The 111299-nt window shown below is 73.4% G+C and carries 116 protein-coding genes, 1 tRNA gene and 2 pseudogenes (1 of these 119 running past the window's edge); 55 read left to right on the top strand and 64 right to left on the bottom strand.

Translation table 11 applies throughout. The features are described from left to right. From ABEA81_RS19115 to ABEA81_RS19100, 4 genes are all read right to left on the bottom strand, one after another. Window positions 1-890 carry the start of an ABC transporter family substrate-binding protein gene (locus ABEA81_RS19115; RefSeq protein ID WP_345606543.1) on the bottom strand. It extends 943 nt beyond the left edge of the window, so the window shows 890 of its 1833 coding nt (coding positions 1-890); the start codon lies at window positions 888-890; its stop codon lies beyond the left edge, outside the window. Window positions 891-924: 34 nt separating this feature from the next. Next, a complete protein-coding gene (gene typA, locus ABEA81_RS19110; protein ID WP_425570606.1) occupies window positions 925-2853 on the bottom strand; it encodes a translational GTPase TypA in 1929 nt (642 codons plus the stop codon). A 53-nt stretch (window positions 2854-2906) separates the two neighbouring features. Next, entirely contained in the window at window positions 2907-3740 is an 834-nt protein-coding gene (locus ABEA81_RS19105) for a type IV toxin-antitoxin system AbiEi family antitoxin (protein WP_345606542.1), read from the bottom strand. A gap of 184 nt (window positions 3741-3924) precedes the next feature. After that, window positions 3925-4779: an NUDIX domain-containing protein gene (locus ABEA81_RS19100; RefSeq protein WP_345606541.1), complete on the bottom strand. Its 855-nt coding sequence runs from the start codon at window positions 4777-4779 to the stop codon at window positions 3925-3927. Window positions 4780-4900: 121 nt separating this feature from the next. Here ABEA81_RS19100 and ABEA81_RS19095 point away from each other — a divergent pair, with 121 nt between their 5' ends. Beyond that, the gene (locus ABEA81_RS19095; protein ID WP_345606540.1) at window positions 4901-6277 is read left to right on the top strand and encodes a hypothetical protein; all 1377 of its coding nucleotides are present in this window, start codon (window positions 4901-4903) and stop codon (window positions 6275-6277) included. 23 nt (window positions 6278-6300) lie between these two features. Here ABEA81_RS19095 and ABEA81_RS19090 read toward each other — a convergent pair whose 3' ends face one another. Together ABEA81_RS19090 and ABEA81_RS19085 are read right to left on the bottom strand one after the other, a co-directional pair. After that, window positions 6301-7650 (bottom strand): sensor histidine kinase, encoded by a 1350-nt coding sequence (locus ABEA81_RS19090; RefSeq protein ID WP_345606539.1) that lies wholly within the window; start codon window positions 7648-7650, stop codon window positions 6301-6303. Continuing rightward, complete coding sequence (locus ABEA81_RS19085) at window positions 7647-8321, bottom strand: response regulator transcription factor (RefSeq protein WP_345606651.1); 675 nt, start codon at window positions 8319-8321, stop codon at window positions 7647-7649. The genes ABEA81_RS19090 and ABEA81_RS19085 overlap by 4 nt, the downstream gene beginning before the upstream one ends. Window positions 8322-8404: 83 nt before the next feature. On the opposite strand from ABEA81_RS19085, the gene ABEA81_RS19080 reads away from it, so the two are divergent. Genes ABEA81_RS19080 through ABEA81_RS19070 form a run of 3 tightly spaced genes read left to right on the top strand, consistent with a single transcriptional unit; the run spans window position 8405 to window position 11255 of the window. Continuing rightward, window positions 8405-9424 (top strand): LolA family protein, encoded by a 1020-nt coding sequence (locus tag ABEA81_RS19080; RefSeq protein WP_345606538.1) that lies wholly within the window; start codon window positions 8405-8407, stop codon window positions 9422-9424. Window positions 9425-9429: 5 nt separating this feature from the next. Further along, the gene (locus ABEA81_RS19075) at window positions 9430-10410 is read left to right on the top strand and encodes an ABC transporter ATP-binding protein (protein WP_345606537.1); all 981 of its coding nucleotides are present in this window, start codon (window positions 9430-9432) and stop codon (window positions 10408-10410) included. Continuing rightward, window positions 10407-11255 (top strand): ABC transporter permease subunit, encoded by an 849-nt coding sequence (locus ABEA81_RS19070; protein WP_345606536.1) that lies wholly within the window; start codon window positions 10407-10409, stop codon window positions 11253-11255. Before ABEA81_RS19075 ends, ABEA81_RS19070 begins: the two co-directional genes overlap by 4 nt. A gap of 279 nt (window positions 11256-11534) precedes the next feature. On the opposite strand, the gene ABEA81_RS19065 is transcribed toward ABEA81_RS19070, so the two are convergent. Next, window positions 11535-12398 (bottom strand): alpha/beta fold hydrolase, encoded by an 864-nt coding sequence (locus ABEA81_RS19065; RefSeq protein ID WP_345606535.1) that lies wholly within the window; start codon window positions 12396-12398, stop codon window positions 11535-11537. A gap of 29 nt (window positions 12399-12427) precedes the next feature. Here ABEA81_RS19065 and ABEA81_RS19060 point away from each other — a divergent pair, with 29 nt between their 5' ends. Continuing rightward, complete coding sequence (locus ABEA81_RS19060) at window positions 12428-12724, top strand: 4a-hydroxytetrahydrobiopterin dehydratase (RefSeq protein WP_345606534.1); 297 nt, start codon at window positions 12428-12430, stop codon at window positions 12722-12724. A gap of 3 nt (window positions 12725-12727) precedes the next feature. On the opposite strand, the gene ABEA81_RS19055 is transcribed toward ABEA81_RS19060, so the two are convergent. Further along, window positions 12728-13888 carry an MFS transporter gene (locus ABEA81_RS19055; protein WP_345606533.1) on the bottom strand — a complete coding sequence of 387 codons (1161 nt, stop codon included), beginning with the start codon at window positions 13886-13888 and terminating at the stop codon, window positions 12728-12730. Window positions 13889-13973: 85 nt separating this feature from the next. Between ABEA81_RS19055 and ABEA81_RS19050 the strand changes: the two genes are divergently transcribed. Next, window positions 13974-14300, top strand: coding sequence for an ArsR/SmtB family transcription factor (locus ABEA81_RS19050; protein ID WP_345606532.1), 327 nt, complete (start codon window positions 13974-13976; stop codon window positions 14298-14300). Between the two features lie 17 nt (window positions 14301-14317). Here the strand turns inward: ABEA81_RS19050 and ABEA81_RS19045 are convergent, their stop codons facing one another. Further along, window positions 14318-15106 (bottom strand): carbon-nitrogen hydrolase family protein, encoded by a 789-nt coding sequence (locus ABEA81_RS19045; protein ID WP_345606531.1) that lies wholly within the window; start codon window positions 15104-15106, stop codon window positions 14318-14320. A 335-nt stretch (window positions 15107-15441) separates the two neighbouring features. On the opposite strand from ABEA81_RS19045, the gene ABEA81_RS19040 reads away from it, so the two are divergent. Further along, entirely contained in the window at window positions 15442-16503 is a 1062-nt protein-coding gene (locus tag ABEA81_RS19040; protein ID WP_345606530.1) for a 3-deoxy-7-phosphoheptulonate synthase, read from the top strand. 132 nt (window positions 16504-16635) lie between these two features. On the opposite strand, the gene ABEA81_RS19035 is transcribed toward ABEA81_RS19040, so the two are convergent. From ABEA81_RS19035 to ABEA81_RS19025, 3 genes are all read right to left on the bottom strand, one after another. Further along, window positions 16636-17280, bottom strand: a complete 645-nt coding sequence (locus ABEA81_RS19035; protein ID WP_345606529.1) for a hypothetical protein — start codon at window positions 17278-17280, stop codon at window positions 16636-16638. A gap of 182 nt (window positions 17281-17462) precedes the next feature. After that, window positions 17463-18698, bottom strand: a complete 1236-nt coding sequence (locus tag ABEA81_RS19030; RefSeq protein WP_345606528.1) for an RNA polymerase sigma factor — start codon at window positions 18696-18698, stop codon at window positions 17463-17465. Then, window positions 18695-19039: a YciI family protein gene (locus ABEA81_RS19025; protein WP_345606527.1), complete on the bottom strand. Its 345-nt coding sequence runs from the start codon at window positions 19037-19039 to the stop codon at window positions 18695-18697. The genes ABEA81_RS19030 and ABEA81_RS19025 overlap by 4 nt, the downstream gene beginning before the upstream one ends. 103 nt (window positions 19040-19142) lie before the next feature. Here ABEA81_RS19025 and ABEA81_RS19020 point away from each other — a divergent pair, with 103 nt between their 5' ends. The 3 genes from ABEA81_RS19020 to ABEA81_RS19010 all read left to right on the top strand — a co-directional run bounded on the left by ABEA81_RS19020 (window position 19143) and on the right by ABEA81_RS19010 (window position 21083). Then, entirely contained in the window at window positions 19143-19415 is a 273-nt protein-coding gene (locus tag ABEA81_RS19020) for an ArsR/SmtB family transcription factor (protein ID WP_345606526.1), read from the top strand. A gap of 9 nt (window positions 19416-19424) precedes the next feature. Continuing rightward, window positions 19425-19817 carry a VOC family protein gene (locus ABEA81_RS19015; protein ID WP_345606525.1) on the top strand — a complete coding sequence of 131 codons (393 nt, stop codon included), beginning with the start codon at window positions 19425-19427 and terminating at the stop codon, window positions 19815-19817. Between the two features lie 78 nt (window positions 19818-19895). After that, on the top strand, window positions 19896-21083 hold the full coding sequence (locus tag ABEA81_RS19010; RefSeq protein WP_345606524.1) for an MFS transporter: 1188 nt from the start codon (window positions 19896-19898) through the stop codon (window positions 21081-21083). On the opposite strand, the gene ABEA81_RS19005 is transcribed toward ABEA81_RS19010, so the two are convergent. After that, the gene (locus ABEA81_RS19005; protein ID WP_345606522.1) at window positions 21053-21190 is read right to left on the bottom strand and encodes a hypothetical protein; all 138 of its coding nucleotides are present in this window, start codon (window positions 21188-21190) and stop codon (window positions 21053-21055) included. The two genes, ABEA81_RS19010 and ABEA81_RS19005, sit on opposite strands and share 31 nt — an antisense overlap. Before the next feature lie 351 nt (window positions 21191-21541). Here ABEA81_RS19005 and ABEA81_RS19000 point away from each other — a divergent pair, with 351 nt between their 5' ends. From ABEA81_RS19000 to ABEA81_RS18990, 3 genes are all read left to right on the top strand, one after another. Then, window positions 21542-22582, top strand: a complete 1041-nt coding sequence (locus ABEA81_RS19000) for a hypothetical protein (RefSeq protein ID WP_345606521.1) — start codon at window positions 21542-21544, stop codon at window positions 22580-22582. Between the two features lie 89 nt (window positions 22583-22671). After that, on the top strand, window positions 22672-24477 hold the full coding sequence (locus ABEA81_RS18995; RefSeq protein WP_345606520.1) for a dynamin family protein: 1806 nt from the start codon (window positions 22672-22674) through the stop codon (window positions 24475-24477). Continuing rightward, on the top strand, window positions 24474-25961 hold the full coding sequence (locus ABEA81_RS18990; RefSeq protein ID WP_345606519.1) for a dynamin family protein: 1488 nt from the start codon (window positions 24474-24476) through the stop codon (window positions 25959-25961). Before ABEA81_RS18995 ends, ABEA81_RS18990 begins: the two co-directional genes overlap by 4 nt. A 123-nt stretch (window positions 25962-26084) precedes the next feature. Here the strand turns inward: ABEA81_RS18990 and ABEA81_RS18985 are convergent, their stop codons facing one another. The 5 genes from ABEA81_RS18985 to ABEA81_RS18965 form a co-directional block, all read right to left on the bottom strand. Next, on the bottom strand, window positions 26085-28559 hold the full coding sequence (locus tag ABEA81_RS18985) for an ABC transporter permease (protein ID WP_345606518.1): 2475 nt from the start codon (window positions 28557-28559) through the stop codon (window positions 26085-26087). Beyond that, window positions 28559-29260 (bottom strand): ABC transporter ATP-binding protein, encoded by a 702-nt coding sequence (locus tag ABEA81_RS18980; RefSeq protein WP_345606516.1) that lies wholly within the window; start codon window positions 29258-29260, stop codon window positions 28559-28561. Before ABEA81_RS18980 ends, ABEA81_RS18985 begins: the two co-directional genes overlap by 1 nt. An 89-nt stretch (window positions 29261-29349) precedes the next feature. Continuing rightward, window positions 29350-29748 carry a hypothetical protein gene (locus tag ABEA81_RS18975; RefSeq protein WP_345606514.1) on the bottom strand — a complete coding sequence of 133 codons (399 nt, stop codon included), beginning with the start codon at window positions 29746-29748 and terminating at the stop codon, window positions 29350-29352. Window positions 29749-29985: 237 nt separating this feature from the next. Beyond that, window positions 29986-32601 carry a helix-turn-helix transcriptional regulator gene (locus ABEA81_RS18970; RefSeq protein ID WP_345606513.1) on the bottom strand — a complete coding sequence of 872 codons (2616 nt, stop codon included), beginning with the start codon at window positions 32599-32601 and terminating at the stop codon, window positions 29986-29988. A 170-nt stretch (window positions 32602-32771) separates the two neighbouring features. Further along, window positions 32772-33368, bottom strand: a complete 597-nt coding sequence (locus tag ABEA81_RS18965; protein ID WP_345606512.1) for a hypothetical protein — start codon at window positions 33366-33368, stop codon at window positions 32772-32774. Between the two features lie 192 nt (window positions 33369-33560). Between ABEA81_RS18965 and ABEA81_RS18960 the strand changes: the two genes are divergently transcribed. Then, window positions 33561-35378 (top strand): Hsp70 family protein, encoded by a 1818-nt coding sequence (locus tag ABEA81_RS18960; RefSeq protein WP_345606511.1) that lies wholly within the window; start codon window positions 33561-33563, stop codon window positions 35376-35378. Window positions 35379-35405: 27 nt separating this feature from the next. Here ABEA81_RS18960 and ABEA81_RS18955 read toward each other — a convergent pair whose 3' ends face one another. Beyond that, on the bottom strand, window positions 35406-36632 hold the full coding sequence (locus ABEA81_RS18955; protein ID WP_345606650.1) for an MFS transporter: 1227 nt from the start codon (window positions 36630-36632) through the stop codon (window positions 35406-35408). Between the two features lie 184 nt (window positions 36633-36816). Here ABEA81_RS18955 and ABEA81_RS18950 point away from each other — a divergent pair, with 184 nt between their 5' ends. Then, window positions 36817-37836, top strand: coding sequence for an LLM class flavin-dependent oxidoreductase (locus ABEA81_RS18950; RefSeq protein WP_345606510.1), 1020 nt, complete (start codon window positions 36817-36819; stop codon window positions 37834-37836). 9 nt (window positions 37837-37845) lie between these two features. On the opposite strand, the gene ABEA81_RS18945 is transcribed toward ABEA81_RS18950, so the two are convergent. Beyond that, a complete protein-coding gene (locus ABEA81_RS18945) occupies window positions 37846-38559 on the bottom strand; it encodes a VOC family protein (RefSeq protein ID WP_345606509.1) in 714 nt (237 codons plus the stop codon). A 72-nt stretch (window positions 38560-38631) separates the two neighbouring features. Between ABEA81_RS18945 and ABEA81_RS18940 the strand changes: the two genes are divergently transcribed. Together ABEA81_RS18940 and ABEA81_RS18935 are read left to right on the top strand one after the other, a co-directional pair. Next, window positions 38632-38985, top strand: a complete 354-nt coding sequence (locus ABEA81_RS18940) for an ArsR/SmtB family transcription factor (RefSeq protein WP_345606508.1) — start codon at window positions 38632-38634, stop codon at window positions 38983-38985. A 3-nt stretch (window positions 38986-38988) separates the two neighbouring features. Further along, entirely contained in the window at window positions 38989-39474 is a 486-nt protein-coding gene (locus ABEA81_RS18935) for an SRPBCC family protein (RefSeq protein ID WP_345606506.1), read from the top strand. A gap of 233 nt (window positions 39475-39707) precedes the next feature. Here the strand turns inward: ABEA81_RS18935 and ABEA81_RS18930 are convergent, their stop codons facing one another. Beyond that, a complete protein-coding gene (locus ABEA81_RS18930) occupies window positions 39708-40166 on the bottom strand; it encodes an SRPBCC family protein (protein WP_345606505.1) in 459 nt (152 codons plus the stop codon). A gap of 956 nt (window positions 40167-41122) precedes the next feature. Beyond that, on the bottom strand, window positions 41123-41605 hold the full coding sequence (locus tag ABEA81_RS18925; protein ID WP_345606504.1) for a DUF1269 domain-containing protein: 483 nt from the start codon (window positions 41603-41605) through the stop codon (window positions 41123-41125). Between the two features lie 265 nt (window positions 41606-41870). Between ABEA81_RS18925 and ABEA81_RS18920 the strand changes: the two genes are divergently transcribed. Then, entirely contained in the window at window positions 41871-42836 is a 966-nt protein-coding gene (locus ABEA81_RS18920; protein ID WP_345606503.1) for a universal stress protein, read from the top strand. A gap of 415 nt (window positions 42837-43251) precedes the next feature. On the opposite strand, the gene ychF is transcribed toward ABEA81_RS18920, so the two are convergent. From ychF to ABEA81_RS18905, 3 genes are read right to left on the bottom strand one after another with little or no spacing between them, the layout of a single operon-like run. Continuing rightward, a complete protein-coding gene (gene ychF, locus ABEA81_RS18915) occupies window positions 43252-44325 on the bottom strand; it encodes a redox-regulated ATPase YchF (RefSeq protein ID WP_345606502.1) in 1074 nt (357 codons plus the stop codon). A 21-nt stretch (window positions 44326-44346) separates the two neighbouring features. Beyond that, window positions 44347-44991, bottom strand: a complete 645-nt coding sequence (locus tag ABEA81_RS18910; RefSeq protein ID WP_345606649.1) for a response regulator transcription factor — start codon at window positions 44989-44991, stop codon at window positions 44347-44349. Beyond that, window positions 44943-46157 (bottom strand): sensor histidine kinase, encoded by a 1215-nt coding sequence (locus ABEA81_RS18905; protein ID WP_345606500.1) that lies wholly within the window; start codon window positions 46155-46157, stop codon window positions 44943-44945. The genes ABEA81_RS18910 and ABEA81_RS18905 overlap by 49 nt, the downstream gene beginning before the upstream one ends. A gap of 157 nt (window positions 46158-46314) precedes the next feature. Between ABEA81_RS18905 and ABEA81_RS18900 the strand changes: the two genes are divergently transcribed. The 6 genes from ABEA81_RS18900 to ABEA81_RS18875 all read left to right on the top strand — a co-directional run bounded on the left by ABEA81_RS18900 (window position 46315) and on the right by ABEA81_RS18875 (window position 52123). Continuing rightward, window positions 46315-47013 (top strand): DedA family protein, encoded by a 699-nt coding sequence (locus ABEA81_RS18900; RefSeq protein WP_345606498.1) that lies wholly within the window; start codon window positions 46315-46317, stop codon window positions 47011-47013. A 143-nt stretch (window positions 47014-47156) separates the two neighbouring features. Next, window positions 47157-47561 (top strand): hypothetical protein, encoded by a 405-nt coding sequence (locus ABEA81_RS18895; RefSeq protein WP_345606497.1) that lies wholly within the window; start codon window positions 47157-47159, stop codon window positions 47559-47561. Between the two features lie 143 nt (window positions 47562-47704). Next, on the top strand, window positions 47705-49201 hold the full coding sequence (locus ABEA81_RS18890; protein WP_345606496.1) for an AlkA N-terminal domain-containing protein: 1497 nt from the start codon (window positions 47705-47707) through the stop codon (window positions 49199-49201). After that, the gene (locus ABEA81_RS18885; protein ID WP_345606494.1) at window positions 49198-49704 is read left to right on the top strand and encodes a methylated-DNA--[protein]-cysteine S-methyltransferase; all 507 of its coding nucleotides are present in this window, start codon (window positions 49198-49200) and stop codon (window positions 49702-49704) included. The genes ABEA81_RS18890 and ABEA81_RS18885 overlap by 4 nt, the downstream gene beginning before the upstream one ends. Before the next feature lie 185 nt (window positions 49705-49889). Further along, window positions 49890-51428: a DNA recombination protein RmuC gene (locus ABEA81_RS18880; protein ID WP_345606493.1), complete on the top strand. Its 1539-nt coding sequence runs from the start codon at window positions 49890-49892 to the stop codon at window positions 51426-51428. After that, the gene (locus tag ABEA81_RS18875) at window positions 51425-52123 is read left to right on the top strand and encodes a DUF6542 domain-containing protein (protein ID WP_345606492.1); all 699 of its coding nucleotides are present in this window, start codon (window positions 51425-51427) and stop codon (window positions 52121-52123) included. Before ABEA81_RS18880 ends, ABEA81_RS18875 begins: the two co-directional genes overlap by 4 nt. Here ABEA81_RS18875 and ABEA81_RS18870 read toward each other — a convergent pair. Next, window positions 52074-53030, bottom strand: a complete 957-nt coding sequence (locus ABEA81_RS18870; protein WP_345606491.1) for a 4-hydroxy-3-methylbut-2-enyl diphosphate reductase — start codon at window positions 53028-53030, stop codon at window positions 52074-52076. The genes ABEA81_RS18875 and ABEA81_RS18870 overlap by 50 nt on opposite strands. A 122-nt stretch (window positions 53031-53152) precedes the next feature. On the opposite strand from ABEA81_RS18870, the gene ABEA81_RS18865 reads away from it, so the two are divergent. From ABEA81_RS18865 to ABEA81_RS18855, 3 genes are read left to right on the top strand one after another with little or no spacing between them, the layout of a single operon-like run. Continuing rightward, a complete protein-coding gene (locus ABEA81_RS18865) occupies window positions 53153-53740 on the top strand; it encodes a lipid droplet-associated protein (protein ID WP_345606490.1) in 588 nt (195 codons plus the stop codon). Then, window positions 53737-55014 carry an exodeoxyribonuclease VII large subunit gene (xseA, locus tag ABEA81_RS18860; RefSeq protein ID WP_345606489.1) on the top strand — a complete coding sequence of 426 codons (1278 nt, stop codon included), beginning with the start codon at window positions 53737-53739 and terminating at the stop codon, window positions 55012-55014. Before ABEA81_RS18865 ends, xseA begins: the two co-directional genes overlap by 4 nt. Beyond that, the gene (locus ABEA81_RS18855) at window positions 55011-55223 is read left to right on the top strand and encodes an exodeoxyribonuclease VII small subunit (RefSeq protein ID WP_345606488.1); all 213 of its coding nucleotides are present in this window, start codon (window positions 55011-55013) and stop codon (window positions 55221-55223) included. Before xseA ends, ABEA81_RS18855 begins: the two co-directional genes overlap by 4 nt. A gap of 1 nt (window position 55224) precedes the next feature. On the opposite strand, the gene ABEA81_RS18850 is transcribed toward ABEA81_RS18855, so the two are convergent. After that, a complete protein-coding gene (locus ABEA81_RS18850; protein WP_345606487.1) occupies window positions 55225-56433 on the bottom strand; it encodes an FAD-dependent monooxygenase in 1209 nt (402 codons plus the stop codon). 176 nt (window positions 56434-56609) lie between these two features. Between ABEA81_RS18850 and ABEA81_RS18845 the strand changes: the two genes are divergently transcribed. The 4 genes from ABEA81_RS18845 to ABEA81_RS18830 all read left to right on the top strand — a co-directional run bounded on the left by ABEA81_RS18845 (window position 56610) and on the right by ABEA81_RS18830 (window position 59739). Next, window positions 56610-57509: a TetR/AcrR family transcriptional regulator C-terminal domain-containing protein gene (locus ABEA81_RS18845; RefSeq protein ID WP_345606485.1), complete on the top strand. Its 900-nt coding sequence runs from the start codon at window positions 56610-56612 to the stop codon at window positions 57507-57509. 70 nt (window positions 57510-57579) lie between these two features. After that, window positions 57580-58281 (top strand): hypothetical protein, encoded by a 702-nt coding sequence (locus ABEA81_RS18840; RefSeq protein ID WP_345606484.1) that lies wholly within the window; start codon window positions 57580-57582, stop codon window positions 58279-58281. Between the two features lie 31 nt (window positions 58282-58312). After that, complete coding sequence (locus ABEA81_RS18835; RefSeq protein WP_345606483.1) at window positions 58313-58732, top strand: hypothetical protein; 420 nt, start codon at window positions 58313-58315, stop codon at window positions 58730-58732. A gap of 11 nt (window positions 58733-58743) precedes the next feature. Continuing rightward, window positions 58744-59739 (top strand): FAD-dependent oxidoreductase, encoded by a 996-nt coding sequence (locus ABEA81_RS18830; RefSeq protein ID WP_345606481.1) that lies wholly within the window; start codon window positions 58744-58746, stop codon window positions 59737-59739. On the opposite strand, the gene ABEA81_RS18825 is transcribed toward ABEA81_RS18830, so the two are convergent. Next, on the bottom strand, window positions 59740-60336 hold the full coding sequence (locus tag ABEA81_RS18825) for a DUF4245 domain-containing protein (protein WP_345606480.1): 597 nt from the start codon (window positions 60334-60336) through the stop codon (window positions 59740-59742). A gap of 144 nt (window positions 60337-60480) precedes the next feature. On the opposite strand from ABEA81_RS18825, the gene glpX reads away from it, so the two are divergent. Beyond that, a complete protein-coding gene (gene glpX, locus ABEA81_RS18820) occupies window positions 60481-61557 on the top strand; it encodes a class II fructose-bisphosphatase (RefSeq protein WP_345606479.1) in 1077 nt (358 codons plus the stop codon). Between the two features lie 3 nt (window positions 61558-61560). Here glpX and ABEA81_RS18815 read toward each other — a convergent pair whose 3' ends face one another. Then, complete coding sequence (locus ABEA81_RS18815) at window positions 61561-61767, bottom strand: response regulator transcription factor (RefSeq protein WP_345606478.1); 207 nt, start codon at window positions 61765-61767, stop codon at window positions 61561-61563. 264 nt (window positions 61768-62031) lie between these two features. Here ABEA81_RS18815 and ABEA81_RS18810 point away from each other — a divergent pair, with 264 nt between their 5' ends. After that, window positions 62032-63432, top strand: coding sequence for a class II fumarate hydratase (locus ABEA81_RS18810; protein ID WP_345606477.1), 1401 nt, complete (start codon window positions 62032-62034; stop codon window positions 63430-63432). Between the two features lie 166 nt (window positions 63433-63598). Beyond that, complete coding sequence (locus tag ABEA81_RS18805) at window positions 63599-63784, top strand: hypothetical protein (protein WP_345606476.1); 186 nt, start codon at window positions 63599-63601, stop codon at window positions 63782-63784. A 43-nt stretch (window positions 63785-63827) separates the two neighbouring features. Here the strand turns inward: ABEA81_RS18805 and ABEA81_RS18800 are convergent, their stop codons facing one another. Beyond that, window positions 63828-63953 carry a hypothetical protein gene (locus ABEA81_RS18800; RefSeq protein WP_345606475.1) on the bottom strand — a complete coding sequence of 42 codons (126 nt, stop codon included), beginning with the start codon at window positions 63951-63953 and terminating at the stop codon, window positions 63828-63830. A gap of 128 nt (window positions 63954-64081) precedes the next feature. After that, a complete protein-coding gene (locus ABEA81_RS18795) occupies window positions 64082-64675 on the bottom strand; it encodes an SDR family oxidoreductase (RefSeq protein WP_345606474.1) in 594 nt (197 codons plus the stop codon). A gap of 142 nt (window positions 64676-64817) precedes the next feature. Here ABEA81_RS18795 and ABEA81_RS18790 point away from each other — a divergent pair, with 142 nt between their 5' ends. After that, the gene (locus ABEA81_RS18790) at window positions 64818-65759 is read left to right on the top strand and encodes an AraC family transcriptional regulator (protein ID WP_345606473.1); all 942 of its coding nucleotides are present in this window, start codon (window positions 64818-64820) and stop codon (window positions 65757-65759) included. A gap of 24 nt (window positions 65760-65783) precedes the next feature. Here ABEA81_RS18790 and ABEA81_RS18785 read toward each other — a convergent pair whose 3' ends face one another. Both ABEA81_RS18785 and ABEA81_RS18780 read right to left on the bottom strand, forming a co-directional pair. Then, on the bottom strand, window positions 65784-66506 hold the full coding sequence (locus ABEA81_RS18785) for a zinc-binding alcohol dehydrogenase family protein (RefSeq protein WP_345606472.1): 723 nt from the start codon (window positions 66504-66506) through the stop codon (window positions 65784-65786). 71 nt (window positions 66507-66577) lie between these two features. After that, window positions 66578-66670: pseudogene (locus tag ABEA81_RS18780) on the bottom strand (hypothetical protein); the annotation flags it as partial. Here ABEA81_RS18780 and ABEA81_RS18775 point away from each other — a divergent pair. The 4 genes from ABEA81_RS18775 to ABEA81_RS18760 are packed head-to-tail and all read left to right on the top strand — an operon-like array spanning window position 66645 to window position 70327. Then, entirely contained in the window at window positions 66645-66788 is a 144-nt protein-coding gene (locus tag ABEA81_RS18775; protein ID WP_345606660.1) for a hypothetical protein, read from the top strand. The pseudogene ABEA81_RS18780 and the gene ABEA81_RS18775 overlap by 26 nt on opposite strands. Before the next feature lie 42 nt (window positions 66789-66830). Further along, a complete protein-coding gene (locus ABEA81_RS18770; RefSeq protein WP_459077152.1) occupies window positions 66831-68372 on the top strand; it encodes an ATP-dependent DNA ligase in 1542 nt (513 codons plus the stop codon). After that, window positions 68369-68875 carry a hypothetical protein gene (locus ABEA81_RS18765; protein ID WP_345606470.1) on the top strand — a complete coding sequence of 169 codons (507 nt, stop codon included), beginning with the start codon at window positions 68369-68371 and terminating at the stop codon, window positions 68873-68875. The genes ABEA81_RS18770 and ABEA81_RS18765 overlap by 4 nt, the downstream gene beginning before the upstream one ends. Before the next feature lie 12 nt (window positions 68876-68887). Then, window positions 68888-70327, top strand: a complete 1440-nt coding sequence (locus tag ABEA81_RS18760; RefSeq protein WP_345606469.1) for a GuaB1 family IMP dehydrogenase-related protein — start codon at window positions 68888-68890, stop codon at window positions 70325-70327. Between the two features lie 77 nt (window positions 70328-70404). Here ABEA81_RS18760 and ABEA81_RS18755 read toward each other — a convergent pair whose 3' ends face one another. Then, on the bottom strand, window positions 70405-71742 hold the full coding sequence (locus ABEA81_RS18755) for a PhoH family protein (RefSeq protein WP_345606468.1): 1338 nt from the start codon (window positions 71740-71742) through the stop codon (window positions 70405-70407). An 838-nt stretch (window positions 71743-72580) separates the two neighbouring features. Between ABEA81_RS18755 and ABEA81_RS18750 the strand changes: the two genes are divergently transcribed. Then, window positions 72581-72997 (top strand): hypothetical protein, encoded by a 417-nt coding sequence (locus tag ABEA81_RS18750; protein ID WP_345606467.1) that lies wholly within the window; start codon window positions 72581-72583, stop codon window positions 72995-72997. A 97-nt stretch (window positions 72998-73094) separates the two neighbouring features. Here the strand turns inward: ABEA81_RS18750 and ABEA81_RS18745 are convergent, their stop codons facing one another. Then, window positions 73095-73865, bottom strand: a complete 771-nt coding sequence (locus tag ABEA81_RS18745; protein WP_345606466.1) for an isoprenyl transferase — start codon at window positions 73863-73865, stop codon at window positions 73095-73097. Between the two features lie 151 nt (window positions 73866-74016). On the opposite strand from ABEA81_RS18745, the gene trhA reads away from it, so the two are divergent. Both trhA and ABEA81_RS18735 read left to right on the top strand, forming a co-directional pair. Further along, window positions 74017-74682, top strand: coding sequence for a PAQR family membrane homeostasis protein TrhA (gene trhA / locus ABEA81_RS18740; protein ID WP_345606648.1), 666 nt, complete (start codon window positions 74017-74019; stop codon window positions 74680-74682). Window positions 74683-74740: 58 nt separating this feature from the next. Continuing rightward, a complete protein-coding gene (locus ABEA81_RS18735) occupies window positions 74741-75190 on the top strand; it encodes a PPOX class F420-dependent oxidoreductase (RefSeq protein WP_345606465.1) in 450 nt (149 codons plus the stop codon). Window positions 75191-75200: 10 nt separating this feature from the next. Here ABEA81_RS18735 and ABEA81_RS18730 read toward each other — a convergent pair whose 3' ends face one another. From ABEA81_RS18730 to ABEA81_RS18715, 4 genes are all read right to left on the bottom strand, one after another. Further along, window positions 75201-75797 (bottom strand): hypothetical protein, encoded by a 597-nt coding sequence (locus ABEA81_RS18730; protein WP_345606464.1) that lies wholly within the window; start codon window positions 75795-75797, stop codon window positions 75201-75203. A gap of 78 nt (window positions 75798-75875) precedes the next feature. Then, window positions 75876-77078 carry a sigma-70 family RNA polymerase sigma factor gene (locus tag ABEA81_RS18725; RefSeq protein WP_345606463.1) on the bottom strand — a complete coding sequence of 401 codons (1203 nt, stop codon included), beginning with the start codon at window positions 77076-77078 and terminating at the stop codon, window positions 75876-75878. 202 nt (window positions 77079-77280) lie between these two features. Beyond that, window positions 77281-78039 carry an SDR family oxidoreductase gene (locus ABEA81_RS18720; RefSeq protein ID WP_345606462.1) on the bottom strand — a complete coding sequence of 253 codons (759 nt, stop codon included), beginning with the start codon at window positions 78037-78039 and terminating at the stop codon, window positions 77281-77283. 178 nt (window positions 78040-78217) lie between these two features. Then, on the bottom strand, window positions 78218-78679 hold the full coding sequence (locus ABEA81_RS18715; RefSeq protein WP_345606461.1) for a winged helix-turn-helix transcriptional regulator: 462 nt from the start codon (window positions 78677-78679) through the stop codon (window positions 78218-78220). A 150-nt stretch (window positions 78680-78829) separates the two neighbouring features. Here ABEA81_RS18715 and ABEA81_RS18710 point away from each other — a divergent pair, with 150 nt between their 5' ends. Continuing rightward, window positions 78830-79624 carry an SDR family NAD(P)-dependent oxidoreductase gene (locus ABEA81_RS18710; RefSeq protein WP_345606460.1) on the top strand — a complete coding sequence of 265 codons (795 nt, stop codon included), beginning with the start codon at window positions 78830-78832 and terminating at the stop codon, window positions 79622-79624. Between the two features lie 39 nt (window positions 79625-79663). Here ABEA81_RS18710 and ABEA81_RS18705 read toward each other — a convergent pair whose 3' ends face one another. From ABEA81_RS18705 to mca, 3 genes are read right to left on the bottom strand one after another with little or no spacing between them, the layout of a single operon-like run. Next, window positions 79664-81682 carry a thioredoxin domain-containing protein gene (locus tag ABEA81_RS18705; protein ID WP_345606459.1) on the bottom strand — a complete coding sequence of 673 codons (2019 nt, stop codon included), beginning with the start codon at window positions 81680-81682 and terminating at the stop codon, window positions 79664-79666. A 12-nt stretch (window positions 81683-81694) separates the two neighbouring features. Continuing rightward, window positions 81695-81961 (bottom strand): hypothetical protein, encoded by a 267-nt coding sequence (locus tag ABEA81_RS18700; RefSeq protein WP_345606458.1) that lies wholly within the window; start codon window positions 81959-81961, stop codon window positions 81695-81697. A gap of 55 nt (window positions 81962-82016) precedes the next feature. Further along, the gene (gene mca, locus ABEA81_RS18695) at window positions 82017-82931 is read right to left on the bottom strand and encodes a mycothiol conjugate amidase Mca (RefSeq protein WP_345606457.1); all 915 of its coding nucleotides are present in this window, start codon (window positions 82929-82931) and stop codon (window positions 82017-82019) included. A 522-nt stretch (window positions 82932-83453) separates the two neighbouring features. Here mca and greA point away from each other — a divergent pair. Next, window positions 83454-83948: a transcription elongation factor GreA gene (gene greA / locus ABEA81_RS18690; RefSeq protein WP_345606456.1), complete on the top strand. Its 495-nt coding sequence runs from the start codon at window positions 83454-83456 to the stop codon at window positions 83946-83948. Window positions 83949-84012: 64 nt separating this feature from the next. On the opposite strand, the gene ilvA is transcribed toward greA, so the two are convergent. Further along, entirely contained in the window at window positions 84013-85233 is a 1221-nt protein-coding gene (gene ilvA, locus ABEA81_RS18685) for a threonine ammonia-lyase (RefSeq protein ID WP_345606454.1), read from the bottom strand. A gap of 119 nt (window positions 85234-85352) precedes the next feature. Between ilvA and ABEA81_RS18680 the strand changes: the two genes are divergently transcribed. After that, window positions 85353-85580, top strand: coding sequence for a hypothetical protein (locus tag ABEA81_RS18680; RefSeq protein ID WP_345606453.1), 228 nt, complete (start codon window positions 85353-85355; stop codon window positions 85578-85580). 72 nt (window positions 85581-85652) lie between these two features. Here ABEA81_RS18680 and ABEA81_RS18675 read toward each other — a convergent pair whose 3' ends face one another. The 3 genes from ABEA81_RS18675 to ABEA81_RS18665 all read right to left on the bottom strand — a co-directional run bounded on the left by ABEA81_RS18675 (window position 85653) and on the right by ABEA81_RS18665 (window position 88736). Further along, a complete protein-coding gene (locus ABEA81_RS18675) occupies window positions 85653-86798 on the bottom strand; it encodes a cystathionine gamma-synthase (protein ID WP_345606451.1) in 1146 nt (381 codons plus the stop codon). Between the two features lie 9 nt (window positions 86799-86807). After that, a complete protein-coding gene (locus ABEA81_RS18670) occupies window positions 86808-86972 on the bottom strand; it encodes a hypothetical protein (RefSeq protein WP_345606449.1) in 165 nt (54 codons plus the stop codon). A 399-nt stretch (window positions 86973-87371) separates the two neighbouring features. Further along, entirely contained in the window at window positions 87372-88736 is a 1365-nt protein-coding gene (locus ABEA81_RS18665) for a cystathionine beta-synthase (protein WP_345606447.1), read from the bottom strand. Between the two features lie 265 nt (window positions 88737-89001). Between ABEA81_RS18665 and shbA the strand changes: the two genes are divergently transcribed. Beyond that, window positions 89002-89631 (top strand): RNA polymerase sigma factor ShbA, encoded by a 630-nt coding sequence (shbA, locus tag ABEA81_RS18660; protein WP_345606446.1) that lies wholly within the window; start codon window positions 89002-89004, stop codon window positions 89629-89631. Between the two features lie 25 nt (window positions 89632-89656). Here the strand turns inward: shbA and ABEA81_RS18655 are convergent, their stop codons facing one another. From ABEA81_RS18655 to ABEA81_RS18645, 3 genes are all read right to left on the bottom strand, one after another. Beyond that, complete coding sequence (locus tag ABEA81_RS18655; protein ID WP_345606445.1) at window positions 89657-90901, bottom strand: RNA polymerase sigma factor; 1245 nt, start codon at window positions 90899-90901, stop codon at window positions 89657-89659. After that, window positions 90898-91257: a YciI family protein gene (locus ABEA81_RS18650; protein WP_425570602.1), complete on the bottom strand. Its 360-nt coding sequence runs from the start codon at window positions 91255-91257 to the stop codon at window positions 90898-90900. The genes ABEA81_RS18655 and ABEA81_RS18650 overlap by 4 nt, the downstream gene beginning before the upstream one ends. 83 nt (window positions 91258-91340) lie before the next feature. After that, the gene (locus tag ABEA81_RS18645) at window positions 91341-91796 is read right to left on the bottom strand and encodes a pyridoxamine 5'-phosphate oxidase family protein (protein ID WP_345606444.1); all 456 of its coding nucleotides are present in this window, start codon (window positions 91794-91796) and stop codon (window positions 91341-91343) included. Window positions 91797-91910: 114 nt separating this feature from the next. On the opposite strand from ABEA81_RS18645, the gene ABEA81_RS18640 reads away from it, so the two are divergent. Both ABEA81_RS18640 and ABEA81_RS18635 read left to right on the top strand, forming a co-directional pair. Continuing rightward, window positions 91911-93131, top strand: coding sequence for an acetyl-CoA C-acetyltransferase (locus ABEA81_RS18640; protein WP_345606443.1), 1221 nt, complete (start codon window positions 91911-91913; stop codon window positions 93129-93131). Between the two features lie 105 nt (window positions 93132-93236). Next, complete coding sequence (locus ABEA81_RS18635) at window positions 93237-93857, top strand: antibiotic biosynthesis monooxygenase (protein WP_345606442.1); 621 nt, start codon at window positions 93237-93239, stop codon at window positions 93855-93857. 57 nt (window positions 93858-93914) lie between these two features. Here the strand turns inward: ABEA81_RS18635 and ABEA81_RS18630 are convergent, their stop codons facing one another. Continuing rightward, window positions 93915-94730 (bottom strand): Bax inhibitor-1/YccA family protein, encoded by an 816-nt coding sequence (locus ABEA81_RS18630; protein ID WP_345606441.1) that lies wholly within the window; start codon window positions 94728-94730, stop codon window positions 93915-93917. 100 nt (window positions 94731-94830) lie between these two features. Then, window positions 94831-95229: a hypothetical protein gene (locus tag ABEA81_RS18625; RefSeq protein WP_345606440.1), complete on the bottom strand. Its 399-nt coding sequence runs from the start codon at window positions 95227-95229 to the stop codon at window positions 94831-94833. A gap of 138 nt (window positions 95230-95367) precedes the next feature. On the opposite strand from ABEA81_RS18625, the gene ABEA81_RS18620 reads away from it, so the two are divergent. From ABEA81_RS18620 to ABEA81_RS18610, 3 genes are read left to right on the top strand one after another with little or no spacing between them, the layout of a single operon-like run. Continuing rightward, window positions 95368-95610, top strand: coding sequence for a hypothetical protein (locus ABEA81_RS18620; protein ID WP_345606439.1), 243 nt, complete (start codon window positions 95368-95370; stop codon window positions 95608-95610). Between the two features lies 1 nt (window position 95611). Continuing rightward, complete coding sequence (locus tag ABEA81_RS18615; RefSeq protein ID WP_345606438.1) at window positions 95612-96088, top strand: OsmC family protein; 477 nt, start codon at window positions 95612-95614, stop codon at window positions 96086-96088. Then, window positions 96085-96474, top strand: a complete 390-nt coding sequence (locus tag ABEA81_RS18610; RefSeq protein ID WP_345606437.1) for a hypothetical protein — start codon at window positions 96085-96087, stop codon at window positions 96472-96474. Before ABEA81_RS18615 ends, ABEA81_RS18610 begins: the two co-directional genes overlap by 4 nt. Window positions 96475-96480: 6 nt before the next feature. Here ABEA81_RS18610 and ABEA81_RS18605 read toward each other — a convergent pair whose 3' ends face one another. Then, window positions 96481-97191 carry an alpha/beta fold hydrolase gene (locus ABEA81_RS18605; protein ID WP_345606436.1) on the bottom strand — a complete coding sequence of 237 codons (711 nt, stop codon included), beginning with the start codon at window positions 97189-97191 and terminating at the stop codon, window positions 96481-96483. 119 nt (window positions 97192-97310) lie between these two features. Beyond that, window positions 97311-98135 (bottom strand): SAM-dependent methyltransferase, encoded by an 825-nt coding sequence (locus tag ABEA81_RS18600; RefSeq protein ID WP_345606435.1) that lies wholly within the window; start codon window positions 98133-98135, stop codon window positions 97311-97313. A 224-nt stretch (window positions 98136-98359) separates the two neighbouring features. Between ABEA81_RS18600 and ABEA81_RS18595 the strand changes: the two genes are divergently transcribed. Then, window positions 98360-99253, top strand: coding sequence for a helix-turn-helix domain-containing protein (locus ABEA81_RS18595; protein WP_345606434.1), 894 nt, complete (start codon window positions 98360-98362; stop codon window positions 99251-99253). A gap of 77 nt (window positions 99254-99330) precedes the next feature. Here the strand turns inward: ABEA81_RS18595 and ABEA81_RS18590 are convergent, their stop codons facing one another. Further along, complete coding sequence (locus tag ABEA81_RS18590; protein ID WP_345606433.1) at window positions 99331-99567, bottom strand: DUF397 domain-containing protein; 237 nt, start codon at window positions 99565-99567, stop codon at window positions 99331-99333. A gap of 509 nt (window positions 99568-100076) precedes the next feature. On the opposite strand from ABEA81_RS18590, the gene ABEA81_RS18585 reads away from it, so the two are divergent. Then, on the top strand, window positions 100077-100361 hold the full coding sequence (locus tag ABEA81_RS18585; RefSeq protein ID WP_345606432.1) for a hypothetical protein: 285 nt from the start codon (window positions 100077-100079) through the stop codon (window positions 100359-100361). Between the two features lie 93 nt (window positions 100362-100454). Here the strand turns inward: ABEA81_RS18585 and ABEA81_RS18580 are convergent, their stop codons facing one another. The 3 genes from ABEA81_RS18580 to ABEA81_RS18570 all read right to left on the bottom strand — a co-directional run bounded on the left by ABEA81_RS18580 (window position 100455) and on the right by ABEA81_RS18570 (window position 103648). After that, window positions 100455-101246: a class I SAM-dependent methyltransferase gene (locus ABEA81_RS18580; RefSeq protein ID WP_345606431.1), complete on the bottom strand. Its 792-nt coding sequence runs from the start codon at window positions 101244-101246 to the stop codon at window positions 100455-100457. A 135-nt stretch (window positions 101247-101381) separates the two neighbouring features. After that, window positions 101382-102938, bottom strand: coding sequence for a hypothetical protein (locus ABEA81_RS18575; protein ID WP_345606430.1), 1557 nt, complete (start codon window positions 102936-102938; stop codon window positions 101382-101384). Window positions 102939-102994: 56 nt separating this feature from the next. Beyond that, window positions 102995-103648, bottom strand: coding sequence for a maleylpyruvate isomerase N-terminal domain-containing protein (locus ABEA81_RS18570; RefSeq protein ID WP_345606429.1), 654 nt, complete (start codon window positions 103646-103648; stop codon window positions 102995-102997). Window positions 103649-103817: 169 nt separating this feature from the next. Between ABEA81_RS18570 and ABEA81_RS18565 the strand changes: the two genes are divergently transcribed. After that, window positions 103818-104228 carry a VOC family protein gene (locus ABEA81_RS18565; protein WP_345606428.1) on the top strand — a complete coding sequence of 137 codons (411 nt, stop codon included), beginning with the start codon at window positions 103818-103820 and terminating at the stop codon, window positions 104226-104228. Window positions 104229-104360: 132 nt separating this feature from the next. On the opposite strand, the gene ABEA81_RS18560 is transcribed toward ABEA81_RS18565, so the two are convergent. The 3 genes and pseudogenes from ABEA81_RS18560 to ABEA81_RS18550 all read right to left on the bottom strand — a co-directional run bounded on the left by ABEA81_RS18560 (window position 104361) and on the right by ABEA81_RS18550 (window position 107219). Then, window positions 104361-105812 carry an amidase gene (locus ABEA81_RS18560; RefSeq protein ID WP_345606427.1) on the bottom strand — a complete coding sequence of 484 codons (1452 nt, stop codon included), beginning with the start codon at window positions 105810-105812 and terminating at the stop codon, window positions 104361-104363. Between the two features lie 247 nt (window positions 105813-106059). Continuing rightward, window positions 106060-106185, bottom strand: a pseudogene (locus ABEA81_RS42690) (adenylyltransferase/cytidyltransferase family protein); the annotation flags it as partial. A 131-nt stretch (window positions 106186-106316) separates the two neighbouring features. Then, window positions 106317-107219 (bottom strand): NADP-dependent oxidoreductase, encoded by a 903-nt coding sequence (locus tag ABEA81_RS18550; protein WP_345606426.1) that lies wholly within the window; start codon window positions 107217-107219, stop codon window positions 106317-106319. Between the two features lie 411 nt (window positions 107220-107630). On the opposite strand from ABEA81_RS18550, the gene ABEA81_RS18545 reads away from it, so the two are divergent. Further along, window positions 107631-107855: a hypothetical protein gene (locus ABEA81_RS18545; protein ID WP_345606425.1), complete on the top strand. Its 225-nt coding sequence runs from the start codon at window positions 107631-107633 to the stop codon at window positions 107853-107855. A gap of 314 nt (window positions 107856-108169) precedes the next feature. On the opposite strand, the gene ABEA81_RS18540 is transcribed toward ABEA81_RS18545, so the two are convergent. From ABEA81_RS18540 to ABEA81_RS18525, 4 genes are all read right to left on the bottom strand, one after another. After that, window positions 108170-108481, bottom strand: coding sequence for an EthD family reductase (locus ABEA81_RS18540; RefSeq protein WP_345606424.1), 312 nt, complete (start codon window positions 108479-108481; stop codon window positions 108170-108172). 393 nt (window positions 108482-108874) lie between these two features. Continuing rightward, a tRNA-Leu gene (locus ABEA81_RS18535) sits at window positions 108875-108948 on the bottom strand. A gap of 37 nt (window positions 108949-108985) precedes the next feature. Continuing rightward, a complete protein-coding gene (locus tag ABEA81_RS18530) occupies window positions 108986-110365 on the bottom strand; it encodes an NAD(P)/FAD-dependent oxidoreductase (protein WP_425570601.1) in 1380 nt (459 codons plus the stop codon). Window positions 110366-110375: 10 nt separating this feature from the next. Beyond that, window positions 110376-111104: a uracil-DNA glycosylase gene (locus tag ABEA81_RS18525; RefSeq protein WP_345606422.1), complete on the bottom strand. Its 729-nt coding sequence runs from the start codon at window positions 111102-111104 to the stop codon at window positions 110376-110378. Between the last annotated feature and the right edge of the window lie 195 nt (window positions 111105-111299).

The following is a 111299-nucleotide window of genomic DNA, read 5'->3' as shown; positions in this document are numbered from 1 at the left end:
CCCAGCTGCGTCACGATCGGCTCCGGTGACAGCTGCAGCTTGGGGGCGGGCTGCACCCCGCCGAGCGCCGTGCGGACGTCCGGCTCGGCCTCCGGCAGTGCCACGTCGACGTCGCCCGCGGCCAGCGCGGGGGCCAGCTCCTGCGGCCCCATCCTGCGGAGCAGGAGCTCGTCGAGCACGGTCGGCGTGTCCCAGTAGAGGTCGTTGCGGGCGAGCAGCACCTCGCCGCGGGCCCGGTCGACCGAGGTCACCCGGAACGGTCCGCCGGACGCCGGGATGCCGTCGGTGAGCGCGCCGGTCCACGAACCGGGTGCGTCCTTGAGGATGTGGGCGGGCAGGAGGTCGGAGAACAGGTGCTGCCAGGCCGGGTAGGGGTGGGAGAACACGACGTCGACCGCCTTGCCACCGGCGCGGGAGCGCACCTCGGTGATGAGCTGGTAGCCGGCGGCGTCGGCGACGCCCGGCTGGCTGCGCATCTGCTCCCACAGGTAGACGAAGTCCTCGGCGGCGATCGGCGCGTTCGTCGACCAGGAGGCCTCCAGGTTGAGCTCGTAGCTCACCGTGAACGGCTCGGTGGCGGTGACCTCGGCGCTCGTCGCGATCGTCTGGTCGAGGTGCATCGTGCCGTCGGCGTCCGCCCGGAACACCGACGGGAGCACGAGCGTGGCGAGCGCCGTGGTCACCGGCGACTGGTGGGCCAGCAGGTGCGGGTTGAAGCCCGCACCCATGTCGTCGGCCCCGACGCCGACCACGAGCCGCGTCGGCTCGGGCTGCGGGGTCGGTATCGGCGCGGGCGGCGGCGGAGCCACCGGCTCGTTCGAGCAGGCCGCCAGCGCCACGACGAGCGCCAGGACCAACGCGGCACAGCCCGACACCCGCACCCTGCTCATGTCCCCCACCGTATGGAGGTGCGGCGGGGGGCGATCAGCGGGGGTTGCGCGACCTGGCCCGCTGCCGGGCCCGGGCGTGCGAGTCGAGCTCCACCTTGCGGATCCGCACCGACTCCGGCGTGACCTCGACGCACTCGTCGGTGGCGCAGAACTCCAGTGCCTGCTCCAGGTTCAGCACGGTGGGCGGCGTCAGCTTCACCAGCTCGTCGCCCGTGGAGGAGCGCATGTTGGTGAGCTTCTTCTCGCGGGTGATGTTGACCTCGAGGTCCTCGGCGCGGGTGTACTCGCCGATCACCATCCCCCCGTACACCGGGGTGCCCGGCCCGATGAACAGCACACCCCGGTCGGAGAGCTGGTCGACCGCGTACGCCGTGACCGGGCCGGACCGGTCGGACACCAGCGAGCCGCGCTGCCGGGTGCGCAGCTCGCCCACCCAGGGGCCGTAGCCGTCGAAGACGTGGCTCGCGATGCCCGCGCCGCGCGTGATCGTCAGGAACTCGGTGCGGAACCCGATCAGCCCGCGCGCGGGCACCCGGTAGTCCATCCGCACCCGGGTGTCGCCGTGCACCATCTGCCCCAGCTCGCCCTTGCGCGCCGCGACCAGCTGCGTGACGGCGCCGAGGTGCTCGCTCGGCACGTCCACCGACAGCTGCTCGAACGGCTCGTACAGCTTGCCGTCGATCGTGCGCGTGACGACCTCCGGCTTGCCGACGGTGAGCTCGAAGCCCTCCCGGCGCATGGTCTCGACGAGCACGGCGAGTGCCAGCTCGCCGCGACCCTGCACCTCCCAGGCGTCCGGGCGCTCGGTGGGCAGCACCCGCAGCGACACGTTGCCGACGAGCTCGGCGTCGAGGCGGCCCTTCACCTGGCGGGCGGTGAGCTTGGTGCCCGGGTGCTCGTCGCGCCCGACGAGCGGCGACGTGTTGATCCCGATCGTGACGGCGATCGCCGGCTCGTCGACGTGGATGCGCGGCAGCGGCACCGGGTGCTCGGGGTCGGCGAGGGTGTCGCCGATCATGACGTCGGCGATGCCGGCGACGGCGACGAGGTCGCCCGCGCTCGCCGAGTCGGCCGGCACGCGGTCGAGCGCCTCCGTGCGGAGCAGCTCGGTGATCTTGACGCGGGTGACCGTGCCGTCGGCCTTGCACCACCCGACCTGCTGACCCCGCCGGATCACCCCGGCCCGCACCCGGCACAGGGCGATGCGGCCGAGGAAGCTCGAGGCGTCGAGGTTGGTGACGTGGGCCTGCAGCGGCGCGCCCGGGTCGTCCGCGGGCGGCGGCACGGTCTCGGTGATGACGTCGAACAGCGCCTCGAGCCCGGGGTCGGCGGGCAGGTCGCCGTCGGCGGGACGGGTGCGGGAGGCACGCCCGGCCCGGCCGCTCGCGTAGACGACGGGGAGGTCGAGCAGCTGTCCCGTGGTGTCCTCGTCGAGCTCCAGCTCGTCGGCCAGCTCCAGCAACAGCTCGAGGCTCTCGTCGACGACCTCGGCGCAGCGGGCGTCCGGCCGGTCGGTCTTGTTGACCACCAGGACGACCGGGAGGCCCGCGGCGAGGGTCTTGCGCAGCACGAACCGGGTCTGCGGCAGCGGGCCCTCGCTCGCGTCGACGAGCAGCACAACGCCGTCGACCATCGAGAGGCCCCGCTCCACCTCGCCGCCGAAGTCGGCGTGCCCCGGCGTGTCGACGACGTTCAGCGTCATGCCGTGCCAGTCGATCGCCGTGTGCTTGGCGAGGATCGTGATGCCCTTCTCGCGCTCGAGGTCGCCCGAGTCCATGACCCGGTCGACGACGGCGGCGCGCTCCCCGAACGCGCCGGAGGCGCGGAGCATGGCGTCGACGAGGGTGGTCTTGCCGTGGTCGACGTGGGCGACGATGGCGACGTTCCGCAGCCGGCCGCCCGATTCGCGGGACGCGCCGGACCGCTGCGCGGGAGCCGCGAGGGTGGATGCTGCTGTGCTCACACTTCACGGTAGCCCGCCCCACCGCCGCACCTGCCGCCGGAGTGAGGACAGCCTCACCTCGATCGCCCGGTGGAGGGCTCGATCCGGGCGTCGAGGTGGTGGAGATCACGCCCCACGGCCGCCGCGATCGCCGCGAGCGCGACCCCCGGCCGGCCGGCGATCTCGCCACGCTCGACCCGGAGCACCCGCCATCCGGGGTGCGTGCGCGTCCCGGCCGGACGGACCCAGCCCACGGCCTCGACCGCCACCCGGGCGGCCGGGAACACCACCGTCGCCGGCCGGCCGGGCATCAGCCGCCATCCCCGCCACCCCGTGGCCCGCAGCAACCCGACCAGCCTCGCGTCGGCGGCCGCCGCCAGCACCGCGCCCGCACCGGCGGCCGGGTTGCGGCGGTGCGCGGCGAGGACGTCCGGCCAGCGGACCCGGCCCGCCAGAGCGCGCTCCAGCAGCTGCTCGCCCGCCACCCCGGCCAGCTCGGCAGCGGCCTCGACCGCGGTGAGCGCCGGAGCGGTGATCTCGAGGCCCCGGCGCACGGTGCGGTCGACGGGCGCCAGCACCCGGCACCGCACGACCACGCCCGGCCGCGCCGGCCTGCGCGCGGGCGCCGTCACGGCGAGCGTGCGCGGCGGGGCGGCCAGCAGCCCGTGCCACCACGCGGCCGCCGCGCCCGACAACGCCGCACCCGCACCCGCCCACAGCACCGCCGCCCTGGCCCGTGCCTCGTCGCCCGCCGCGTACCCCCGCACCAGGTAGACCCGCGGATGCAACGGCTGCCACCGCCTGGTCCGCACCATCCGGTCGACCGTCGCCGCGTCCAGGCCCGCCCGCAGCGCCTGCTCGCGGGAGATCACGCCCGCCTGGCGGGCGAGGAGGAGCTCCAGAGCCATGCCGGCACGGACGGAGCCGATCGCCGCACGGTTCCATCCGGTTCACGGATGCGAACGGTGGCGCGCCCGCGCACCCCGTCCCGGCCGACGCGGCGGGCGTCGCTCGACGCACGCGTCCGACGGGTCGCGTGAGCGGACAAGGGGTGCGTGGGCGGGGACCGGGTGCCCGTGCCGTTCGTGCGGGTCAGGAGGCGGCCGGAGGTCCCTTCCGGAGCAGCTCCACCAGGTCGGCGGCCACCGCCCGGTCGGCGGCCACCCAGTCGACGTCGGGGACGTCGGCCGCGGCGACCCAGCGCAGCGCCGCGTGCTCCAGCGGCTGCGGCTCGGGGCTGCCGGGCTCCAGCTCGGCGGTGTGCACCCGCAGCAACACGTCCGCGAGCGGAAGGTCGGTGCCGAGCCGCCCGGTGGCGCGGACGTCGGCGCCCAGCTCCTCCCGCAGCTCGCGCGCGACCGCGTCGGGCTCGGACTCCCCCGGCTCCACCCGCCCGCCCGGCAGCTCCCAGCGCCCGGCCAGCTCGGGCGGCCGGGTGCGCTGGGCCGCGAGCACGGCGCCGTCGCGCAGCAGCGCGGTGGCGACGACGACCGGCCGACCCGTCACCTCCGGAGCGCGCTCGACCAGCACGTCCGCCCGCGCGGCCAGCAGCCTCAGCACGAGCCCCCGTCCGAGCACCACGTCACCGAGGCGGCCGAGCCCGCCCAGCGGCGATGTCCATTCGACCTCGTCGAGCACGAGGGTGCCGGCCGCGGTCGGTGTCAGGGTCGTGCGGTGCGCCAGCGCGCGCAGCGGGCCGGCCACCAGCACCGACTCGAGTCCCGTCGGCGACACGTCGGTGATCCGGGTACGCAGCGGCACCCGGAGCCCGGGGGCCACCCGCACCCCGAACCGGACGGTTTCGCCGCGGCACACCAGCCCGCCGCCGGCCGAGAACCGGTGGCCGCAGCGGCGCATCGCCTCCGCCGACACCTCGGCGTCGCGCAGGAGGCCTGCGACGGTGCGCGCAGCGGCGTCGATCAGCACTGTCGACCGCAGGACGGGCACCTCCCGATCGTGGCAGGGTCGAGCGCGACACGCCGCCGTGACCCACCTCCACCGCCACGACCAGGTGAAATAGCCGTGGGACTGGCCCACATGGCGCCATGCCGCTCGTACCGTGATCCACATGGCTCCAGCCGAGCAGGCGCCGATCGCCGCCCCCGCGTTCGCCGTCGTGCGTCGCGGTTACGACCCGGACCAGGTGGCGTACCACCTGAACCGGGTCGACGCCGAGACCACGATCCTCGCCGCCGACCGCGCCGCCGCCGCCGAGCAGGCCGCGCAGCTGGGCCAGCAACTCGCGGCGTGCCGCAAGGAGCTGGACGCCGCGAACGCCGAGATCGAGCGGCTGCGCGGCGAGCTGCGGGTGCTGACCGGCCCACCGGACACGATCGACAGCATGAACGAGCGCCTGCAGGTGATGCTGCGCCTGGCCAAGGACGAGTTCACCGGCCTGCGCGCCGACGCATCCGCCCAGGCCGCCGCGCACGCCGCCGAGATCATCTCGGCGGTCGGCGCCGAGGCGGGCGACGTGGGCGGCTTCGGCTTCGACGAGGCGGAGCTGCGCGGCCCGCGCGACGAGGAGGAGCTCGAGCGGATGCGCCGCGAGGCCGCCGAGGAGCGCACCCGCCTCGACGACGAGGCCGCCGCCCGGCGGGCCGCGGCCGAGGAGGAGTTCCGCCAGGTGCTCGCGCTGCGCTGCCGCGAGGCGATGGCACAGCTGGCGAAGATGCAGACCGAGGCGATGCGCAGCGCCCGTCGCATGATGGACGACGCCGAGGAGCAGGCCCGCACCGTCCTCGCGGACGCGAAGGACGCGGTGCGCCAGACGGTCGAGGACGCCCAGCGCGAGGTCGACGACCTGCAGGAGCTGCGGCTCCACCTCGCCGCCCAGCTCGACACCAGCCGCCAGCTGCTCGACCGGGCCATCCCGGAGGGCCGGGCCGCCGGCACCGGGGCTGCGGGTTCCACGAACGGCTCCGCCCCGTCGAGCCCGACCGCCCGGAGCGCGCCGGCGGCGCCGCAGGTGGCGGCGGCCCCGAGCGACCAGCCACCGGCCGGTTCCGGATCGGGAACGGCACCCGCGGCGCCGCTCCCCGCGGAGGCACCGGCTCCGGCCGCCACCGAGCCGGGGACCCAGCACGCGGTCGAGCCCGCCGGGTCGCCGCAGCTGCCCGTCGCCTCCACCGACCAGCACGCCCCGCTCTCCGCGCCTGCGCTGCCCGCGCTCGCGGTGCCGCCGGGGTGGCCGGTCCAGCCGGGTTCGCCCCAGCCCCCGGACGGGGGCGCCGCCGAGCCGGTCCGCTCCGCCGAGCCGGGCACCGTCGAGCAGAGCCTGTCCGGTGGGCTGGCCGACCTCGGGCTGGTCACCGGGGACGCTCATCGCGCCCAGCCGATGCGGATCCCGCCCCGGGAGGCCGAGGCCCCGAACGTGCCGGGCCCGTCGCGCGTCCCGCTGGGGGAGCAGGACCAGCAGATCGCGCCCCCGCGCCGCTACCCCTGACGGCCGTCCGGCCGGGACGGAGGTCAGTTCGTCCGGCTGCTGAGCGCCGGCCAGCGCACCTCGATGCGCCCGCCGCCGGTGGGCGTCGCGCCGGCCGATACGACGCCGCCGCGCCCCTGCACGAGGGCGGCGACCAGCGCCAGCCCGAGCCCGGCCCCGCCACCGCCCTCCGGGGAGAGCCGCACGAACCGGTCGAAGACCCGCTCGCGGTCGGCCGCCGGGATGCCCGGCCCGTCGTCCTCGACCAGCAGCCGGACCACCCGGCCCGCAGGCAGGATGCTGATCCGCACCAGCGAGTGGGCGTAGCGCCGCGCGTTGGCGATGAGGTTGTCCAGCACCAGCGCCACCTCCGACGCACTCGCCCCGACCTCGGCCGGGGTGGGCGCCACGAGCTGCAGCACCGGATCCTCGAGCCGGCCGCAGCCGGAGCCGGCACGGTCGATCGCGGCCTGCGCGGCGGCGACGAGGTCCACCGGCTGGGCGGGTGGACGCTGCCCGGCGTCGGCGCGGGCGAGGGCGAGCAGGTCGGAGAGCATCGTGGTGAGCCGCGTGGCCTCGTCGACGACGGCACGCAGCGTCTCGTCCGTGAGGTCCGGGTCCGGGTGGGCGACGGCGACCTCCGCCTGGGCGCGGATCGCGGCCACCGGGGAGCGCAGCTCGTGGGCGGCGTCGCCGGTGAACCGCTCGAGCCGGGCCACCGCCTCGTCCCGCCGGGCGAGCAGGGCGTTGAACTCCTCGGCGAGCGCGCGCAGCTCGTCCTTGGCGACCGGCACCGGCAGGCGTTCCCCCGGCGGCAGCGCCGAGGCGGCCACGCGCATCCGGTCGACGGGACGGAGCGCCGCCCGGGTGGCCGCCCATCCCGCGAGCGCCACCACCGCGGCCACCACGAGCGCACCGACGACGAACCCGACCGCGGCGTTCGCCAGCAGGATGGCGCCGCCGACCAGGTCCGACGTCACGACGACCAGCCGCGGTGACCCGTCCGGCATCACGGCGGGCACGGCGAGCCAGCGCCTCAGCTCCCTGAAGTCACCGACGACGAACGCGTCGCCCGCGGCGAGCGCGCGGGTCTGGTCTGGGCGCAGCGGCAGCGCCGGGCCGCCGTCGACGGGTACGCCGGACATGTCCACGACGCGCAGCTCGAACCGGCGGACCTGCGCGGGCGGTGTGCCGGTCGCCAGCTGCCCGGCCACCGCGCGGGCGTCGGCGCGCAGCTCGGCGTCGGCGGCGCCGAGCATCGTCTCGTACAGCATGCTGACGCCGAGCCTGCTCAGCGCGAGCAGGCCGATCAGCGCGACGCACCCGACCACGAGCGTGATGCGCAACCGCAGCGGCCGGGCCGACCACCACCGTCGGAACCGGGCGCGGGTCACGGCGACTCGACGATGTACCCGTAGCCGCGGACGGTCTTCAGCACGTGACCGGCACCCACCCCGTCGAGCTTGCGCCGGACGTACCCGACGTAGACCTCCACGACGTTGCGGCTGGCCGCCTGCTCGTCGCCCCACACGAGGCGCAGGAGCTCGTCCTTGGCGACGGCCGTGTCCGGCCGGCTGGCGAGCGCGTGCAGCAGGGCGAACTCCCGTGGCGAGAGTTCCACGACGTCGCCGTGCCAGCTCACGGAGCGCGCGACCGGGTCGACGACCAGCGGCCCGAGCCGCACCCGCTGGCCGCTGCGGCCGAGCGCGGCGTCGCGCCGGCGCAGCATGGCCCGCAGCTGCGCCACCAGCACCACGAACGCGAACGGTTTGACGAGGTAGCCGTCGGCGCCGAGGTCGAGGCCGTCGGCCTGGTCGAACTCGCCGTCCTTCGCCGAGAGCAGCAGCACGGGCGTGTCCACCCCGGCGGCGCGTAGCTGCTCGAGCACCCGGTACCCGGACAGGCGCGGGAGGATGATGTCCAGCACGACGGCGTCGAAGCTCCCGGTGAGGGCCGCCTCCAGCCCCGAGAGGCCGTCGCCCACCGCGACGACCTCCATCCCCTCGGCCGTCAGGCCGCGCGCGACAGCCGTCCGGATGCCCGGCTCGTCGTCCACCACAAGCACGCGCGCCACGCGGCGGACGCTACCCGCACCCGCATACGCACACCTCAGAACACTCTCAGCGCGCGTCCGTCACGCTATGCCCCATGGCAACCGCGCGCAGCAACAGGATCGGACGCACGGCCGCCGCCGGCATCGCGGTGGCAGGCGCGGTGGGTCTGGGGCTGCTGGCGGTTCCCGCGGGCGCCGGCGCGCAGCCGGCCCTCCCGCCCGTCGACCCTGAGGAGCTGGTCCGGTCGGTGCTGGCCGCCGACCCGCAGCCGCTCGCAGGCGCGGTCGAGCTGGACAACGGCCTCGGGTTGCCCGCGCTGCCCGGCGTGCCGCAGGCGGCCGACGGCACGAGCACGGCGCGTATCTGGTGCGACGGCGAGCACCGTGGCCGCGTCCAACTTCCCACCGAAACGGGTGAGCGCACGCTCGTGTCGGACGGCGTCACCTTCTGGGCGTGGAACTCGGAGGACCGCACGGTGCGGCGGGTGCCCGAGGGCGACCACGATCGCGACGGGGCGAACGCGGACCCCGGCGCGGTCGCGGCCAAGGTGCTGGCCGCGCTGCGGCCCACGAGCGTGATCAGTGTCCAAGGCAGCTCCGAGGTCGCAGGCAGGGCGGCATACGATCTCGTCCTCGCGCCTGCATCGTCGGAGCGCACGCTTCTGCGGGAGGTACGGGTCGCTGTGGACGCCGAGCACCGAATGCCGCTGCGCCTCACCGTGCTGGCCACGGGATCGCCCGACCCCGCGCTGGAGCTCGGGTTCACCGACGTCTCGTTCGGCCCGCAGGACCCGGAGCTGTTCCGGTTCACCCCGCCGCCGGGGGCGAAGATCGAGGACGCGCAGCCCCACGAGGGGCACCCGCCCGGTGCGACCGAGCCCACGATGGTGGGCGACGGCTGGGACACCGTCCTCGTGACCACCGCCCCCGGGCCGGGCACCGAGCGCCCCGAGGGCGCACCCGACCTCGCCCAGCTCGGCCGGCCGATCAACGGGCCCTGGGGCAGCGGGCGGCTGATCACGAGCGCGGTGGCGGGCGTGATCGTCACCGACGACGGGCGCATCGCCGCCGGGGCCGTGCCCGAGCAGGTCCTCACCGAGGCGCTGGCGCGGTGACGACGATGCCATCGGTCGACGCGGCGCCCGCTCCGGCGGGCGCCGCTCCCGTCGAAGCGGTCGCGGCGCGGGCGATCGGGCTGCGCAAGCGGTTCGGCTGCACCGTGGCCGTGGACGGCATCGACCTCGACGTCCCGGCCGGCGCCGTCCTCGGGATGCTCGGCCCCAACGGCTCCGGCAAGACCACGCTGATCCGGATGCTCCTCGGCCTCACCCGGCCCACCGCGGGCTCGGTGGAGTTGCTCGGGCAGCGCGTGCCCGACGGCATCGAACGCGCGCTCCCCCACGTCGGCGCGCTCGTCGAGGGCCCCGGGTTCCACCCCTTCCTGTCCGGGCGGGAGAACCTCCGCCGGGTCGCGACCATGGAGCCGCTGCTCGCCCGCGGCGCGATCGCGAGCGCCGTGGACGCCGCGCTCGAGCGGGTCGGGCTCGCCGACGCGGCCGACCGGCGGTACCGGGGCTACTCGCTCGGCATGAAGCAGCGCCTCGGGCTCGCCGCGGTGCTGCTGCTGCCGCGCCGGCTGGTCGTGCTCGACGAGCCGACCAACGGGCTCGACCCCGCGGGCACCCGCGACGTCCGGCGGATCATCGCCGAACTGCACGCCGCGGGCACCACGGTCGTCGTCTCCTCCCACCTGCTCGCCGAGGTCGAGGCCACGTGCACGCACGTCGCCGTCCTCCAGTCGGGCTCCCTCGTCGCGGTCGGCGAGCTGCACACCCTGCTGGCCGCAGGCACCACGGGGCTCGTGATCACCACCCCGGACGTCGACCTGGCCCTGCGCACGCTGCGCGGCGCGGGCGCCACGGCCTACCGGGCCGAGCGCACCAGCTCCGAGGAGCAGGCCGTGGTGGTCGGCGACGACGGGCCACCCGCCCCCGAGCTGATCGCGCTGCTCGTGCGCGAGGGAGTCGCCGTGCACGAGGCCCGCCGCAGCCGCACCAACCTGGAAGAGCTCTTCGCCCGGCTCACGGAGGACCCGTCGTGACGACCGCTGTTCTCCCCCGTACCGACGCACCGCGCAGCGTGCCGGTGAGCCGGCTGCTCGGCGCCGAGCTCCGCTGGGTGCTGCGCCGCCCACGCACGCTGGTGATGCTCGGTGTGTTCGCGCTGGTCCCCCTGCTGATCTCGATCGGGGTGGCGGTCGCGGACGACGGGCCGGGCGGCGGCCTGATCGGCGCCGTCGCGGGGAACGGGTTGATGCTGCCGGTCGTCGCGATCACCGTCTCGCTCGCGCTGCTGCTGCCGCTGGCCGTCGCGATGGTCGCCGCCGACGCGATCGCGGGCGAGGCGGCTCAGGGCACCCTCCGTGGGCTGCTGATCGCACCGGTCGGGCGGCTGCGGCTGGTGGGCATGAAGGCGTTCGGCGTGCTCGTCGTCGCCGCGCTCGCCGTGCTCACGCTGGCCGTGGTGGGCGTCCTCGCGGGTGTGGTGGTCGTGGGCCGCGCCGAGGGGCAGCTCGTGACCCTGTCCGGCACGACGGTCGGGCTGGGCGACGCGCTCGGGCGGGTGGGGCTCGTCGTGCTGTGGACGATCGGGCAGCTGGCCGCGGTCGGCGCCGTCGCCCTCGCCGTCTCCGCCCTCACCGAGCACCCGTCGATCGTGGTGGCCTCCGTGCTCGGGGGGCTGATCGTGTTCGGGGTGCTGTCCGTCATCCCCGCGCTGGGCTGGCTGCAGCCCTACCTGCTCACCACCGGATGGACCGCCGGCGCCGACGTCCTGCGCGACCCGATACCCCCCGACGGCATGGTGGTGAGCACCCTGCGGGCCCTCTGCTACCTGGCGGTGGGTGCCGGCTTCGCGGTCTACCGCATGCTGCGCCGCGACGCGTAGCGGTCTCCCCACCGACGAACGGCACTCTCGTCCGTGAGGAACCGACGAAAGTGCCGCTCGTCAGCAGGAACTGTCCACCTCGCGCTTCCGCTGTCCACAGGTTGCACGACGTGTCGTGATCGCCACGCAACCGAGCAGAGTCCACCAGGCCGCCCCGGCGGTTCTGAAGGAACTGGAAGCCGCCTACGGCCAGGCAGCGCTGCGCCCACGCCCCAGCTCCACTCCTCCCTCCGACGAACGGCACTTCGGTCGGCCGGGAACCGACGGGTGTTCCGTTCGTCAGGCGAGACGATCCGCGATCGCCGCCGCGAACGCGTCGGGGGCCTCCAGCGGCGCGAAGTGCCCGGCTCCGTCCAGCGGGCGCAGCTCGACGTCGGAGAGGAACTGCTCGAGTCGGTCGGACCAGGCTCGTGGGAAGAGCGGGTCGTGCTCGGGCCACAGCACGGTGGTGGGCACCCCGAGCCGGTCGGCGGGGGCCGGCACCCGTTCCGCGAGCGACCGGGCGATCGCGCCCGACCCGGCCCGGTACCAGTTGATCGATGCGACGAACGCGCCTGCCCGGCCGTACGCGGCGGCGAGGCGGTCGAGCTCCGCGGGGTCGGGCTGGAAGCCGGGGCCGGACCAGTGGGACCAGAAGTGGGCGAGGTAGGCGCGGACCGCGGCCGGGGAGCCGTCGAGCAGCTCCTCGGCGAGGTCGAGCCGGTGGAAGGCCTGGTACCAGAACTCGCGGTGGGCGTCCGGCGTCAGCACCCGCTCGCCGATCCCGGGCAGCGGCGGTGCGACGACGAGGGCTCGCACGAGGTCGGGCCGCGCCCCGGCCGCGACCTGCGCGATGCGGGACCCGATGTCGTACCCGGCGAGGACCGCGGGCCCCATCCCCAGCTCCTCGACGAGCGCCAGCACGCTCCGGGCCTGCGCCTCCGCGGCGAAGTCGGCGGGAAGCGCCCCGGAGGGGGCCTGGGACTCGCCGAACCCGCGCAGGTCCGGCACCACGATCCGGCACCGGCCGGACAGCCGCGCCACCACCTCGCGGTGGTCGTTGCGGTCTCCCGGCCAGCCGTGCAGCAGCACGACGTGACCACCGGCGCCGGCATGGTCGTCATAGGCGAGGCGGAAACCCTCGACCGGGGAGCTGATCGGCACGGGTGCACGGTAAGGGGGAGGATGGCGCCATGCCCAGGTTGCTGGACGACGACGAGATCACAGCCGCTCTCGGGGGTCTCCCCGGATGGGAGCGCGACGGCGACGCGCTGGTGCGCATCGCGGAGCTGCCCTCGTTCCCCACCGCGATCGCGGTGGTGGACCGCGTGGCCGCGATCGCAGAGGAGCGCGACCACCACCCCGACATCGACATCCGCTGGCGCACGCTGACGTTCCGCTGCTCCACCCACTCGGCGGGCGGCATCACCGAGCTGGACACGGCGTTGGCCGCGTCGATCTCGCAGGAGGTCGACGCGGCCAACGCCTGAGGCTCAGTCGGCCGCGAACGCCGGCGCGCTGCGCGCGGCCGCACGCAGCGAGAGGACCAGGCCGACGGCCACCAGCCCGAGCAGCGCGCCGACCTCCGGCAGGGCGAGCACCCCGGCGGTGCCGATCACCGCTCCACCGAGCACGCCGGCGAGCCCCATGCCGAAGTAGATCGCGGATGCGTTGAGCGACAGGACCAGCCCGCCCGACGGCGCCAGCTCCAGCAGCAGGCTCTGCACGGGCGGGTTGAACGACCAGGTGAACACGCTCCACACGAACAGGGCGACGGCAGCACCCACGGTGGTGGTCGCGGTGAGCGGCAGCGTCGCGATCATGATGATGAAGCCCGCGAGCGTGGCGAGCAGCGTCGGGACGCTCCCGAACCGGTCCGTGGCCCGGCCGCCCCACGCGTTGCCGACGATCGCGCCCAGGCCGTAGGCGAGCAGCAACCCGCCGATGGTGGAGCCGGCGAGCCCGGTCGTGACGGTCAGCAGCGGCACGACGTAGATGTAGACGCTCATCGTGGCGACGACCCCGAACACGGTGATGGCGAGCACCGTGAGCACGCGCCGGTCGGCGGCCGGGGCGAAGCGCTCCCGCAACGCGACGGCTGCTGATCCCGCCATCAGCGGCAGCTGCATCCGCACGGCGAGTGCCGTGACGAGGCTGACGGCCGCCACCAGGGCGAACACGCCGCGGTAGGAGATGACGGGGGCCAGCAGGGAGCCGATCGGCACCCCGAGCGCCAGTGCCACCGTCAACCCCCCGAACACGATGGCGACGGCCCGGCCGCGTTCCTCCGGCGGGCGCAGCGCGGTGGCGAACAGCGTGGCCGCGGGCGTGTAGGCGGCGGCGCCGAGGGCCGCGATGATGCGCCCGCCGAGCAGCAGCGGGTAGGTCGTGGCGACGGCGGATATCGCGTTCCCCAGCACCGCCACGAGCAGGGCTGCCAGGAGCAGCCGCCTGCGCTCCCAGCGCGCCGTGACGGTGGCGAGCAACGGGGCGCTCACCGCGTAGGCGAGCGCGAAGGCGGTGGTCAGCTGGCCGGCTGCGGTGACGGAGACACCGAGCTCGGCGCTGACGGCGGGCAGCACGCCCGATACCACGTAGGCGCTCGTGCCGACGGCGAACGCACCGGCGGCCAGCAGGTAGGTGCGTGCGGACATGGATGGCCTTCCCCGGGAGTACAAGTACGACGGTCACCGTACTACGACGGTGGTCGAACTTCGATGCCCGTCGTACGATCTGGCCATGTCCCCCGTCACACAGCAGGCCGAGCTACCGCAGCCGGCCCGGGATGAGATCCGGATCGAGCAGGTGCTGGCCGCGCTCGGCGACCCGGTACGCCTGCTGTACGTGCGGGAGCTCGCGAAGGCCCCCACCGAGGGCATGGCGTGCGGGGTGATCCCCCTCCCGGTCACCAAGTCGACCCGCACCCACCACCTGCGGACCCTGCGCGAGGCCGGGGTGATCAGCATGCGCGCCGAGGGCACCCGGCGAATCGCCTGCCTGCGCCGGGACGACCTGGACGCCCTCTACCCGGGCCTGCTCGACGGCGTCCTCGGCGCTCCCCACTGACCCCCGGTGCGTGGCGGTCAGAAGCGGCGGTTGGCGAGCACCGGGACCGCGGCGCGGGCCTTCTCCACCGCGGCGAGGTCCAGGTCGGCCACCAGCAGGTCGGGCTCGGCGTCCAGCTGGGCCTGGATGCTCCCCAGCGGGCCGACCACCGCGCTCGCGCCGATTCCGGTGGGCGCCTTGCCTGCCTCGCGGCCCACGGTCGTGGGGTCGGCCTGGTCGCACGCGGCCACGAAGGCCGTGCTGTCCAGGGCCCTCGCCCGCACGAGCAGGTCCCACTGCTCGCGCTTGCCCGGCCCGGCACCCCACGACGCCGGGACCACGATCAGCCTGGCGCCGCCGCCTGCGAGGCGCTGGAAGAGGCCGGGGAAGCGCAGGTCGTAGCAGGTGGCGAGGCCGACGGTGACATCGTCCACGGTGATGCTCACCGGCCGGCTGCCCGCCGCGACCGTCCGGGACTCGGAGAACCCGAACGCGTCGAACAGGTGGATCTTGTCGTAGCTCGTCTCGACACCGCCGCCGGTGGCCAGCAGCGTGTTGTGGACGCGACCGTGGGTGGCGGGCGTGAACATCCCCGCGACCACGGTGAGGCGGGCGTCGTCGGCGATCGCGCGCACGCGCCGCGCCCACGGGCCGTCCAGCGGTTCGGCGACCGGGCCGAGTGGGTGCCCGAAGGCGCACATCGTGGCCTCGGGGAAGACGACGAGGCCGGCCCCGGCCGCCGCGGCGCGCTTCGCGCCGTCCGCGACGAGATCGAGGTTCTCGGCCGGGTCTGCGGTTGCGGCGATCTGAGCGAGGGCGATCCGCACGGAACCTCCAGTTGGTCAGGCCCTGCTCCTGCCCGTCGCCGAGGGCCTGCTCGAAGATGGTGCCAGGCGGGGAGCGTACGTCCCACCGCGGTCCGGGCGGCAGATCCGCGAGTCGACGGAGCTGCGAACGTTGCTCCGGTCACCGTCCGGAACGGCCGGCGGTGACGTCGGCTAGAGTCGTTGCCGTGCAGCGCTGGTACTACTGGTTTAGCCGACCGGCCCGGGAGGGGTCGGCGGGCGAACCGCTGCGCTGACCCTCCACCCCGAGCCGGATCCCGAGCCGGCTCGGCGGGTGTCTCGACGGGCGCGGCTCGCCTGAAGCAGAGAGCGCCGTCATGACCCTCACCGCAGTCCCCGCGTTGGACGAGCACCGCACCACCCGCATCAGCCCACTGCTGTCCCCGTCCCTGCTGCGCCACGAGCTCCCCGTCGACGCCGCGGTGGCGGACACGGTCACACGGGCGAGAGCCGAGGTCGTCGACGTCCTGGACGGGCGCGACGACCGGCTCGTGGTCGTCGTCGGACCGTGTTCCATCCACGATCCCGACGCCGCGATGGACTACGCCGCCCGGCTGGCGGCGCACACCGAGCGCGTGGCCGGCGAGCTGCGCGTCGTCATGCGCACCTACTTCGAGAAGCCGCGCTCGACCGTGGGGTGGAAGGGCCTGATCAACGACCCCGGCCTCGACGGCACCTACGACGTCAACAACGGGTTGCGCACCGCACGACGGTTGCTCCTGGACGTCTCGGCGCTCGGCCTCCCGGTCGGGTGCGAGTTCCTCGACCCGATCACCCCGCAGTTCCTCGCCGACGTCGTGACCTGGGGCGCGATCGGCGCCCGCACGGCGGCGAGCCAGGTCCACCGCCAGCTGTGCAGCGCCCTCTCGATGCCCGTCGGGATCAAGAACCCGACCGACGGCGACGTGCAGGTCGCGATCGACGGGGTGCGCGCGGCCGGGAGCAGCCACGTGTTCATGGGCATCAACCCGGACGGCCTCGCCGCCCTGATCACGACCACCGGCAACCCCGACTGCCACGTCATCCTCCGCGGCAGCACCGGCGGCCCCAACCACGACGCCGCCTCCGTCGCGTCCACCCTCGACCGCCTCCGCGCAGGCGGCCTCCCCGCACGGGTGATCGTGGACGCGAGCCACGGCAACAGCGGCAAGGACCACGTGCGCCAGGCCGCCGTGGTGCACGAGCTCGCCGAGCGCGTCGGCGCCGGGGAGGAGGGCATCGCCGGCGTGATGATGGAGAGCTTCCTCGTGGCCGGGCGGCAGGAGCTCGGCCCGTCCATGACCCGGGGCCAGAGCATCACCGACGCGTGCATGGACTGGGACACCACCGCGGCGCTGCTCGACGAGCTGGCCGCAGCGGTGGCTCGTCGCCGGGGCTGAGCTCGGCGACGTCGTGCAGCGGCGGCGAGCTGCGCGACGTCGCCGACGCGGCCCGACTTCACACACCCGAGCCCGGCTTCACACAAGGCGGGCTCTGTGTGAAGCCTGGTCCGGATCTGTGAAGTCCTCGGCTCACCCGAGTGCCCTCGTTGCGATCCGCTCCAGCTCCGCTGCGATCCGGGCGCGGCCGATGGGCTCTGCCTGCGCGTTCACCACCGTGGTGCCGTCGCGCCGGGACACATAGTGCTTCCCCGTGAACCGCACGCGCCGATGCGGGCCCTGTTCGCGCGACAACTCGGTGACGTTGCCTGTGCCGTAGGTGTCGACCAGCTCGTGGAACTCCCGGGCGCTGCGCGCGTCCGGCATCTCGACCCACGACACGGCCACCAGCACCAGTCCCCGGCGCCCGTCGCGCACGTCGAACCACGCGCGGTGCAACGCCGCGCAGGGCCGTTCGCGGAAGAACTCCCGCACCTTCCCGTACGAGTGCGCCACGCAGTCGTCCGTGCTGTCGAAACGCTGTTCTACACGCAGCGCCTGACGGAGCAGCCGCAGGCGGGCCGTGTTCGCGTCCCGCCTGCGGGCCTGGCTGCTGGCGCGGGCGCTGCTCGCGCTCGCGGTGGTCCCACCTGCGCCGGTGGCCGTTCCGACCGCGGAGGCTGATCCGCCGGCGGCGATCGCGACGACCAGGACGATGGCCAGGACAAGGCCTCCGCCTCGTTTACCTTCGATCGGGCGCACACGCCCTTGCGGATCGGTGTAGAAGCCCTTCGGCATCGGCGACGGTGCCTCTCCGTGGAGCTTGATCGGGGCGGTGAGCATAAGACGGCGTCACGCGATCGTGGACACGACTCGCTGCAGTCACCGCGATCAGCCGTAGCCGACTTCGCACGCCCAGTGCGAACTTCGCACAAGGCCTGCCCTGTGCGAAGTGGACGGTCGGTGTGCGAAGTCGGTCGTCAGGCCTCCACCTCCCCCAGCCGCCGGGTGAGGAAGCGGCGTTCGGCGTCCGACTCGGTCATGGCCAGGGCCTCCCGGTACGCCTCGGCCGCCTCCTCCAGGCGGCCTTGGCGGCGGAGCAGGTCGGCTCGGGTGGCGGGGACCATCCGGTAGCCGGCCAGCTCGTCGCCCAGCTCGTCGACGAGGGCGAGGCCGGCGGCGGGCCCATCGGCCATCGCCACGGCGACCGCGCGGTTGAGCCGCACCACGGGTGAGGGCGTGAACCGGGCGAGCGTGCCGTAGAGCGCGGCGATCTGCGGCCAGTCCGTGTCGGACGCCTGGGCGGCGCGGGCGTGGCAGGCGGCGATGGCCGCCTGCACCTGGTAGGTGCCGGGCTCCCGCCTACGCAGGGCGGCGTCGAGGAGCGCAAGGCCCTCGGCGATCTCGTCCCGGTCCCACCGGCCGCGGTCCTGGTCCTCCAGCGGAACGGGATAGCCGTCGGCGTCGAGCCGGGCGGCATGCCGGGAGTGCTGCAGGAGCAGCAGCGCGGTCAGGCCGAGCACCTCCGGGTCGTCGGGCATGAGCGCGGCGAGGACGCGGGCGAGGCGGATCGCCTCGGCGCAGAGGTCGTGCCGCACGAGGTCCGGCCCGGCGGCAGCCGAGTAGCCCTCGTTGAACAGCAGGTACACGACGCCGAGCACGCCCACGAGCCGGTCGGGCAGGAGGTGGTCGGGTGGCACCCGGTACGGGATCCCGGCCTGGCGGATCTTGCGCTTCGCCCGCACCAGCCGCTGGGCCATCGTCGGCTCCGGCACGAGGAACGCCCGCGCGATCTCCGGCGTGGTCAGGCCGGTGAGCGTGCGCAGCGTCAGCGCCACCCGCCCCTCCAGGGGGAGCGCGGGGTGGCAGCAGGTGAAGATCAGCCGCAGGCGGTCGTCCTGCACCGCGCTCTCGGCGTCGTTCCGGCCGTCATCGTCCGTTCCGACCGGCATCACCGCCACCTCCCTCAGCTTCGCCGCCTCGATCTTGCTGCGCTTGAGCCGGTTGAGCGCCGTGTTGCGGGCGGTGGTCGTGAGCCACGCGCCCGGGTTGCGCGGGACGCCGTCGCGCGGCCACCGGGCCAGCGCCTGCGCGACGGCGTCCTGCGCGCACTCCTCCGCGAGGTCCCAGTCGCCGGTCATCCGGATCAGGGTGGCGACGACACGGCCCCACTCGTCGCGGAACGCATCGGCGACCGCGGCCTCGACGTCCGTCATTCCTGGTCGAGCGGCCAGACCGCGCGGATCTCCATCACCCCGTGCCGGGCGTTGGGATGCTTGGACGCCACCTCGATGGCCTCGTCGAGGTCGGCGCACTCCAGCAGGTCGAAGCCGTACATCTGCTCCTTGGTCTCGGCGAACGGGCCGTCGGAGATCAGCACGTCACCACCCCGGACGCGGACGGTGGTGCTGTCGGACTGCGGCCGCAGGCGATTGCCCGTCAGCCGCACGCCGCGACCGTCCATCTCGCTCACCCAGTCCTCGATCGTGTAGCCCGTCTGGTCCTCCGGTGCCACCTCGTCGCCCTCGTAGCCGCAGATCAACAGCATGTACTGCATCTCGGATCCTCCTCGTTCTCGGTCGGTCACCACAACGACAACCGGGACCGCCCGGAATCGACACCAGCTTGACAGGCAAGTCTCTGCTTGCCTATAAAACCCCGTGTCCGATCCGCTCTTCAAGGCTCTCGCCGACCCGACGAGGCGGGTGATCCTCGACGAGCTCACCGAGAAGGACGGCCAGACGCTGTTCGAGATCTGCACGCGACTGGCGATGAAGCACGGGCTCGGTTCCTCGCGGCAGGCGATCTCCCAGCACCTCGCGGTGCTCGAGGAAGCCGGGCTGGTCACCACCCGCCGCGAGGGCCGCTACAAGTTCCACCACATCGACACCGCCCCCCTGCGCTCGATCGCCGAGCGCTGGCCGACCGAATAGGGATCAAGGATGTTGACGATCAACGTCACCGCCGTCTACGTCGACGACCAGGCGAAGGCGCTGGCCTTCTACACGGACGTGCTCGGGTTCGTGAAGAAGACCGACGTGCCCGCCGGCGGCGCCCGCTGGCTCACCGTCGTGTCCCCCGCGCACCCGGACGGCGTCGAGCTCCTGCTCGAGCCCACCGGCCACCCGGCCGCGCGCGTCTACAAGGAGGCCCTCGTCGCCGACGGCATCCCGTTCACCTCGTTCGCGGTGGAGGACGTGCAGGCCGAGTTCGAGCGCCTGAGCGCAGCGGGCGTGCGGTTCGTGCAGGAGCCGACGGACCTGGGTCCGGTCGTCACGGCCGTCTTCGACGACACCTGCGGGAACCTCATCCAGATCGCCGCCGAGAAGCATTAGCCTGGCCGGAGCACGCGGGCAAGGTTCGCGCCAGGTGGCAGGGTAAGCGCGTCTCCTCGACCTGCCCGGAGACGCCCGGTGTCCTACCGCGAGCTCGTACGCGCCGTTCCCCTGCCCTTCTTCCTCCTCGGTCTGGTCGCCCGGCTGCCGTCCGCGGTCACGCCGCTCGCCACGCTCGGCCTCCTGCATTCCGCGACCGGCAGCTTCACGTTCGCCGGTGCCGCGGCCGCGGCGCAGAGCCTCGCCACCGCGGCGGGCGGGATCGGCGTCGGGATCGTCGCCGACCGGCTCGGCCCGCGCCCGGCCGGTGTCGCCACGGCGATCCTCAACGCCGCCTGCGCGGCAGCCCTCGTCGCCGCGACCCGCCTCGACCGGCCGATGATGGCCGTCGCGGCGATCGCCCTCGGCCTCACGCAACCCGCTGTCGGCATGCTCGTCCGGGTGCACTGGACCAGACTGTTCCGCTCGACGGGGCGCGCGGAGCTGCTGCCGACCGCACTGTCCTACGAGACCGCCGCGAACGAGCTCGGTTTCGTCGCCGGTCCGGTCCTCGTCGGCCTGCTCACCGCCGCCGTGGGCCCTGCCGGCCCGCTCGGCGCGGTCGCGCTGCTCACCGCGGGGGCAGCAGCACCGTTCGCGCTGTACTACTCCCCGACGCCGCCGCCTGGTCGGCCGGTCGAGGCGCCGAGACCGAGGCTGGGCCCGCTCGCGGCCATGGTCGTGGCGGCCGCTGCGCTGGGCGGGGTGTTCGGCACCGTGCAGACCGGCGTCACCGGCTACGCCGCCGAACGCGGCGACCCGGGCAGCGCAGGCCTGCTCTACGCGCTCCTCGCCGTCGGGAGCGTGGCCGCCGGCCTCGGCTACGCGTGGGTGCCCGCCCACATCGGCGCGGCGCTGCGCTACCTGCTGGCATCGGTCGGTCTGCTCGTCGGCACCGCGGGCCTCGCCATCGGCCACGCGGACCTCCCGGTGGCGATCGCCGTCGCCGGCGTCACGATCGCCCCCTACATGATCGCCGCGTACTCCCTCACCGAGCACCTCTCGGGGGGCCGGGGCACCGCGGCAGCGCTCATGGTGGTCAACGCGGGCGGCCCGCTCGGCGCGGCGGCCGCGCAGACGATCGCGGGTCGCGCCGCGGACGCGGGCGGGAGCGCCGCGGCCTTCCTCGTCGCCCCGGCCGCGGCGGGCGTGGCGCTGCTCGCGGCCGGCGCCGTGCTCGTCGCGGAGCGCCGGCATCAGGGGGTGCGCAGGACCGCGAACTGGTAGTGCAGGTCGGACCCGCTCCCCCACGTCTCCCAGCTCTCGAGCGAGCCGTGCCGCTCCAGCGCCGCCCGCTCGAAGGCGGTGGCGTCCCGCCCGGGCCCGGCGCCCATCTCGAGGACGGACCGGCGCCCCTCCGCCCGCAGCCGCTCGATGTACGCCCCGCGCCCGCCGCGCCACCCGATCGGCGGGCAGCTCGCGCTCGGCCCGCTCGTGGACCTCGCGGTCGTAGTAGGTGACGAGGTCGCGCTCTCGCCGCGGCCGGATGTCGCTCACGCCCGCAGCCTGCCAGGCCGGGGTCGGCCGATCCCCCAATCCCTCATCCCCCAACACACCCCCGACCCCACAACCGCGCCGGTCGTGCGCTCGCCCGATCCCCGATGTCCACGGGGGTGGCGGACTCCTAGCTTTTCCTCACATCGCCGGAGCGCGAATCCGGAAAACAGATCGAGGAGACGATCACAATGACCTCTGCCACCAATGTCGCGGACCTGCTCGAGGCCCTGCGCCAGTGGCTGCTCGCCAACCCGGGCGGCGACATCCAGGACTTCGCCGAGCAGCACGACACCACGCCGCAGGAGCTCGCCGAGTCCTGGGACACCCACTTCGCCCAGGCCGACTTCAGCCGCAACTACAACCTGGACACCGCCCAGTCCGGTTCGCAGGGTGCCACGCAGGCCGCGACGCAGGCCGCGGCGCACAGCGCGCCCGCATACGTCCCATCCGAGCCGCCGCCCTACGACGCGAGCCCGCAGGAGTACGTGCAGTACCTGACGCAGGAAGTGAACAACTACCAGGAATTCACGACGGTCAACAACATCGAGGACAACTCGATCAACACCAATATCAACGCCGGCGGCGACGTCGACCTCGACATCGACCAGAACCGCGCCGACAACGGTGGCGTGATCATCGACGACAGCACCCTCGACGACACGAACGTCAACACCGGCGACGTGGGTGACGGCGGCGTGCTGCAGCAGGGCGACGACAACCAGGCCGCCACCGGCGACGAGAACGTCCTGCAGGACGGCGACGGCAACGTGGGCAACACCGGCGACATCGACGCCAACGACGGCAGCTCGGTGAGCGTCGGCGGCAACGCGTCGTCGGTCGGCAGCGGCGACGACAACTTCGGCAGTGGCCAGAACGCCACCAACGCCTCCACCGGTGACAACGCCAAGCAGGTCAACCAGCAGCAGGACAACGACTCGGACGTGCGCGTCGGCGACACCACCGGCGGCTCGGCGAGCGCCGACGGAGGCGACGGGGGCTTCGGCGGCGACGGGTCGGGTGGCGACGGTGGCGACGGCGGCTCCGGCGGCGACGTGGACACCCACCACAGCGACTTCCCGAGCGACCTCGACGGCGGGGACGGCGGCGACGGCGGCTCCGGCGGCAGTGGGTTCGGCGGCAGCGCGGACGGCGGCGACGGCGGCGACGCCGACGGTGGCGACGCTTCCGTCGACATCGACACCGGCAGCGACCAGACCGTCGACTTCTGATCGACCACCGGGTAACACCCGGCGCCCACCAGACCGGCTCAGCACCTCCGAGAGGTGCTGGGTCGGTCGTACGTCCACGAGGGGGAAACGTGGCGCTGTCCGATGCGATCCAGCTCGTCGATGTCGCCCGGAAGGCGACCGAGGCCTACGGTCGGCCGGACCTCACGGCGAAGCTCGCCCGCACGCGGGACCGGTTGAGCGACCCGAGCGTGCGGGTGCTCGTCGTCGGTGAGTTCAAGCAGGGCAAGAGCCTGCTGGTCAACTCGCTCGTGTCGGCGTCGGTGTGCCCGGTGGACGACGACGTCGCCACCGCGGTGCCGACGATGGTGCGCCACGCCGCCGCGCCGACCGCCGCGCTGGTACGGGAGCCGGCCGACGGGGGCGAGCCGGAGCGGACCGAGATCCCGATCGGGGAGCTGGCCGGGCACGTCTCCGAGAGCGGGAACCCGGACAACCGGCAGCGGATCTCCTACGCGGAGGTGGGCCTCCCGCGCGCGCTGCTCGCGGGTGGGCTGGTGCTCGTCGACACGCCCGGCGTCGGCGGTCTCGGCTCCGCGCACGGCGCCGCCACGATGGCGGCGCTCGCCGGTGCCGACGCGGTGGTGCTGGTGTCCGACGCCGCACAGGAGTACACGAAGCCGGAGCTCGACTTCCTGGCCACCGCGATGCAGGTGTGCCCGAACGTGGTCGCGGTGCTCACCAAGACCGACCTGTACCCGGCGTGGCGGCGGATCGCCGACCTCGACCGCGGGCACCTCGCGGCCGCGGGTGTCAGCACCGAGCTGATCCCGATCTCCTCCGCGGTGCGCCAGCTCGCGTTGCGCACCAAGAACAAGGAGCTGAACGAGGAGTCCGGCTACCCCGTGCTGATCTCCCACCTGCGCGACCGGGTGCTCGGCCAGGCCGAACAGCTCGCCCGCCGCTCCACCGGCCATGACATCCTCTCGGTCTGCGAGCAGCTGACCACCACGATGAGCGCCGAGCTCACGGCGCAGGAGAACCCGGAGAAGGCCCACGAGCTGGTGGCCCGGCTGGAGAAGGCGCGGACCGCCGCCACCCGGCTCAAGGAGCGCACGGCGCGGTGGCAGGTCACCCTCAACGACGCCATCGCCGATCTCTCCTCCGACGTCGACCACGACCTGCGCGACCGGCTCAGAACGGTGATGCGGGAGGCCGAGACGCTCGCCGAGGACGCCGACCCGGCGGACATCTGGGACCAGCTCGCGAAATGGGTGCAGCACCAGGTCACCTGTGCCGCGTCCGCGAACTTCGTCTGGGCGAGCGAGCGGTCCGGGGCGCTCGCCCGCCGGGTGGCGGCGCTCTTCGCCGAGGACGGGCAGGTCGCGCTCCCGGAGCTACCGGTGGCGACGGCCGGGCCGGCGCCGCGGGTCGCGGCGCTGGAACGGCCCGACACCCGCCGCATCAGTCTGGGCGAAGCGGCACTCACCGGGATGCGCGGCGGGTACGGGGGCGCGCTGATGTTCTTCATGCCGCTGAGCCTCATCCCCGGCCTGGCCATCGCCGCACCGTTCGCCGCGGTCGGCGGCGCGCTGCTGCTGGGGCGGAAACAGATCAAGGAGGAGCGGCAGCGGGCGCTGCAGCGGCGGCAGGCCGAGGCCAAGACGCTCGTGCGCAAGCACATCGACGAGGTGCAGTTCCAGGTCGGCAAGGACTCCCGCGACCTGCTGCGCCGCACGCACCGGACGCTGCGGGACCACTTCACGGCGCTCGCCGACGAGATGCAGACCTCGATCGCCGAGTCGGTGGCGGCGGCCCAGGGTGCCGTCAAGGCGACGCAGGCCGAACGCGGCACCCGGATCGGGGACCTCAAGGTGGAGCTGGACCGCGTCGCGAGCCTCGCCGACCGGGCCCGGGCCCTCACGGCGGCGTCGTGAGCGCGCCGGAGGGCGGCTCGCCCGCGCTGCGTGACGCCGTCCGCACGGTGCTGCGCCAGGCCGTGGAGACCTACCGGGACAGCCCGGACGCCCTCCGCTGGCTGCGCCACCACCTCGACCGCTACGACGAGCCGCTGCGCCTCGCCATCGCCGGGAAGGTGAAGGCGGGCAAGTCGACCCTGCTCAACGCGCTCGTCGGCGAGGCCATCGCCCCGACCGACGCGGGCGAGTGCACCCGCGTCGTCACCTGGTATCAGGACGGGCACGCCCCGGCCGTCACGATGTACCCGCACAGCGGCGCGCCCCGCCCACTGCGGATAGCCCGCGACGACGGCGCCCTGCGGATCGACATGGGGGTGCCTGCGGAGACGGTGGACCGGCTGGAGGTCACTTGGCCGTCCGCGAGCCTGCGGGCCACCACGCTCATCGACACCCCGGGGATCGCGTCGCTGTCGCTGGACGTCTCGGCCCGCAGCGAGCGGTTCCTCGCACCCGAGGACGCGCCGTCGGCCGCGGACGCGGTGCTGTACCTGATGCGCCACCTCCACTCGGCGGACGTGCGGTTCCTCGAGTCGTTCCACGACCAGGGCGTGGCCCGGGCCGCGCCGGTCAACACGGTCGCGGTGCTGTCGCGCGCCGACGAGGTCGGCGTCGGCCGCGTCGACGCGCTGCGCTCCGCCCGCGTGATCGCGGCGCGGTACCGGGCCGACGAGACGCTGCGGGCGTTCTGCCAGACCGTCGTCCCCGTGGCCGGCCTGCTCGCGGTAACCGGTCGCACGATGCGTCAGGACGAGTACGCGGCGCTGGCCGAGCTGGCCGCCATGCCGCCCGATCGGCTGGACGCGCTGCTGCTCACCGTCGACCGCTTCGCCGGGGCCGACGGCGACGCCGGCACCGCGCTGTCGACGGCCGTCCGCGCCGCGCTGCTCGAACGGTTCGGCATGTTCGGCCTGCGGCTGTCCACCACCCTCATCCGCCAGGGCGTCGGCGACGCCTCGACGCTCGCGGCCGAGCTTGTGCAGCGCAGTGGGCTCGTCGAGCTGCGCGAGGTGCTGGCGAGCCAGTTCTCGCAGCGCCGCGACGTGCTCAAGGCGCGTTCCGCGCTCATCGCGCTCGACCTCGTGCTGCGCCGCGAACCGCGGCCGGCTGCGGCCCCGCTCGCGGTCGAGGTCGAGCGGATCCTCGCCGGTGCGCACGAGTTCGCCGAGCTCCGGCTGCTGTCCGACCTGCGCGGGCGCGTGCTGCGCCCCCCGAAGGAGCAGGCCGCGGAGGCCGAGCGGCTGATCGGCGGCGACGGTGGCGCCCCGAACCAGCGCCTCGGCCTTCCGCCGGACGCCGACCGCGACGCGCTGCGGGCCGCGGCGCTCGACCGGCTGACGGCATGGCGGCGGCGGGCGGAGAGCCCGCTCGCCAGCCGGGCGATGGCCAACGCCGCCCGGGTGGTCGTGCGCAGCTGCGAGGGGATCCTGGCCGGGCTGCACTAGTGCTCTCCCGGACCCTCGATCGAGGAGGGACTCGTCCACGCCCCCCAACATGGACGAGTCCCGAGCGCAGTGCCGCGCACGGCGGACTTCATCGGCCACCGGCCACGCGGTCGACGAGGGGCTTCAGTCGAGGGACAGCCCTTCGGCGGGGGTCACCCGGGCGGCCCGGCGGGCCGGGAGGACGGAGGCGAGCAGTCCGGCCAGGGCACCGATGAGGACGACGGCGCCGAGTGACGGCCAGGGGATGTACATGGCGGCGTGGGTGAGGGCCCGCTTCACGAACGTCTCGTAGCCGACCCAGGCGAACCCCACGCCGATCACGGTGCCGAGCAGGGTGGCCACCACCGACAGGAGCACCGCCTCGGCCGCGAGCATCCGCCGCAGCTGCCTGCGGGTGAGCCCGAGCGCGCGCAGCAGGGCGTGCTCGCGGGCGCGTTCGAGCACGGACAGCCCGAGGGTGTTCGCGATCCCGATCAGGGCGATCGCCACGGAGACGCCGAGCAGGCCGAGCACCGACCCGGTGAGGATGTCCCGTTCCTTGTTCGCCGCGGCCTGGGCCTGCAGGCGGTCCTCGAGCTGTGCGCCGGCCGCATCCGCCAGCCCGTCCAGGTCGTCGACGAGCGCGAGCGGGTCGGCGCCTGCGGCGGCGCGTACCCAGATGACGTGCGGCTCGGGGGCGTCGGTGAGCTGTGCCAGGGTCTCGGGCGCGACCACGCCGGCCTTGCCCCAGCCCGAGAGGGAGATGACCTTCAGCTGGGCCTGGCGGTCGCCGACGCGCACGGTGAGCTGGTCACCGGGCTTGATGCTCGGGTCCACGAAGGCGTCCAGGTCGATCCTGATCGTCCCTGGCTCCACCCCCTGGGCGAACGCCCCGCCGTCGCGGGCCACCTGCCCCGCGGCCGGCGCGGTGAGGACCGGTAGCGGTGCGTCGAAGCCGGATATCTCGGCCACGGCGCCGTCCACGGCGATGGCCTGCTCGACACCGGGAGTGCGACGTACCCGGTCGAGGAGGTCGGCGCTGACCGGCTCGTCGATCGAGGTGAGCGCCGCGTCGATGGGGTTGTGCCTGACGTTCACCTCGTCCATCCCCGCACGCCAGGTCGCCATCCCGGTGAGCACGGCGGTGGTCAGGGTGACCCCGACCAGCAGAGCGGCGGTGGTGGTGGCGGTCCGGCGGGGGTTGCGCACGGCGTTCTGGGTCGCCAGCCGCCCGGCGGGGCCGAGCAGCGCGCCGCTGAGCCGGACCAGGCGCGGGACGAGCACCGGCCCGAGCAGGAGCACGCCGGTGAAGACCGACGCTCCGCCCGCCAGCATGAGCACCGTGCGGTCGCCGATCATCGCCATCCCGAGCAGGGTCGGCCCGATGATCAGCAGCAGCGCGGCGAGCGCCGACCGGGCACGGCCGGTGGCGGTGTGCGCGTCGACCGCGGCGTCCGTGCTCCCACCCACCCGCAGCGCCGCCAGCGGGCTCACCCGGATCACGTGCCGGGTCGGCAGCCAGGACGCGACCATGGTGACCAGGAGGCCGACCGCGAATCCTCCCAGCAGCCAGGGAACCGGCGGTGCGGGGGCGGCCAACGGGGTGGTGAGGGCGAGTGTGTTGATCAGGGGGAGCAGGCCGTAGCCGAGTCCGGCGCCGAGGAGCGTCCCGGTCGACGACGCGAGCACCCCGACCGCGGCCGCCTCGCGCCGTACCGAACCCAGCACCTGCCGCCGGGTCGCGCCGACGCAGCGCAGCAGGGCGAAGTCGCGCATCCGCTGCGCGAACAGGATCGAGAACGTGTTCGCGACGACCAGGACCGAGACCACGAGCGCGACACCGGCGAACAGCAGCAGCATCAACGCGATCATGTCCGTGTCGTTGTTGAGCCCGGCCAGGCCGTGCCTGACGTACTCGTCCGCCGACCACACCTGCATGCCTTCCGGGACCGGACCCACTTCCCCGCGCACCGCCACGCTGCCCACGTGGAAGGTGGGTTGGTCGCGCCACTGCAGGTACTGCGGCCACGTGACGTACATCGAGGCCTGGGTCCACGTGGTGGGCGACACCACGAGGCCGACCACTTCCAGGTCGGTCGCGGTGGGGCCCTCGCCGACCCGGATCCGGTCACCGACCGCGACCTCCTGGGCCTGGGCGTCCCACACGTGCATCACCGCCTCGCCCGTGCGTTCCGGGAAGCGGCCCGCGACCAGCTTCTGCCAGCGCAGGTCCTCCGAGGCGGCGATCGGCCCCACGGTCGTCCGGCCCCGGAAGTCGGCCGAGCCGAGCGGGGCGCCGTCTTCCCGGTGGGCCGGCAGGTCGACCCGGCCGAGCCCGGAGGCGTTGTCGCCGAGACGGTCGATGAGCGCGATCGCGTCCGACAGGTCCAGGGTGTCGGGACAACATGCCGGGGCCCGCTGAGGTCCGTCCTCGGGGGCGTCGACCACGTGGTCGGCGCCGCGGTACGGCGCCCCGGCGTTCTCCATGAACCCGGCGCGCGCCCCGGCGGTGAGCACGCCGATCACGACGACGAAGGCGACCGAGGCGGTCACCGCGATCGCCGCGGCGACGTAGCGGCGGGCGTGGATGCGCAGCGATGCCCGGAAGACGGTGCGCATCAGGCGATGCGCCCGTCGGCCATGGTGACCACGGTGTCGGCGTAGGTGGCGGCGTCGCCGTCGTGGGTGACCATCACGACGGTCTGGCCGAGCTCGCGCACCGAGCGACGCAGGTGCTCGAGCACCTCCGCCGAGGTGGTGGAGTCCAGGTTCCCGGTGGGCTCGTCGGCGAACAGCAGGTCCGGGCCGGTGATCAGGGCGCGGGCGATCGCGACCCGCTGCTGCTGGCCGCCGGACAGCTGGGCGGGGCGGTGGTCGAGCCGGTCGGCCACCCCGAGGGTCTCGGCCAGGGTGTGGGCGCGTTCGCGGGTGGCGTCGTCGACCCGGGCGCCGCCCAGCTCGAGGGGGAGCACGATGTTCTGGTGGGCGGTGAGCATCGGCAGCAGGTTGAACGACTGGAACACGAACCCGACGTGCCGGCGGCGGAAGACGGTGAGCGTGTCGTCGTCGAGCGACCCGAGGTCGGTGCCGGCCACGGTGACCGTGCCGCCGCTGGCCTGGTCGAGCCCGGCCAGGCAGTGCATCAGGGTGGACTTGCCGGACCCGGACGGCCCCATGATCGCGGTGAACCGGCCGCGGGGCAGGTCGAGGTCGATGCCGCGCAGGGCGTGTACCTCGGTGTCGCCCCGCCCGTAGGTCTTGGTCAGACCGCGCGCGCTGGCGGCCAGGGTTTCCCGGGTGGCCGGCTGGGTGGTGGTCACTGCTGCATCCTCGGATCACGTGTGGGGTCGGCGTACGTGCGCGGGCAACCGGGGCCGGCGGAGGTCGGCGGATCCGGCCGGCGCCCGGGTCACCCCCCGTTCCCCGGCACCCGGGCGCGGTCCCCGGGCCGGGGGGCGTCGCACTTCTCGCTCGCGGACGCCATGTCCGGGTCGTCGCCGTAGTACAGGGTGTATCCGTTGGCGTCCGGGTCCGGGAAGTCCTCCACGCCGTTCTCGCGCATGCACTTCGCGGACTCGCGGCGCTGCTTCAGCAGCTCCTGCAGCTCGGCGGGACTCGGAGGAGGCCCGGTGGGGCCGGTCCGATCGCCACTGTCACCGGTCTCGCCGGTCGCGTTCGAACCCGAGATGCCCGTTGCGGCGGGCGTCACGCCGCCACTGCTGCCGGTCTCGGCGGGTGCGTTCGAGCAGCCCGCACCGACCAGGGCGGCCAGGGCGATGGCGGCCAGCAGCCGTGGGGGGCGCGCCATGTGCCGTGCCGCGAGCGCGCCGGGGGCCGAGGATGACGAGGACGCCAGCGACCGGGCTGCTGTTCGTGCTGGTCCGCGGTAGGTCATGCCCCCAGCGAACGCGGCGTGGTGTTGCCGGGACGTATCTGTTTCTCGATATGCCGGCGATATGCCCCGGCTCGTAGCATCGAGAGCTCGACACCATCGCGCAACCGGATACCGGCCAGCAGCGAGGCGGCCGCCCGGGCGTCGCGCCGTCTAGGGCTGTTTGTCCCCGACCAGCATGCGGAGGTGGGCGAAGAGCTCACCCCGGCTCCCGGAGCCCAGCCGCTGGCGCATCCGGGCGACGTGGTTCTCGACGGTCTTCGCGGAGATGAACAGCTGCTCGCCGATCTGCTTGTACGTGAGACCGGACAGCACGAGCTCGGCGACCTCCCGCTCACGGCCGCTGATCGCACCGGCCGCGCTCTCGCCGGACTGTTGCTCCGGCACCTTCACGCGGCGCACCGGCTGGGCGCGGCCCGCGTCCGCGGGCGCCGGGCCGGACGGGGTCTCGGCCCCGCCCTGCAACGCGCGGGCGCAGCCGAGCAGGGCGTTCATGCTCTTGCGGTCCCGGCAGCGGATGGCGGCCTGGCTGGCGAGCCGCCCGCCTTCCCAGCTGAGACCGGCGCCGTGCAGGCCGCGGGCCGCGGCCTCCACCGCGTCCGCATCGACGTCGCCCGCGAGGCTGCGCAGCCATTCCCGGCCCGCCGCGGCCACGGCGGTGGCGTACCGGCTGGTCGGTGCCATGCGCTCCAGCGCGGCCGCGTGCCGCTGCGCGGTGGCGCCGTCGTCGGAGCCGATCGCGGCCTGGAGCCCGGACCAGTGCAGCGCCACCGCCCACAGCGGTGGGTCGCCCAACCGGTCGAGCAGCGCCTCCGCCTCGTCCAGGTACGGCTGTACCCAGCGCCGCTCGTTCAGGCGGGCCGCACCGACGACGAGCTCACCGAGCGGCTGCAACGAGTACAGGTCGACCGGGTGCCGGACGATCGCCTCGCGGGCCCGCCGCCACCCGGCGAGCAGCCCGGCGAGGTCGCCGGCCCGGCGGGCGAGCCCGACCTCGAGCGCGGCGGCCAGCAGCTCGTCCCTCGGCTCGAGCCGCCGCGTGGCCGACGCCGACTGCAGCAGCGCCCGCGCGTGGGCCCCGGACCCGCGGTGCATCGCGACCAGCGCCTGCAGGAGCAGGTGGCGGGCCGCGACGGCCCGGCCGCCCAGCTCCGCTGCCACGGCCTGGCCCAGCACGGACTGCGCCACGTCCAGCTCCCCGCAGTGGATCGCGACCAGCGCGGCCAGCGCTGCGGGCGTGTCCGGGAGCAGCGCCGCGCGGCCGGACGACCCCAGCAGCACCGCGGCGCGCGTGAGCTGGGAGAGGGCGGCGGTCGGGGTGCCGGCGACGGTGTCGTGGACGCCGTGGGCGAGCAGGGCCGCCGCGCCGGCCAGCACGGTCGGCGCCTGCCGCGCGCTCGCGGCGAGGACGTCGCGCGCCTCGTCGAGGGCGCCGATGCCGACGAGCGCGGGCACCGCGAGCGGGCTCGGTCCGCCGAACGGCTGCGCGGCGAGCCACCGGTACAGCTCGGCAGCGCGGCTCAACATCCCGCGGTGGGCGAGCACCGCGGCGGCCACCGCCACCGCGCGCTGGGCCGCGTCTCCGTCCACCGCGGCCGGTTCGCCGAGCACCTGGTCGGCGCGCCGCAGCGCCGCGTCCAGGTCGCCGGTCAGCAGCGCGGCCTCGGCGCGCCGGGCGGCCAGTGCCAGCGGGGGCGCCCCCGCCTCGACCGCGGCGTCGAACAGGTCCACCGCAAGGGGCAGGCATTCGCGCAGCGCCTCGTCACCGGCACGCTCGAAGGCGGCGGCGACGCGCGTGCCGGTGGCCCCGCTGCCGACCAGGCCGCGCGCGGCGACGAGCACGCTGCCGCCCGCGGCGAGCTGGATCTCGGCCAGCCTGCGCTGCAGCACCTGCCGGTGGGCAGCCGGGACCGCCCGCGTCAACGCGTGCCGCACCAGCGGCACGACCGCGCCGTCGGGGGCCATGAGGCCGGTCGCCGCGGCCCGGTCCAGCAGCTCACCCACCGCGGCGGGCGCCACGTCGAGCAGCGCGCCGAGCACCTCCGGGTCGACCGGAGCGCCGACGGTGCGGCCGAGCAGCAGGTCGCGGACGCCGACCGGCTGCGCGTCGATCTCGTACCCCAGCTGCCGGACGACGGCGGCGGGCGGCTCGCCGGCCGCGCCGAGCCGAGCGAGCGCCCGCTCGTCGCGCAGCCCCACGAGCAGCCGGTCGACGAGGTCCGGCGAGCCGCCGGTCTGCTCGAACACCAGGTCCACCAGCTCGGCCGTGGGCCGCTCGCCCAGCAGCAGGTTCGCGCGGGCGGCGACGCCCGGCCGGTCCAGCGGGCCCAGGACGACCGGGCCACGGCCCGCCCCGAACGCGACGGCGACCGCGGCGAGGGACCCGCCACGCGGCCACGGCCGGTGGGCGAGCACGACCCGCGACTCCGGTTCGGCGCCCCACGCCCGCACCCGTTCCAGTGCCGCGTCGTCGAGCAGGTGGGCGTCGTCGACGAGCAACGCGACGTCCTGGTCGAACGGCTCGTCGGACCCCGGGGCGTCGGTGCGGACGGCGACACCCGCGCCTGCGTACAGCGCGCCCAGCAGGCCGAGCAGCACGCTCTTGCCGCTGCCGCCCGGCCCGACCACGACGGTGCGACGTGGCTCCGCGGGGGCCGATGCGACATCCCGGTACAGCCTGCGAGCGGCGGGCGCGCCGGCGAGCCCGCTGTCGGACCCGCCGGTCTCGGCCTTCACCGCGGCCATCACGGTCCGGCCTCTCGTCTGCACCGGAGCATGCCCTCCCGTGTCGATGCCGTCGCCGAACGCCGTACCTGACGCTGCCGCTGCGAGCCCGGGGAGCCCGCTCAGGGCAGCGACCCGGCCTCGTACAGGAGACGCCCGAAAGGGCGCTGATACACAGTGCGCGCGGTATGGACTCGGCGGCCGGGACCGGGGCGTTAGCTCATGTCGAACGGTTCGCCGGCGTCGTCCGCGCCGTCGTCGGGGATGCCGTCGTCCGGGATGCCGTCGTCGAAGGAGTCGGCCGGGCCCGGCAGGTCGATCTCCGCGGGCGCCGGCGCGGCGAACGGGTCGTCCACCCCGAGATCGTCCAGATGCTGGTCCGGCTGGTCGGTCGCGACGTCGTCGAGCCCGGGGCCGTCGGTCGGTGGTGGCGCGTCCGGCGGCGCATCGAGGAACGCCGGGTCCTGGTCGAGGACGCCGTCGAGGTCCACGCCGTCGTCCGGCCCGCCGCCGACGGCACCGAGCGTGTCGTAGCCGACGACGTCGAGGTGCTCGTTCTGGGCGAGCTCGCGCAGGTAGCGGTCGGCGTGCTCCTCGGGGGTCTCTCCGGGCTGCGGCGCGGGCGGGACGAGCGCGGGCCCACCGCCCGAGGAGAAGTCGGCGCGGAGGTTGTCGAGGAAGATCGGGAGCAGCTCGGTCACCTCGACGGCGCTGAACCCGTGGGCGTGCGCGATCACGGACGGGCTGGCCCCGGGGCTGTCCAGGATCATCCGCGTGACCTCCCAGATGGAGGCGCTCGGATCGGCAGACACGTAGCAACCCTACGAAGTCCGGCGCGGGCCGCAATCCGGGATGCAACGGAGTCGGAAGGCGCCCGGATCGGACCCGGGTGACCGCCCACCTTGGGGGGTTTAGGGGATCGGACCGCGACTTGCCCGCCGGGGGATGACCCCGGGCCACGCCGACGTGGAGGCTCCCGTCGGAACGGGCGTAGGGGGCCACCCATGAGTTACCAACTCGGGATCGATCTCGGCACGACGTACACGGCGGCGGCCGTGTCCCGTGCGACGGAGCAGCAGCACGCCGACCCGGAGATGGTGTCGCTGGGCGACCGGGCGGTGCAGGTGCCGTCCGTGCTGTACCTCGCCCCCGACCGTGCTGTTCTGGTAGGCGAGGCGGCCGAGCGACGGGCGGCCACCGACCCGGACCGCGTGGTGCGCGAGTTCAAGCGGCAGGTGGGCGACGAGATCCCGCTGGTGGTCGGCGGCACGCCACACCCGGCGCACGAGCTGGCCGCGACGCTGGTGGCCTGGGTCGTCGAGCGGGTGGCCGAGCGCGAGGGCGGCCCGGCGCGGCGCATCGCGCTGACCCACCCCGCCTCGTGGGGGGCGCACAAGAAGGACCTGCTGCACGGCGCACTGGTCGCCCGCGGGCTGGACGTGACGTTCCTGGCCGAACCGCAGGCCGCCGCCCTCAGCTATGCGGCGGCGGAGCGCGTCGAGCGCGGGTCCACGATCGCCGTCTACGACCTCGGCGGTGGCACGTTCGACTCGGCGGTCGTCCGCAAGAACGGCACGTTCGCGCTGCTCGGCCGCCCGGAGGGCATCGACCGGCTCGGCGGCGTCGACTTCGACGACGCGGTGTTCACGCACGTCCGCGACGCCGTCGGGAACGCGTTCGACCAGCTCGACCCGGCCGACGAGACCGCGGTGGCCGCGGTGTCCCGGCTCCGCCGCGAGTGCAAGGAGGCGAAGGAGGCGCTGTCGGTCGACACCGAGGTGCGCATCGCCGTCCTGCTCCCCGGGCTGCAGACCGCGGTGCGCCTGACGCGCGGCGAGTTCGAGGCGATGATCCGCCCGCAACTCGAGGAGAGCGTCGACGCGCTGCACCGCGCGGTGGCGTCGGCCGGCCTCGTGCCGACGGACCTGAGCGCCGTGCTGCTCGTGGGCGGCTCCTCGCGGATCCCGCTGGTGGCCCAGCTGGTCTCGGCCGGGTTCGACCGCCCGGTGGCGGTGGACGCCGACCCGAAGAACGCGATCGCACTGGGCGCCGCGCTGTCGATCTCACCGCGCCCGGAGTCGTGGCCTGCCGCGAACATCCCGCCCGTCGCACCGGCCACCGAGCCGGTGCAGGTCGTCGAGGCAGCACACCTCTCGCCCATCCCCGACCCGCCGCGCCCGCCCGTGCCCTCCATCGCATCGAGCGTCTCACCTCCCGTGACGACCGGCGGGGCCCGCCGGCCGGCCCTGGTGTTCGGTGCCGGCGGCCTGCTGGTCGCGGCCGCGATCGGCGCCGCGCTCCTGTACGCCCCCGAGAGCCCGACCCCGACCCCCACGGTCGGCAGCACCACGTCCGTCGTGGTGGTGCCCCAGCTCACCGAGGTCTCGGCCCCCGCACCGGCGGCGGACAACCAGGGCGGCAACCGGGCGCCGGCCCGGGACCAAGGCCGGCCGGCACCGCAACGCGCACCCCAGAACCAGGGCGGCGGTGGCGGTCCCGCCCAGCCGCCGCCCGACGAGGCGAAGAACGACCCGCCGACCACCACGACGACACCACCCACCACCACGACAACGACCACCACCACCACCACCGAGCCGGAAGGCGGCACCACCCCCGGCGGCGGCACCCCCGGCGGCAGCACCGAGCCCGCCGGTGGCACCGAGCCCGCCGGTGGCACCGAACCCGCCGGCGGCGCCAACCCCGGCGGCGGCGAGAAGGGCGGCCCCGCCGCCGGCGCTGGCACGAACCCGGCGGGCGGCGGCGGCGAGGAAGGCGGTGCCGAGAAGGCCGGCGGCGAGGAGAGCGGCGCCGAAGCACCATGAGGCGACTTCACAGATCCAGCACGGGCTTCACAGAAGGCCGGCCGTGTGTGAAGCCGGGGCGGGGTCTGTGAAGTAGGACCTGCGGAGCAGGAGCGGGGTCACCAGGAGCAGCGCGCCGGCCGCCGCGATCGCCGTACGCGGGTCCGTCACGGCGGCCACCAGGCCCCAGAGGGCCGTCGTGGCCGCGACCGTGAGCTTGGTGGTGACCGACCAGGCCGACAACGTCCGCGCGACCCGCCCCGCCGGGATCTGGTCGAGGCGGTAGGCGCCGAGCACCGTGTTGTACACGCTCGCGCAGGTGATCAGCCCGAGCTCGACGGCCATGACCAGCACGAGCCCACCGACGCCCGGACGGACGAACGCCAGCCCGACGGGCCAGCAAGCCCGCAGCACCCCGGCGATGCGCAGGACCCGGCGCCGTCCGAGCCGGGCGACGAGCCGCGGGGCGAGCCGCGAGCCGACCAGACCACCGAGGCAGGGCACCGCGAACGCGAGGCCGTACTGCCACGGCGTGAACCCGAGGTCGTCGAGCATCAGCACCGCGAGCAGCGGCGCCCCCGCCATGATCAGGCCGTTGACCAGCGCCGTGTTGCACAGCAGCGCGCGCAGCGTCCGATGGCCCAGCAGGTACCGCCACCCGTCGGCCAGGTCCCGCGCGCGCAGCCGGCCCGGCTCCGCCCGACCTGGCGCCGGTTCCGTCCCGCCGATCGCCCGGATGCCGGCCGCCGAGAGCAGGTAGCTGACCGCGTCGACCGCCACCATCGTCACGGGACCGAGGAGGCCCATCGCGGCGCCGCCGAGCGGAGGTCCGACCGCGGTCGCGGTCCAGGTCGTGGACTCGAACCGGCCGTTCGCCACCACCAGCGCCTCCGGTGGCACGAGCTGTTTCAGGTACGCGCCTGCCGCGGCCTGGAACGTGATGTCTGCCGCCGCGACCACGACCGCCACGACCACGAGCTGGCCGTAGGTGAGCCACCCCAACGCGAACGCCACCGGGATGCTCGCCATCGCGGCGAACCGCGTCAGGTCCATCGCGATCATCACCGGGCGCTTGCGGCGGAACTCGACCCACGGACCGAGCGGCAGCGCCACCACCGCCCCCACCGCGAGCCCCGCCGCCGCCAGCGCCGAGACCGCCGCAGGCCCGGCGTGCAGGACGAAGATCGCGATCAGCGTGAACGCGTTGAAGCCGAGCCAGGTGCCGAACGTGCTGACCGCGTACGCGCCCCAGAGCCACCCGAACCGCCGCCCCAACCTCACCGGGTGATCAAACACCTTGGCGCAGACAACGTCGCACACCCGAGGGCCACTCCGCACAGGGCCGGCCCCGTGCGAAGTCGGTCATCGATGTGCGAAGTGACGCTGGTCGAGAGCAACGATCGCCCACGAGCAGGACGGGACGCGGAATGCCGCTCGTCACCGCCCAGTTGGTTGCAGCGTGAAGAAGATTGGCTTCCTGTCCTTCGGGCACTGGTCGGAGTCGCCGCACTCGATGGTGCGGTCGGGGTCGGACGCCCTGCTGCAGTCGATCGAGCTGGCGGTGGCCGCGGAGGAGGCGGGCGCCGACGGTGCGTACTACCGGGTGCACCACTTCGCCCAGCAGCTCGCCTCGCCGTTCCCGCTGCTGGCCGCGGCCGGGGCGCGGACCAGCCGGATCGAGCTGGGCACGGCCGTGATCGACATGCGGTACGAGAACCCGCTCTACATGGCCGAGGACGCGGGCGCCGCCGATCTCATCTCCGGCGGCCGCCTCCAGCTGGGCATCAGCCGCGGGTCGCCCGAGCAGGTGATCGACGGCTTCCGCTACTTCGGGCACGTGCCGCCCGAGGGCATGAGCGACGCCGACATGGCCCGGGAGCACACCAAGGTGTTCCTCGAGGTGCTCACGGGCAAGGGCTTCGCCCGGCCCAACCCCCGCCCGATGTTCCCCAACCCGCCGGGGCTGCTGCGGGTCGAGCCGCACTCGCCGGGACTGCGGGACCGGATCTGGTGGGGCGCCGGCACCCGGGCGACCGCCGAGTGGACCGCCGAGCGGGGGCTGAACCTGATGAGCTCGACGCTGCTCACCGAGGACACCGGTGTGCCCTTCCACCAGCTCCAGGCCGAGCAGATCCAGCGGTTCCGGGACGCGTGGAAGGCCGCGGGACACGAGCGCGAGCCGCGCGTCTCGGTCAGCCGCAGCATCTTCCCGATCGTCGACGACCTCGACCGCCAGCTCTTCTGGCAGGAACGGCACAGCACCGACCAGGTCGGCTTCCTGGACGGCGGCAGCGCCCGCTTCGGCCGGACGTACGCGGGTGAGCCGGACAAGCTGGTCGAGGAGCTCGCCGAGGACGAGGCGATCGCCGCCGCCGACACGCTGCTGCTCACCGTGCCCAACCAGCTGGGCGTCGAGTACAACGCCCACGTCATCGAGAGCGTGCTCACCCACATCGCCCCGGAGCTGGGCTGGCGCTGACCGGCGACGTCAACCCGGCGGCGCCGGGAGCACGCAGAACTCGTTCCCGGACGGATCGGTGAACACGAGCCAGGGGAGCTCGCCCGCCCGGCTCACCTGCCGCGCCCCCTTGTCGGTGAGACGCGCGGACGGGTCACCGTCCCCCGGGTCGGCGCGGACGTCCAGGTGCAGCGGGTTCTTCCCCCGTTTCGGCTCCGGCTCCGGGCAGAGCTCGAGCAGCGGCCCGGCCCCGGAGGGATGGCGCAGGGTCACCGCGCCGGCCGTCCCATTCCATGGGATCCAGCCGGTGATCTCGGCCCAGAACGCGGCGTCCCGATCGGGATCCGCGCTGTCGAGCGGCAGCGCCGCGATCGGCCCGGTCCCGCGGTAGGCCTCCCGGTCCTCCATCACGCAGAACGCGTTGCCCTCCGGGTCGGCGAGCACCACCCACGGCACCTCGCCCTGACCGATGTCGGTGTGGGTGGCCCCCAGCCCCACCAGGCGCTCGACCACGTCGCGCTGCCGGGCACCGCCCGCGAGATCGAGGTGCAGGCGCGCCGGTGCCGAGGACGGCGCCGCGACGCGCTGGAAGCACAGGTCGAGGAAGGCATCGCCGGACAGGATCATCCGGGCTTCGAAGCACTCCGGCCGATCGGTCATCGGCTCGGCATCGAGTGCGGCAGCCCAGAACCGGCCGAGCCGGCGCGGGTCGCGGGCGTCCCAGACGACGTTCTCGAGGTGCATCGCCGCAGAGTGCCAGATGCCCGCGAGCGCACCCCTTGACAACATGCAACCGATTGGTTGTATGTTTGGCGCATGGCCGACACGGAGGAGGAGCGGGCGGACGCCCTGTTCCACGCACTCGCCGACCGCACCCGGCGCGACATCATGCGCAGGGTCCTGGCCGGGGAGCACTCGGTCTCCACACTCGCGGCGAAGTACGACATGAGCTTCGCGGCGGTGCAGAAACACGTCGCCGTCCTGGAGAAGGCCGGCCTGCTCACCAAGCGCCGCAACGGCCGCGAGCAGCTGGCCAGCGGCGACGTGACGGCGGTGCGGTCGGTCGCCTCCATGCTCACCGAGCTGGAACAGCTCTGGCGCGGCCGCATCGCGCGCATCGACGATCTGATCGCATCCGACACCGCAACCCACCCCGACCGGGAGGACTGAACAATGCCCGTCACCGACGTCCAGCACGACCTCGACACCCGGACGCTGACCATCACCGCCGAGTTCGCCGCACCCGCCGAGCGGATCTGGCAGATCTACGCCGACCCGCGCCAGCTCGAGAAGATCTGGGGTCCCCCGACCTACCCCGCGACCGTCGTCGAGCACGACCTCACGCCCGGAGGCCGGGTGCACTACTTCATGACCAGCCCGGAAGGCGAGAAGTTCGCCGGGTACTGGAACGTCACGGCCGTCGAGGAGCCGCGGAGCTTCTCGTTCGAGGACGGGTTCGCCGACCTGGACTTCAACCCGAACCCCGACCTGCCGGTCTCGACCAACGTCTACACCTTCACCGAGCACGACGGCCGCACCCGCGCGACCTACGTGGCCACCTACGACACCGCGGAAGGGCTGGAGAAGGTGCTGGCGATGGGGGTCGTCGAGGGCGCCAGCTCCGCGATCAACCAGATCGACGAGCTCCTCGCGTCCTGAAACGGCGGGGGCGGGTGAGCGACCTGTTCCACGCCGGCCGGTTCGTCCTCCCGACGACCCGGCCGGAACCGGCACCTCACCCCGACGTGACGGTGGCCCACGGAGGGCCGGTCGCCGACTGATGTGCGAGCGCCGGATCCACGCCCGATCAACGACGGCGACCCCCGGGTGCCCCATCAGATCTGGGGTACGAGGAATGCCAGATCGGGCCGGGCCGACGTGCCGCGGGGGCGTCAGACGGTTTCCACCGACTCACTCCCGTGCTCGCGCACCGCGATCCGCGCCAGCTTGGTCAGCATCATGCCGTTGCGGATCGCGACGAGGTAGTCGACGGGTAGTCCGTGCATCCTCGTGCCCGGGCCCCGGAGGGGGTGCCAGTCGAGGACGAAGAGGGTGTGCTCGCCCCACGGGATCAGGTTCATGACGATTCGGGCGGCACCACATGGGCCAGCCTTGGCTTCCAGTTCCAGGCGGCGTTGCGGTTCGCAGATGCGGACGACGCAGGTGTCGTCGAGCGTCAGGGAGCCCACGCCGACGCGGACCCGCAGGCAGGCGCCCACGTCGGGCCAGTGCGGGTCCGCCGCCAGGATCTGCTGGGTTCCCGTCACCCACTCCCCGTAGCGGTAGCCGTCGGACAACAGGCCCCAGACCTCGGGGGGCGAGCTGAGGATCAAACGGCGGTTGCGGGCCACGCAGACACTCCTAACGACCGCTGCGGCGGGCACGAACGCCTTCCGGCCGCAGCACGGTCTGTGACGCTAGCCACACTCCATGCTCGCGGCAAGCGGACCGCGCTTCCCGCTACGACGGCGCTGTAGGTCGACGCACGAAACGCCGGGCGAGGCCCCCGACCCGGTCGGGGGTACGGACCGAGTTCAACGACGGGTCGGCTGTGGGCTCGGCGGTTCCGGCTGATGCCCCAGACGGCGGCCGTGGCGATGGCGGAGGCGATGGCGGAGGCGAGGGAGCCGACGCCGAGGATGAGCGGCACGCTGAGTGCGGTGACGATGCCCCGGCCGAGAAGCGGCTCGTAGAAGAGCTGCTTGTACCCGTAGCCCGCGGCGGCGCTCGTGGTGTGGGCGGGGTCGGCCATCTCGGCGAGGATGAAGCCGGTGGCGACGTTCCCTTGCGACTGGCCGTAGTCGGCGATGCCGCGATGCCGCCGAAGACAAGGTTGATCATGAGGCCGGGCGGGACGGAGAGCACGTGGACGGTCTGCGCGGGGATGGGGCTCCAGCCGGCCGTGACCGTCCCGAGCACCAGCGGTCCGGCCAGCAGGACCAGGAAGCCGGCCAGCACGCTCGCCGGGACGTAGACCGCGGCGAGCCACGGCAGGGCGTGGCGCAGCAGCATGCCGCAGATGAGCGCGATCCGAGGAACACCAACGAGAGGCCGGCCCGTTGCGCGTCGTCGAGCGCGCCGAACACCAGGGCTGCCTGGCAGATCCGGCGATCGGCGCGATACCGCAGCGCGACACCCCTTCCGCCTCGGCGCACTCTCCCTGGCCGCCGCTGCCGCCGTCCCTGTCCCCGCCCCGGGTCCGCCCACCGATCGCGACGTCAGCGCAACCCGGACGGCACCCTGCCCACGGCGAAGGCCGCGAAATGCGGCGGTGTTCCGGCTCGTACAACTATTCCGAGCGATCTTCTCAGCTCCCGGAAAGTTCCTCGGCGAGCTCCCGCTCATCGCTTTCGGACAGCGAGGTCTTGAGGATGGTGCCGGCGAAGGGCTGCATCGCGTTTGCGAACTTGTCCTCGGTGATCTTCAATGCCATGATCACCACGGCGGAGTGCCCGGGTTCGACGAGGTGTTCCACGCGGTTGCGGAAGCTCGCATCGATGCCCGATTGGTTCAGCTTGCCCATGAGCGCGCCGATCGCGCCGCCCAGCAGGACCATGCCCGGCACGAGGAACAGGAGGCCGAGCAGGAGGCCGAAGAGCGCACCGGACGCTGCGGACGCGCCGATGACCCGCGCGGGTGTGTCGACGTGAACCTTGCCGTCGGCGTCGACGTCGACGATGGCGAGTCCGCGCAGATCGACGATGAAGTCCTGCTGCAAGCGCTGCACCTCCTCGTACGCCTGCCGCGCGGTCTGGGGATTCTCGTACCCGATCACGATCAGATCTGACATCTGCTTGCCTCCCTCGATCAGCCGAGTCCTGGCGTTCTGAAATCAATCTGTTCCGACGGTACCGTTGGGGGCTAGATCATGCCGACGCGCTCATGGACATCGCTGAGAAGGAGCAGACAGCTCGGGTATCACCTCGATTCCTGACCATCAGAATGTCCTGGGCATGAGGGCGGGGATCGGGCCGGGCGCCGGCCCGACCGTGCACCGCCCCGGGAGGGCCGGGTGCTCGTCATCGACGGCGAGGGATCGCTCCATCGGCTGCACGATGGCTCAGCGGCTGTCGCAACGGCGCGCCCGCGGGCTAGGTTCGGATCCGACGCTCTCGCGGGGAGGTCATCACATGACCGGTCGGATCGTCGTCGGCATCGACGGCTCACAGCCGAGCGGCAACGCGCTCGAATGGGCGGTGGCCCGAGCCCGCCTCGGGGGCGAACAGCTCGAGCTCATCAACACCTACAGCCTCACCGCCGACATCGACTTCTACGGCTACCAGAGAACCGCGGCGAGCCAGCCCGTGGAGTGGTTCATCGAGTTCTCCGAAGAGGTGCTCGACGCCGCGGCGGCACGCGTACGCGAGCTTGCGCCCGACCTGACCTGCACCACGACATCGCAGGTGGGCCACCCCGCCCACGTTCTGGCGGCGGCTTCGGAGGGTGCGGACGCCCTCGTCGTCGGTCGACGCGGCCTGGGTAGCGCCGCGAGTGCCCTTCTCGGTTCGGTGAGCAACCGGCTGACCATCCAGGCGAGATGCCCGCTGGTCGTCGTCGGAGGGGACGAGCTCCCGACGACGGGCCCGATCGTCGTGGGCGTCGACGAATCGGAGTTCGGCACGAACGCGCTGCGCTACGCGATCGGCGAGGCGGCCGTGCGCGGGACCTCGGTGAGAGCGGTCGCCGCCTACGAGATTCCGTACCAGGCGCTCCGGGTGGTGCCTGACCCGGAGCTCGTTGCGCGGATGGGGGCGAACGTCGAGGCGGAGGCGGCCGGCACCATCACCCGGGCGCTCGAGGAGGCACAGAAGACGGAACCCGCCTCGGTGAGCGTGGACCACGTCGTGGTGGAAGGCCACGCCGCTCACGCGATCCTCGGTCAGGCGGAAGATGCGCAGCTGATCGTGGTCGGCACGCACGGCAAGGGCCTGATCCGCCGCATCCTGCTCGGGTCGGTGAGCCGGCAGGTCCTGAGCGATGCCGACCGGCCGGTCGCCGTCATCGATCTTCCCGGCACCTGATCCCCGCCGGTCGGAGCTTCGAGACACCGTGCGGCGGCCGGACCCGGGCGGGCCGGCGAGGGGCCGGACCCAGCCGTTGGTCAGGACGACCTTCAGCGCACCGGTCTCCACGGAGCGAAGGAAGGTGTCGTAGCCGGCCTCGGTCTTACCGAGCGACATCCGGTGGGTGATCATCCGGGGGGCGTCGAGCGCGCCGGTGGAGATGGAGTTCACCAGCTGCGGGATCGTCAGGCCGGACGGGATGCCCGTGGGGCGACTTCGGCGACGACGTGGGAACGAGGAAGCGCCGGACGCGACGTCGTGACCACGACCCTGAACATCTACGCCCATCTGTGGCCGACCGCCGAGGGCGATTCTGCGGGCTCCCTGAGGACCGACGGACTGGAGGTGCGATGACCAGCGCACAGAGGCCCGGCTACACGTTGAACCGGAACTCCACCACGTCACCGTCGGCCATGACGTAGTCCTTGCCCTCCATCCGCACCTTGCCCGCGGCCTTGGCCGCCGCCATCGAGCCTGCCTCGACGAGGTCGTCGAAGGACACGATCTCGGCCTTGATGAAGCCGCGCTCGAAGTCGGTGTGGATCACGCCGGCGGCCTGCGGGGCGGTGGCGCCCTTCTTGATCGTCCAGGCGCGCGACTCCTTGGGGCCCGCGGTGAGGTAGGTCTGCAGGCCGAGGGTGTGGAAGCCGGCCCGGGCCAGCGAGTAGAGCCCCGGCTCCTCCTGGCCGATCGACTCCAGCAGCTCGCGGGACGACTCCTCGTCCAGCTCCAGCAGCTCGGCCTCGACCTTGGCGTCGAGGAACACCGCGTCGGCCGGCGCGACGAGCGCCTCGAGCTCCTTGCGGCGCCCCTCGTCGGAGAGCACCGACTCGTCGGCGTTGAAGACGTAGAGGAACGGCTTCGTGGTGAGCAGCGACAGCTCGCGCAGCGGCTCGCGATCGACGCCGGCCGCGAACAGCGTGGTGCCCCCGTTGAGGATCTCGACGGCGCCCTCCGCGGCCTCCAGCGCCGGGCGGCGGTCCTTGTGGGTGCGCGCCTCCTTCTGCAGGCGCGGGACGGCCTTCTCCAGCGTCTGGAGGTCGGCGAGGATCAGCTCGGTGGAGATCGTCTCGATGTCGCCCGCGGCGTCGATGCGACCCTCGACGTGCACGACGTCCGGGTCGTCGAACACCCGCACGACCTGGCAGATCGCGTCCGACTCGCGGATGTTCGCGAGGAACTTGTTGCCCAGCCCCGCGCCCTCGGACGCACCCTTCACGATGCCCGCGATGTCGACGAACGACACGGTAGCCGGCACGGTGCGAGCCGACGAGAACATGCGCGCGAGGACGTCCAGGCGCGGGTCGGGCAGCGGGACCACTCCGACGTTCGGCTCGATGGTGGCGAACGGGTAGTTCGCGGCGAGCACGTCGTTGCGGGTGAGGGCGTTGAACAGCGTCGACTTGCCCACGTTGGGCAGGCCGACGATGCCGAGGGTGAGTGACACGGGGCTCCAGGGTAGTCGCGGTCAGCTCACGGCCTGCAGGTACGCGAGCACGGCGCGGACGCGGCGGTTGTCGTCATCGGACGGCGCGAGGTCGAGCTTGCCGAAGATGCTGCTGATGTGCTTGCCCACCGCCTTCTCGGTGACGAACAGCGCCGCGGCGACGGCCGCGTTGGAACGCCCCTCGGCGACGAGCTCCAGCACGGCGCGCTCGCGCGGGGTGAGCGCGGCGAGCGGGGTGGCCCGGCGCCCGACCAGCTGCCCGACGACCTCGGCGTCCATCGCGGTGCCGCCGTCGGCCACCCGCCGGACCGCCGCCACGAACTCCTCGACGTTGCCGACGCGGTCCTTGAGCAGGTAGCCGACGCCACCGGCGTGGTCGGCCAGCAGCTCGCGCGCGTAGAGCTGTTCGACGTACTGCGAGAGCACGAGCACGGGCAGCCCCGGCACCTCCCGGCGCGCCGCGAGCACGGCGACGAGACCCTCGTCGGTGAACGTGGGCGGCAGCCGCACGTCGACCACCGCGACGTCCGGCCGGTGGCGCAGCAGCGCATCCCGCAGCACCGGGCCGTTGTCGACCGCCTCGACGACGTCGAAGCCGTTGGCCACGAGGAGCCGGATCAACCCGTCGCGGAGGAGGACGTGGTCCTCGGCGATGACGGTGCGCAGAGGTCGCACGGCAGCTCCATCGTGATCTCGGTGGGCCCGCCCGGTGGACTCCTGACGGACACGGTGCCGTCGAAGGCGGCGAGCCGGCGCTCGATGCCGCGCAACCCGGTGCCCCGGCGGGGATCGGCGCCCCCCTGGCCGTCGTCGCCGACGACGACCGTGATCCTGCCGCCCGCGAATGCGGCGCGCAGCCATGCCCGGGTGGCACGGGCGTGCCGTCCGGCGTTCGCGAGCGCTTCGGCCGCGGCGAAGTACAAGGCGGACTCGACCGGGGCCTGGGGCCGCGCCGGGAGGTCGATGGCGACGTCGACCGGCACCGGGCACAGCAGCGCGGCGGCCTCCAGCCCACCGGGCAGCCCGCGGTCGGCGAGCACCGGCGGGTGGATGCCCCGGACGAGGTCGCGCAGCTCCCCCTGGGCGCGCCCGGCGTCGGCCCTGGCCTCCTCGAGCAACGCGGCGGCGCGGTCGGGATCGCTCCGCAGCGCCTGTGCGGCCAGGCCGAGCGTCATGCCGAGGGCAGCGAGGCGCGCCTGCGCGCCGTCGTGCAGGTCGCGCTCGATCCGGCGCAGCTCCGCGGCCTGCGCGTCGACGGTGGCGGCGCGGGACTCGGTGAGCTGCTCCACCCTCGTGGCGAGCGCGCTGCCGGCCGGCGAGAGCAGCGCACGCACGAGCAGGGCCAGCGCGCGCACGATCCACGGCACCGTCCACCACGCGATGGCGAGCACGACCAACGCCGGGAGCGTGAAGATCGCGAACGGCCCCACACCGCCGGCGAACACCCCGGACAGCACCTCGACCAGTACCGACGCGAACGCCGCCACGAGGGTGCCCGCGACCGCGTGCAGGGCGAGCCAGATCATGTCGCGGCCCGTCTGCGGGTCGCGCAGGCACGCCGCGAGCTCCCGCCACGTGGGCCCCGGATCGGTGCGGTAGGCGACGGCCAGGTCGGCGCCGAGCACCTGGCCCGCAACGGCCCGGTGCACGTCGGCGAGCGCACGGGTGGCGCCGAGCGCGCCCGCGACGACCGGCAGGCCGACCCCGAACAGCGGCGCCAGCACCAGCCCGACCAGCTGCGTGAGCAGCAGGACGGCGGCGACCAACGCGGTGCCGACGGCGCCGGCGAGACGGACGGCCGCGGTGGGCCACTCGCGCAGTCGACGCTTCACGCGGATCAGTTTTCACGATCGTTCGGGCCTGGCGCAGTAGGTCTAGGCCCACCCCAGATGGGGGGCTGGACCCCGGGTCGATCCGGGGTCCAGCCCGATCGTGCACCGCCCGCCGGCCCGGAAGCGTGGCCTTCGTGATCGCCTCCCCCTCCCCGCCGTGCTGACGGCCCTGCTCCAGGCGGCCGCGGCATGGCCCGCACCCGTCGTGCTGGTCGTCGCGTGCGCGGTCCTGGTCGTCGAGAGCGGGACGCTCGTCGGCATGGCCCTGCCCGGCAGCTCGCTGCTCGTCGCGCTCGGCCTGTGGTCGCTCGGCGCGCCGCAGCTGCTGGTCCCCGCCATCGCGGCGAGCGCGCTGGGCACCGTCGCCGGGGCCCATCTCGGGTGGTGGCGCGGCCGCACGCACCCGCACGTCACCAGGCTGCCCGGCCCGGTGCGCCGGATGGCCGAGCCCCGTGCCGCGCAGGCGAGCGCATGGCTCGCGCAACGGCGGGGGCCCGCCGCCGTGCTGCTGCTGGCCTGCGGTCACTGGGCGACAGCGGCGCGGCCCGTGATGCCGCGGGTCGCGGGGGCGGCGGGCGTGCCCTACCGGGTCGCCGGACCGGCGCTGGTCGGATCCGGCACCGCGTGGGCCGCCACGATCGTGCTGCTCGGCAACCGCGTCGGGGCGCTGGTCCTCGCATCGGCGGCCTGGGTCCCGGTCGCGCTGGTCGCACTGCTCGTCGGCGCGCTGGTGCTCCACCCGCGCGGTCAGCGCCGGAGGTCGCCGCCGGGGCCGCGGACGCCCCGGGGCCGCCGCACGACGGGCCCGACGACACCTCCGGCGCCGACCGGCGCGGCGCCGGGCGTGCGTGCGTGACGCTGCGTCACCGGGGCGGGCACACATGCTCACCCGTTCGCCGCTCATCGCACCCGCTCGCCCATTCGCGGAACCGCGATAACGCGGGCGGAGCCGGGTCGATGGTCTGAGTGGAGCTGCTGCCGAATTGAAGGGTGGTCATCGTGCGGTTCCCGCCCCGACTCGTGCTCGCGGCCTCGGCCATCGGCATGATCGCCGCGAGCAGCGGCGCCGTGCTGTTGATGCCCGGCAACAACGAGGCGGCTGCCGTGCCCCTCCCCCAGATCACCTCGGGGACGAATCAACAGCAGGCGCCCGCCCCGGCCGAGCCGGTGGTGGCCGCCGGTCCGGCGATCACCGGCGCCCAGATCGCCGACCTCGCACTCGCACCGGCCCGCGACCGAGCCGCCGCGCTGGCCGAGGAGCAGGCCCGCGCCGAGGCCGAGGAGACCCGCACTCGCGCCGAGCGGCGGGCCGACGACGGCGACCGGTGGGACGAGCTGCGCGACGAGATCCGCGATGCCTGCGACGACGGGCGGATCCGCGGCCCGATCTGCCGCTCCGGCTGACCGCTGCCGGGAGCTTCGGGCCGACGAAGTCGATGTGACCGGGCGGCCCACCCGCCGACCCCGGCGTGACCGCCCCACGACGCGCGCCGGCCGCGTCCGATTTCCGCCAGTCGGGGTGCGTTGTGCATGGCAGAGTCGTTGTCGTGCTGCTCGACCAGGAACGTTGCTACCGCGCACTCGCCTCGCGCGACTCCCGCTTCGACGGGCACTTCATCACGGCGGTGCGCACCACCGGCATCTACTGCCGCCCGTCGTGCCCCGCGGTCACGCCGAAGCGGCACAACGTCGAGTTCCTGCCGACGGCGGGCGCGGCGCAGCAGCGCGGGTACCGCGCGTGCCGGCGCTGCCAGCCCGACGCCGTGCCGGGCTCGCCGGACTGGAACCTGCGGGCCGACCTCGCCGCCAGGGCGATGCGCCTCATCTCCGACGGCGTCGTCGAACGGCAGGGTGTGCCCGGGCTCGCGGCTCGGCTCGGCTACTCGGAACGGCACCTCAACCGGGTGCTCACCGCCGAGCTCGGGGCCGGCCCGCTCGCGCTCGCGCGGGCCCACCGGGCCCACACCGCACGCCTGCTCATCGAGACCACACCGCTCGGGATGGCCGATATCGCCTTCGCGTCCGGCTTCGCGAGCGTGCGGCAGTTCAACGACACGGTCCGCGAGGTCTACGGCGTGCCGCCCACGACCCTGCGCACCGAGGCGGGCAGGCGCGGTGGCGCCGCACCCGCCGTTGCCGGGACGCTGGTGCTGCGGCTGCCCTACCGGCAGCCGTTCGACGCCGGGGGCCTGCTCGCGTTCTTCGCCGCCCGTGCCCTCGACGGCGTCGAGTCGGTCGAGGACGGCACGTACCGGCGGACGCTGCGGTTGCCCCACGGTGCGGCGACGGTGGCCCTCGACCTCACGCCGACGCCGCGCAACGGGCACGTCGTCGCCACGCTGCGGCTGGCGGACCCGCGCGACCTCGGCCCGGCGGTCGCCCGGCTGCGCAGGCTGCTCGACCTGGACGCCGACCCGGAGGCCGTCGACGCCGCGCTCGGCGCCGACCCGGGCCTCGCGACGGCCGTCGCGGCGGTGCCGGGGATCCGGCTGCCGGGCACGGTCGACGGCGTCGAGACCGCGCTGCGGGCCGTGCTGGGCCAGCAGGTCTCGGTGGCCGCCGCCCGCACCGCGGCGAGCCGGCACGCCGCCGCCCTCGGCGAACGGCTCCCGCCCGGCCTGGCAGGCGACGGCCCCGCCCTGCTCTTCCCCACACCGGAGGCGATCGCCGAGCGGGGCGGGGAGGTGCTCACCGGACCGCAGCGGCGGATCGCCACCGTCCTCGCGCTCGCCGGGGCCGTCGCCGACGGCTCGCTCGTGCTCGACCCCGGCTGCGACCCCGCCGAGCTGCGGGCCACGCTCTGCGCGCTGCCGGGCGTCGGGCCGTGGACAGCGGGCTACCTGGCGATGCGGCTCATCGGCGATCCGGACGAGCTGCTCGCCACCGACCTCGGCGTGCGCCGCGGCGCCGCCGCGCTCGGCCTCCCGTCCGACATCCCCGGTCTGACGGCCCGAGCCACCGGCTGGGCGCCATGGCGCTCGTACGCCGCCACCCACCTCTGGCGGGCGATGCCCGTCACCACCTCGAACGGGAGGACGTCATGAGCACCGCCACCTGGGCCACGATCGACACGAAGATCGGCCCCTTCACCGCCGTCGTCGACGCCGACGGGGCCGTGCTGGCCTCGGGCTGGACGGCCGACCTCGACGAGCTGCTGCCGCAGGTCCACCAGGCGCTGCGGCCGACCGAGCTCGTGGAGGGCGACCTCGGCCCCGTGGCCGACGCGATCGTCCGTTACCACGACGGCGACCTGTCCGCGATCGACGACGTGCCCGTCCGGCAGCGGTCGGGCGAGTTCCTCGAGCACGCGTGGGACGTCCTGCGCACGGTGCCGGCCGGAGCGCCGGTGACCTACACCGAGTACGCGGCCAAGTCCGGCCGCCCGGCGGCCGTCCGTGCGGCGGCGTCGGCCTGCGCCCGCAACGCGGCGGCCCTGTTCGTCCCGTGCCACCGGGTGCTGCGGACGGACGGCACGCTGGGTGGCTTCCGCTGGGGCGTCGACGTCAAGCGCCGGCTCCTCGCCCACGAGGCGGCCCCGTCCGCCTGAGGTCCCGCCGGCCACGCGACGTTCAGGATCGCCACGTTCCTGTCCCGGCGGTTCGGGAACGTGGCGTTCCTACCGTCCGCGAACCCAGCCCACCATCGACCGTTCGTTCGACCGTTCGCCGATCCGACACCCCGGCCCCCGCGTGCCTTCCGCCGATCGGCCGCCCCCTCGGTGACGCTGGTCGGATGGACACCCCATCCGTATCTGTGCTGCTCATCGGCATGATCGTGGGCGCAGCGCTGGGCGCGGGGGCCGTGTGGTTCCTCCTGACGTCCCGCGCCCGGCTCTCGGCGGCCGAAGCAGCGCGGGCCACCGCGGACGCCACGGCGATGCTGCGGGCCGACGCGGCCGGGCTGCGCGCCGAGCGGGCCGGGCTCGTGCAGCGGCTCGACGAGCTGACCGCGACGCACGACGCCGTGGTCGAGCGGCTGCGGCAGGCCGAGGCGGAGGCGGCCGCCGCCGCGGCGGCACTGCGGAGCGAGCGCGAGGCGGGTGCGCAGCGGGAGGCGCTGCTCACCCGGCGCGACGCCGAGCTGAAGCAGGCGTTCCAGGCACTGTCCGCCGACGCGCTGGCCCGCAACAACGAGCAGTTCGTCGCGCTGGCCGAGGGCCGGATCAAGGAGGCGACGGCGGCGCTGGCGGCGAAGGCCGACGGCGATGCCACCGCGCGGGCGCAGGCGGTCGGCAAGCTGCTCGACCCGGTGGCCGCCGCACTGCAGCGCGTCGAGGGGCAGCTGCGCACCGTCGAGAAGGAGCGGGAGTCGGCCTACGCGGGGCTGCGCGAGCAGGTCACCGCGATGCGCACCAGCTCGGAGCGGCTCCAGGACGAAACGAAGCAGCTGGTCAACGCGCTGCGGGCGCCGCAGGTGCGGGGCCGTTGGGGCGAGCTGCAGCTGGAGCGGATCGTCCAGCTGGCCGGGATGGTCGAGCACTGCGACTTCTCCACGCAGGTCGTCGGGCAGGGCGAGGACGGCGGCGTGCGCCCCGACCTGGTGGTGCACCTCGGTGGCGGCAAGCAGATCGTGGTGGATGCGAAGGTGCCCTTCGCCGCGTACCTGGAGGCCGTGGAGTCGCGCGACCCGGAGGTCCACCGCGAGCGCCTGGCCGCCCACGCCCGCCAGCTGCGCCAGCACGTCGACACGCTCAGCGCGAAGAGCTATTGGGCCGCGTTCCAGCCGTCACCGGAGTTCGTGGTGCTGTTCGTGCCGGGCGACCCGTTCCTGGAGGCCGCCCTCCAGTCCGACCCGGCGCTGCTGGAGCACTCGTTCTCGAACAACGTCGTCATCGCCACGCCCACCACGCTCATCGCGCTGCTGCGCACCGTCGCCTACACGTGGCGGCAGGAGGCCCTCGCGCGCAACGCCGCGCAGGTGCACCAGCTGGGCAAGGAGCTGCACAGCAGGCTCGCCACGATGGGGACGCACGTCGCCAAGCTGGGCCGCAGCCTCGACTCGGCGGTGGCGAGCTACAACCAGACGGTCTCGTCGCTCGAGGCTCGGGTGCTGGTCACGGCGCGCAAGCTCACCGACCTCGGGGCCGCCGACGGTGACATCGGCGAGCCCACGCAGGTGGAGCGGGCACCGCGGACCGTCTCCGCGCCGGAGCTGGTGGCGTCGGCCGCCGACTCACTGATCGCGCTGCACGAGCTCGACCGCGTCGATCGGCCGGGTGAACGCCCTGGCAGCGACGGACGCGGTGAGTCGCGAGCTACCGTGACGGGATGACCGACCCGGCCGGCGAGCGCACCCCCCGCCGTCGCCCGCCCGCCGAACCCGGGCGTGGCGGCGCCTCCCGCCCGCGGTCCGGCGCCTCCGGCAGGTCGGCGAGTGCGCGCACGGGCGGCCGGCCGGCGAAGGCGGAGGAGCCCGCCGCGTCGACCAGGGCGGCGCGCCGGCCCGCGAAGAAGCCCGGGAAGCCGGAGCCCCGCGAGCGCCCGGCGCCGGATCGCGGCCCGGGAGGCCGGTGGCCGATGGCGGACCGTTCGGCGCTGCCCACCGTGCTGGGCGTGCCGCCGATCGCGGCGGTCGGCCTCGCCGCCGCCCTCACCGCGGTCGGGGTCCTCGTCGACCTGATGCGGCTGGGCAACCTCAGCACGGTGTTCACGATCTGCCACATCACCGGCTGCGTGCTCGCGGTGATCTGGGTGCGGCGAAGCGGCCTGTTCGGGCCGATGGTCCAGCCGCCGCTGCTCGTGGCGGCCGCGGTGCCGGTCGTGGTGCTGGCGGCGGGCTCGCCGCGCCCCGGTCAGGGAGTGGCCGAACAGCTGCTCGTGATCGGGGCACCGCTGGTCAACGCGTTCCCGGTGATGGCGTGGGCCACCGGGATCGTCCTGGTGCTCGGCGTGCTGCGGGTGGCGCTCCAGCGCCCGGTCAACGCGCCGAGCGAGCAGGGCGCAGCTCGCGAGGCAGCGAGAACCTGAGGGTCTCCTCGGCGGTGGTGACCTCCTCGACCGACTCCCAGCCGCGCTCGGCGAGGTGGTCGAGCACACCGCGCACGAGCACCTCGGGCACCGACGCACCGCTCGTGAGCCCGATCGTGGTGACGCCCTCGAGCCATGCGTCGTCGATCTCGCGGGCGTAGTCGATGAGGTGCCCGGCCCCGGCGCCCGCGGTCAGCGCGACCTCGACGAGCCGCACCGAGTTCGAGGAGTTCTTGGAACCGACGACGAGCACGAGGTCGCACTGCGGCGCCATCGCCTTGACCGCCACCTGGCGGTTCTGCGTGGCGTAGCAGATGTCGTCGCTCGGCGGGTTCTGCAACGCGGGGAACCGCTCGCGCAGCGCCCGCACCGTCTCCATCGTCTCGTCGACCGACAGCGTGGTCTGCGAGAGCCACACGACCTTCTCCGGGTCGCGGACCTGCACGTTCGCGACGTCGGCTGCGGTCTCCACGAGCTGGATGTGCTCGGGCGCCTCACCGGAGGTGCCCTCCACCTCCTCGTGCCCGTGGTGGCCCACCAGGAGGATGTCGTAGTCCTCGCGGGCGAAGCGCTTGGCCTCGCCGTGCACCTTGGTGACCAGCGGGCAGGTGGCGTCGATCGTGCGCAGCCCCCGGTCCTTCGCCTGCTCGCGCACCGCGGGCGAGACGCCGTGCGCGGAGAACACGACGAACGCGCCCTCCGGCACCTCGTCGGCCTCGTCCACGAAGATCGCGCCGCGCTCCGTGAGGGTCTCGACGACGTGCACGTTGTGCACGATCTGCTTGCGCACGTAGACCGGCGGGCCGTGCTGCTCGAGCGCCTGCTCGACGGCCTCGACGGCCCGGTCGACGCCTGCGCAGTACCCGCGCGGCGCGGCCAGCAGGACGCGCTTCGTAGCACCCGACATGCCTCCAGCCTACGGACGCGCCGCGCGTGGCCGACGCCACCGCGACGAAGCGCACTCCCGACCGTTTCCGCGACCTGCGCCCCGAGGCTTGTGGGAGTGCCGCCCCGGGGGAGACTGGGGGCATGAGTCCGCTGCCGCTGCCGGTCCGCGTCGCCGCCGGCCTCGTCGCGTCCGCCGTGGAACAGGCCCGGGACCTGCCGCGCCTCGTGGTCGAGCTGCCCGTCACCGCCGTCAGCCAGGCGCTGCAGGCGTCGATGCGGGTGCAGCAGAAGGTCACGGAGCTCGCGATCAAGGGCGACCAGGCGCTGAGCACGCTCCGGCCCGTCGACGAGCGACCGAGCTGGGCCACGTTCGACGACGAGGACGAGACGCCCCCGTCCGGCAACGGCGCGGCACTCGTCACCGAGCTGCACAGGCCCAGCCGGCCGGAGCCGCCCGCCGACACCGCCGTGGAGACGGCGGCGGCGGCCACCGCGGCCGCGGCCGAGGGCCACACCCCGGAGCCCGCGGAGCCCGCAGAGCCGGAGGCGTCCGGGCCGAACGCCCTGCCCGGCTACCAGGAGCTGACGATCCCGCAGCTGCGCGGGCGCCTGCGCCACCTGTCCGCCGACGACCTGCGCGCCCTGCTCGAGTGGGAGACCACCCACGAGAACCGCGCGCCGTTCGTCACGATGCTCTCCAACCGGATCACCACGGTCACTGAAGGGTGAGCGCCCCGACCTCGCCGGAGCAGCCGTGGCCGGTGCGCACGGTGGCCCGCAAGATCGCGGAGTGGGTCGACCGGCTCGGCGCGGTGTGGGTCGAGGGCCAGCTCGCACAGATCACGGCGCGGGCCGGCACCGGCACGGCGTTCCTCGTGCTGCGCGACCCCGCGGCGGACGTCTCGCTGCAGCTCACCGCGCCGATCGGGCTGGTCCGCGACGGCGGCCCCGCGGTGGCGGAGGGCAACCGGGTGGTCGTGCACGGCAAGCCGTCGTTCTTCCTCGGCCGGGGAACGCTCTCCCTGCGCGTCGATGACATCCGCGCCGTCGGCATCGGGGAGCTGCTCGCCCGCATCGAGCGGTTGCGCCGCCTGCTGGCCGCCGAAGGCCTCTTCGACCCCGCCCGCAAGCGCCGCCCACCGTTCCTGCCGCACTGCATCGGGCTGGTCACGGGCCGCGCGTCGGCCGCCGAGCACGACGTGGTGACGAACGCGCAGGCCCGCTGGCCCGCCGTCCGGTTCCGGATCGAGCCGGTCGCGGTGCAGGGCGCCCTGGCCGTGCCGCAGATCGTCGACGCGCTGGGCGTGCTCGACCGCGACCCCGACGTCGACGTCATCGTCCTGGCCCGCGGCGGTGGCAGCGTCGAGGACCTGCTGCCCTTCTCCGACGAGACGCTGTGCCGCGCCGTCGCCGACTGCCGCACCCCCGTGGTCTCGGCGATCGGGCACGAGCCGGACACCCCGCTGGTGGACCACGTCGCCGACGTGCGCTGCTCCACGCCCACCGAGGCGGGCCGCAGGCTCGTCCCGGACATCGCGGAGGAGACCGCCCGGATCGCCGGGCTGCGCGACCGGGCCCGGCGGGCCCTCGCGGGCTGGGTGGACCGCGAGGAGCGGCTGCTGTCGGCCCTGCGCGGCCGTCCGGTGCTGGCCGAGCCGCTGCGCGCGCTCGACGCACGCACCGTGGAGGTGGAGCGCCTGCGCGACGCGGCACGCGCCTGCGTGGAGCGCGGGCTGGACCGGCGCGGCCACGACCTCGAGCACGTCCGAGCCCGGCTGGCCACCCTCGGCCCGGCCGCCACCCTCGCCCGCGGCTACGCCGTGGTGCAACGGGTGCCCGACGACGGTGCCGACCCGTTGCCGGTGCTGCGCTCGGTCGACGAGGTCGGGCCGGGTGACCACCTGCGGATCCGGGTGGCCGACGGCGCCGTGCCCGCCACCGTCGGCGAACCCGCGGCGAAACGGAACGGCACCCGGACCAGGAAGAAGGCGAGCGCCCCATGACCGAACGCCCCGCCGTCGACGGGCTGGGCTACGAGCAGGCCCGCGACGAGCTCGCCGAGGTGGTGCGCGCCCTGGAAGCGGGCGGCCTCGGCCTCGACGAGTCCGTGGCGCTGTGGGAGCGCGGGGAGGCGCTGGCGCGCCGCTGCGAGGAGCAGCTGGCTGGCGCCCGGGAACGCGTGCAGAAGGTGCTGGACGAGGCCGCCGGTTGACTCACGCCGCCGCGGGCGCCTCGTCGTAGTCGGGGAGCTCGATCGCGTCGGCCTTGCCGAACTGGGCGGCCATGAGGTTCCGCAGCGGCCAGCGGTCCATCCACCGGAGCATCCCGGTGAAGAACGCGATCGCGATCCGCGAGGACGGGACGAACCCGTTGATGCCTCCGGGCGGGAGCTCCTGGGCCTGGTCGATGTAGGGCCGCATCACGCGCTCGTACGCCGCGAAGGCGGCCCGGTGGTCGCCCGCGGCTCGCGCCAGCTCGCCGGCCAGCACGTACGCACCCACGAGCGCGGTGCTGGTGCCGAGGCCGGTCAACGGTGACGGGCACCACGCGGCGTCGCCGAGCAGCCCGACGCGGCCCGACGACCACGACGCCATGCGCGTCCGGCCGAGCTCCTCGACGACCAGGGCGGTGCTGTCCTGCAGGTCGGCGACCACCTGGTCGGCCACCCAGCCGATACCGGCGAACGTGCGCGTGAGGAGCGCGCGCTGCGCGGCCGGGTCGCGCCGGTGGATCCCCGACGGCGGCGTGCGGAACGCCATCAGCGCCTTCACCTGGCCGGGCACCCGGTCCGGGCGCAGCGCGAGCGTGGCGCCGGGCGCGTTGTACATGTGCATCCACCCGTCGAGGCCGTACCGGTCGGGCACCGTGACGAACGCCGTGGCGCACCCGAGCGGCCGGACGTACCGCTCCTCGGGCCCGAAGGCCAGCGCCCGGACGCCGGAGTGCAGGCCGTCCGCGCCGACCACCAGCCCGAAGCGACGCGAGGGCGCCCGCCGGAACCGCACCGCGACGCCGTCCTCGTCCTGCTCGATCGCGGTGACGGCGTCGTCGTACAGGTACTCGACACCGTCCTGCGTGGCGTCGAGGAGTACCTGGGCGAGGTCGCCGCGCATCACCTCGATCTCCGCGACCATCCCCTCGCCGCCGAAGGCCTCCGCGGACATCCGCGCGCGCCGGCGCCCCGTCGTGTCGACGTACACGACGCCGCGCTCCTCGACGGTGACCTCGCGCACTGCCGGCAGCAGCCCCATCCGCTCGACGACCGTGCGACCGGCCCCGCGCAGGTCGACGGTCTGCCCGCCGGGCCGCGGCACCGGGGCCCGCTCCACGACCGTGGGCCGGTAGCCGGCACGGACCAGCAGGTGAGCGAGGGCCGGGCCCGCGACACCGGCACCCGAGATCAGCACATCCTTGTCGTGCACCGTACGACTCCCTCTGGTTCCCATGAAGTGACCGTACGGCGTACGAACACCTCGCGCAAGGATGTATGGCTCTCTACCTGCGGCTTCGGGCTTGAGAGTACTAGTGCACTAGGCTCGCCAGGAGTGGCGGCCTGCGCGCTGCTGCACTAGTACACCCACGGCCGGGAGGCGACGAAGTGACCGAGACCACGTCCACGCGCATCGCGGCCGACCTCCGCGCGCGCATCGCCGCGGGCGAGTTCGGCCCCGGCGACCGGGTCCCGTCCACCCGGGAACTCACCCGGCAGTGGGGCGTCGCGATGGCCACGGCCACGAGGGCCCTCTCGCTCCTGCAGGACGAAGGCGTGCTGCGGTCGGTGCGCGGCATCGGCACGGTCGTCGCCGCCCGGCCGGGCAGCGCCCGCCCCGCCCGGCGCCGCGCCGCGTCGAGCCCAGCGCGCGACGACGTCGTCCGCGCCGCGATCACCATCGCCGACGCCGAGGGCCTCGCGACCCTGTCGATGCGGCGGGTCGCCGCGGAGCTCGCCATCCCCACCATGTCGCTCTACCAGCACGTGTCCGGCAAGGACGACCTGGTCACGCTCATGATCGACCGCGCGTTCGGCGAGGAGCCGCTGCCCGCGCACGCCCCGTCGGACTGGCGCGCCGCGCTGGAGATCGCCGCGCGGCTGGAGTGGACGGTGTTCCGCCGTCATCCCTGGTTGGCGCCTGCGATGTCGCTCACCCGGCCCCAGCTCGTCCCCAGCGCCCTGCGCTACACGGAGTGGGTGCTCGCCGCCCTCGACGGGCGCGGGCTGGACACCGCGGCGGCCTTCGACGTCCACATCATGCTGTTCAGCTACGTGCGGGGCATGGCGGTGAACCTCGAGTCCGAGGCGCAGGCCGAGGCGGAGAGCGGCCTGACGGCGGAGGAGTGGATGGACGCGCACGCCGACGCCCTGACCTCCCTCACCGCGGGCGGCACCTTCCCGCACTTCCAGCGGATCCCCGAACTCGACTTCGACCTCGACCTCGACGCCCTGTTCGAGCTCGGCCTGCGCTGCCTGCTCGACGGCCTGCGCGGCGTGCTGCCCTGACCCGAGATCAGGGCAGAGGTCAGGGGAGTTCCCGATCACGCGGCCGCTCCGGCGCGGCACCGTCGGGGGCGTGCGCGGGAACGACCGGAGGTGGCGGCAGCTGACGGTGTGGCTGCACGTCGTGACATCCGTGGGCTGGATGGGACTGGCGCTGGCCCTCTTCGCCCTGCTCGCCCTCGGCGCCACCGACACCGGCAACGCCGCGGCGGCGACGGCGATGGCCCACTTCCTGGACACCGCCCTGCTGGCACCGCTGGCCAACGCGTCGGCGTCCACCGGGCTGGTGCTCGCCCTCGGCACGGCGTGGGGTCTGGTCCACCAGCGGTGGGTGCTCGCGAAGTTCGCCATCACGCTGGCCCAGCTCTACGCCGGGATCTTCCTGCTCTCCGACGCCCTCGACGAGGCGGCCACGACGGCGGAGGCGGGACCCGCCATGGCCCTCGGAACGGTCGCGATGGCCGGCGCGCTCGGCTTCCAGGCCTGGCTCTCGGTCGCCAAGCCGTGGTCGCGCACGCGCTGGGCCCGGCACCGGGAGACCGGGCGCCCGGTCCGGCTCCCCACGGCCCCGCCCGCGCTCTTCGCGGTGGCCGTTCTCGCGCCGCTCGCCGACATCGCCGTCGGGACCGCGGTGGGGTTCCCGACGCCCCTGCTGTCGCTGCTGTCGGTGGTGGTGGCAGCCGTCCTGCGGCGGCGCGCGTTGCGGGCGCCGGATGCACCCGGACGGCGGCAGATCGGCCACACCACGGCCTCGATCCGCGAGACTCGTCCCTGACCCACCGGTCGGGACGAGTGAGGTGGATTCGGTGAGCTTGACGAACGTGTGGGTGCAGACCCACTCCGACGGGCTGGTGCGCGCCGACCAGATCATCGGGATCGAGGCACACCCCACTGCCGGTGTGCGGGACACCCCCTCGCACTGGCTGCTCGACGTCGTGGTCGCCGTCCCCGTCGGCAGCGGGTACCGCGAGGGTTGGAACGTCACGGCGCTGCACCGCACGCTGACGCAGACCGCGGCCGCCCCGCAGGGCGCGTCCGTCGCTCTCGCCAGGCTGCTCGCGCAGCTCGACGTGATCGGCACGGCCGGGGTCGTCCACATCGAGAAGGCGAGCGCCGGGGGGAGCGACGCGGACGCGCTCAGCTCGAGCTCCGGCGGCGTCCGCTTCCGCTTCGAGCCGTTCCGGGGACCGGTGGCCGGCGATCGCACCGACGCCGAGTACCTCTGAGGGGAGCACGGATGCGGGTCGCTGTGGTCGGTGCCGGGGTGGTGGGCCTGTCGGCGGCCGCCGCGCTGCTGGAGCGCGGTGCCGAGGTGGTCTGCTACGAGCGGGCCGACGAACCGATGGCGGAGCGGTCGGTCGGTTCGTCGCGGATCTTCCGCTACGCGCACCGCGAGCCCGAGCTGGTACGGCTCGCGGCCGATGCCCGCGCCGGGTTCGACCGGTGGGCCGAGCGTTCCGGCCGCCGGATGGTCGTGCCGTCCGGATGCGTGATCAGCGGTGCCGACGTCCCGACGTGGGCGGCGGCGATGGAGGCGGCGGACGCGCCGTTCGAGCTGCAGCCGGACGCGGACCGGCTCCGGCTGCCCACGCGCAGACCCCCGGCGGAGGCGCTGCTCGACCCGTCCGGCGGGGTGGTCGACGTCGACGCGGTGCGGGAGTACCTCACCGGACTCACCGCGCGGGCCCTGCGCCGGGAGCCCGTCGAGGCGGTCGACGCCGACGGGCACGTGTGGAGCCGGAGCGGGCCCGCCCGGTTCGACGTCGTCCTACTGGCGGCAGGCACCGGGACGTCGGCGCTGGCCGCGCGGGTCGGCGTCTCCGTGCCCGGTGAGCTGGAGCACCACGCGCGGTTCACGTTCCCGGTCGACCCCGCGGTCGCCTGGCGGAGCTGGATCGACCTCCCCGCGACCGGGTTGGGCACCTACCAGCACGCGAGCGGCCCGGGCCGGTGGGCCGTGGGCGGCCACCTCGATCCGGCAGCCACGGCGTGGCCGGTCGGGCGGGACGCCGCCACCGCTGCCGCCCGCGACGAGGTGCTCGCGTACGCGCGCGAGCACCTCGCGGTGGAACCCCGGATCGTCGAGACGGTCTACTGCACGCCGACGCCGGGCCTCGGCGACGGGTTCCACGTCCAGCACGCCGGCCGGGTCGTCGCGGTGCACGGGGAGAACCTGTTCAAGTTCGCCCCGGTGCTCGGCACGGCCCTCGCGGCGGCGTGCGAGCGGGACTGATCAGCGGCCCGGTGCGACGACCTCGCCCCGCACGGCCGCCCCGGCCAGCGTGCGCAGGTCCGCCTCGCTCCCGCTGCCGGTGACGAGCATCCGGACGCCGCCGACGTCCGTGATCCAGATCGGTTCGCCGCGCTGCCCGGTGTAGGCCACCCACCGCTGCCCGTCGACGTCGACCGTGCCCTGCGCGGGCGCGGGCCCGTCGCCCGCTTCGGCGCGCAGCATCGCCTCCTCGGAGGCGTCGCCCTGCTGCAGCCGCAGGTAACGCCCGTCCGGCGTGAGGAAGCCGGTGCTGACGACCCGGCCGCCCGCCGGGAGCGAGGTCCGGTCCACGGCGTTCGCCCGCCAGCCCTCCGGCAGGGCCGGGACGCGCAGCGGGAACGACGAGTCCGGCGCGAGGCGTGCCAGCTCGGCGGAGGCGTCGACGGTGGGGAGCCGGGACGCGTCGACCGTCGGGCCGGTGGGCGCGAAGGTGCACGAGTGCGAGAGCCCGCCCGCGGCGAGGACGACCAGCGCGAGCACGACGAGGGCGCCGATCATGTCGCGCATGGTGAGGGCGGAACGCGGCGGCTTCGCCGGTGGGCCGGGCTGGGAACTCACCCGTCCATCGTGCAGCACGGGCGGACGGGCCGTCGTGCTGATGCTCTCATCGGCGTTCGACGAGACCTCGGACGGTCGCCGGATCTGCGAGGATCGGGATCCACGAGCCCGCGCCATCGTCGGTCCGGGGGTAAGGAGGGCGAGATGACGACATCCGAGGGCGTGGCGACCCCACGCGAGAGCCGTCGCGAGGCACCGGACCGCAACCTGGCGATGGAGCTCGTCCGCGTCACCGAGGCGGCGGCCATGGCCGCAGGCCGATGGGTGGGCCGCGGCGACAAGAACGGTGGTGACGGCGCAGCGGTCGACGCGATGCGCCAGCTCATCGGCACCGTGTCCATGCGGGGCGTCGTGGTGATCGGCGAGGGCGAGAAGGACGAGGCGCCCATGCTGTTCAACGGCGAGCACGTCGGCGACGGCACCGGCCCCGAGTGCGACGTGGCCGTCGACCCGATCGACGGCACCACGCTGATGGCCAAGGGCATGCCGGGGTCCGTCGCCGTGCTGGCGGTGGCCGAGCGCGGCGCGATGTTCGACCCGTCGGCCGTGTTCTACATGGAGAAGCTCGCCGTCGGCCCGGAGGCGGCCGACGTCATCGACATCACCGTCCCGATCGGCGAGAACATCCGCCGCGTGGCCAGGGCCAAGCACCTCGACGTCAGCGACGTCACGGTGTGCGTCCTGGACCGGCCGCGGCACGAGTCGCTCGTCAAGGAGATCCGCCGCACCGGGGCCCGCATCCAGTTCATCACCGACGGCGACGTCGCGGGCTCGATCTCCGCGGCCCGCGCGCACACCGGCATCGACCTGCTGGTCGGCATCGGCGGCACCCCGGAGGGCATCATCAGCGCGGCCGCGCTCAAGTGCATGGGCGGCGCCATCCAGGGCCGCCTGTGGCCCCGCGACGACGAGGAGCGGGAGAAGGCCGTCTCCGCGGGCCACGACCTCGACCGGGTGCTCACCACCGACGAGCTCGTCCAGGGCGACAACGTCTTCTTCTGCGCCACCGGCGTCACCGACGGCGACCTCCTCCAGGGCGTGCGCTACTGGGCGGGCGGCTGCACCACGCAGTCGATCGTCATGCGCTCGAAGTCCGGCACCGTCCGCATGATCGAGGGCTCGCACCGGCTCACGAAGCTGCGCGAGTACTCCTCGGTGAACTTCGACCTCTCCGCGGAGCAGATCGCCGAGGCGGAGCACACCCCGCCGCCCTTGCCGTAGGGGCTACCGCGCCGGGAGCAGGCCCAGGCGCTGGGCCCGGAGCACGGCGGCCAACCGGTCACCCACGCCGAGCTTGAGCCGTTCGAGGTGCTTGTGCACCGTCCGCTCGGTGATCAGCAGCTTGCGGCCGATCGCGGCGGCGGTGAGGCCGTCGGCGAGCTCACCGAGCACGGCGAGCTCTCGTGGCGTCAGGTGCAGGCTGGTGGCCACCTCGACACCAGCACCGCGGCGCGGTATGACCGCAGCACGATCTGGCTGCGCTGTCGGCGGGGCTGTCGGCGGGGCCGTCGCGGCGCGCCCCCGCACGCGGGGTGGCCCCCGGTTCCGGCCGCTCCCGGGGACGGGAGCGCCACTTCCACACCGGGCGATGGTTGCGCCTGCAGCCGCCCGTGGGGATACGCACAACTGCGTATCCCCACGGCCACCGCCACCTCCGGGTGCACCCGGGTGTCGGCGGGGAGAACACTGGAACGCATGGCCACCGACGACGGGTTCCGGATCGAGCACGACACGATGGGCGAGGTCAGGGTGCCCGTCGACGCACTCTGGCGCGCGCAGACCCAGCGTGCCGTCGAGAACTTCCCGATCTCCGGCCGCGGCTTGGAGCGCGCCCAGATCCGCGCGCTCGGCCTGGTCAAAGGTGCCGCCGCGCGGGTGAACAAGCAGATCGGCGTGCTCCCGCCAGAGCTCGCCGACGCGATCGCCGCCGCCGCGGACGAGGTCGCCGCCGGCATGCACGACGAGCACTTCCCGGTGGACGTCTTCCAGACCGGCTCCGGCACCAGCTCCAACATGAACGCCAACGAGGTGATCGCGTCGATCGCCGCCCGCTCCGGCGTGGACGTGCACCCGAACGACCACGTCAACGCGTCCCAGTCGTCCAACGACGTCTTCCCGACCACGATCCACGTGGCTGCCACCGAGGCGCTGGTGGGCGACGTCGTCCCCGCCCTCGAGCACCTCGCCGGGGCGCTGCGCCGCCGCGCCGAGGACTGGGCGGACGTGGTCAAGGCGGGACGCACGCACCTCATGGACGCCGTCCCGATCACGCTCGGGCAGGAGGCGGGCGGCTGGGCGACGCAGATGGCGTACGGCGCCGCTCGCGTCCGCGACGTGCTGCCCCGGCTGGCCCAGCTCCCGATCGGCGGCACCGCCGTGGGCACAGGGCTGAACGCTCCCCCGGAGTTCGCGTCCCGCATCGTCGAGGAGCTGCGCGCGGCCACCGGCCTGCAGGAGCTCACCGAGGCCGAGAACCACATCGAGGCGCAGGGCGCACGCGACGGCCTCGTGGAGGCGTCCGGCGCGCTGCGCACGGTGGCCGTCTCCCTGTTCAAGGTGGCCAACGACATCCGCTGGCTCGGCTCCGGGCCGCGCACCGGCCTCGCCGAGCTGCGCCTTCCCGACCTGCAGCCGGGCAGCTCGATCATGCCGGGCAAGGTCAACCCCGTGATCTGCGAGGCCACGATGATGGTGGCCGCCCAGGTCATCGGGAACGACGCCACCGTCGCGTTCTCGGGGTCGCAGGGCAACCTCGAGCTCAACGTGATGATGCCGGTGATGGCGCGCAACCTGCTCGAGTCGGCCCGGCTCCTCGCGGCCGCCGCGCGGGTGCTCGCCGACAAGGTCGTCGACGGCGCCGAGGCCGACCTCGAACGCACCCGGGAGCTCGCCGAGTCCTCGCCGTCGATCGTCACCCCGCTCAACCGCTACCTCGGCTACGAGGAGGCGGCCTCGATCGCGAAGCAGTCGCTCGAGGAGCGCAAGACGATCCGCGAGGTCGTGATCGAACGCGGGCACGTCGACAACGGCAAGCTCACCACCGAACAGCTCGACGCCGCCCTCGACGTGCTGTCGATGGCCCGGGGCGGCAGGTGACCCGCGACGCGAGCGGGCCCGCCGATCACTCGGCCCGTCCACCGACGGCATCCTGCTGCCGGCCGGCCTGATGCCCTCCGGGCGTCCGGTCGTGCCGGCCCCGCGGACCCGACCCGCCCCAGCCCGTGCGGCCCTCGGCCAGGCCGCCGTCAGCCTGCGGCACGACGTGACGGCCGAGAGCGTGCGGCAGGCCCTCGCCGACGTGCGCACCGCCCTGCGGTCCTGCCTCGCGGGTGACCGCGAGCGCAGCTACGACGACATCGTCCTTCTGGACGACGCGGGCGTGTGCACCGGCATCGTCCGCGTCACCGACCTGCTGCCGGAGGCGACGGCCGCGACCAGCGCCGCCTGACCGGCATGGGGCCGGTCCCGGCGGCTTCACACGTCGGAGCCGATCAGACCGCGAAGACCTCGTCGGCGTAGGCGGCCAGCGTCCGCGGGGCGTGCCCGGTGAGGCGCCGGACGTCGTCCGTCACGCCGTCGAACACACCCGCGCGCACCAGCACGAACAGGTCCATCATGTGGTCGATCCACGGGTCCGGACGGCCGGACCTCGCGAAGTGCGCGCGGTGCTGCTCGACATCGGCGTCGACGTGCCGGACCGGGCGGCCCGATGCCTCGGCGAGAACCTCGGCGACCTCCTCGTACGTCAGCGCCTCGGTCCCGTCAGGTCGTACTCCCGACCGTGGTGGCCGTCCGCGGTCAGGACCGCTGCCGCCGCCTCGGCGACGTCGCGGGCGTCGACGAAGCCCACCCGCCTGCCGTTGCTGCCCGCGTACAGCTCATCGTCCTCGCGGATCGCCCTCGCGTGCACCGCGTCGTCCTCGTCGAAGTTCTGCATCAGCCAGTTCGGCCGCAGGATCGTCCATTCCCGGCCCGATTCCCGCACCGCCCGCTCCACGGCCCGGCGAGGCGCCGTCGTGGGGGCCTGGTCGACGCCGAACGCCGACATGAGCACGACGTGCCGGGCCCGGGGGGCGGAGGCGACGAGCCGGGCGATCAGGTCGGCGGCCTGGCCGTCGCTGTCGAGCCCCTTGACGAACACGGCGTCGGAGCCGGCGACCGAGGCCCCCCAGGTCGACTCGTCGTACCAGTCGAACCGGGTCGGTGTCACGGTGCCCGACGGCCGGCCCGGGTGCCGGCTCGCCGCTCGGACCGAGACGCCTGCGGCGGCGAGCGCCGCCGTCACGCGCTTGCCCGCCTTGCCCGTCGCGCCTTCCACCCACACCGTTCCGGAGGTCATGGTCCGCTCCTTCTCATCCCGTCGATGAACCCAACGTAGGCGAGGCCTACGAGACGAGAAATGGCTGATGCGCGCATTTCATTGTCCGATCGTCTCCGTCCTGTAGACGCTCGTTGTCAGCATCGAGGGCTAGGGTGACGCCGTGGACGTGCTCGCCGACGTCTTGGCCGCCATGCGGGTGGGGCGGCCGGTCGCCGCGCTCACCGAGGCGCACGCCCCGTGGGGGTTGCGCTTCGACCACGTCATGGGCGCCGCGTTCCACGTCGTGCTCCAGGGCACGTGCTGGCTGACCCCGATCGACGGGAGCGGGTTCGCACCGGTCGAACTGGGGCCCGGCGACGTGGTGCTGCTCGGCATCGGCACCCCGCACGCCCTCGTTTCCGCGGGCGGCGTGCCGCTCGGCGACTTCACGCCCACCCGCGACTCACCGGACGCGCCGTTCGGGCGGCTCGTGCTGCCCGGGTCCGGTGTGCGCTCGACGGTCGTGTGCGGCGCATACCGGTTGGCGCGCAGCCGGCCGCACCCGCTGCTGCGCGACCTGCCCGAGGTCGTGCACCTGTCGGCGCTGCCGGGCCGCCATCCCGGTCTGCGCGCGATGGTCGAGCTCCTCGGTCTCGAGCTGCGGACCTCGCCACCCGGTGCCGCCGCCGTCACACCGTCGCTCGTGGACGCGCTGCTCGTCTACCTGCTCCGCGCGTGGCTGCAGGATTCCGCCGACACCAGCAGCTGGTCGGCGGCCATGGCCGATCCCGCCGCCGCACGGGTTCTCGCCGCCGTCCACGCCGAGCCGGCCCGCGCGTGGACCGTCGAACAGCTCGCCGGCGTCGCCGGGCTGTCCCGGGCCGCGTTCGCCCGCCGGTTCGTCGCGCTGGTCGGCGAACCGCCGCTGACCTACGTGACCCGCTGGCGCATGACGATCGCGGCCCGGCTGCTGCGCGACACCGACAAGACCCTCGCGCAGGTCGGGTCGGTCGTCGGGTACGGCTCCGCGTTCGCCTTCGCGAAGGCGTTCCGGCGGGAGTACGCGACCACGCCGGGTGACTACCGCGCAGCCGCGACGGGACATCGAGGATCGTCCGACTGACGATGCACCCGCCCGGTGCGCGCCTCAGGGGACGAGGACCGCGGCGCCGGTGATCCGGTCGCCCGCGAGGTCGGCCAGCACGCGGTCGGCCTCGGCGAGCGGCCACGTCGACACCGTGGGTCGTACGCGCAGCGCCGCCGCCAGCCGGAGGAACTCCTCGCCGTCGGCGCGGGTGTTGGCGGTGACGCTGCGCACCTGCTTCTCCCGGAACAGCTCGTCCGCGTACCCGAGGCGCGGGATGTCCGTGAGGTGGATTCCGGCGACGGCGAGCGTGCCGCCCTGGTCGAGCGCGCGCAGCGCGACCGGGACGAGGTCACCCGCCGGCGCGAAGAGGATCGCCGAGTCCAGCGGCTCCGGCGGCGGACCCGACCCGGCCGACGCCGCGCCGAGCTCCCGGGCGAGCGCCTGCGCGTCGCCCGACCGCGTCACCACGTGCACCGCGGCGCCCTGCGCGACCGCCACCTGCGCGACCACGTGCGCCGACGCGCCGAAGCCGTAGATGCCCAGGCGTCCGCCCGGCGGGAGCTCGGCCCGCACCAGCGCCCGGTAGCCGACGATCCCGGCGCAGAGCAGCGGGGCGGCCACCGCGTCGTCGAGCGCCTCCGGCAGCCGGTACGCGAACGCCTCGGGCACGACGGCGCGCTCGGCGTAGCCGCCGTCGGCGTCCCACCCGGTGAACAGCGCCGACGGGCACAGGTTCTCGCGGCCGGTCCGGCACCAGCGGCACCGGCCGCACGTGCCGCGCAACCAGGGACCCCGATCCGCTCGCCCACCGCGAACCGCCCCGCGCCCGGTCCGAGCGCGTCGACCACACCGACGACCTCGTGCCCCGGCACCGTCCGCGGCCTGCGCGGCGCCAGGTCGCCCTCGGCGAGGTGCAGGTCCGTGCGGCAGACGCCGCACGCCGTCACCCGGATCCGCACCTCCCCCACCGCCGGCTCGGGGTCCGGCGACATCACCCACCGCAGCGGCCCCTCCGCGGCCGGCGCCGGCCGCTCCACCACCCATGCGCGCACCCCACCATCCTGACGCGATCCTCGGATGTCGGTGCGCGCTGTCAGGATGGGGGGCGTGCTCCTCGCCGACGTCGTCGCCACCTCCGCCGCGGTCGGGGCCACCCGCGCCCGCAGGGCGAAGACGGCCGCGCTGGCCGCCCTGCTGCGCCGCGCCGAGGGCGCCGAGGTCGAGCCCGCCACGGCATGGCTGGCCGGCGAGCCGCGCCAGAGCCGGCTGGGCACCGGATGGCGAACGCTCGCCGGCATCGACGCCCGGCCGGCGGCGCGGCCCACACTGGAGGTCGTCGCGGTCGAGCACACCCTCGACGAGCTGGCGGCCACCACCGGTGCGGGCTCCACGGCCCGCCGCACCGCGCTGCTCGGGGAGCTGTTCGGCGCCGCCACCGCCGACGAGCAGGCGTTCCTGCGCAGGCTGCTCACCGGCGAGCTGCGCCAGGGCGCCCTCGAAGGCGTGATGCTGGAGGCGATCGCCGCGGCCGCGGAGGTCCCGTCCACGGTCGTACGCCGCGCGTTCATGCTCTCCGGGCAGCTCCCGGCCACGGCCCGGCTCGCACTCACCGAGGGCGTCACCGGCCTCGAGGCCGTCACGCTGCAGGTCGGCAGGCCGGTGCGGCCCATGCTGGCCTCCCCCGCCGAGGCGCTCGACACCGCGCTGGCCGAGCTGGCGCCGGAGGTGGCCGTCGAGTTCAAGCTCGACGGCGCGCGCATCCAGGTCCACCGCCACGGCGACGAGGTGCGGGTCTGGACGCGCACCCTGCGGGAGATCACGGCGAGCGTCCCGGAGCTGGTCGAGCTGGTCCGTGCCCTCCCCTGCCGCTCGGTGGTGCTCGACGGCGAGACGCTCGCGCTGCGCGACGACGGCAGGCCGCGCCCGTTCCAGGAGACGATGAGCCGCTTCGGCGCGGCCGCGGGCGAGCTGCTGCTGCAGCCGTTCTTCTTCGACTGCCTGCACCTCGACGGCGCCGACCTGCTCGACGAGCCGCTGCACGTCCGGCTCCGCGCGCTGGAGCGGGTCGCGGCCGCGCACCGGATGCCGGGGGCCGTGCGCCCCACTCCCGAGGAGGCCGCCGAGCTGCTCGAACGCGCGCTCGAGGCGGGCCACGAGGGCGTGATGGTCAAGTCGTTGACGGCGCCGTACGCGGCGGGGCGGCGGGGCCGGGCGTGGCAGAAGGTCAAGCCGGTGCACACGCTCGACCTCGTCGTGCTGGGCGCCGAATGGGGGTACGGCCGGCGGACCGGCTCGCTCTCCAACATCCACCTCGGGGCACGCGACCCAGACGGCGGTGAGCCGATCATGGTGGGCAAGACCTTCAAGGGCATGACCGACGAGCTGCTCGCCTGGCAGACCGCCACCTTCCCCGGGCTCGCCCGGGAGGAACCTCGGGGGACGGAAGCCGGCGGGGCGGGTGAGCACAGCCACGAGGTCTTGCTCCGCCCCGAGCTCGTCGTGGAGATCGAGCTCGACGGCGTGCAGCGCAGCCCGCGGTACCCGGGCGGCGTGGCGCTGCGGTTCGCCCGGGTGCTGCGCTACCGCCCCGACAAGACGCCCGCGGAGGCCGACACGATCGACGCCGTCCGCGCGCTGCTGCGCGAGTGATCCGGCTCTGGTCGTTCCAGCCGCTCTCCCGGCTGGCCGAGCTGCGGGAGTCCGGCGAGCTGGTCGGCTCGTGGGAGCACGTTCCGCGGAGCCGGGGCGACGCGTTCCGCAAGGCGTACGCCGCGATGGTCGCCGCGATGGAACGGGCCGGCGTGCTCACGAACGGCAGGCCACCGGTCTGGGCGTGGGGTGGCCGGTGCGGCGTCACCGTCCTGGACGCGCACATGCTGGTCGGCGAGCCGCTCTGGGACGGGTACGCCACCGTCGAGTTCACGGCGCCCGGTGAGCTGGCGCTCGCCACCGACTACGGGGCGTGGAACGACTACCTGTTCGCGCTGCTCGACGGCGTCGAGCCGGTTCCGCCCGGCTGGGACGTCCCGACGCCGGTCGCCGACGAGCTCGTGCAGGTCTGCCTGCCGGGCCTCCGCGCAGAGTGGGTGCGGGAGGTCCGGCCGCTCCCGCGGTCGCCGCACGACGTCACGGACTGGTCGGCGAGCGCGTAGACTCGTCTTCTCGTGCGCTTCCTCGACGGGCAAGAGCCGAACCACGACCTCACCTACGACGATGTCTTCCTCGTCCCGGGCCGGTCGTCGGTCGCATCGCGGTACGACGTCGACCTCACCACGGCCGACGGTTCCGGCGCCACGGTCCCGGTGATCGCCGCGAACATGACGTCGGTGGCCGGGCGGCGGATGGCCGAGACGCTGGCCCGCCGCGGCGGTCTCACCGTGCTCCCCCAGGACGTTGCACCCGAGGCGGTGGCCGGGATCGTCGCCTGGATCAAGTCCCGGCATCCGGTGTGGGACACGCCGCTCGTGCTCACGCCGGCCGATGCCGTGGCCGACGCGCTCAACCTGCTGCCCAAGCGGGCACACGGCGCGGTCGTCGTGGTGGACGATGGCGGCCGCCCGGTCGGCACCGTCGACGAGGCGGCGTGCACCGGGGTCGACCGCTTCACGCGGCTGGGCGACGTGCTCGACGGGAACCCGCTCACGCTCCCGCTGGACACGCCCCCGCGCGAGGTGTTCGAGGCGCTCGGCGCCCGCCGCGTGGCGCTCGGGCTGGACTCCGACGGCCGGCTCGCCGGCCTGCTCACCGCGCTCGGTGCGCTGCGGGCCGAGCTCTACCGCCCCGCACTCGACGGCGACGGCCGGCTGCGCACCGCGGCGGCGGTGGGGATCAACGGCGACGTGGGGGTCAAGGCCAAGGCCCTGCTGGACGCCGGCGTGGACGTGCTCGTGGTCGACACGGCGCACGGCCACCAGGACAGGATGCTCGACGCGCTGCGCGCCGTCCGGAAGGTCGTCTCCGAGGCGGGCTCGACCGTGCCGGTGGCCGCGGGCAACGTCGTCACCGCGGAGGGCGTGCGCGATCTCGCGGCCGCGGGAGCCGACATCGTCAAGGTTGGCGTGGGCCCGGGCGCGATGTGCACCACGCGGATGATGACGGGTGTCGGGCGCCCGCAGTTCTCCGCGGTGCTGGAGTGCGCGGCTGCCGGCCGTGACCTCGGCGTGCGGATCTGGGCGGACGGCGGGGTCCGCTGGCCGCGCGACGTGGCGCTGGCCCTGGCCGCCGGTGCGTCCGCGGTGATGATCGGCTCCTGGCTCGCCGGCACCTACGAGTCGCCCGGCGACCTGCTGCGCGACGAGGGCGGGCGGCCGTACAAGGAGTCGTTCGGGATGGCCTCCAAGCGCGCGGTGAGCGCCCGCACCCGCGAGGAGAGCGCGTTCGACCGCGCCCGCAAGGCCCTGTTCGAGGAGGGCATCTCCAGCTCGAAGCAGCTGCTCGACCCGGTGCGACCCGGCGTGGAGGACGTGCTCGACGAGATCTGCTCCGGCGTCCGTTCGGCGTGCACCTACGCCGGCGCGCGGAGCCTGGACGAGCTGCACGAGCGCGCAGCGGTGGGCGTCCAGACCACGGCGGGCTTCACGGAGGGCACCCCCCACGGCCTGTGAGGCCGTCCCCAATTGCAGCAAAGCCACTTTCATGCAAGCACGTTGCGTGAAAGTGGCTTTGCTGCAATCCGAGCTCGTTAGGCGGCAGGCCCCTCCAGCATCTCCGTCACGAGCGCCGCGATCGGGCTGCGCTCGCTCCGGGTGAGCGTGACGTGGGCGAAGAGCGGGTGGCCCTTCAGCTTCTCGATGACGGCCGCGATGCCGTCGTGGCGGCCGACCCGCAGGTTGTCGCGCTGCGCGACGTCGTGGGTGAGCACCACCCGGGACGCGGTGCCGAGCCGGGAGAGCACCGTGAGCAGCACGTTGCGCTCCAGCGACTGCGCCTCGTCGACGATCACGAACGCGTCGTGCAGGGAGCGCCCGCGGATGTGGGTGAGCGGGAGCACCTCGAGCATGCCGCGGGCGATGACCTCCTCGAGGACGTTCTGGCTGACCAGTGCGCCGAGGGTGTCGAAGACGGCCTGTGCCCAGGGGGCCATCTTCTCGCTCTCGCTGCCGGGGAGGTAGCCGAGCTCCTGCCCGCCGACGGCGTAGAGCGGCCGGAACACGACGACCTTGCGGTGCTGCTGGCGCTCCATCACCGCCTCCAGGCCCGCGCACAACGCCAGCGCGGACTTCCCGGTGCCGGCGCGGCCGCCGAGCGAGATGATGCCGACCTCGGGGTCGAGGAGCAGGTCGAGCGCGACGCGCTGCTCCGCGGAGCGCCCGTGCAGCCCGAACGCCTCGCGGTCCCCGCGCACGAGCCGCACCCGCTTGTCCGCGCCGATCCGGCCGAGCGCGGCCGAGGCTCCGCCGATGAGCCGCAGCCCGGTGTTGGCCGGCAGCTCGCGGGCGGCATCGTGGTCGATCGCCCCGTCGCGGAAGAGCGCGTCCACGTCGTCGGCGGTGACCTCCAGGTCGGCCATCCCGGTCCACCCCGAGGGCACCACGTCGAGGGCGTGGTACTCGTCGGCCTGCAACCCGACGGCGGCGGCCTTCACCCGCAGCGGCATGTCCTTGCTCACCAGCACCACCTCACCGAGGCCCGCGAGCTTGCGCTCGGCGGCCAGGTTCAGGGCGCACGCCAGGATCCGGCTGTCGTTGGAGTCGGTGCGGAAACCCGCGGGCAACACCTCCGGGTCGCTGTGGTTGAGCTCGACGTGCAGGGTTCCGCCTGCGGTGCCGATCGGCACCGGCGCGTCCAGGCGGCCGTGTTCGATGCGCAGTTCGTCGAGCATGCGCAACGCCGTGCGGGCGAACCACCCCAGTTCCGGGTGGTGCCGCTTGCCCTCGAGTTCGGAGATCACCACGAGCGGCAGGACGACCTCGTGCTCGTCGAACCGGGTCAGCGACCACGGGTCCGAGAGCAGCACCGAGGTGTCGAGCACGTAGCAGCGGGTGGTGGGCGAAGCGGGGGCAGTACGACGGTCGGTCACGGAGGCTCCTCGCTAGCGCTCGGTGCGACCGCCACCGGTGCCCGAGGTGCCGGGCCCGGACGAGCGGCCGACGAGTGCTCCCTGGTGGACGCGGCACCGCGTCCACATCACCGGTGGGCCGGTCGACCCTGGCTCGGTCGCTGCCGACGGCCTGGAGCTCGCCGCCGCACACGCCCAAGAGGGCCGGGTGCCGGCCCCCTCTGGTGCAACTGCCACCACGACCAGGGCCTCCCCAGCAGTCCGCATCGGGTACGGGCCGCCACCGTGAACGCTACCGGCGGTCACCCGGGTGCGGTCAACAGCAACTGTGTGTTGTCCTGCGTCAGCGAACCGAGAATTAGCGGAACGGACTACCGTCCATCGCTCCACGGACACCGCCCGTCGTGGCCGCTGTGGGTGTCCTGACCCGGTCGGCCCGCGACGACCCGGCCACCCGGCGCACCCGGGCTCGCGCGGCAGGAGCGCCGGGCTGACGAACGGATGGCCGGCGCGCACATCCCGCCGTGCGCAGCCCGCCAGAACTCGGGGAATGGTGCGGAACAGTCGCGAACACGCTCCGTTGCCGGCAAAAAAGATACGCGCGCATCCGGGTGATTAACACTCACGGTCCGTGGCGATCACTGCCGAACGGGCCGCAGTGGCGGGCGGGCAGCACCCCCGAAAGAGGGCGTAACCAAACTGGGAGTACTCGGCTCACACGATAGTGGTACGTGGTTTGTTTCCGGCCACCGCGGCCCGCTAGCTTTTTCCGCAGTCAGCGAGGGCTCCCCGGCCATAAACGCTGACTCTGAATGGGATCGGCTCCGGTCGACTCCGGACACTCAACAGGAGATGAACTGTGCTGAAGAAGGCTGGAATTGTCGTGGCCACGGCCGCTGCCGGTCTGCTCGCGGTGAGCCCGCTCGCCTTCGCTGGCGACAAGGACGACCACGACGGTCACGGGCACGGTCACCACGGCAAGTCCAAGGTCGAGGACGTCAACAGCATCGACGGCTCGAACGAGGGCCTGATCAACGTGGCCGGCAACAACATCGCCGTCCCGGTGAACGTCTGCGACAACCAGGTCCCGGTGAACGTCCTGGGTGTCCAGGTGCCGCTGAACGACACCAACGTGCTCGCCGACCTGACCGGTGCGCTCGGCCTGGGTCTGCTGGGCCACAACGACACCGACGCCGACCGCGACGGCGACACCACGCTCGACGACTCCTGCACCGCGGCCGCCGAGTCCGGCGACAGCGCCGAGATCGACGACTGATCTCGTAGGATCGATCGCGGAACGGCGCCGGGCCTTAGGGTCCGGCGCCGTTTTGTGTGGTGCCGAGCGGGTCGGGTACGAACGTGTCAGGTACGAGCTAGGAACCGAACCGGCGGTGCCTGGCCGCGTAGTCGCGCAACGCGCGCAGGAAATCGACCCGGCGGAACTCGGGCCAGTAGGCCTCGCAGAACCAGAACTCCGAGTGCGCCGACTGCCAGAGCAGGAAGCCGGACAACCGCTGCTCTCCCGAGGTGCGGATCACCAGATCCGGATCGGGCTGGCCGGACGTGTACAGGTTCGCGGCGATGTGATCGACGTCGAGCACCTCGGCGAGCTCCTCGATCGTGGTGCCCGACTCGGCGTGCTGCAGCAGCAGCTTGCGGACCGCGTCGGCGATCTCCTGCCGGCCGCCGTACCCGATCGCGACGTTCAGCTCGAGCCCCGGCCGCCCCTGCGTGCGCGCCGCGGCGGCCGAGAGCTTGTCGGCCATGTCGCCCGGAAGGAGCTCGAGGGCACCGACGACGCGCAGCCGCCAGCGGCCGGCGGGGCCGGAGAGCTCGTCGACGACGTCGGTGATGATCTTCAGGAGCGGCTCGAGCTCCTCGGACGGTCGCTTGAGGTTGTCGGTGGACAGCAGCCACAGCGTCACGACCTCGACGCCGGCCTCCTCGCACCACGCGAGCAGGTCGGCGATCCTCGCGGCGCCCACGCGGTGGCCGTCGTTGACGTCGACGAAACCCGCGTCGCGCGCCCATCGACGGTTGCCGTCGAGCATCACCGCCACGTGCCGGGGCCGCGCGGCCGCACCGGCCAGCTCTCGGCTCAGCTTGCGCTCGTACACCGAGTACAGCAGGTCGCGGACACCCACGGCGGAACAGCGTACGCCCGGCCCCCTCGCCGCCCGCAGACCTAGGCCGTGTCCCGTGGATCGCGAGCCACGGCCTGGCCGTGCGTTCACGCACAGGACACCTCGAAGCCCTCGATGCTGTCGTAACCTCGGCCGGGTGACCACCGGAACCATGGACTCGCCATCTCCCGGCGGGCCGCTGCTCAAGCCGCGGATGCGTGGCTGGCTGCACTTCTGGTCGTTCACCGTCTCGATCGCGGCAGGCGCCACCCTGATCGCCGTCTCGGCGGCCCTGGTCGGGGCGGCCGCGGCGCTCGCCGTCTCCGTGTACGCAGCCACCACACTCGGCCTGTTCGGGGTGAGCGCGCTCTACCACCGGCGCACCTGGCGCACACCGCGCGGCCGGGCCGTGATGCGCAGGCTCGACCATTCGATGATCTTCCTGTTCATCGCAGGCACCTACACACCGGTGGCCGCGCTCGCCATGGATCCCGGCACCGCCCGCACGGTGCTCACGGTGGTGTGGGTGGGCGCGCTCGCCGGCGTCGTGCTGAAGACGGCGTGGCCGCACGCGCCCGCGTGGGTCGGGGTGCCGATCTACATCGCACTCGGCTGGGTGGCGGTGTTCGTCATCCCCGCGATCCTCGTCGGCGGCGGGGTGGCGGCGCTGGTGCTGATTCTGGTCGGTGGCCTGCTCTACACCGTCGGCGCGATCTTCTACGCCACGCGCCGGCCCAACCCGTGGCCTGCCACGTTCGGGTACCACGAGTTCTTCCACGCCGCCACCGTGCTCGCGGCGATCTGCCACCACGTGGCGATCTGGCTCATCCTGTTCTGACCCGGCTCCTGTTCTGACCCGGCGGAATGCCGCCCGGCACGGCGCGGTTGGCCCGGTCATGACGTCCGCCACCGACAGCGCCGCCACTGCCTTCGATCCCCACGCGCTGCTGGCCGAGAGCCGGATCGGCGTGCTCGCCACCCTCCGGGCCGACGGCCGCCCGCAGCTCTCCCCCGTCACGCCGTACTACGACCGGGACGCGGGGGTCATCTACGTCTCGGTCGTGGAGGGCCGGGCGAAGACGTCGAACCTCCGGCGCGATCCGCGCGCTGCGCTCGAGGTGACCAGCGCCGACGGGTGGGCCTGGGCCACCGCCGACGGCACGGCCGAGCTGATCGGCCCCGGCACCGACCCGCACGGCCCCGAGGTGGAGGCGCTGGTCGGCTACTACCGGTCGGCCGCGGGCGAGCACCCCGACTGGGACGAGTACCGGTCCGTGATGGTGGCCGACCGCCGGGTGCTCCTGGCCCTGCACGTCGAGCGCGTGTACGGCCAGAAGATCCGGTGACCGGGGCCGGCTAGGCGCTGCCGCCGGTCGGGCCCTTCGCGCGAAGCTCGTCCACGCGCGCCATCGCCTCCCGCAGCTCGCCCAGCCACTCGTCGGCGTGCTGGCCGACCAGCTTGACCGCCCAGGCCAGCGCGTCGGAGCGGGAGCGGGCGACCCCCGAGTCGACGAGCGTGTCGAGCACGATGCGCTCCGGCTGACGCAGCCGCGTCATCACCGGCACCGAGGCCACCGTGAACAGCTCCTCGGTGTCGCCGATCCGCGCGCCCCACGCCACCTTCCGCTGGTAGCGGTGCTCCGCCTGGCGCGCGATCTCGATGCGCTCCTCGCGGGTGGTCTCGCGGAACCGGGAGATCCGGCCCGCCACGGCCGCTGCCCGGTCCGCGCGGCCGGACTCGGTGTCCGCGAACTCGCCCTCCAGCGGCGGCAGCTCCCCGACGATCAAGATCTCCTCCCGGTCGACCGTGACGTCGGGCGCGCCCGTGAACCACCCGTCGGGCAGCCTGCCCTGCAGCCACGCCGCCGCGTCGTCCGCGCCGGGGAGATCGGCCTGCTGCCAACCGCCCCGCCCGGGCCCGCGCCCCCGGCCCCCGGGCCATCCTCGATGCATCCGTCCGCCCATCATCACGACCTCCCACGACTGATGCTTACGAGATTACATCGCAATGGCCGTAACGTGGGAGTGTTCTCACGGGGCGAACGCCGGCGCTCCCGAGCCCGACTCGTCTGCACCGGGACCGCGATAGTGGCTCGTGGTGAGGAAGAAGTTGATCTCGTCGATCAGCGAGCCGCGGAGCGTGAGCACGGCGACGTGGTTCGGCACGAAGGTGCCGCCCCGGTCCCGGCTGGAGGCCACGACTGCGAGCTGACCGTTGGCGCGGGTGGGGGTCAGCCGCCACGTCATCCGGCCGCTGAGCGCCAGCACTCCGAGGCCAGCTGCCACCGCGCACCGGCCGCGGTACCACGTTGCGGTCGGCGGCATCGCGATCGTCGCGCTCTCGGTCAGCATCGCCGCGATCGCGTCGACGTCGTTGCGCTCCCAGGCGCGGACGTAGCTGTCCACGATCGCTCGCAGCCCCTCGTCACCGAGCGATCGCAAGGTCGCCTGCTGACTGACCTCGGGGATGCGCTGCTCGACGGTCTGGTGGGCGCGCTGCAGCGTGCTGTACACCGACGCCGGGGTCGTCTCGAGCGCAGCGGCGACCTCCGCGCCGGAGAAGCCGAGCACGTCGCGCAGGATCAACACCGCCCGTTGGCGGGCCGGGAGGTGCTGGAGCGCCGCGACGAACGCCAGCTCGATGCTCTCCCGCTGCTCGTACCGCGCCTCCGGGCCGGCCGGCCCGCCGTCGAGGCCGAGCCGCTCGTCGGGGTACGGCTCGATCCATGTCGATTCGACGAGCGGCTCACCGAGCGGCTCGTGCGGATCGGCCGGTGGGCCGTAGCCGATCGGCAGCACGCGTCCCGGTCGACGCTCGATCGCCCTCAGGCAGACGTTGGTCGCGATCGTGTACAGCCACGAACGCAACGAGCTCCGGCCCTGGAACGACGACAGGCCCCGCCACGCCCGCAACAGCGTCTCCTGCACCGCGTCCTCGGCGTCGTGGACCGAGCCGAGCATCCGGTAACAGTGCGCGTGCAGCGCGCGGCGGTGCCCCTCGACGAGCTCCACGTAGGCGCTCTCGTTCCCCGCCACGGCGGCTTCGAGCAGCGTTGACTCGGTCATCCCGTTCCCCTCACGAGGCTGCTCGGGCTGCCAGAGCGCGATCTCGCCGCCCACGCTCGATCGCAGCACGCTGCTCCACCCCGCCGGGCCCTCCCGCGCCGGGAGAAGCACCGACGCGCCGAGCCGGCGTCCGCGCTCGGTGATCGCGTCGATCTCCTCGACCTCCACGTACGGGAGCCACGTCGCGGACGCCGTGCCGCACTCGACGATCCCGCCATCGAGCGGCCCGCCGAGCGCGAGCGCGTGGTAGGAACCCCGGCGGACGTCGATCCGCTCCGTGCGCCACTGCAGCAGCCGCTCGTAGAACGCTCGCGCCGCAGAGATCGTGGGTGTGCAGCTCGAGGTGCACGACCGGGTTCATGAACCGCCCCTACGCCGGGGTCGCGACGATCGCCGCCAGCTGCCGCTCCACGCTCTTGGGCGAGGAGTGGAACTGCTCGCCGAAGGTCAGGGCGAAGCGGTCCGGGAAGATGTCCTCGTCGCCTGCCTCGACGCCGTCGAGGATCGCGTTCGCGACGACCTCCGGCGGGGTCTTCTCGAACTGAGGCGGGAGGTCCTTCGTCATGTCGGTGTCGACGGGCCCCGGGTAGACGCCGTGCACCCGCACCCGCCGACCCGCCAACAGGGCGCGTGACGCCTGGGTCAGCGAGTGCAGCGCGGCCTTCGACGCGCTGTACGTGGATTGGAGCGGCACGTTGCTGAGGCCGGCCGCCGAACCGACGTTGACGATGGCGCCACCGCGGCGCACCAGCGCGTCCCCGAAGCCTCGCAGCATCCGCAAGGCCCCGAAGTAGTTGACCTCCATCTCGCGCCGAGCAACCTCGACGATCGCCTCGTCGGTCAGCTCCGTCGGCTCGAACGCACCCGCGTTGTTGAACAGCACATCGACGTCCGCGGCCTCCCGTGCGACCTCGGCGACCTGGTCGGCGTCGGTGACGTCCAACCGCAACGCGGCCACGCGAGAGCCGTAGCGCTCCTGCAACACCGCGAGCGTCTTCGGATCACGCGCCGTGGCGTAGACCTTCGTCGCGCCGCGCTCCAACAGTGCCTCGGTGATCGCGCGGCCGATGCCCCTGTTGGCCCCGGTCACCAGCGCCACCGATCCTTCGATCCGGGTAGGTCCCTGCACGTCTGCCTCCTCGAGCTGGTTCTCGTAGGTGGAGATCCGGGGAGGCGCCGAATCCATCGGTCGACGTACCGAGCACGACGCCGAGCAGCTCGATGCCGGCGAGCAGGACGGACGGGGAGCGGGTGCCACGACGACGCTCCGGCACCACGCCTTCCGCGGACACCGACTCCGGCTCGGGTCAGGGTTGTGACGCCTGGCGCGCCGTGGGGTGTGCTTCGACCGCGTCGGCGGCCACAGGTTGGCCGCAGTCGCGGCAGACGGTCTGCTGGTGGACGGCGCCGCCGCAGCGGGCGTGCCTGAGGATGACGGGGGGATCGCCTGGCGCGACCCAGCGGTCGCCCCAGTGCGTGAGGGCCACGATGACAGGTTGCAGCTCGCGGCCCTTCTCGGTCAGGACGTAGTCGTGGTAGGGCGATCCCGTCGGATCGGGTTGCCGCTCCATCAGCCCTTCTTCGACGAAGTGGTCGAGCCGCGCCGCGAGGATGTTGCGGGCGATCCCGAGGCTGCGTTGGAACTCCCCGAAGCGGGTGATCCCCCGGAAGAGCGCATGGCGAATGATCATCAGGCTCCAGCGCTCACCGACGACCTCGAGCGCGCGCGCCGCCGAGCAGTCTTGCGTTGCGTAGGTACGGCCCAGCATCGGTACAGGATATCCGGCCTGGTTGCATGACGAGACCACGGACTGCTACGTTCCTGCAGTTGCATCACGCAACTAGGATGCCGACGGCGCTCGGCAAGGCGCCCCTGCCGGCTCGGCTGTCCGGCCGATCCACCTCACCAGGAGCTGACAGTGTTGCTCGAGCAGAAGAACGCGATCGTGTACGGAGCGAGCGGGGCGATCGGAAGCGCCGTCGCGCACGCCTTCGCCGCGGAGGGAGCCCGGGTCTTCCTCGCCGGGCGCACCAGGTCCACGCTGGAAGTGGTCGCAAAGAAGATCCAGACCGCGGGTGGCCTCGCCGATGTCGCCGTGGTGGACGTGCTGGACGCCGATGCCGTCGAAACGCACGCCGACGCGGTGGTCCGCGACGCCGGATCCCTGGACATCTCCTTCAACGCCATCAGCCTCCCCCAGACGGGTATTCAGGGCACCCGGATCGTCGACCTGTCGCCCGAGGGCTTCGACCTGCCCATGGCCACCTACCCCAAGGCCAACTTCCTGACCGCCAGGGCTGCGGGACGGCGCATGAGTAGCCAGCAGGGGGCGGGCGTGATCCTGATGATCACTGCGTCTCCGTCGCGGACAGCCACCCCGCGCATGGGTGGTATGGCACCGGCATGGGCGGCGATCGAATCGCTGTCGCGCGGTCTCGCCGCCGAGCTCGGGCCGCACGGCGTCCGAGTCGTGTGCCTGAACGCAGCGGGGATGCCCGAAACGACGCAGCTCTCCGAGGTGTACGGCCTGCACGCCGACGCCTACGGCATCAGCCGCGACGCGTTCCAGGCCCGGATGGAGGGCCTGACACTGCGCAAGCGGTTGCCCGCGGTCGCCGAGATCGCCGATGTGGCCGCCTTCGTCGCCTCGGACCGTTCCAGTGCGATGACCGGGACGATCGCCAACCTCACCGGCGGCCTCGTCGTCGACTGACACGGTCCACGCAAGCGGACCGCGACTCCCGAAAGGTCGTCAGGGGCGCAGGAGGAGGCTCGCGGTGAGCTCTTCCACCGTGGTGGCCGGGCGGTCGCAGACGAAGCCGCGGCAGACGTAGGCCGCCGCTCCGCCGTCGACGAGGGGGCGGTCGGCGAGCAGTGGGACGCCTGGTGCGTCGGGCCGCCCGCGAACGACGACCGTGCCGCCCGCGGCCAGCCTGCGGGCGTGGGTGAGCAGCGCGTCCCGGCCCGCGTCGCCGTCCGCACCGACCACCGCGACCTGCAACGGGCCCCGCACCATCGCCTCGGCCGCCGTGAGCCAGTGACCGGCGAAGCGCGGGTGCTTCTCGGCGAGGACGCCGGCGGAGCGCAGAGCCGCCTCGGCCGCGGTGCGGTACCGATCGGGCTCGGCCACCAGCACCGACGCGGTCAGCAGCGCGGACGCGAGCGCGGACGCGCCGCACGGGGAGGCGTTGTCCGTGACGTCGCGGGGGCGGTGCAGGAGCGCCTCGGCGTCGTCGGCGGTGTCGAAGAACGAGCCCGGCTGGTCCGGGTCGGCGAAGTGCGCGAGCGCCGTGTCGAGCTGCTCGGTGGCGGCGGCCAGCCAGCGGGGCTCCCCGGTGGCCTGGTGCAGCGCGAGCAGCCCGTCGGCCAGGCAGCCGTGGTCCTCCAGGACGCCCGCGGCGGCACCGACCGTGCCGGCGCGCGACGAGCGCCGCAGCCGCCCGTCGACGACGTGCAGCCGCAGCAGCAGGTCGGCGGTCTCCGCCGCGCCCGCCACCCACTCCGGGTGCCCGAGAGCCGTCCCGGCCTCGGCGAGCGCGAGGATCGCGAGGCCGTTCCACGAGGTGACGACCTTGTCGTCGCGGGCGGGCTGCGGCCGCGCCGCCCTGGCGGCCAGCAGCGCGGCACGCACCCGCTGCCAGCGGGCCGGGTCGTCGGGGTCGGCGAGCAGCTGCAGTGTGGACGAGCCGTGCTCGAACGTCCCGGTGTCGGTGACTGTGAGCAGCGCGGCCGCCCACGTCCCGTCCTCGGCGCCGAGCACGTCCCGCAGCTGCCGAGGTGTCCAGGCGTACGTGAGGCCCTCGACGCCCTCGGTGTCGGCGTCGAGCGCGGAGGCGAAACCACCCTCGGCGGTGCGCAGGTCACGCAGCAGGAAGGCCGCGGTCTCCTCGGCGACCCGCCGCGGGAGCGGATCGGGTGACAGCCGCGCCAGGTGCGCGTAGACCCGCAGCAACAGGGCGTTGTCGTAGAGCATCTTCTCGAAGTGCGGCACCACCCAGCCCGCGTCCACGCTGTAACGGGCGAACCCGCCTGCCAGCTGGTCGTAGATCCCGCCGCGGGCCATCCGCTCGCACGTCACGGCGACCGAGCCCGGCACCTCGGCGCCGCCGGTCCGCTCGTGCCGGCGCAGGAGGAACTCCAGCGCCATGGACGGCGGGAACTTCGGTGCGCCGCCGAACCCGCCCGCCCGCGCGTCGAACTGCTCCTCGAGGGCGTCCGCGGCACGGTCCAGCAGGTCGGGGTCGATCCCCGCCGACGGCAGCACGACGGCGGCGCTGTCGGCGAGCCGGGCCGCGATCTCCCCGGCCGCAGCGCGCACCCGCGCACCGTCCTCCCGCCACGCGGTGGTGACGGCGTCGAGGAGCTGCCGGAAGCCGGGCATGCCGGCCCGGGGCGTGGGCGGGTAGTAGGTGCCGCAGTGGAACGGCTCCCCCGCGGGCGTGAGGAAGCACGTCATCGGCCAGCCGCCCTGGCCGGTCATCGCCTGCGTCGCGGCCATGTACACCGCGTCGATGTCCGGGCGCTCCTCCCGGTCCACCTTGATCGCGACGAAGTCGGCGTTGACCTGGTCGGCCGTGGCCGCATCCTCGAACGACTCGTGCGCCATCACGTGGCACCAGTGGCAGGCGGCGTAGCCGACCGACAGCAGGACGGGCACGCCCCGGTGGGCCGCTTCGGCGAACGCCTCGTCCGACCACTCCCACCAGTCGATGGGGTTGCCGGCGTGCTGGAGCAGGTACGGGCTGGTGGCCGAGGCCAGGCGGTTCGGCATCACACAACTCTCTCAGGCGCTGCCGCCGTCCGCCTTCTCCTTGTCGCCCTTCTGCTCCTCGTCGGTCTTCTCGAAGCTCCCGGGCAGGCGGCGGATGCGCTTGCTCATGCCGCGGATCAGCAGGATCGTGACCAGCGCCAACGTGAGGATGACGACGAGCGCGACGGGTGACGCCTTGCCGAACTCCTCACCCTGCCCCGGTGGCGGGGCGGGGTTCTGCGCCGGCACGGCGATCACCGCCGTACCGGCTGGAACGGCCTCGACCAGCAGCGGACTCATCCGGCAAACGGTACGCGCCCGTCGGAAAGTGTTCGCGAAGCGCCCGTGTGGCCGCTCAGACCGCCGGCCGCACCGCCACGGGCGCCCGGATGCCGGCGAACAGGTCGTCCTCGGGGACCGGGGCGTCGACGACGCTGCGGACGAGCTCGTAGTCCTCGGTGGGCCAGATCTCGCGCTGGATCTCGAGCGGGACGAAGAACCACCGGCTGCCGGGGTCGATCTGGGTCTCGTGGGCGAGCAGTGCCTTGTCGCGCGTCTCGAACCAGTCGGCGCACTCCACGCGGGTGGTGACCCGCTCGCTCGGGTCGCGGCGGTCGGCGGGCCAGTTCTTCAGCCACTCCTCGTACGGCGACTCCATCCCGCGCGCCAGCAGCGCCTCGTGGAACAGCTCCATCCGCTTCTTGGAGAAGCCGTGCGAGTAGTACAGCTTGAGCGGCTGCCACGGCGCGCCGGAATCGGGGAAGCGGTCGGGGTCACCCGCGGCCTCGAAGGCGGCCACCGAGATCTCGTGGCACCGGATGTGGTCGGGGTGCGGGTAGCCACCGTTCTCGTCGTAGGTGACGAGCACGTGCGGCCGGAACTCGCGGACGACGCGCACCAGGCGCTCGGTGGCGACGTCGAGGGGCTGCACGGCGAAGCACCCTTCCGGCAGCGGCGGCTTGGGGTCGCCCTCGGGGAGGCCGGAGTCGACGAAGCCGAGCCACCGGTGCTCCACACCGAGGATCTCGGCGGCCCGGGCCATCTCGGCGCGCCGGATCTCGGCCATGTTCTCGAGCACCTCGGGGCGGTTCATCGCCGGGTTGAGGATGCTGCCGGCCTCACCCCCGGTGCAGGTGACGACCATGACCTCGTGGCCCTCCGCCACGTAGCGGGCCGTGGTGGCCGCGCCCTTGCTGGACTCGTCGTCGGGGTGCGCGTGCACCGTCATGAGCCGCAGCGGGCCGGCACTGCTCGGATGGATCGAGGACATGGGAACGGCCGCGTTCCTTCCAACTCGGGCCCTCGGAGGGCCGGTATCACGGTTGATCGGGATGTCGATGGTCCCAGACACGCCCGACGGTTCGTGCAACGCGACCGGGGGCCCGCTCCTTCCCCCGGCCGGTTGTCACGGTCCGTGTTCGGCCGCTGCCACCAGCGCGAGGGGCCGGCCCGTCCGTCGCAACGCTCGCATCCGCTCCCCGAGACGGCTACGATCAGCGGTCGCCCGGATGCCGAACGGCCCGGCGTGGCGCGCGAGCAGGTGCACGTGCAACGGCGTGACCAGCAGCGATAGCGGTGCCGGGAACTTCCGGGGACGCCCGACCGTTCGTCGAAAGGCTGCGACGAGCGGCAGGTCCCGTGTTACCGTTGGAATCACACGGCCCGCAGGCGGGTCGTGTTTTTCCTTACTCGGGGCTTTGCCGCCCTCGAACCGGGCCGCCCTCAGGGGCGGTCGTGGCCGCGGGCGAAGTGGTCCGTGAGTCACATGGACCCTGGACAGGCTGGAGGAGTGATGACCGTGACGGATACCCAGGCGACCTGGCTGACCCAGGATGCCTACGACCGGCTCAAGCAGGAACTCGATGAGCTGATCGCCAACCGCCCGGTCATCGCCGCCGAGATCAACGCCCGCCGCGAGGAGGGCGACCTCAAGGAGAACGGCGGCTACCACGCCGCACGCGAGGAGCAGGGGCAGCAGGAGGCACGGATCCGGCAGCTGCAGGAGCTGCTGCGCACCGCGAAGGTCGGCGAGACGCCCTCCGACTCCGACACCGCCGCCCCCGGCATGGTGCTGAAGATCCGCTACGACGGCGACGACGAGACCGAGACGGTGCTGCTCGGCTCCCGTGAGGAGGGCAGCCGCGCCGACCTGGAGGTCGTGTCGCCGAACAGCCCGCTCGGCGCTGCGCTCCTGGGCGCCCACCCCGGCGACACGCGCGCCTACCAGCTGCCCGACGGCGGCAGCATGGAGGTCACGCTGGTCTCCGCGGAGCCGTTCCGCGCCTGATCGCACACCGCGGCCCGCGGGCGGAGCTCGGCTCCGTTCGCGGGCCGACGGTTGTCCGGGGGGATCAGACCAGGGAGTACCCGGCGGCGTTCAGGGCGTCCACCACCTCGGTGCAGTGCTCGGGGCCCCGGGTCTCCATCGAGATCGCGATCTCCACGTCGCCGAGCGGGGTGCCGGAGACCCGCGAGTGCGACACGTCGAGCACGTTGGCCCCGAGCGATCCCACCAGCGCGAGCAGCTCGGCCAGCGCGCCCGGCCGGTCCCCCACCCGCACCCGCAGCGACAGGTAGCGGGCCGCGGCCGCCATCCCGTGCTCGATCACGTGCAGGAGCACCAGCGGGTCGACGTTGCCGCCGGAGAGCACGGCCACGGCCGGCGTCGGGAACCGCCGCGGGTCCTCCAGCAGCGCCGCCACCGCCGCCGCTCCCGCCGGCTCCACGAGGAGCTTCGCCCGTTCGAGGCAGTGCAGCAACGCGCGGGAGAGCGCTTCCTCCCCCACCGTCACGATCTCGTCGACGAGCGCCGCGACCTGCGGGAACGTCACGTCGCCCGGCCGGCCGACCGCGATGCCGTCGGCCACGGTCCGCATGCCCTCGAGCGAGCGCGGGCCGCCGGCGGCGAGCGACGGCGGCCATGCCGCCGCCCCGGCGGCCTGCACACCGACCACGGCGACGTCGGAACGCTGCCCCTTCACGGCCGCGGCGATCCCGCCGAGCAGCCCACCGCCGCCGGTGCAGACGAGCACCGTCCGGACGTCCGGCACCTGCTCCAGCACCTCGAGCCCCACGGTGCCCTGCCCGGCGATCACGTCCGGGTGGTCGAACGGGTGCACGAACACGGCCCCGGTCCGCTCGGCGAACTCGGTGGCGGCCGCGATGCTGCCGTCGATCGTCTCGCCGACCAGGTGCACCTCGGCGCCGTAGGCCCGCGTGGCGCCGACCTTCGGGATCGCGGCCCGCTCGGGCATGAAGACGGTGGCCCGCGTGCCGAGCATCCGCGCGGCGAGCGCTACGCCTTGTGCGTGGTTGCCGGCGCTCGCGGCCACCACCCCGCGGGACCGCTCCGCCGGGTCCAGGCGGGCGATCCGCGTGTACGCGCCACGGATCTTGAACGATCCCGTGCGCTGGAGGTTCTCGCACTTGAGCCACACCGGCCCGCCGCAGAGCTCGGACAGGGCACGGGAGCCTGCCACCGGGGTGGCGGACACCACACCGGTGAGCAGCTCGCGGGCCGCCCGGACCTCCGCTACCCCGACCGGAGGAACGGGGGTGTCGACGGCGCCCATGCGGGCATCCTCGCACCGGCCCCGCGACCCACCGTCGCGGCACCGCGACGGCCATCCCGGTAACCTCGTGGGCACGGAGCGGTGAGCCGTACGGGCCGTCGCTCACGGGGGAGGTCGGGATGACACGGCTGCGGGCGATCGCTCCGCTGCTCGTGGCCGCGGTGCTCACCGCGATCGCAGTGGTCACGGTCAAGAGCGCGGGATGCGACGACCCCGGACGCTACGAGCTGGTGGGCGGCGGCTACCAGCTCGTCGGAGGCTGCATCGCGCCGGGCGACATCCTGGTACCCGAGCCGGCCCCGGTGGCTCCCCTGCCGGCAGCAGACCCGGCTCCCGCGAAGGGCTGACCTCCCCGTGCGAACTGCACCGTCGCACGCAAGGTGCGATCCGAAATGCCGCTCGCCCCACCGACCGGCGGTTCAGGACGCCGCGGCGAGCGCCTGCCGCAGGTCCTCGGCCAGGTCCTCGACGTCCTCGATCCCCACCGAGAGCCGCACCAGGTCGTCCGGCACCTCGAGCACCGAGCCGGCCACGGAGGCGTGCGTCATGGCACCCGGGTGCTCGATGAGCGACTCGACGCCGCCGAGCGACTCGGCGAGCGTGAAGATCCGCGTGGCCGCGCACACGCGCAGGGCGGCCGCGCGCCCACCCGCGACGGAGAACGACACCATGCCGCCGAAGCGGCGCATCTGCTTGGCCGCAACCTCGTGGCCGGGGTGCCCGGCGAGGCCCGGGTAGTACACGCGCGTGACGGCCGGGTGGGCGGCCAGCAGCTCGGCGACCCGCTCCGCGTTGTCGCTGTGGCGCTCCATCCGCACCGCGAGCGTCTTCACCCCCCGCAGCGTCAGCCACGCGTCGAACGGCCCCGGCACCGAGCCGACGGAGTTCTGGGTGAACCGCAGCGCATCGGCGAGCTCGTCGTCGCTGGTGACGAGGGCACCACCCACCACGTCGGAGTGCCCGCCGACGTACTTCGTGGTGGAGTGGAGCACCACGTCGGCACCGAGGGCGAGCGGCTGCTGCAGGTACGGAGAGGCGAACGTGTTGTCGACGACCAGCCGCGCGCCCGCGGTGCGCGCGACGTCGGCGACCGCGGCGATGTCGGCGATCCCGAGCAGCGGGTTGGTCGGAGTCTCGCACCACACGGCACGCGTGGTGGGCCGCACGGCCGCGCGCAGCGCGGGGATGTCACCGAGGTCCACCGGCGTGTACTCCACACCCCAGTGCGTCAGCACCTTGTCGATCAACCGGAACGTGCCGCCGTAGGCGTCGTGCGGGATGACGACGTGGTCACCGGGCTTGAGCAGCACGCGCAGCAGCACGTCGGAGGCGCCCATCCCGGAACCGAACGCGACGGCGTGCCGGCCGCCCTCCAGCGCCGCGAGGCACTCCTGCAGTGCGGTGCGGGTGGGGTTGGCGCTGCGCGAGTACTCGTAGCCGGACCGGAGGCCACCCACGCCGTCCTGGGCGAACGTGGACGACGCGTGGATCGGCGGGATCACGGCCCCCGTGGTGGGGTCCGGCTCCTGGCCGGCGTGGATCGCGTTGGTGGAAAAGCCGCGCATGGGGCAACGCTAGCCCTGCCCGCCCCGCCGGCTGCCATCCCCCGGTGCGGCGGTGGCCGGGAGCTCCCGGGCCACCGCGGCGCTCAGGAACTCCAGCAGTCCGGGGAAGCGCTCCTCCAGCTCCCGGGTGCGGCCGTTCACGTGCGTGCAGGTGAGCCCGGCCTCGCGCAGCACCTCGTAGTGGTGCGAGAGCGTCGACTCGACAACAGCGAGGAAGAGCTCGAACAGGAGCGAGTCACGGCTCCCCTGATTGCAGCAAAGCCACTTTCCTGCAATTCCCGGGAGCCCGAACGGCCGCGCGGGTGCTCCTCTCGGCGCCCTGCGCTGCGCTGTCCTTCCCATCTGTCCCGCGCCCGACTGCCGCAATCGAGGGCTGACCGGGTGGCGATGACGGCCCGGGCGTCACGCGAGCGCGGGTGCGCTCGATGGACTCGTAGGGGACGGGCTCGGTGACGGCGTCGGCGACGACGACACCGGCCGTGGGCCGGTGATCAGCCGGCGAAGCGGGGGGAAATCGTGTTTCGGGGCGGGTGGACAGCACTTCTGCGTGATCGGCCGACGGGGCCGGGCCGATCAGCTACCGAGGAAGGCCAGTACGTCGGAGCGGGTGACGACGCCCGCGGGCTTGCCGTCCACCAGCACCAGGGCGGCGTCGGCGGAGGCGAACGCGGTCATCGCCGTGTCCAGCGCCTCCCCCGCGCCGATCGTGGGAAGCGGCGCGGACATGTGCTTCTCCAACCGGTCCGACAGCTGCGCGCGGCCGGTGAAGAGCGCGTCCAGCAGGTGGCGCTCCACCACGGCGCCGACCACCTCCGCCGCCATCACCGGCGGCTCTGCCCGCACCACGGGCATCTGGGAGACGTGGAACTCGCGCAGGTAGTGCACGGCGTCGGCCACCGTCTCGTTGGGGTGGGCGTGCACGAGGTCGGGGGTGGTGCCGTCCTTGCGGCGCAGCACGTCTCCGACGGTGGCGCCCTCCGTCGGGGGCAGGAAGCCGTAGCTCGCCATCCACTTGTCGTTGAAGACCTTGCCCAGGTAGCCGCGACCGCCGTCCGGCAGCAGGACGACGACCACCGCGTCGGCGGGGAGCTCGCGGGCCACGCGCAGCGCCGCCACCGTGGCCATCCCGCAGGAACCGCCGACCAGCAGGGCCTCCTCGCGCGCGAGCCTGCGGGTCATGTCGAACGAGTCGGCGTCGGAGACGGCGACGATCCGGTCGCAGATCCCCTTGTCGTATGTGGTGGGCCAGAAGTCCTCGCCGACGCCCTCCACCAGGTACGGGCGCCCGCTGCCGCCGCTGTAGACCGACCCCTCGGGGTCGGCGCCGATCACCTGCACCCGCCCGGCGGACACCTCTTTGAGGTAGCGCCCGGTGCCGCTGATGGTGCCACCCGTGCCGATCCCGGCGACGAAGTGCGTGATGCGCCCGTCGGTCTGCTCCCACAGCTCCGGGCCGGTGCCCAGGTAGTGCGACTCCGGGTTGTGCTCGTTGGCGTACTGGTTGGGCTTCCAGGCCCCGTCGATCTCCCCGACGAGCCGGTCGGACACCTTGTAGTAGGAGTCGGGGTGGTCCGGGTCGACCGCCGTCGGGCACACCACGACGTCGGCGCCGTACGCGCGCAGCACGTTGCGCTTGTCCTCGCTGACCTTGTCCGGGCAGACGAACACGCACTTGTAGCCCTTGCGCTGGGCGATCATCGCGAGCCCGACCCCGGTGTTGCCCGACGTCGGCTCGACGATCGTGCCGCCCGGCCGCAGCTCCCCCGACGCCTCGGCCGCCTCGACCATCCGCAGCGCGATGCGGTCCTTCACGCTGCCGCCGGGGTTGAAGTACTCGACCTTGGCCAGCACGGGTGCCGCGATGCCTTCGGCCACCGCGCCGAGCCGGACGAGAGGGGTGTTCCCGACCAGGTCGGCGACGTGCTCGACGTAGTGCATGGGGCCAATCGTCGCACCCCCCGCCGGATCGCCCAGCGGGCCACCGGCGCACCGTGACTCGGCACGATGCGGCCGATCCCGACCGGATGCCGCGTTCGGCCGCCGAACGGAAGCGCGAATGGGTGCGTACGGACTACTGTTCGCCGTCGAAGCGTCACCCGGTCGAGGGCACGTCGACCGGACGAAGCAGGCACGTGGAGAACCGGGGGGTCCGCCCGCCGCGCACTCCGATCGGACCGTTCCACGAGCTGCAGGAGGGGCGCCGGTGTCAGCCACCGGGGACGAGGTGATCGGTGTCGAGGAGGCCGACCGGGCCGATGTCGCCCGGTCGGCCCGTCGTGATGCCGAGCTCAACCGTCTCGCCGGGCTGGCCTCGGGCGGCGACCGGAAGTCGCTCGAGCTCCTGCTCGCCCGGATCCGCCCGATGGTGGTGCAGTACTGCAGGGCCCGGATCGGATTCGGGACGCTCGGCACCCAGTCCGCGGAGGACATCGCCCAGGACACCCTGTTCGCCGTGGTCGGGGCGCTGGAGCGGTGGCGGCCCGAGAAGCGGGTGATGTCGTTCGTCTACGGGATCGCGAGCAACAAGGTGGTCGACGCCTACCGCGCGGCGGGCCGCGACCGGTCGGTGCCCACCGAGGTCGTGCCGGACGAGCCGGACGTCGAGCACGGGCCCGAGCAGGCGGCCCTCCACGGCGGTCTGGTCGCCGAGCTGCGGGAACTGCTCGACCAGCTCCCCGAGCAGCACCGGGAGATCCTGGTGCTCCGGGTCGCGCTGGGGATGACGGCCGTGGAGACCGCGGTCGCGGTCGGCTCGACCTCCGGCGCCGTCCGGGTCACCCAGCACCGGGCGCTCGCGAAGCTGCGGGAGCTGGCGGCACGTCGATCGGCGTAGCCGTCCCCGACCCCGGACCGCTCCGCTACGGGCGCACCTCGCCGAGCCTGCGCGCCAGGTACGCGCGCTCCGCGGCGTTGCCGACGAGGGCCATGGCCTCCTCGTACGCGGCGACCGCCTCGGCCCGACGACCCAGGCGGCGCAGCAGGTCGGCCCGGGCCGCGGGCAGGAGGTGGTAGCCGCGCAGCCGTTCGTCGGCAGCGAGCCCGTCGAGCAGCGCGAGGCCGGCCGCGGGCCCGTCCCGCATCGCGACGGCGACGGCCCGGTTCAGCGCCACCACCGGGGACGGGGCGACGTCCGCGAGCACGTCGTAGAGGGCCACCACCTGCGGCCAGTCGGTGGTGTCGACGTCGGCGGCCTCGTCGTGCACCGCCGCGATCGCGGCCTGCAGCGCGTAGGCGCCCGGCCGGCCGCCCCGCAGCGCGGTGACCACGAGCTTCCGGCCCTCCTCGATGAACGCCCGGTCCCAGCGCGACCGGTCCTGATCGGCGAGCAGCACCAGCTGTCCGTCCGGCCCGGTGCGCGCATCCCGGCGGGCGTCGACGAGCAGCATCAGCGCCAGCAGGCCCGCCACCTCCCGCTCGCGGGGGAGCAGCCGGTGCAGGATCCGCGCCAGCCGGATCGCCTCGTCGGCGAGGTCGCCCCGCACCAGCTCGGGACCCGCGCTCGCCGCGTACCCCTCCGTGAAGATCGCGTAGACGACCCGGAGCACGCCCGGCAACCGCGCGGGCAGCTCGTCCGCGCCGGGCACCCGGAACGGGATCCGCGCACCCTTGATCTTGCGTTTGGCCCGCACGATCCGCTGCGCCATGGTGGCCGCGGGCACCAGGAACGCCCGCGCCACCTCCGGGGTGGAGAGCCCGGCGAGGCAGCGCAGCGTGAGCGCCACCTGCGCCTCGAGCGGGAGGGCCGGGTGGCAGCAGGTGAAGAACAGGCGCAGGCGTTCGTCGGGGACGTCCTCGTCGCCGGCGGGCTCCGCGGCGGGCCCGTCGCGGTCGGCCTCGGCCTGCAGCACCGCGAGCCGCGCGGCGTACGCCTTGTCCCGGCGCAGCCGGTCGACCGCCTTGCGCCGCGCCGTGGTGAGCAGCCAGGCACCGGGCCGGCCCGGCACACCGTCCACCGGCCAGCGCTTCAGCGCCGCCGCGACGGCATCCGATGCGACCTCCTCGGCGAGGTCGAGGTCGCCGAACTGGCCGACGAGCGTGGCGAGCAGCCGGCCCCGTTCCTCGCGGAAGACGGCCTCGACGGAGCCGGCCGCTCCCCCGTTCACGACTGCTCGTACTCCATGATCGGCCGCACCTCGATCCGGCTCCCGTGCTGGGCGCCCGGGCAGCGGGCCGCCCAGTCGAGCGCGGCGTCGAGATCCGGGACGTCGAGCAGGTAGTAGCCGCCCAGTACCTCGCGGGTCTCGGCGAACGGACCGTCGGTGACCACGCGCTCGCCGTCGTCGCGCACCTCGACGGTGGTGGCGGTCTCGACGCCCTGCAGCGCGTCACTCGCGATCCGGACGCCTGCGTCCGCCACGGCCTTCTCGTAGGCCCAGTACTCGTCCATGATCCGCTGGCCTTCCTCCGGCGTCCGCGGCTGGACGTCCTGCGAACCGTAGATCAGCAGCATGTACTTCACTTCTCGCTCCTCGTCGTGTCGCGAGATGGCCGGACGGCCACCAGCATGACGACGAACGGGCGCGTGGGAAATCGACAGCTCCCCTACGCGCGCTCGACGCGCCGCAGCCCCCCGCGCGGGGTCCAGACCTCGATCACCAGCTTCGTGGCGTCGGCGGTGAGGCCGGTGAAGACGACCTCGTCGATGTCGGCGTGGAACTGCTCCCCGTCGGCCTCGCCGTCCACCGGCCCGACGGCGCGGGCACGCCCGGCGATCTTCGCGTCGCCGGCCCAGCCGGCGGGGTTGCCCTCCGGCGGGTCGACCGAGGGGCTGTGCAGCGCGAACCGGGGATCCCGATGCAGGTCGGCGCCCTTGCGCGCGTGGGTCATCGAGCCGAACCTCAGCTCACCGTCGACGAACTCCGCCTCGATCCCCGAGATGCGGGGGGCGCCGTCGGCGCGCAGCGTGGCGATCGTCTTGTGCTTGTGCGCGTCGAAGATCTTCCGGACCCGGGCGGCGAACTCCGGCACGGCCTCCTCGACGTCCTTCCAGGCGGTCATGCGCCCAAGGGTCCCGCACAACGCTGCCAGCAGCTGTCAGTGTTCATCCGGCCCGCAGGCGGTTACCGCCGCGTAGGCTCCGCCGTAAGCCAGCCCGTGCGAGGAGGAACGACCATGCCCGAAGCCGTGATCGTCGCTGCGGCCCGGTCCCCGATCGGCCGCGCGCACAAGGGATCGCTCACCACGATCCGCCCCGACGACCTGACCGTGCAGATGGTGCGCGCCGCGCTCGCCCAGGTCCCGCAGCTGGACCCGGCCGACATCGACGACCTCATGCTCGGCTGCGGTCTCCCCGGCGGCGAGCAGGGCTTCAACATGGCCCGGGTGGTCGCCGTCCTCCTCGGCCACGACACGCTGCCCGGCACCACGATCACCCGCTACTGCTCCTCCTCGCTGCAGACCACGCGCATGGCGTTGCACGCCATCAGGGCGGGCGAGGGCCACGTGTTCATCTCGGCGGGCGTCGAGACCGTCTCGCGCTTCTCCAAGGGCAGCTCCGACTCGTGGCCGGACACCCACAACCCCGTGTTCGCCGACGCGGAGGACCGCACCCGCCACATCGCCGAGAACGGCGCCGACTCGTGGAACGACCCCCGCGAGGACGAGCACCTGCCCGACATCTACATCGCGATGGGCCAGACCGCGGAGAACCTCGCCCGGCTCAAGGGCGTCACCCGCGAGGACATGGACCGCTTCGGCGTCCGGTCGCAGAACCTCGCCGAGAAGTCGATCGCCAACGGGTTCTTCGCCCGCGAGATCAGCCCGGTCACCCTGCCCGACGGCACCGTGGTCGAGAAGGACGACGGGCCACGCGCAGGCGTCACCTACGAAGCCGTCGCCCAGCTCAAGCCGGTGTTCCGGCCGGACGGCCTGGTCACGGCCGGCAACTGCTGCCCGCTCAACGACGGCGCCGCCGCCCTGGTGGTCATGTCCGACACGAAGGCCGCAGAGCTCGGCATCACCCCGCTCGCGCGCGTGGTCTCCACCGGGGTCACCGGTCTCTCCCCCGAGATCATGGGCCTCGGGCCGGTCGAGGCGTCGAAGCAGGCCCTCGCCCGTGCCGGTATGACGATCGACGACGTCGATCTCGTCGAGATCAACGAGGCGTTCGCGGCCCAGGTCCTGCCCTCGGCTCGCGACCTCGGCGTCGACGAGGAGAAGCTGAACGTCAACGGTGGCGCCATCGCGCTCGGCCACCCGTTCGGGATGACCGGCGCCCGCATCACCACCACCCTGCTCAACGGCCTGCGCACCCACGACAAGACCATCGGCCTGGAGACGATGTGCGTCGGCGGCGGCCAGGGCATGGCGATGGTGCTCGAACGGCTGAGCTGACCGGCGGGGGGCGCTGACGGTATTGCCCGCCGGATGCGGCGGGAGGATGGTGTGGGGCGCCGGCGGCGCCGTCGGGGCGCTGCCCCGATCCCGAGGGGGTGGGCCGTGCACGCACGCTCCACCACGATCCGCGCGAACCCCGACTCGCTCGAGTCGGGCATCGCGCTCGTCCGTGACGAGGTCATGCCCGAGGTGCTGGGCATGGAGGGCTGCGTCGGGATGTCGATGCTCGTCGACCGCACGACGGGCCGCTGCATCGTCACCACGGCGTGGCAGTCGAAGGAGGCGATGGCCGCCACGGCCGACCGGGTGCGCCCACTGCGCGACCGGGCGGCCGAGGTGCTCGGTGGCCGGCCGCAGGTCGACGAGTGGGAGATCGCGGTCATGCACCGCGACCACGACTCGGCCCCCGGCGCCTGTGTGCGGGCCACCTGGGTGCGGATGGAGCCCGACCGGATCGACCGCGGCATCGACGTCTACCGGATGGGAGTGCTGCCGGCGACGCAGGAGTTCGACGGCTTCTGCAGTGCGAGCTTCATGGTGGACCGCCGCGAGGGGTACGCCGTGTCCTCGGTGACGTTCGACAGCCGTGAGGCGATGGATCGCAGCCGCGAGGGGGCCGAGGAGCTGCGCGAGCGCGGCACCCGGGAGGGTGAGGTCGAGATCATGGAGGTCGGTGAGTTCGAGCTCGCGCTCGCCCACCTGCACGTGCCCGAGATGGCCTGAGAACGCGGAACGGCGCCCGCCCCGGACTCGGGCGGGCGCCGTTCGTTCGAGCGCGGGTCAGTCCTGGCGGAGGTAGCTCAGCAGCCGCAGGATCTCGATGTACAGCCAGACCAGGGTGGTCATCAGGCCGAACGCGATGTACCACGCGAACCTCGCCGGGGCACCGTCGCGGACGGCGCGGTCGGCCATGTCGAAGTCGAGCAGCAGGCTGAACGCTGCCACGCCGATGCAGACGATGCTGAACAGGTACGCCAGCGGCGAGCCGTCGCGCAGGCCGAGGCCGCCGGTGGTGAAGAAGCTGACCAGCAGGTTGACGACCATCAGGACCGCGACGCCGATCATGGCGCCCATCAGCCACTTGGTGAACTTCGGCGTGACCCGCACGGCACCGGTCTTGTATACGACCAGCATCCCCACGAACACACCGGCGGTGCCCACCACGGCCTGGAAGCCGATGCCCTCGAACTGCGTGCCCGACATCTCGAGCGCGCCGGTGATCCCGCCGAGCGCGATGCCCATCGCCGCCGAGTACGTCAGCACCAGGCCGGGGTTGCTGCTCTGCTTGAAGATGACGATCAGGGATACGACGAACCCGACGATGAACGCCGGGAGCACGAGCCAGTACATCCCGCTGAGTGCGGTGAGCAGGCCCGCCGCGAGCGCGACGCCGCCCGTGATCGCGGTCTTCGTGACGACGTCGTCCATCGTGAGCGGGCGCTCGCCGACCCCGGCCCGCCCGTAGCCGACCTGCGCGGCCCGGGCGTCGGCGTAGGCGGTGGCGCCGCCCATCGCGCCGCCCTGGCGGTCGAACGTGGCGTACCCACCCTGCCCACCGGGCAGGTTGCGGAACGCCGGGTTGCTGCTGGTGCGCACCTGGGTCCTCCTCGGAAGCGGGTCATGCGTCCGTGCAGTTCAACGAGGGAACACCCTGCGGCGTTCCCTGTTCGGTAAAGATGACTTTACTGCGATTCGGTCACGGCGCGTCCAGTGCGATCCCCGCGTTCTCCAGCGCCGCCTCGGTGAGGAGCCGCGCGAAGGGGCGATCACGGGCGTCCGCGCCGGCGAGCGGGGCGTCGACGGCGACGAGCCGGCAGCATTCGACCAGCGTGTCGTCGTAGGCGGCCTCCACCGCCATGCGCCGCACCTGGGTGCGGTAGCACCCCCGGCGCACCTCGCGGCGCAACCTGCGCAGGTTCGCGACGACGGACTCGAGCGGCGGCCCGGCCGCGGCCTCGCGACGCCTGCGACGCTCGGAACAGGCCATGAGCGCAGCGGGGAGCAGCCGCAGCGCTGCCCAGAACAGGATCGTGGGCGTGGCCGCGACGAGGAGGTAGAGCAGCAGCCCGAGCAGGGCCGGACGGTCGCCCGCCATCGTGGGATGGTAGCCGCTCCCGGACCCGTCATGGGCGGCGTTTCCGCCGGTCGTACGGGGGAACAAGACCGTTTGCACGTGCAACGTCGGGCCGCGGCGAATACGCTCCGGCCCCAGGACACCTGGAGGGGGCCTTCGATGTGGGCGTTCCTGTCCGCGCGGCTGCGGTGGTGGCTGATCCTCGCGATCGGGGCCCCGCTGCTCGGCTGGGTGCTCGGCCGGGTCGGTGACCTGATCGAGTCCCGGCGGGGGCCCAACGCGATCAGCAGGGTGTTGCAGAAGGGCCGAGGCTGGTTGCGGGGGCGCTCGCGCGGGCCACTGGCACCGCGCCGGTCCGGCGACCCCGCGAGCGTCCGCGACGCCGGCGCACCGGCCCGCTGACATGGCGGAGCAGCCCGTCCACAGCTACCGGGCCCTGTGTTCGTGGTCCGGCTCCACGGCAGGTGGCTACCCGGCCTACGAGCGGGCGCACCGCGGGAGTGCTCCGCCCGCCGAGCCCGAGCTCGCGCTCTCGGCCGACCCGGCGTTCCTCGGCGACCCGGCCCGGCTCAACCCCGAGCAGCTCGTGGTCCTCGCCGCGGCGTCCTGCCAGCTGCTGTCCTTCCTCGCCGTCGCCGCCAGGGCCCGGCTCGACGTGCGCGACTACCGCGACGACGCCACCGCCCTGATGCCGGAGGCGCAGCGACCCATCCGGATCACCGAGATCGTGCTGCGCCCGCGGATCACGCTCGTCGAGGGCCCGAGCGAGGAGCGGGTGGGCCACCTCGTCGAGGTGGCCCACCGCGAGTGCTTCGTCGCCAACAGCCTCGCCACGCCGGTGCGCGTCGAGCCGCTGATCGCCTTCGTCGAGGCGGGATGACGCGGGCGGCCGCCGTCGTCGTGCTGCTCGCGGCCGCGACCGTCGCGCTGTGGCTGGTCGCGTTCCCCGCCGACTGGAGCGTCGTGCCCACGGCGGACCCGCAGACGTACGCGTCGCCGCTCACGCCGCGGCACTGGGCCGTGGCCGTGGCGGGCCTCGCCGGGCTGGCCTTCGCGGGCGGGTTCGCCCGCGGCCCGGCGGTGGCCCTGCTGGGCGTCGCCCTGCCGGCCATCGCGCTGTACGGCTGGTTCAGCGCCACGGCCGAGGTCATCGGCGCGAACCTCTGGATCGTCGGGACCCTGCTCCTCGCACCCGCGCTCGCCGCGGGCGTCGCGGTGCTGGCCGCGCTGGGCAACGCGGTGCGCAGGCACCGCGTCCCGGGCTGACCCGCGTCAGCCGACGGCGGTGGCACTGCCCGACGCCACCAGCTCCGCCCTGAGGATCCCGGCCAGCTGCGCGGGCCGGGACAGGAACGGCGCGTGCGACGTGGGCATGCGCAGCACGCGGTCGGCGCGCTCGGCCATCCACTCCTGCGCGACGACGGGGATCGCGGCGTCCCGCTCGCAGACGACGTACGTGCTGGGGATCGTGCGCCACGCCGCACGCGCGAGTGGCTGCTCGGACGCGGCGAGCGACTGGTGACCGAGCCTGGCGACGGCCCCGCGGGCGGTGTGCGGGCGCACGTCGGCGTAGAAGACCTCGAACGGCCGCAGCGCGTCGACGTAGCCCTCCGCCCGGTGGACGTCCCACCAGCTCGGGGGGCTGCCTCCGAGGGAGGAGAGCACCGACTCCCCGACGTCGAGCTGGAACCCGCACAGGTAGACGAGCCCGACGACGTTCGGCATGCCCGCCGCCGCCTCCGTGACCGGCACGCCGCCATAGCCGTGGGCGCACACCACGACGGGCCCGTCCACGACCGCGATCGCGGCCCGCACGGCCTCGGTGTCGGTGCGCAGGTCGCCGAGCGCGGAACGGTCCGGGCCGACGGACGGCAACGAGACCGTGCGGACGTCGAGGTCGGCGAGCTCCTCGACGAGCCGGCGCCACGCCCACACCCCGTGCCACGCGCCATGGACGAGGAGCAGTGTCGGCGCCTGCGTCATGGCGAGCCTCCAGGAATGCGTGCTCCGGAGGAAGGAGCGTCGCGGCGCGGCCGCGAGCCGGGCAACATCACTTCTGCTCAGCGGAAGGATGGTTGCCCGGCCTCGGGAGGCTCGTCATCTCAGGACTTGCGCCCGACCGCCCCGACGATGGTGTACGAGACCGACGGCAACGGCTTCACCCGCGGCCCGTCCGGCCACCAGTCGGCGCACAGCACGAGACCCGGCTCGACGAGTTCGAGCCCGGGGAACATGCTCATGATCTGCTTCCGGGTGCGGAACGAACCGCTACCCATCGGGCTGTGCAGGAATATGTCTTCCATCTTGCGGGCGAGTGCGCTGTACTCGTCGGTCTCGGGGTCGTAGAAGTGGCTCAACGCAACGTACGAACCGGACGGCAGCGCGTCGACGTACTCCTGCATGATCTCGGCGTACCGATCGCCGGTGTAATGGTGCAGGGTTCCGCACTGGTACAGCGCAATGGGCTCGGAGAAATCGATGTGCTTGCGCACGACCTCGTTCTGCAGTACGTCACTCGGCTCGAAGATGTCGGCGCCGACGAGGTGCGTCCGGTCGTTCTCCTCGAGCAGCGCGCGTCCGTGCGCGAGCACGACCGGATCGTTGTCGACGTACACGACCTGGGACTCCGGGTCGATGCGCTGCACGATCTGGTGGGTGTTCTCGGCCGTCGGCAGGCCCGACCCGCAGTCCAGGTACTGCTTGATGCCGGTCTGGCTCGCGATGAACCGGCTGGCCCGAATGAGGAACTCCCGGTTGTCCCACCCGAGTTGAGTGGCCTCCGGCGCCACTTTCTGAATCCGCCGCAGGACCTCGCGGTCGATCTCGTAGTTGTCCTTGCCGTTCAGGAACGCGTCGTAGACGCGCGCGACGCTCGCCTTCGACACGTCGATGTAGGCCGGAACTACCTCTTCCTCGGTACTCGGCACACTCGCCTCACTCGGTAGTCGATCTCGGAACCCCGGGAGTCTACGGCGGCCAGTCGAGTGTAGGGCAAGGACTGATCAGGTTGAACCGCGGACGCGATCCTCCACTTCTCGCTCTCTCCGTGTACGGTCGTCGTCCAGCAGAGTGCCGGCCCTGCTTGTTCTGCCATGAGCGGATGTGGGGTGGGTCCCGTACAACGGAGCCGGAAGTCCGCGAGGAGGAGCCGATGGCTGAGGGTGGCCGCTCCGAGTCGAGCACAGCGCTGCCCGCAGACGCCCGTGGGGTCACGGCACGCCGGATCGTGCTGGGCACACAGCTGCGCAGGCTGCGCGAGAACGCCGGCATCTCCCGCTCCGACGCCGGGTACATGATCAGGGCGTCCGACTCCAAGGTCTCCCGCCTCGAGCTCGGCCGGGTCGCGTTCAAGGAGCGCGACATCGCCGACCTGCTCACGATGTACGGCGTCAGCGACGCCGAGGAGCGCGAGCAGTTCCTCGAGATGGTCCGCAAGGCCAACGAGCCGGGCTGGTGGCGCCGCTTCACCGACGTCATCCCGAGCTGGTTCCAGGAGTTCGTCGGGCTGGAGGAGTCGGCCAGCCGGATCCACACCTACGAGCTGCAGTTCGTGCCCGGCCTCCTCCAGACCGAGGCGTACGTGCGGGCAGTGCTCACCCGGGGCCGCCCCGACTACGCCCCGCCGGACACCGAGAAGCGGATCCACCTGCGCATGCAGCGCCAGGCGCTGATCACCGGCCCGAACCCGCCGCGCTACTGGGCGGTCGTCGACGAGTCGGTGCTGCGGCGACCGATCGGTGGGCGCCGCGTGTTGCGGGAGCAGCTCCAGTTCCTGCTCGACCAGTCGAAGCAGCCGCACATCACGATCCAGATCGTGCCCACGCAGCTCAGCGGCTACGCCGCGGAGGGCCCGTTCCAGCTCCTGCGGTTCGCCGAGCCCGAGCTCCCGGACGTCGTGTACATCGAGCACCTCGGCGGGGCCGTCATGCTCGACGGCGTCGAGGAGATCGAGATCTTCAGCCGCGCCCTCGACCGTCTCACGGTCGACGCCGAGACCCCGGACCGCTCGCGGCAGATGCTGGCGAAGATCATCGCCGAGCTCTGATCACGCCCCGGGAACACCGGCGCCCGGCGTGGAACCCACGCCGGGCGACTGTCTCGGATCCGGGATGACCCCGGCCGTCAGCGAGCCGGACGCTCGCCGAACTCGCCGTGCCAGGCACCCTGGAGGAACGCGGACCACTCCTCGGGAGTGAACACGAGGGCGGGACCCGCCGGCTGGCGCGAGTGGCGCACGGCGACCTCCCCGCCGTCGAGCATCGCGACCTCCACGCAGGCGTGCTGCCCGCTGAACGTGCTCTTGCGCCAGTTCGCACCATCGATCTGTTGCGCCGGCACCACGATGCGATCGTTCGCCATCTTGATCACCTTCCGAGGGTCAACTGAGTGGCGGATGCGATCGACGGTAGCAGCCGTCATCTGCACGTGCATATGCCGTTGGCAGCTGCACTCGTCAGATGACTGCCGAATTCAGCCGATCGTGTGGCCCTGAGCAGGGTGTTTCGGCTTGCACTGCGGGCACCGAACCACCTGTCTCAGTGCGGAAAGATCACCGAATCCGACCGTCGGCTTGCACGTGCATCCCTCAACTGCACGTGCACCGCTGCATTTGCAGCTGCGGGTTGCATCTGCAGCGCGTGACCGGCACACTGCTCTATGTGTCCGGAGTCTCACGCAGGGGAGTTCCGGCGCACCACAGGGAACGGGCGGCAGGAGTCGCCTGATGAGCGCTCCTTGCTCGTCGATCCGGGCCGGCTACGGCATCGGGCGAGCGGCGGCACCGGGAGCACGGAGCGTCCTTCGGCGAGAGGAGCAACGGTGTTGCGGGGAACAGCGAGGGGGAGCTCGCGGGCAGGTCGGCGGAGTAGATGCGCGGCACGGCCCGCGGGTCGTTGCAACCCGCGGCGCTCGTGATGGGGCCGCGTCCGGTGGCCCGGGAGCCGAGCGACCAGATCCACAGCATCGCCGAGGTCCTCGCAGCCACGTTCACCTCGTCGGCGGTGCGCCACATCCTCGCCGAGCACAGCCCTGATGCCACGGGCCACTGCCGCGGCTGCCGCCTCCCGACCACGGTCGCCCCGGTCTGGCCGTGCCGCCTGTGGGAGATCGGCAAAGAGATGGAGCGGCTCCGCGCCGCGGGCGGGCGTCGATAGGCACGCCCCTCAGACCCGGCGGCGGGCGTCCCCAGAGGGTGCGCTCGTCGCCGGCCTCCGGACCCGGCCACCATCGGCTCGGAGGCAGGGCGCTCAGCGGGACCCGCGGACGGCCCAGGCCCGCGCGGACAACGAGATCGACCCGTCCGCAGCCACCGGGAGGCGCCTGCGCAGCAGCGCGTACAGCGCGGCGCGCTGATCGTCGTCGAGCGAGCCGACGTATCCGGGAGCGGGACCCTGACCGCCGAGGAACGGCGACCAGTAGTCGTCGAGGTCCTGGAAGCGGGTCGTCACCTCGATCGGTGCCACGTCGACGTCGGTGAGGCCGGCCCCGACCCAGAGCGCGTGCAGGGGCTCGGGCCGGCACAGCGGGAAGCGCCGGCCTTCGTCCTGCTCCGCCGCAGCGGGGTCGAGCACGGCGGCGGCCTCCCAGCAGCACCGGATCATCTGCATGCCGTCGGCGTAGTCCCAGAGGTAGGCCGCGACCACCCCACCGGGCGCCGCCACCCTGGCCAGCTCCGCGGCCGCGGCGGCGGGATCGGGCACGAAGTTGAGCACCAGCCCGCTCACGACGGCGTCGAAGCGGCCGTCGGGGAACGGGAGCGCGCGGGCGTCGCCCACCGAGAAGCGCGCCCGCTGGTCGGCCACCAGGTCGCGGGCGTGAGCGAGGAAGCCGTCCGACGGGTCGACGCCCTGCACCTCGGCAGGCTCGGTCACCCGGAGGACGGCGGAGGTCAGAGCGCCGGTTCCGCAGCCGACGTCCAGCCACCGCGCGCCGGCCGGGACGTCCAGGCTGCGCACGAACGCCTCGGCGACCCGGCGGCTCCAGCGGCCGACGTAGCGCTCGTACGCGCCGCCGACGTTCCAGACCTCGGGCTCGCTCATGACCGGGAACGTACGCGACCGGAGCCCGTCGGGGTCGGTAGCTGAGCGCCGTCGCCGATCCAGCCGGCAGACCGAGAAGGTGCCCCCTGCGGCGTGTCGGTGGTCCCCGGCGGCACGGCCCATCGGTACCCGCGTTCAGGAGGCTCGCCGGAGGATCGCGTAGCCGTCGCCCTGCGCGATCGGCCGGTAGGCCGGGGCGAGTGCCTGCTGGATACCGGCCAGGTCGGCGGGGCACCCGATCGCCTCCACGTAGGGATGGTCGGCGGCCACGGGCAGGACCGCGCCCGGCACCTCCGCCAGCGTGGGCGCGAGGACGGTCATCCCGCCCGCGGTGGGTCCGTCGGCGCGGACGATGGAGGTCTCCTCGACGTTGATCCTGGCCTGACCAGTCTCGATCGCGTGGTCGACGCCGAACCACTTGAGAACGGGCACGCCGACGGACAACCCGGGCGAGGGTGCGCAGCCGTAGCGGGACGGGATCGTCAGGTACAGCAGTGGCGCACCGGCCGGAACGCTGGCGTCGGTGGCCGCGTCCACCCGTGCGATCCGCTGGCCCACGTCGACGTACTCGACGACGTGCAGCCCGAGGACGGCGACCACGAGGACCCCGGTCACCCCGGTCACGGCAGGCCGGACGGCGCGGTACGGGACCGCCGCGACGGCCAGCAGCAGCGCCGGCAGCACGAACCGCTCATCGGGCTTGATCAGGTCGTTGACCATGCTGATGGGCAGCACCAGCGCGATCCCGAGGAGCAGGCCCGCGAGCCAGAGCACCGGTCGGCTCTCGAGGGCGGCACGCAGGGCGGAGCGGTCGACCTGGAACACGACGAGCGCCGCGAAGACCAACGCGAGCACCAGGTTGACCCAGAAGATGGGAAGGGCCGGCGGGAACGGGTCGAGCCGTAGGAAGAACTGGAGCGTCTCGGTGAGGGAGATCGCCTTGTCGAACCAGGACGAGTAGAGGACCACACCGGGCCCGCCGCGTTCGGCGGCCGTGTACCACGCAGCCAGGGCGACGCCCGGGACGAACGTGGCGACCAGCAGCAGGGCTCGGCGGCCGCGCCCCGTGCGCGCGAGCACGAGCGCGTGCAGGAGAACGGCGAGCGCACCGATCCCCCACGCCAGCAGGTGCGACAGGTAGAGCACGACGCCGAGGAAGCCCAGCAGCACCAGGCTCGTGCGGCCCGGGCCGCGCGGGGCGGCGACCGCCCGGTGCAGCACCGCGACGAGGACGAACACGATGGCGAGCCCCACGGTGAAGCTGAGGTAGCCCTTGTAGAGGTAGAAGCCGGGGGCCCAGAGGAAGCCGAGGTACTCGATGGCGGTCGGCCTGCGCTGCAGGGTTCGAACGAGGTAGCCGAACGAGATAGCGAACCCGAGCACGGTGAGGACGACGAACAGCTGCCCTGCGGCCTCGATGGGCAGGAACACGTTGAGCACGCCGATGCCGAGCGGCGCGGCGAGGTTGGGCACCGGCACCGGGTCGAGCGAGTAGGCGCCGGAGTAGCCGGAGGAGCCGCCGTCCGTCCCGAACAACAGGTCCGACACGACATGCCCCTGGAAGAGCCACTGGTAGTAGTCGTAGAAGGGGAGGAAGTGCGAGCTGTAGAGCGTGGCGACCGTGGCGGCGGACAGGACGAGCCAGACCACCGCACCGTCGGAACGGACGCGCGAGCGGACGGACACCGGCATCCCGGCATGGTCCGCGCGGCTCGCTGTGGTTTCGCTGAACCGTCACCCGGACGGAGTCAGCCGAGGACGAACGGGAGCCTCCCGGCGAGGTCGCCCATCGCGGCCCGCTCCGCGTCGGACGGCGCGCGTCGTCCGGTGCCGATCCGCAGCGCGTCCGCGTCCGAGAGCGCGGCGGGGAACCGGGTCCCGGCGATCGACTCCAGCGCCGCGCGAGCCGCCGTCAGGGTGTCGGCGGGCGGCCCCGCGGCCGACGGCAGGTGGGCGATCAGGTCCAGGTGGTGCAGGGTCCACTCGAGCACGTACGCCGACAGGTAATCGCCCGCCGTCAGCACCCTGTCCTTCGTGCGCACGCGGAGGGCGGGATCGGCGAGCCCGGCGGCGCGGCCCGCGGCGGACCCGACGTCGTCGAGGTGGAACTCGAGCCACCGCGGCTCGCCGTACGCGGCGGCCAGCCGGGGGATCAGCGCGTCGAGCGGATCCTCGCCGGTCGGGGGTTCGACGAGGTCCCAGTAGGTGACGGCGTCCGCGGTGGGCTCGGTGCCGGCCGGCGTGACCAGGGTGATCAGCACGTCCTGGGCGTCGATGACCAGGTGGCACACCAGGTCCCGCACGAGCCACCCGGCGCATCCCGACGGCCGCTCGAAGTCCTCGTCCGGGGTGGCGGCGACGGCCGCGCGCAGCGCCGACCACGAGCGGGAGAAGAGATCCACGGTGGGACGGTAGTACCCCGTCGTGCAGCGGGGCGGCTGCCTCGTGCGGGTGGCTGCCGGCACGTTCCGGAACGCACCGGATGGGCCGTGTACGCGACGACCGATGAGGATCGACGCCGGCCGCGGTCTCCACACCACCCGGTTGGACGCGACGACGAGGAGGCACGCGATGGTTGGACCGCTCGACTCCGCGCAGGCCATCACCAAGCTGCCCGCGCAGGACCTGGACCGAGCACGGCGGTTCTACCGCGACCGCCTCGGTCTCGAGGCCGTGGAGGAGCGTGAGGGTGGGCTCCGCTACGTGTGCGGGACGACGGAGTTCCACCTCTTCCGTTCGTCCGGGCAACCCTCCGGCGCGTCGACGCAGATCGGCTTCGAGGTGGAGGACATCGACGAGGTCGTGGCCGAACTGCGGGCCCGCGGGGTGCAGTTCGAGGCGTTCGACATCGCGGGCTTCGACGTCCGGAACGACATCGTCACCGTCCCCGACAACTATCCCAGCAAGGGAAGGGGCGAGCGTGGCGCGTTCTTCCGCGACAGCGAGGGCAACCTCTTGGCGCTCGGGCAGGCGACCCCTTGACGGGTACCGGCGGCACCCTCCGGAAGGAATTCGGTACCCGGCGATCAGCCACGCTCAGCAGACGGCGCTCTGGAGGATCTCGACCACCGATCACCGATCACCGATCACGCTCGGCACACCCGGTAGTGCGCCCTACCTCGGTGCCTGGAAGCCGCCGATCCTCTGCTCGAGCAGTTCGGCCAGCCGCAGCGGGGTGCGGTCCTCGAACATCGGACCGATGAGCTGCACTCCCACCGGCAGGCCCTCGGAGGGCCGGCCCGCTGGTACGGCGGTCGCGGGCAGGCCGGGCATGGTGGCCAGACCAGCCCAGACGAGCTGGTCGAAGAACGGGCACTCGACTCCGTCGATGTCGATCCGGCGTTCCAACAGATCGGGGTTGTGGTCGTGCGGGAATGCGGGAGTCGGCGTGATCGGGCACACCACGGCGTCGAACTCGGCGAAGAGCTGCCGCCAGCCGTGACGGTGGAGCTCGCGACGGTTGTTCGCCTCGATCCAGTCGCGGTGGCTGAACACCATCCCGCGCAGCCGCGCCGCGTCGAGACTCTGGTCGTCCGCGCTCAGGCCGGCGGCGCGGGTCCGCAGCTGCTCGTACGCTTCGACGGGGAATCGCGCAACGGAGCCCGAGAACAGCAACTGCGTGTAGAGCGTCGCGGCTTCGGCCAGGTCGGGCAGCAGCGGGCTGTGCCGTTCGACGCGGGCGCCGCCGTCGACGAGCGCGTCGGCCACCCGGTTCACGCCGGCCTGCACAGCGGACCCGGTCGGGATGAGCGGATGCTCGTCGAGGACCAGGACCCGGAAGTCGCTCAGCCGCTGGTGGCGTGCGGGCGGCAAGGTCAACTCGTACGCCACGCCGAGCGTCAGCGGATCCGGCCCGGCCATGACGTCGAGCAGGAGCGTGAGGTCGCGGGCGGTGCGCGCCATCGGGCCGACGACGGCGAGGTCGAGGTCGACCGGCAACACCGGCGTGGCTGGCGGGACCATGCCCCGGTTCGCCACCAGCCCGAGCGTCGGCTTGTGGGCGTAGACACCGCAGAAGTGCGCGGGGGTACGCAGCGAACCGCCGATGTCGGAGCCGAGGGACAACGCACCGAATCCGGATGCCAGGGCCGCCGCTGATCCGCCGGAGGACCCGCCCGGCGTACGATCGTGGTCCCACGGGTTGTTGGTGGTGCCGTAGATCTCGTTGAAGCTCTGCAGATCTTGCAGCCCCAAGGGCACATTGGTCTTGCCGAGCACCACCGCCCCGGCCGCCTTGATCCGCGATACCTGTACCGCATCCTCGGCCGGCACATAGTCCCGGTACAGCGACATGCCCCAGGTCGTGGGCAGCCCGGCGATGTTGTAGGACTCCTTGACCGTCACCGGAACACCGAGCAGTGGCCGGTCCTCGCCGCGGGCGCGCGCCTGGTCGGCATGGTGCGCGGCGGCCCGCGCACGGTCGAAGTCCGGCACGCAGATCGCGTTGATCGCCTTGTCGTCCCGCTCGATACGAGCGATTGCCTCGTCGGTCAGCTCCACCGATGTCACTTCACCGGCACGCAAAGCGGCCACGAGTTCTTCGGCCGTCGAAAAATTCCACTCCATGAATCCGACCGTATCGACCTCTGGACGAAGCCATAAAATGCCGATTCGCACAACGGGATAGATGTCTCAGCCTGGATCCACCGTTGATCTTGCGTCGCGAGCCAATGCGGCGGCGCGGATGAGGTCGAACGCACCGTTGGGCCATCGCTGAGACGAAGCTCGAGGAGAGGTACGCCTGCGCGGGAGTGATTGGCCCAGGTCGCTGGTCATGTCGGCCAAAGGGCCAGCCGGCCGGCGAGGGGAGCCGGCCGGTCTTCTTCGGGTTGGTCAAGACGCACATGACGACTTCCTCGAACATGCCCGCGGCGCGGCGCGGCACGTCGAGGTGTCCCTGCGTGGCTGGGTCGAAGGAGCCGGGAAACACGGCGCGCACGACGTGCCACGCCAACGATCGATCGTTGCCGCGCCGACCGCGACCACCATCCGCGCCACAAGCGGGGCAAGGGCCGCCGGGTCCGCCGCCCGCGGTGGCTCGCCGCGGGTGGCTCGGCGATCACGCGGCGTTCAGGGGACCAGCACCAGCTTCCCGCGGACGTGGCCGCCCTGGCTGATGCGGAACGCCTCGACCGCGCGCTCGAAGGGGAACGTCTGGACCTTGATCACGAGCTTGCCCCGCGCGAGCAGTTCGGCGACCTCCGTCAGGGCCTCGGTGGGTCTGCTGTCCGCACCGCCGGTGCTGACCCGGGCCCCCGCTCCCCCGGCCGCGAAGTTGGCGATGGACACCACCTGGGACGGCTCGGCGACGAGGCTCGTCAACTCTCCGACCGGAGTCCGGCCCGCGACGTCGAAGACCCCATCGACCTGCCCACCCGCTGCGGCCCGGACGCGATCGGCCACGCCCTCCCCGTAGCGCACGGGAACCGCCCCGATCTCCCGCAGGTAGTCCTGGTTCGCCTCACCGGCCGACGCGATCACGTTCGCTCCCCGCGCGATGGCGATCTGCACGGCGACAGCACCCACGCCGCCCGCGCCACCATCGATGAAGATCGTGTCGCCTTGCGAAACGCCGAGCAGGCGGAGAACGCGGTCACTGGTCTCCCCGGCCACCCCGGCGGCCGCGGCCACGGCCCAGTCGACCGACGGCGGCTTGGGCACCCAGGACCCGAGCACCGCGTACTCCGCCTGCGTGTTGCGGCCACGGCCGAACACCTCGTCGCCCACGGCGACCCCGGTGACGCCTTCACCCACCTCGTCGACGACGCCGGCCGCGTCGTAGCCCAGGTACTGCGGCTCCCCCGGGACCCGGCCCTCGGACATCGCCCCCGAGAGGATCTTCCAGTCGAGCGGGTTCACGCTGGCCGCACGCACCGCGATGCGGATCTCACCGGCGCCCGCGTGTGGATCGGGCGCCTCGGCCCAGCTCAGAACCTCCGGGCCGCCGTAAGCGGTGAACTGCAGCGCTCGCACACGGCTGAGGCTACGCGTGATCGTGCTCGCGCGGTCCGCGGGAAACGGGTGCGGTGCCGGCGGCGACTTCATGATCCCGAGTCCGTAGGTCGGGAAAGGCGAGTTGGACGCTCTCGTCGGTGTGGATCCTGCACTTCATCTGGTCGAGCTCGGTCGGCCGGAGTCGACGGTTGCCGAGCAGGGCCGGTAGGAACCGCTGGATCGGCTCACCGTGCCCCCGGTGGGATTCGAACCCATTCTTCGCTGGTTGACGGGCCGACCCACTGCTTGACCGGCTGACGAGCTGCGGAGGAAGCCGTGACGAACGCGGGCGGCGGCAGTGCACCGACACCTGCCCCAACCCCCACGCCCCCGCCTGCGCCGCCATGGCCACGTGCGCTCCACCCCCTCGTCGAGAAGCTAGGCGTCCCCGTGCTGGTGGCAGTTATTGCACTTTCTGGAACATTCGTCGGCTATCAAGCTTCAGTACAGACGCTCAATGCTCAGGTTGCTGCACAACAAGGTGCCGAGCAACGCGGCAAGAAGCCCGATGCCTACTTCGCGTTCCTCGCCGCAAATTACTCATACATGGACCTGAACTACGGCAGTCCCCGATCTTGGTCAGGTCGGCAGCGGCACGAGTTCGCCGGCTTGTGAAGCGGCGTCGGCGGCGTTCAGGAAGGCGGTCTGCCAAGAGAGGTGCCGGTCGCACCGCGTGCGAGCTGCTGAGGACTAGTCGACGCCCTGCGGATGAAGGCCGGGTAGCCGGGACGCCGGCCGCCCCGGGCCGGAGGTAGAGGGTTGGTCGGCGGGCCGGTGGCCGGCCTTGATCTCATAGGGCGGATTCGGCAGCAGAGCAGTGACGGCGGACAACCGACATCAGGCGAACCAGGGTTCCCGCTGCGCGAGCAGCTCCGGGAACTCGGGTGGTGGTGTCGAGCGCCTCGTGCAGGGAGTCGGCGGGTGACCGGTCAGACGACGGAGCCGGCCGTCCCCGCCAGCACCGTGACGCCTGCCGTCGCGAAGTTGGCCAGGTCGGCCCGGGTCGCCCGGCCCTCCGGTCCCGCCATGCCCGCGCCGTAGGCCGCCTCGGACTCGTACTCCATCACCGCCACCAGGTAGTACGGGGGCAACGTGCCGTCCGGGCCCGGTCCGGGCCTCGTCACCGTGTAGCGCCGCAGGCCGGGGATCGTGGCGGCGAGCGACGCGTGGACCCCGTCGTAGTGTTCGTCGAACCGGGCGGGATCCTCGGGGTGGTTGTAGAGCACCGTGACCTGGAACACGAGACCTCCTCGCCGCGGGGGCAGGAGCCATTTTTTAGCGGATCGATGACGCCCCGGGACAGGCGCCCCCATGGTGTGGGACCGAAGGGCAGGAGTGTGGGATGCCCCTTCTCGGGCGGGAACCCGAGCTGAAGGAGCCGCCTTGCGGATCGGGTCGGGCAGGCCCGTGTACGTCGACGGGTTGCTCCGGCGCGAGCCGCGGATCGCGCCCTGGTCGACCACCACCACACCATCCCGGCCCGCCACCGAGCCGTGGATCAGCGAGCTCTTGCCCGAGCCCGGCACAGACGATCGGTGTGGGCCGGTGCCGGCCGGACAGCACCGGACACGGCGCGATCAGTAGGCGACGACGATTTGCCTGCTCAACGGCGGGTTCTGCGGCTCGTGGCGGGGTGCCCCCGGTGGGATTCGAACCCACACTGTGACCCTTTTAAGGGGCCTGCCTCTGCCGGTTGGGCCACGGGGGCGCGCGCCAAGCCTACGGACCGGCGCCCGCCCCCGCCCTCAGCCGCTCTTCGAGGAGGTGGAGACCGGCTCGGGGGCCTTCGCGGGCGCGGCCTGGGCCGGACCCGGGCGGGCGACCCGGCTGAACTCGGCCTTCGGGTCCATGATCTGGCCGAGCGCCACGACCTCGCGGCCCAGGAACAGGGCGCCCGTCCAGTCGAAGACGATGCGGATGCGCCGGTTCCACGTGGGCATCCGGCTCACGTGGTACGTGCGGTGCATGAACCACGCGATCGGGCCGCGCAGCTTGACGCCGTAGATCTCGGCCACGCCCTTGTACAGCCCGAGGCTGGCCACGGACCCGGCGTAGCTGTGCTCGTACTTCTTCAACTGCCGCCCCCGCAGGTACGCCACGATGTTGTCGGCGAGCACCTTGGCCTGCCGGACCGCGTGCTGCGCCGAAGGGCTGGTGCGGGCGTCGGGGTCGTCCTTCGACAGGTCGGGCACCGACGCGCAGTCGCCCGCGCTGAACACGTCGGGCATGCCGACGACCTGCAGTTCCGCGGTGCAGTCGATGCGGCCGCGCGCGTCGCGGGGCAGGTCGGTGTGCTCGAGCATCGGGTTCGGCTTGACCCCCGCGGTCCACACGATCGTCTCGGTCTCGAACTCGGTGCCGTCGTCGAGGACGACGTGCCCGCCCTCCATGGACTTGACACGGGTGTCGAGGAAGACTTCAATGCCGGCTTCGATCAAGCGCTCGACGGTGTAGCGACCCATCCGCGGCCCGACCTCGGGCATGATCCGCCCGGCGGCCTCGACGAGCACCCAGCGCAGGTCCTCCGGCGCGATGTTCTCGTAGTAGCGGGTGGCGTAGCGGGCCATGTCCTGCAGCTCGGCGAGCGCCTCGATCCCGGCGTAGCCCCCGCCGACCACGAGGAACGTGAGCAGGCGACGGCGCAGCTCGGGGTCGACCGTGGTGGCAGCCGCGTCGAGCTGGGACAGCACGTGGTTGCGCAGGTAGATGGCCTCGCCCACGGTCTTGAACGCGATGCCCCGCTCGGCGAGCCCCGGAACGGGCAGCGTGCGCGCGACCGACCCCGGTGCCACGACGAGCACGTCGTAACCGAGGGTGGTGACGTTCCCGGAGACGAGCTCGGCCGTGACCTCGCGGGCGGCGTGGTTGATCGATGTGACCCGACCGGTGAGGTGGTGGCACTTGCGCAGCACCTTGCGCAGCGGCACCACGACGTGACGCGGCTCGATCGAGCCGGCCGCCGCCTCGGGCAGGAACGGCTGGTAGGTCATGTGCGGCTGCGGGTCGATCACGGTGACCTCGGCCTCACCGCGCCGCAGCTTCTTCTGCAGCCGCAGTGCGGTGTACATGCCGACGTAGCCGCCACCGACGACGACGATCCGCGTGTTGCGCGCCATGACATCCATGTTCCCACCCTCAGGTGGTGGACACCTCCGTCCGGGAGGTGAGCCTGGCTACCTCCGCCGCCCGGCGCAGCACGTCCTCGAGCATCGCGGGCGTCAGGCGCCCGGTGAACGTGTTCTGCTGGCTGACGTGGTAGCACCCGAACAGGTGCAGCGGTCCCCGCTCGCCTGCCAGCTCGACGTGCGCGCCGTGGGCGAAGCGCGGCCGCGGCCGGGGGACCGCCCAGCCCGCGTCGGCGAGCACCGGTAGCAGCGCCTGCCAGCCGAACGCCCCCAGCACCACCACCGCCCGCGGCCGCAGCAGCGCCAGCTCGGCGCGCAGCCACGCACCGCACCGCTCCCGCTCATCCGGCGTCGGCTTGTTGTCCGGCGGCGCGCAGTGCACCGGCGCCGTGATCCGGGTGTCGATCAGCTCGAGCCCGTCACCGGCGTGCACAGCAGTGGGCTGGTTGGCCAGGCCCACCGCGTGCATCGCCGCGTACAGCACGTCACCCGAGCGGTCGCCGGTGAACATCCGGCCGGTCCGGTTCGCGCCGTGGGCCGCCGGGGCGAGGCCGACGATCAGCAGCGGCGCGTCGGTCGGGCCGAACCCGGGCACCGGCCTGCCCCAGTACTCCTGGTCGCGGAAGGCGGCGCGCTTGTCGCGCGCCACCTGCTCGCGCCATGCGACCAGGCGCGGGCAGGCGCGGCAGTCGACGAGGGCCGCGTCGAGCTCGGCGACACTGGTGGAGGTCGTGCCCATGTCCGACACGCTACGCAGGCCGAGCGCGCTACCGGGTGATCCCGGTGTGGCCGAGGGAGTACCGGCCGGGCTGCGGCCAGACGCAGAGCCCGTGCGGGCCGTTGCCGACCGCGATCTTCTGGATGAGGTGCCCGTCGTCCGTCGAGAGCACGTAGACGGACCGGTCGTAGCGGCCGGAGAGCCACAGCTGGGAGC

It is taken from the genome of Pseudonocardia adelaidensis, assembly GCF_039543345.1.
GTDB classification, from domain to species: domain Bacteria; phylum Actinomycetota; class Actinomycetes; order Mycobacteriales; family Pseudonocardiaceae; genus Pseudonocardia; species Pseudonocardia adelaidensis.
Note: the sequence above shows the minus strand (reverse complement) of the source record. Positions and strands in the feature narration are given on the sequence as shown.

Bases quoted from the DNA above. Each gene is read 5' to 3' on its own strand.
- ABEA81_RS19105 (WP_345606542.1), bottom strand. From the start codon at position 3,740: ATGGCTCTGGAGCTCCTCCTCGCCCGCCAGGCGGGCGTGATCTCCCGC.
- ABEA81_RS19095 (WP_345606540.1), top strand. From the start codon at position 4,901: ATGGCTCCAGCCGAGCAGGCGCCGATCGCCGCCCCCGCGTTCGCCGTC.
- ABEA81_RS19080 (WP_345606538.1), top strand. From the start codon at position 8,405: ATGGCAACCGCGCGCAGCAACAGGATCGGACGCACGGCCGCCGCCGGC.
- ABEA81_RS19075 (WP_345606537.1), top strand. From the start codon at position 9,430: ATGCCATCGGTCGACGCGGCGCCCGCTCCGGCGGGCGCCGCTCCCGTC.
- ABEA81_RS19060 (WP_345606534.1), top strand. From the start codon at position 12,428: ATGCCCAGGTTGCTGGACGACGACGAGATCACAGCCGCTCTCGGGGGT.
- ABEA81_RS19055 (WP_345606533.1), bottom strand. From the start codon at position 13,888: ATGTCCGCACGCACCTACCTGCTGGCCGCCGGTGCGTTCGCCGTCGGC.
- ABEA81_RS19050 (WP_345606532.1), top strand. From the start codon at position 13,974: ATGTCCCCCGTCACACAGCAGGCCGAGCTACCGCAGCCGGCCCGGGAT.
- ABEA81_RS19040 (WP_345606530.1), top strand. From the start codon at position 15,442: ATGACCCTCACCGCAGTCCCCGCGTTGGACGAGCACCGCACCACCCGC.
- ABEA81_RS19035 (WP_345606529.1), bottom strand. From the start codon at position 17,280: ATGCCGAAGGGCTTCTACACCGATCCGCAAGGGCGTGTGCGCCCGATC.
- ABEA81_RS19030 (WP_345606528.1), bottom strand. From the start codon at position 18,698: ATGACGGACGTCGAGGCCGCGGTCGCCGATGCGTTCCGCGACGAGTGG.
- ABEA81_RS19025 (WP_345606527.1), bottom strand. From the start codon at position 19,039: ATGCAGTACATGCTGTTGATCTGCGGCTACGAGGGCGACGAGGTGGCA.
- ABEA81_RS19015 (WP_345606525.1), top strand. From the start codon at position 19,425: ATGTTGACGATCAACGTCACCGCCGTCTACGTCGACGACCAGGCGAAG.
- ABEA81_RS19005 (WP_345606522.1), bottom strand. From the start codon at position 21,190: ATGGGCGCCGGGCCCGGGCGGGACGCCACCGCCTTCGAGCGGGCGGCG.
- ABEA81_RS19000 (WP_345606521.1), top strand. From the start codon at position 21,542: ATGACCTCTGCCACCAATGTCGCGGACCTGCTCGAGGCCCTGCGCCAG.
- ABEA81_RS18985 (WP_345606518.1), bottom strand. From the start codon at position 28,559: ATGCGCACCGTCTTCCGGGCATCGCTGCGCATCCACGCCCGCCGCTAC.
- ABEA81_RS18975 (WP_345606514.1), bottom strand. From the start codon at position 29,748: ATGGCGCGCCCCCCACGGCTGCTGGCCGCCATCGCCCTGGCCGCCCTG.
- ABEA81_RS18960 (WP_345606511.1), top strand. From the start codon at position 33,561: ATGAGTTACCAACTCGGGATCGATCTCGGCACGACGTACACGGCGGCG.
- ABEA81_RS18945 (WP_345606509.1), bottom strand. From the start codon at position 38,559: ATGCACCTCGAGAACGTCGTCTGGGACGCCCGCGACCCGCGCCGGCTC.
- ABEA81_RS18940 (WP_345606508.1), top strand. From the start codon at position 38,632: ATGGCCGACACGGAGGAGGAGCGGGCGGACGCCCTGTTCCACGCACTC.
- ABEA81_RS18935 (WP_345606506.1), top strand. From the start codon at position 38,989: ATGCCCGTCACCGACGTCCAGCACGACCTCGACACCCGGACGCTGACC.
- ABEA81_RS18925 (WP_345606504.1), bottom strand. From the start codon at position 41,605: ATGTCAGATCTGATCGTGATCGGGTACGAGAATCCCCAGACCGCGCGG.
- ABEA81_RS18920 (WP_345606503.1), top strand. From the start codon at position 41,871: ATGGCTCAGCGGCTGTCGCAACGGCGCGCCCGCGGGCTAGGTTCGGAT.
- ABEA81_RS18885 (WP_345606494.1), top strand. From the start codon at position 49,198: ATGAGCACCGCCACCTGGGCCACGATCGACACGAAGATCGGCCCCTTC.
- ABEA81_RS18880 (WP_345606493.1), top strand. From the start codon at position 49,890: ATGGACACCCCATCCGTATCTGTGCTGCTCATCGGCATGATCGTGGGC.
- ABEA81_RS18875 (WP_345606492.1), top strand. From the start codon at position 51,425: ATGACCGACCCGGCCGGCGAGCGCACCCCCCGCCGTCGCCCGCCCGCC.
- ABEA81_RS18870 (WP_345606491.1), bottom strand. From the start codon at position 53,030: ATGTCGGGTGCTACGAAGCGCGTCCTGCTGGCCGCGCCGCGCGGGTAC.
- ABEA81_RS18865 (WP_345606490.1), top strand. From the start codon at position 53,153: ATGAGTCCGCTGCCGCTGCCGGTCCGCGTCGCCGCCGGCCTCGTCGCG.
- ABEA81_RS18855 (WP_345606488.1), top strand. From the start codon at position 55,011: ATGACCGAACGCCCCGCCGTCGACGGGCTGGGCTACGAGCAGGCCCGC.
- ABEA81_RS18830 (WP_345606481.1), top strand. From the start codon at position 58,744: ATGCGGGTCGCTGTGGTCGGTGCCGGGGTGGTGGGCCTGTCGGCGGCC.
- glpX (WP_345606479.1), top strand. From the start codon at position 60,481: ATGACGACATCCGAGGGCGTGGCGACCCCACGCGAGAGCCGTCGCGAG.
- ABEA81_RS18810 (WP_345606477.1), top strand. From the start codon at position 62,032: ATGGCCACCGACGACGGGTTCCGGATCGAGCACGACACGATGGGCGAG.
- ABEA81_RS18800 (WP_345606475.1), bottom strand. From the start codon at position 63,953: ATGATGGACCTGTTCGTGCTGGTGCGCGCGGGTGTGTTCGACGGCGTG.
- ABEA81_RS18795 (WP_345606474.1), bottom strand. From the start codon at position 64,675: ATGACCTCCGGAACGGTGTGGGTGGAAGGCGCGACGGGCAAGGCGGGC.
- trhA (WP_345606648.1), top strand. From the start codon at position 74,017: ATGGACTCGCCATCTCCCGGCGGGCCGCTGCTCAAGCCGCGGATGCGT.
- ABEA81_RS18735 (WP_345606465.1), top strand. From the start codon at position 74,741: ATGACGTCCGCCACCGACAGCGCCGCCACTGCCTTCGATCCCCACGCG.
- ABEA81_RS18730 (WP_345606464.1), bottom strand. From the start codon at position 75,797: ATGCATCGAGGATGGCCCGGGGGCCGGGGGCGCGGGCCCGGGCGGGGC.
- ABEA81_RS18715 (WP_345606461.1), bottom strand. From the start codon at position 78,679: ATGCTGGGCCGTACCTACGCAACGCAAGACTGCTCGGCGGCGCGCGCG.
- ABEA81_RS18705 (WP_345606459.1), bottom strand. From the start codon at position 81,682: ATGCCGAACCGCCTGGCCTCGGCCACCAGCCCGTACCTGCTCCAGCAC.
- ABEA81_RS18700 (WP_345606458.1), bottom strand. From the start codon at position 81,961: ATGAGTCCGCTGCTGGTCGAGGCCGTTCCAGCCGGTACGGCGGTGATC.
- mca (WP_345606457.1), bottom strand. From the start codon at position 82,931: ATGTCCTCGATCCATCCGAGCAGTGCCGGCCCGCTGCGGCTCATGACG.
- greA (WP_345606456.1), top strand. From the start codon at position 83,454: ATGACCGTGACGGATACCCAGGCGACCTGGCTGACCCAGGATGCCTAC.
- ilvA (WP_345606454.1), bottom strand. From the start codon at position 85,233: ATGGGCGCCGTCGACACCCCCGTTCCTCCGGTCGGGGTAGCGGAGGTC.
- ABEA81_RS18680 (WP_345606453.1), top strand. From the start codon at position 85,353: ATGACACGGCTGCGGGCGATCGCTCCGCTGCTCGTGGCCGCGGTGCTC.
- ABEA81_RS18675 (WP_345606451.1), bottom strand. From the start codon at position 86,798: ATGCGCGGCTTTTCCACCAACGCGATCCACGCCGGCCAGGAGCCGGAC.
- ABEA81_RS18665 (WP_345606447.1), bottom strand. From the start codon at position 88,736: ATGCACTACGTCGAGCACGTCGCCGACCTGGTCGGGAACACCCCTCTC.
- ABEA81_RS18645 (WP_345606444.1), bottom strand. From the start codon at position 91,796: ATGACCGCCTGGAAGGACGTCGAGGAGGCCGTGCCGGAGTTCGCCGCC.
- ABEA81_RS18640 (WP_345606443.1), top strand. From the start codon at position 91,911: ATGCCCGAAGCCGTGATCGTCGCTGCGGCCCGGTCCCCGATCGGCCGC.
- ABEA81_RS18625 (WP_345606440.1), bottom strand. From the start codon at position 95,229: ATGGCGGGCGACCGTCCGGCCCTGCTCGGGCTGCTGCTCTACCTCCTC.
- ABEA81_RS18620 (WP_345606439.1), top strand. From the start codon at position 95,368: ATGTGGGCGTTCCTGTCCGCGCGGCTGCGGTGGTGGCTGATCCTCGCG.
- ABEA81_RS18615 (WP_345606438.1), top strand. From the start codon at position 95,612: ATGGCGGAGCAGCCCGTCCACAGCTACCGGGCCCTGTGTTCGTGGTCC.
- ABEA81_RS18610 (WP_345606437.1), top strand. From the start codon at position 96,085: ATGACGCGGGCGGCCGCCGTCGTCGTGCTGCTCGCGGCCGCGACCGTC.
- ABEA81_RS18605 (WP_345606436.1), bottom strand. From the start codon at position 97,191: ATGACGCAGGCGCCGACACTGCTCCTCGTCCATGGCGCGTGGCACGGG.
- ABEA81_RS18595 (WP_345606434.1), top strand. From the start codon at position 98,360: ATGGCTGAGGGTGGCCGCTCCGAGTCGAGCACAGCGCTGCCCGCAGAC.
- ABEA81_RS18590 (WP_345606433.1), bottom strand. From the start codon at position 99,567: ATGGCGAACGATCGCATCGTGGTGCCGGCGCAACAGATCGATGGTGCG.
- ABEA81_RS18585 (WP_345606432.1), top strand. From the start codon at position 100,077: ATGCGCGGCACGGCCCGCGGGTCGTTGCAACCCGCGGCGCTCGTGATG.
- ABEA81_RS18580 (WP_345606431.1), bottom strand. From the start codon at position 101,246: ATGAGCGAGCCCGAGGTCTGGAACGTCGGCGGCGCGTACGAGCGCTAC.
- ABEA81_RS18575 (WP_345606430.1), bottom strand. From the start codon at position 102,938: ATGCCGGTGTCCGTCCGCTCGCGCGTCCGTTCCGACGGTGCGGTGGTC.
- ABEA81_RS18565 (WP_345606428.1), top strand. From the start codon at position 103,818: ATGGTTGGACCGCTCGACTCCGCGCAGGCCATCACCAAGCTGCCCGCG.
- ABEA81_RS18560 (WP_345606427.1), bottom strand. From the start codon at position 105,812: ATGGAGTGGAATTTTTCGACGGCCGAAGAACTCGTGGCCGCTTTGCGT.
- ABEA81_RS18530 (WP_425570601.1), bottom strand. From the start codon at position 110,365: ATGGATGTCATGGCGCGCAACACGCGGATCGTCGTCGTCGGTGGCGGC.
- ABEA81_RS18525 (WP_345606422.1), bottom strand. From the start codon at position 111,104: ATGGGCACGACCTCCACCAGTGTCGCCGAGCTCGACGCGGCCCTCGTC.